The sequence below is a fragment of the Streptomyces sp. NPDC111628 genome (assembly GCF_055635195.1).
In genome coordinates this window covers 445,482-560,824 of the sequence record NZ_JBVKBZ010000004.1, presented here as the reverse complement: position 1 = coordinate 560,824, position 115,343 = coordinate 445,482, and the positions used below count along the sequence as shown (strand labels likewise).

Here is a 115,343-nt window from a genome sequence, read left to right as displayed (position 1 = left end):
CCCCGAGGTACTCGTCTACGACTACGCCCGCACCTACTGGAACGGCAGGGTCAACCGCAATCAGTTGGCGGACCTGCTCGCGCACACCGGCCCGGACGTCTTCTCCCTCGCCGACCGTCCGCAACTGCTTGACCTGCTCCAGATCGTCTGGAACAAGGCGTACCGGCGCGACTTCATCGCCCGCACCGGACTCACCTTCCCGCCCGGCTACTACGAGGACGCGCCCTGGACGTTCTGCTCCCTGATCAGCGCCGAGCGGATCGCCGTGCTGGACCGGGTCTGCGTCTACTACCGGCAGCGGCGTGAGGGCGGCAACATCCTCAAGACGGTCAGCCGCAAGCATTTCGACGTCTTCGACCAGTACCGGCGGGTCTTCGAATACGTCGACGCGCACGAGGAACTCGCCGAATGGCGCGGCCCGTTGTTCCGCAAGATGGCCGACCACTACCTGACCGTCCTGGAGCGTCCGGGCCGGCTGCCGCGGGAGGCGCGGGCGGAGTTCTTCCACCGCGCCGCGGCCGACTACCGCGCCCGTGTGCCGAAGGGCTTCACCCGGCCGGGCGGCGGCCGCGGCCACAAGTACGCGATGCTGGAGCGCGACGCCTACTCCACCCTGGTGAGCGCCCTCGCTGCGGTGAAGGTGCGTCGGCGGGTCAAGAAGAGCGTCCGCACCGCGGTCAACCGGTCCAAGCGCGGCGCGATGCGCGCCCTCTACCAGTCGCAGCTCAGGCTTCCGCTCGACGACAACCTGGTGCTGTTCTCCGCCTACTGGAGCCGCGGCGTCTCCTGCAACCCGGCCGCCATCGACGCCGAACTGGCCCGGCGGGCCCCGCATCTGCGCCGCGTCTGGGCGGTCCGCGCCGAGCACGCGGACCAGGTGCCCGAGGGCGTACGGGTGGTGCGCGTGGGCTCGCGCGAGTACTGGTCGGCGGTGGCCCGCGCCAAGTACCTCGTGAACAACGTGAACTTCGCGGACTCCGTGGTCAAGCGCGAGGGCCAGATCCACGTCCAGACCCACCACGGCACCCCGCTGAAGACCATGGGCCTGGACCAGCAGAAGTACCCGGCCTCCACCGACATGGACTTCGAGAAGCTCCTGGAGCGGTGCGACCGCTGGGACTACAGCCTCAGCTCCAACCGGTTCTCGACCGTGATCTGGGAGCGGGTCTACCCCTGCTCCTACACCACCCTGGAGACCGGCTACCCGCGCAACGACGTCCTCGTCAACGCCACGGCCGAGGACGTGCGCGCGGCCCGCGCCGAGCTGGGGCTGGCCGACGGTGTCAAGGCGTTCCTGTACATGCCTACGCACCGCGAGCACCAACCGGGCTTCGTCCCGCCGATGCACCTGGCCCTGTTCGCCCGCGAACTCGGTCCGGACGTGACGCTGCTGGTGCGCGGCCACTACTTCTACGGCAACTCCCCGCACATCGCCGAGCTGCGCCGCACCGGCCGCATCGTGGACGTCTCCGGGCACGCCCGGGTGGAGGACCTTTACCTCGCGGCCGACGCCCTGATCACTGACTACTCCTCGGCGATGTTCGACTACGCGGTGCTGGACCGCCCGATCATCAGCTACGTCCCCGACTGGGACGTCTACTCCGCGGTGCGCGGCACCTACTTCGACCTGCTTCAGGAACCGCCCGGCGAGGTGGCCACCACGCAGGCGGAGCTGCTGGCGCTGCTCGCCTCCGGGACGTACGACAACCCGGAGGCGACCAAGCGCCGGGACGGCTTCCGCAGGCGCTTCTGCGAATTCGACGACGGCCACGCGGCCGAGCGGGTCGTACGACGAGTCTTCCTGGGCGAGGAGAGCCTGCTGCCTGTCGTCCCGTTCGACGACCGTTCCCACGCCCCGACACCCATCCAGGCGCTCGAACCTGTCGAGCGGGCCTGACCACGGAAGGAACCGCACCCAGCATGGCCCCTCGGCTCAGTGTCATCGTCCCGATCTACAACGTGGAGCGCTATCTCCCCGCCTGCCTGGACTCCTTGGCCGCGCAGACCTTCCGCGACATCGAGGTACTGATGGTGGACGACGGTTCACCGGACGATTCGGCCTCGATCGCCGCCGCATACGAGACCCGCGACCCCCGTTTCAAACTGATCCGCAAGGAGAACGCCGGCCTCGGCGCGGCGCGCAACACGGGAATGACGCGGCTGGCGCCCGAGTCGGAGTTCGTCGCCTTCGTGGACAGCGACGACATGATCCCGCCGAACGCCTACCGGCTCATGGTGGACAGTCTCGACGAGAGCGGCTCGGATTTCGTCACGGGCAACGTCCAGCACATCAACAGCACCAAGATCTGGCAGTCCCCCATGCACCGCATCCTCGCCGGCGGTGCGGTCAGGCGGACCCACATATCGCGGAACAAGAAGCTGCTGACCGACCGAATAGCCTGCAACAAGGTGTTCCGCCGTTCGTTCTGGGAGAAGCACGACCTCTCCTTCCCGGAAGGCGTGCTGTACGAGGACGTCCCGGTGATCCTTCCGGCGCAGTTCCTCGCCGAAGCCGTGGACATCATCAGCGAGCCCACGTACTACTGGCGACTGCGCGAGGGCGAGGCCGCCCCCTCCATCACCCAGCGCCGGACCGAGCCGAAGGCCGTACGGGACCGTGCCGCGGCCGTGGAGTCCGTCAGCCGGTTCTTCGCCTCCCAGCCCGGCGAGACGAGCGCCGAGCTGAAGAACGCGTACGACACCACCGCCCTCACCGGTGACCTCCGGATCTTCCTGAACGTCCTGCCGGACGGTGACGCGGAGTTCCGCGCCGAGTTCCTGCGCGTGATCAACAACTACCTGGACCAGGTCGACCCGCGCGTGGTCATGGAGCTCCCGGCGACCACCCGCATCAAGTGGCTGCTCGTCCGCAGACACGCGCTGGACGAGCTCGTGGACCTGCTCCAGGCGGAACGGCGCGGTGACGCCGTGAAGATCACCGGCTTCCACCGCAAGTACGTCGACCACCCCGGTCTGGAAACGGCCGCCACCCGCCTGCCGAAGAAGGCGCGCCGTATCGATCCCGACCTCAAGCTCCACGCCCCCCTCCAGGACATCCGCTGGGAGGAGGGACGGCTGCGGCTGGCCGGACACGCGTGGATCGACCAGATCGACCAGGCCAACAGGCGCAGCGCGGCCAAGATCCTCGTGTTGAAGAAGGACGGCTCCCGCAGGGCCACGATTCTGCCGCTGCGCAACACCCACGTCCCGGAGGCCACGTCGCTGTCCGGCCGCAAGCACAACAACTACGACTGGTCGGGCTGGGAGGCGGACCTCGACCCCCTCAAGCTGCGCAGGGGCTCCCAGTGGCAGGAGGGGACCTGGCGGGTGGGCATCGGCATCGCCACCGCCGGTCTGCTGCGCAAGCGCGCGGTCCAGGTGAAGGGCCCGACGCGGGCCAACCACCCGCCCTACCAGTGGCTGGACGACAACTTCCGGCTGCTGCCCACCCCGGTCAACGGGGCGCTGCGGCTCACCGTCGAGCGGGTGCGCGCGCTGATCACGGGCCACCGGGCGGTCGACGCGGACATCGAGATCGACGGTGAGATCCGCGTGCCGCTGGACGCGGGAGAGAGCGTCTCGCTGCGCGTCACCAACAAGAAGAGCGGCGAGCGGCTGCACTACCCCGTCACGCTGAGCACGGCCGACGGCGCGCACACCCCGTTCACCGTGCGGGTGCCGATGCGGGACGTCGCCCTGCTGCCGGAGCACCAGGACGTCGTGAAGGAGGAGAACGCCGCCGGCGGTGCCGACCCCGCGGCGGCCTCCCGGCGCAACTGGAGCACCCAGCTGGTGGCGGTGGCTCCCGACGGGAGCGAGCGCCGCTTCTCCACCGTGGTCCGTGAGGGGCTCGCGGACGGCGAGATGCGGCTGCCGGCCTCCCTCGCGGAGAACGCCGACCGCAACGAGATAGCCCTGGTCGCGGGACACAACGGCTATCTGAAGTTCTCCGGCCGCCCCCTCCAGGCGAAGATCACGTCCGTGCGCTGGACCGGTGACCGCTACGTCGTCGAGGGCGTGACCGCCGCCGACATCGACGGGGCGGACTTCGTCGTGAAGGCCCGGGACCGGTTCGACGAGAAGACCGTGGCGCTGCGGACCTCACCGGACGGTTCGTTCGCCGCCGAGTTCACCCCGGCGTCCATGTCCGGCCCCGACGGAACGCTGCCTCTCAAGAGCGGACGCTGGAACTTCTTCCTGCGCACCTCCGACGGCAGCGACATACCCTTCCTCGTCGACCGGCTCGCCGTGGACGACTTCCCCGTGCTCGGCGCCGCGAAGGACCGGGAGTACGAGTTCGAGTCCCGCTGGTACAACTTCCCGCAGCTGCACTGCCCGTCCGACCTGTCCGTCCTGGAGCGCGGCGCCTACCGTCAGGAGCGGCTGCGCAAGGACGTGTACGAAGCGGGCCGGACCAAGCCGCTGCGGGACGCGGTGCTGTTCATCAGCTACAACGGCAAGCAGTACTCGGACTCCCCGCGCGCGATGCACGAGGAGCTGCTGCGCCGTGGGGCCGACCTGGAGTACCTGTGGCTGGTCCGGGACGGTCAGGTGGACCTGCCCGACACCGCGCAGAAGGTGCGGTTCTGGAGCACCGAGTGGTACGAGGCGCTGGCCCGCTGCCGCTACATCGTCACCAACGCGCACCTGCCGCACTGGATGGAGCGCCGCCCGGGGCAGGTGATCGTGCAGACGTGGCACGGCACCATGCTGAAGAAGATCGGCCTGGACATCGAGGCGCCGAAGTTCGACCCCCAGTACCACGAGCGGCTGATCCAGGAGGCCCGCAACTGGACGATGCTGGTGTCGTCCAACCGCTTCAGCACGCCGATCCTCAAGCGCGCCATGGGCTTCGACGGAAAGATCATCGAGACCGGGTACCCGCGCAACGACTACCTCTACGCGCCGGACCTCGCCGAGCGTGCCCGGGAGATCAAGGAGCGGCTCGGCGTGCCGGCCGACAAGCGGGTGATCCTCTACGCGCCGACCTGGCGGGACGACCTCTCGCACCGGCGGGGGCAGTTCAAGTTCGACCTGCGCATCGACGTCGAGGACGCCCGCGTCCGTCTGGGTGACGACCACGTGCTGCTGATCCGCCGGCACTCCAACGTCGTGGACAGCATTCCCGGCGCGGGCAACGGCTTCGTGCACGACGTCTCGGAGTACCCGGACATCGCGGACCTGTATCTCGCCGCCGACGTGCTGGTGACGGACTACTCGTCGGTGATGTTCGACTACGCGCACCTGAAGCGGCCCATGCTGTTCTTCACGTACGACCTGGAGCACTACCGGGACAAGCTGCGCGGCTTCTACTTCGACTTCGAGAACGACGCGCCGGGTCCGCTGATCCGCACCTCGGAGGAGCTGGTGAGTGCGCTGGGCGACCTGGACAAGGTGTCGGCCGAGTACGCGGACCGCTACCGGCGCTTCCAGGAGCTGTTCTGCGAGCTCGACGACGGCAGGGCCGCGGCACGCGTCGTGGACCTGATGCTGGAGCAGGCGCAGGAAGTCTGACGCCCGCTGCCGCGGAGGGGCAGGCGCCCGGCACTCAGCCCGGCCGCCTGCCCGAAGCCTCCTAGAACGGCTCGAAGCCGTCGAACTCCTGCTGGGCCTCGTCCCGTTCGGCGTCCCGGTCGCGGCGTCGCTGGGCGGCCGGGCGGGGCGCCTCGAAGCGGTGGTCCTCGCCGCGGCGGCCGAGCATCTCGGCGCCCGCCGTGACCGAGGGCTCCCAGTCGAAGACGACCGCGTTGTCCTCGGGGCCGATGGCCACGCCGTCGCCGTTGCGGGCGCCCGCCTTCATCAGCTTCTCCTCGACGCCGAGGCGGTTGAGCCGGTCGGAGAGGTAGCCGACGGCCTCGTCGTTGTTGAAGTCGGTCTGGCGCACCCAGCGTTCGGGCTTCTCGCCGCGCACCCGGAACAGACCGTCCTCCTCGCGGGTGACGGTGAAGCCCGCGTCGTCCACGGCCTTGGGCCGGATGACGATCCGGGTGGCCTCCTCCTTCGGCCGGGCGGCACGGGCCGTGGCGACCAGCTCGGCCAGCGCGAAGGACAGCTCCTTGAGGCCCATGTGGGCCACGGCCGACACCTCGAAGACCCGGTAGCCGCGCGCCTCGAGGTCCGGCCGGACCATCTCGGCGAGGTCCTTGCCGTCGGGCACGTCGATCTTGTTGAGGACGACGATCCGCGGCCGGTTGTCCAGGCCGCCGTACTCGCGCAGTTCGGCCTCGATGACGTCCAGGTCGGACAGCGGGTCGCGCTCGGACTCCAGCGTGGCCGTGTCCAGGACGTGCACCAGCACGCTGCACCGCTCCACGTGCCGCAGGAACTCCAGGCCCAGGCCCTTGCCCTGGCTGGCGCCGGGGATGAGGCCGGGGACGTCCGCGACGGTGTACACGGTCTCGCCCGCCGTCACCACGCCCAGGTTCGGGACGAGCGTCGTGAAGGGGTAGTCGGCGATCTTCGGCTTGGCCGCGCTCAGCACGGAGATCAGCGAGGACTTGCCGGCGCTCGGGTAGCCGACCAGCGCCACGTCGGCGACGGTCTTCAGCTCCAGGTGGATGTCCTGGAGGTCACCGGGCACACCGAGCAGCGCGAAGCCGGGGGCCTTGCGCCGCGCGGAGGCCAGCGCCGCGTTGCCGAGGCCGCCCCGGCCGCCCTGCGCGGCGACGTAGGAGGTGCCGTGGCCGACCAGGTCGGCGAGCACGTTGCCCGCGCCGTCGAGGACGACGGTGCCGTCGGGCACGGGCAGGACCAGGTCCTGGCCGTCCTTGCCGGAGCGGTTGCCGCCCTCGCCGGGCTTGCCGTTGGTGGCCTTGCGGTGCGGAGAGTGGTGGTAGTCGAGGAGCGTGGTCACCGACTGGTCCACGGTGAGGATCACGTCGCCGCCCCGGCCGCCGTTGCCGCCGTCCGGGCCGCCCAGCGGCTTGAACTTCTCACGGTGGACGGAGGCACAGCCGTGGCCTCCGTTACCCGCGGCGACGTGCAGTTCGACGCGGTCCACGAAGGTGGTCATGGGATGTGCCTCCAGTTACTGCCTACTGCGGGAATGTCTCTTGGGTAACACGCGAAAGGCGGACCCGCTTCCCCTCGGGGAAGTGAGGCCCGCCTCGCGAAAGTGTCCGGTCAGGCGACCGGGACGATGTTCACGACCTTGCGGCCGCGGTGGGTGCCGAACTGCACCGCACCGGCCTGCAGGGCGAACAGCGTGTCGTCGCCGCCACGGCCGACGCCGGCGCCCGGGTGGAAGTGGGTGCCACGCTGACGGACCAGGATCTCACCCGCGTTGACGGCCTGACCGCCGAAGCGCTTCACGCCGAGCCGCTGGGCATTCGAGTCGCGACCGTTCCGGGTGGACGATGCGCCCTTCTTGTGTGCCATGTCTCCTCAGTCCCTTACTTCGCAGCCGCGGGGATCTCAGTGACCTTGATCGCCGTGTACTGCTGGCGGTGGCCCTGACGACGGCGGTAGCCGGTCTTGTTCTTGTAGCGCAGAATGTCGATCTTCTGGCCCTTGTGGTGGTCCACGATCTCGGCCTGGACCTTGATGCCGGCCAGCACCCACGGGTCGCTGGTCACAGCGTCGCCGTCGACGACGAGCAGGGTCGAGAGCTCGACCGTGTCGCCGACCTTGCCGGTGGAAATCTTGTCAACCTCAACGATGTCGCCGACAGCAACCTTGTGCTGGCGACCACCGCTGCGCACGATGGCGTACACGCGGATCTCACTCTCTCGCTCGGAACGGCACCCCCGCAGTCCAGCCACCCGGTGACACACGGACAGCCTCTCCCGGCCGGAGCCCACGAGGGCCCGCACCCGGAAGGAAAGAGGTTTACGGGGATGTGACGCGTCAGTCGACACGCCGACGGTCAAGATTACGGGGCCGCACGACAGGGGTCAAACCGGGCCCCCGGCGTCAACCGGAGACGGCCGCGACGTACTCGGCGTACGCCTCCGCCGCCCGCGCGGGTGTCAGGTCGAGGTGCTCCAGGATCGTGTACCGGCCGGGCCTGGTCTGCGGCGCGAACCCCACGGCCCGCACGAACTCCTCGTCGCCGAACCCGATCTCCCGGGCCACCACCGGCAGCCCGTGCCGGCGCAGCGTGTCCGCCATCAGCAGGGAGCCCTCCCGGTCGCCGCGCAGATACGTCGCGAAGGCCGCGCCGATGCCGACCTGCTCGCCGTGGCTGGCCGCGCGCCGGGGATACAGCAGGTCGAGGGCGTGGCTGATCTCGTGGCAGGCGCCGGACGAGGGACGGGTGTGCCCGGCGATGGTCATGGCGATGCCGGACAGCACCAGACCCTCGGTCAGCACGGTCAGGAACCCGTCGTCGCCGCAGCCGCCCGGGTGGCGCAGCACGGCCTCGCCGGCCTGCCGGGCGAGGGCGGCGGCGAGACCGTCGACCTTCTCGCCGTTCACCCGGTGGGCCAGCTCCCAGTCGGCGACCGCGGAGACGTTGGAGACGGCGTCGCCGATCCCGGAGCGCACGAACCGGATCGGCGCCTCGCGGATCACCGCGAGGTCGACGACGAGCGCGATGGGCGTCGGCACGCCGTACGAACCGCGGCCCGCGTCGTTGTCGAGGATCGAGACCGGCGAACAGATGCCGTCGTGGGACAGGTTGGTCGCCACGGCGACCATGGGCAGGCCCACGCGGGCCGCGGCGAACTTGGCGCAGTCGATGACCTTGCCGCCGCCGAGACCGACGACCGCGTCGTAGCGTCCCGACTTCATGCCGTCGGCCAGTCGCACCGCGTCGTCGATCGTGCCGCCGCCGACCTCGAACCAGTCGGCGCCGGGCAGCGACGGCTCCAGGCGCCGGCGCAGCCGCGCCCCCGAGCCGTCGGAGATCGCCACGGCCAGCTTCCCGGACTGCGAGATCCGCTGGTCCGCCAGGACGCTCGCCAGGTCGTCCAGGGCGCCCGGCCGGACGTCCACGACGAGCGGCGAGGGGATGAGCCTCGTCAGTACCGGCACGTGGTCTCCTCTCACCTCGCCGGGGCAGTCCGGCTGTCACTGATGATGCGCCCGGGAGCGGCCGGGGAAACGTGTGGCCCCGGCCGAACGGAATCCGTTCGGACGGGGCCACACGTTTCGCGACAGGTGCCGGATCGGACAGGTGCCGGATCAGCCCTCGTCGGTGGCGGCCGTGACCGAGGACGGCGCCTGCTGGGCGGCCGCCGCGGTCTTCTTCGACGCCGTCTTCTTGGCCGTGGCCTTCTTGGCGGTCGTCGTCTTGGCCGCCTTCTTGGCCGTGGCCTTCTTCGCGGTCGTCGTCTTCTTGGCCGCGGTCTTCTTGGTGGCGGCCTTCTTCGCCGTCGCCTTCTTGGCCGTCTTGCGAGCCGCCGCCTTCTTGGCCGGGGCGGCCTCCTCGGCCTCGGGCTGTGCGTCCGGTGCCTCGGGCTGTGCGTCCGGTGCCTCGTCCGCCGGGGCCGACGGGACGACCACGACGGCCGCCTCCTCGGACGCGGTGGACGTGGTGGGCTTGCGCACCGCGCGGCGGCGCGGGCGGGCCGGGGCGGCGCTCTCGGCCGGCTCGGCGACGGCCGGGGCCGCCTCCGGTGCCTGCTCGGGCTCCGGCGCGGACTGCTCGGACACCGCGGTGGTCTCCGGGACCGTCAGTACGGCGGCTTCGGCCCCCTCGGGCGAACCGGCCGGTGCGGACACCTTCCGGGTGGCCCGGCGGCGGGTACGGCCCTTGGGCGCGGCCTCCTCCGACGCGGGCGCCGCGGTCTCGGCCGCAGCGGCCGGGGCGGGGGCGCCGGAGACGGCGTCCTCGACGGCGGCGGGCTCGGCCAGCACCTCGGCGGCGGGCTCGCGCCGTACGGGACGCTCGACCTCCTCCCGCACCGTGACGTCCTGCGCGGTCGGCACCTCGGCGGGTGCGGCCGCTGCCTTGGCGGCCTCGCCCTTCGCCGCCTTGGGTGCACCCGCCGGGGCGGACGCCCGACGGCTCGCGCGACGCCGGCCACGACCGCGCGTGGCGGCCGCCTCGGCCTCGGCGGCGCTGCTGTACAGCTCCTCGTCCGCGCTGAAGTCGGGCGCGGGGAGGGCGACCGGCTCGGCCACCTCGGCGGCCACCTCGGTCTCGGACTCGGTGTCCGCCTCCTGCTCCGGCGTCGGCCCGGTCTCGACCCCGGCGACGGCCTCGTGCTCGTGCGGCTGGTCGGCCCCGGCACGCGCCCGCTTGCGGCGCTTGCCACCGCCGCCACCGGCCGACGACGGCTGGTCGAGGTGGACGATGACACCGCGGCCGTTGCAGTGGACGCAGGTCTCCGAGAAGGACTCCAGCAGCCCCTGGCCGACCCGCTTGCGGGTCATCTGGACCAGGCCCAGCGAGGTCACCTCGGCGACCTGGTGCTTGGTCCGGTCCCGGCCCAGGCACTCCAGCAGGCGCCGAAGGACCAGGTCCCGGTTGGACTCGAGCACCATGTCGATGAAGTCGATGACGATGATGCCGCCGAGGTCGCGCAGCCGGAGCTGGCGCACGATCTCCTCGGCCGCCTCCAGGTTGTTCCTGGTGACCGTCTCCTCGAGGTTGCCGCCCTGACCGGTGAACTTGCCGGTGTTGACGTCGACGACGATCATCGCCTCGGTCCGGTCGATCACCAGCGAACCGCCGCTGGGCAGCCAGACCTTGCGGTCCAGCGCCTTGGCGAGCTGCTCGTCGATCCGGTACGTGGCGAAGACGTCGACCTCGCTGGTCCACTTGGACAGCCGCTCGGCGAGGTCCGGCGCCACGTGGGACACGTAGCCGTGGATGGTCTGCCAGGCGTCGTCGCCGCTGACGACGACCTTGGAGAAGTCCTCGTTGAAGATGTCGCGCACGACCCGGACGGTCATGTCCGGCTCGCCGTAGAGCAGCGAGGGCGCGTTCGAGCTGCCGCCGCTCTTCGCCTTCTTCTGGATGTCCTCCCACTGCGCCTGGAGCCGCTCGACGTCGCGGCGCAGCTCGTCCTCGCTGGCGCCCTCGGCGGCGGTGCGCACGATGACGCCCGCGTCCTCCGGGACGATCTTCTTCAGGATCGACTTCAGCCGGGACCGCTCGGTGTCGGGCAGCTTGCGGCTGATACCGGTCATCGAGCCCTCGGGCACGTAGACCAGGTAGCGGCCGGGCAGCGAGACCTGGCTGGTCAGGCGGGCGCCCTTGTGACCGATCGGGTCCTTGGTGACCTGCACCAGGACCGGCTGGCCGGACTTGAGGGCGGACTCGATGCGCCGCGGCCCGTTGGCCATGCCCAGCGCCTCGAAGTTGACCTCACCGGCGTACAGGACGGCGTTGCGGCCCTTGCCGATGTCGATGAAGGCGGCCTCCATCGACGGCAGCACGTTCTGCACCTTGCCGAGGTAGACGTTGCCGACGTACGAGGTGGCCTGCTCCTTGTTGACGTAGTGCTCGACGAGCACGCCGTCCTCCAGGACGCCGATCTGGGTGCGCTCGCCGTGCTGGCGGACGACCATGACGCGCTCGACGGCCTCGCGGCGGGCCAGGAACTCGGCCTCGGTGATGATCGGCACGCGCCGGCGGCCCTGCTCGCGGCCCTCCCGGCGGCGCTGCTTCTTGGCCTCCAGACGGGTCGAGCCCTTGATGGACTGCACCTCGTCGGACGGCTCGCTCTTCTCCCGCGCCGGCCGCGGCTCACGCACCTTGACGACGGTGCGCTCGGGGTCGTCGGTGGCGGAGTCGGCCTCGCCCGAGCCGTCCCCGGCCCGGCGGCGACGGCGACGACGGCGCCGGCTGCTGCTGGAACCGCCGCTCTCGCCGGCGGCCTCCTCGCTCTCCTCGGCGTCCTCGTCCGCCTGCTCGGCGGTGTCCGAAGCGTCCTGATCGGCCTGATCGGCGCCGGTGTGCTCGCCCTCGCCGTCGGTCAGGTCGCCGTCGGCGGAGTCGCCCCGGCGACGGCGACGGCCGCCCCGGCGACGACGGCGGCGCGAACCGGACTCCTCGTAGCCGTCGGCGTCGTCGTGCTCGTCGCCCGACTCGTCGGCCTCGGACTCGACCTCGGTCTCGGTTTCGGCGTCGGCCCGGGACCGGTCCTCGGTCGCGGGCTCGTGCTCGGTGACGGCGGCCGTGGCCCGCTCCTCGGCGGCCTCCTCGGCGGCGGCACCCCGGCGCTTGCGACGGCGGCGGGAAGCGGCGGGCTGCTCCTCCGGAGCGGCCTCCACGCTCTCCTCGACCGGCTTCGCCGGCTCGGCACCGGCTGCTTCGGCGGCGGCCTCGGCCGCGGCCCGCTCGGGCGTCTGGAACTGCGGCTCGGCGAACACGGGCGCCTGGAACACGGCGACCGCGGGACGCGACGGGCGCTTGGGCGCCTCCGCCTCGTCGGACGCCGCGGCGGCGGTCTGCGCCGGGGCGGCGAAACCGGTGGCGGCCTTGCGGGTGGACCGGCGGCGCGCACGGCGCGGCGCGGCGTCCTCGCCGGACTCGGCGGCCTCGGCGGGCGCGGCGGCGTCCGCGGCCTTCGCGGCCTCGGAAGTGTCCGCGGCCTTCGCGGGCTCGGGGGCGGCGGCCTCGGACTCGCTCGCCTCGGCCGGGGCGGACACGCGGCGCGTGGCACGACGACGGGTGCGGCCCTTGGGCGCGGCGCTCTCGGCCTCGGCCTCGGTCTCCGCTTCTTCCTCCGTCTCGGCCTCGGCGGGCTCCGGGGCCACGGCGGCGGCAGGCTCGCTGACGGTCGGCTCGGCGGCCGTCGGCTCGCTGGCCGAGGTCACGCTGCGCGTGGCACGACGGCGGGTACGCCCCTTGGGCGCGGCACTCTCGGTGGTCTCGACGGGCTCCGTGGCCTCCTCGGCCGGCGCCGGCGTCTCGGCGGGGGCCGCGGACACGACGGTCTCGGCCGCTTCCACGGCCTCGGGAGCCCCGGCGGGCGCGGAGGCACGACGTACCGCACGGCGCCGCGGCCGGGCGGGAGCCGCGGGCTCCGGCGCCGGCTCGGAGGCCTCGGCCACCTCGGCGGGGGCCGGCTCGGCCGGCGCGACGGTCTCCGCCGGCGCCTCGGAACCGCCGGACGGCGGACCCGCCGGGCGGGACGCGGCCCTGCGCCGCCGACGCGGCGGCAGGGTGTCGCTGGGGGTGTTCGACTCGGAGTCCGTCGTGGTCGAGGACTCAGTGGATTCGGTCGGTTCGAGCATGCGGGGGTTTCTCCCGTCAGGCTCCCGGGCGCCGCGCCTGGTCCGGCATCGACATGTCGACCGCCGGTGACGTCCGCGGCGCGCGCGGTGCGCGGTCGCCGCCGTCCGGGGCGCGGGCGCCGCTCGGAAGCTCATCCGTGTCTTGTCTCGCCGGTTCCGTACCCCTTGGCGTGCACGGCCTGGCGAAAGTCTTGTGGTCGGTGCGCTGCCCGACCCAGGTGGCTCCCGAGTTCGAGGGCGGCGCTACGACGTCCGTCCCTACGCGGAACCTTCCTTACGCCGGCGCCTTCGCGGCGGCGGAAGCGGCGGCCGGATGCGGCTCGGGCGCTTCTGCCTCGCGGTCGGGCGCGAGCGGGTCGGTCACCGCACCGGTCTCTTCATCGAACAGCCCCTGCGCCAGCCTGGTCACCGCTGCGGGGACCGGCGGCGCCAGGTCGGCCACGGCGCGAAGACCGGACAGGACGTCGTCGGGTCGTACGGCAGGCGTCACGTGCCGAACAACCAGCCGCAGTATCGCACAGGGCCGGTCGCTCGGCCTATCAGCCGGTGAACCGTGCGTGGTGACGCTCTCCAGGTGCGCGACGGCGGAGCGGGTGTCGAAGGTACGGACGCCGTTCTTCGTACGGCGCTGCACCTCCACCGCCGGGGCCGCGACGAAGGCCGCGACGGCCCTCTCGGCCTCGGCGGGCTCCACACCGTCCAGCCGCAGCTCCCACACGGAGGCCGTCAGCCGGTCGGCGAGCCCGGAGGTCCGGGCCTCCACCGCGTCGACGACGTCGAGCCCGGTGGGCAGCGACTCGTCGAGGAGCAGCCTCAACCGCTCCGGGTCGCGCGCTTCGGTGAGCGCGATCTCCAGATACTCCGCCTCACTGCCCGTGCCGGTGGGTGCGGCATTGGCGTACGACACCTTCGGGTGCGGGGTGAACCCCGCCGAGTACGCCATCGGCACCTCGGCGCGGCGCAGCGCACGCTCGAAGGCGCGCTGGAAGTCACGGTGGCTGGTGAACCGGAGGCGGCCGCGCTTGGTGTAGCGCAGTCGAATGCGCTGCACCGCGGGAACGGGCGGCGGGCCTACGGGCTGTCGCTTGCCCAGGGGAACTTCTCCTTGTGTACGGCCGGCGGGACGGGCATCACCCTCACCTCGACGGGGGCGTGGCGCCCGGCCCTCTCCTCTAGAGTACGCGTTCCGGCCGCTGCGGGTTCCCGCCGCTACACGAACCGCCACGACGGGACGCCGTCCGGCGTCCGACCGTCGTGGCGGTTCGGTTCAGGGCACGCGTCGCTCAGGCGAGGTCGCTCCGCGACCAGGTCCAGCTGCCGCCGTCGGCGCTGTCCCACACCTTCACCGGCTTGGCGAAGCCGGAAGCCGTGCTGCTCAGCGTCCACAGGCCGGTGCGGTTGCCGGTACCGTCCGCCCGCGCACCGTAGTCGTACAGCACACCGACGTCACCACGGCCGTCACCGTCGAAATCGCCCGCGACCGGCTTCGACCTGCTCCAGGACCAGCTGCCGCTGACCGCGCTGTCCCACTCCCTGACCGGCTTGGCGAAACCGGAACCCGTGCTGCTCAGCGTCCACAGCGTCGTGCGGTTCCCGCCGCCGTCCGCGCGTACGCCGTTGTCGTACAGCACACCGACGTCACCGCGGCCGTCACCGTCGAAGTCACCGGAGACCAGCTCCGAGCTGCTCCAGGTCCAGCTGCCGGCGCCGTCGCCGCTGTCCCAGACCTTCACCGGCTTGGCGAAGCCGGAAGCCGTGCTCCTGAGCGTCCACAGGCCGGTGCGGTTGCCGGTACCGTCCGCCCGCGCACCGTAGTCGTACAGCACACCGACGTCACCACGGCCGTCACCGTCGAAGTCACCGGCGACCGGCTTCGACTTGTCCCCGGACCAGCTGCCGCTGACCGCGCTGTCCCATGCCATGACCGGCTTGGCGAAACCGGAACCCGTGCTCCTCAGCGTCCACAGCGTCGTGCGGTTCCCGCCGCCGTCCGCGCGTACGCCGTTGTCGTACAGCACACCGACGTCGTCGCGGCCGTCGCCGTCGAAGTCGCCGACGACCGGCTGGGAGCGGCTCCACGTCCAGCTGCCGCCGTCCAGGCTGTCCCACACCCGCACCGGCTCGGCGAAGCCGGCACCGGTGTTGGTGAACGTCCACAGCGCGGTGCGGTTGCCGGTGCCGTCCGGTCGCGCGCCGTTGTCGTAGAGCACGCCGATGTCGCTGCGGCCGTCGCCGTCGAAGTCACCGGCGAACGTCTTCGAGCGGCTCGCGTTCCAGCTGCCGAAGTCCGCACTGTCCCACCGGCGCTGCGGCGCGGCGAAGCCGGACTCCCCGCTGGTCAGCGACCAGATCGTGGTGCCGAAGCCCCCGCTCGTGGTGGCGCCGTTGTCGTAGAGCACGCCCACGTCGCTGCGGCCGTCACCGTTGAAGTCGGCCCTCGGGGTGGACCGGGCGGTGGCGGTGATCCAGTCCCGGACGTCGTCGACGCGGGTGCTGACCGCACTGGCGGCGGTCCCCTCCGGGGCCTCGTTGCCGAAGCAGCCCACCTGGTTGGAGCGGCTGCTGACCGCGACCAGCGCCAGCGTGCCGTCCACCGTGCCCACGGCGGGACCACCGGCGTCGCCCTGGCAGACCGACGCGCCGTTCTTCCCGGCGAGGGTGAGATCGCCGCCGTCGACGGCGGTGACGGCGAACGTCCCGGTGTGCCTTTCGAGCGGCACCCACTCGCTCGCCGTGCGGCCGTGTCCCGCGACGGTCAGTTCCTGTCCCGCGGCGGGCGCGGTGGCGGCCACCGGAACGGGCGCCACACCCCGCACGGGCTGCGCGAGACGGGCCAGCACGAGGTCGCGCTCACCGTGCGGACGGAGCTCCACCACGGTGCGGGCCTGACCGTCGCCCACGGTCGCGACGGTCTTCAGCGGGGGCGGCCCGGCCGGCAGCGAGAGGTCGGAGGCGGGGTTGTCGACGAAGCAACTGGCCGCCGTGAGCACCCACTCGGGGGTGACCAGCGAGCCCGAGCAGCCCCGCTGGTGGTCGCCGACCACCAGCCGGGCGGTGAAGCCGTAGTCGGCCCCGGCGCCGGGCTGACCGACCACCGCCTGCGTCGGAGCGGCGGCCAGGAACAGCAGCGGCGCCACGCCGAGCAGCGCCGCGGCCCTGACCCCGGCGGCACGCCGGGATACGCCCCGTCTGAGGCGGTTGGGAGGTGTAACGATCTTGCCACGTGCGTTCATCGCAGTCCTAGGGATCGTCCGGCCTTACGGGCTGAAGGCTGCGGTCCGCCGACTGCTTTTCACTTGTCGAAGGGCACCCGGATCCGCCGAAACGCACAGTCCGTCCACCCCAGGTTCACAAGAAGAACCCCGTACCCGCACCCCTCCACCATCCAAGACGACGCTTCACGATCTCGTCCACGGGTTCGAAGCAAGGCAAACTGACCGTATGTCACGAACAACCCGTGACCTGTGTCACTTCACCGTCAGCGGCAGCAGCTTCTTGCCGGTCGGGCCGACCTGGATCTCGGTGTCCATCGCCGGGCATGGCCCGCACTACAACCGCTCAGGCTTGTCGCAGAGAAAGAGACAACCGGCGCCGCTCGCGGTCGATGTCCGTGACGACGACCGTGAGTTCCTCGCCCACCTGCACAACGTCCTCAGGTGCCCTACCGGGATCCGCACTCAGCTCGGGCAAGTGCACCAAGCCCTCGACGTCCTCTGCGACCCGCACGAAGACGCCGAACGGGAGAACCTTGGTCACCTGTCCGGTCAGTCTCTGACCCACTGCGGTGCCGTCAAAGAGCCACTGAAGCGGGTCCAGCTGAGTGGCCCGCAAGGACAGCCGAGCCTCACCGTTCCACGTGTCGAACTGCAAGAACTCGCAGTACACGCGCTGCCCGACCTCAACGACCTCCGAGGCCGCCTCGAAGCGGCGCCAGGACAGCTCGGGATACGTGATGAAGCCGACGCCGGGATAGACCGGATGAGCGGGGCCCTCGTCCAGCGTCACGAAGACACCGAACGACTCGATCTTCGCCACCGTTCCGGTGAGACGTTGGCCGTAGCGGAGCCGCTTGAGGAACGCCCAGAGTTCCGGGTTCTCCGTGGCCGCCATCGACAGCCATACCCGGCCCTCCTCCAAGTCCACGGAGAGCACCTCGGCGGTGATCCGTTGACCGACCACAGCAGCATCAGCCCTGCGCCGTTGCCAGGAGACATCCAGCGGCCCCACCACCCCGAGTGGACGAGCGGCGAACCCGTCCAGGGTCACGGACACCTCAGACCGGGAGACCGCCGCCACCACACCACTGCAGCGATCACCGACCTGGATCGATGTCAGAAAGCTCCCTATGGCCTGATCAGCCGACGCATCCCCCATGCCGGCCAGGATCCCACACCGCCGCTAGGCCCACTCCACCTCACTCTGGATACTCGCGTGGCCCCCAGAGGCCGGCAGAGGCGTCCGTGGAGCGTCTCCAGTCGACTGCCGCGCCTTCACAGACCCGAGCGAACCGAGCACCGCGGCCACCTCATCCTCTGTGGCATCCGCCACAGCCTCAGCTATGCGCCGCAGTGGCTCAGTCATCCCCCGCTCCCCCGTATCCGCAGGTCAGCCGGACTTCTTGACCGTCAGCGGCAGGAGCTTCTTGCCCGTCGGGCCCGTTTGTGGCCATGTGTCGAACTGGGGGCAGACGCCGCAGTCGAAGCACGGGGTCCAGCGGCAGTCGTCGACCTCGGTCTCGTCGAGGGCGTCCTGCCAGTCCTCCCAGAGCCACTCCTTGTCGAGGCCGGAGTCGAGGTGGTCCCAGGGCAGGACCTCCTCGTAGCCGCGCTCGCGGGTGGTGTACCAGTCGACGTCGACGCCGGTGGGCTCCAGGGCCTTGTCGGCGCAGGCCATCCAGCGGTCGTAGGAGAAGTGCTCGCGCCAGCCGTCGAAGCGGCCGCCGTCCTCGTAGACGGCGCGGATGACGGCGCCCAGGCGGCGGTCGCCGCGGGAGAGGAGGCCCTCGACGATGCCGGGCTTGCCGTCGTGGTAGCGGAAGCCGATGGAGCGGCCGTACTTCTTGTCGCCGCGGATCTTGTCGCGGAGCTTCTGGAGGCGGGCGTCCGTCTCCTCCGCCGACAGTTGCGGGGCCCACTGGAAGGGGGTGTGGGGCTTGGGGACGAAGCCGCCGATGGAGACCGTGCAGCGGATGTCGCCGGAGCCGGAGACCTCGCGGCCCTTGGCGATGACCCGGGTGGCCATGTCGGCGATCTGGAGGACGTCGTCGTCGGTCTCGGTGGGCAGGCCGCACATGAAGTACAGCTTCACCTGGCGCCAGCCGTTGCCGTAGGCGGTCGCGACGGTGCGGATGAGGTCGTCCTCGGAGACCATCTTGTTGATGACCTTGCGGATGCGCTCGGAGCCGCCCTCGGGGGCGAAGGTGAGGCCGGAGCGGCGGCCGTTGCGGGTGAGCTCGTTGGCCAGGTCGATGTTGAAGGCGTCGACGCGGGTGGAGGGGAGGGACAGGCCGATCTTGTCCTCCTCGTACCGGTCGGCGAGGCCCTTGGCGACGTCGGCGATCTCCGTGTGGTCGGCGGAGGAGAGGGAGAGGAGGCCGACCTCCTCGAAGCCCGTCGCCTTCAGGCCCTTGTCGACCATCTCGCCGATGCCGGTGATGGAGCGCTCGCGCACCGGGCGGGTGATCATGCCGGCCTGGCAGAAGCGGCAGCCTCGGGTGCAGCCGCGGAAGATCTCCACGGACATCCGCTCGTGGACGGTCTCGGCGAGCGGGACGAGGGGCTGCTTGGGGTACGGCCACTCGTCGAGGTCCATGACGGTGTGCTTCGAGACCCGCCACGGGACGCCGGAGCGGTTGGGGACGACGCGGGCGATGCGGCCGTCGGGGAGGTACTCGACGTCGTAGAAGGCGGGGACGTAGACGCCGCCGGTCTTCGACAGGCGGAGCAGGAGTTCCTCGCGGCCTCCCGGGCGGCCCTCGGCCTTCCAGGCGCGGATGATCGCGGTGACTTCCAGGACGGCCTGTTCGCCGTCGCCGATGACCGCGCAGTCGATGAAGTCGGCGATCGGCTCCGGGTTGAAGGCCGCGTGACCGCCGGCCAGGACGATCGGGTCGTCGATGCCGCGGTCCGCCGCTTCCAGCGGGATGCCCGCCAGATCGAGGGCGGTGAGCATGTTGGTGTAGCCCAGCTCCGTGGAGAAGGAGAGGCCGAAGACGTCGAAGGCGCCGACCGGGCGGTGGCTGTCGACGGTGAACTGCGGGACGGAGTGCTCCCGCATCAGCTCCTCGAGGTCCGGCCAGACGCTGTAGGTGCGCTCGGCGAGGACGCCCTGCTGCTCGTTGAGCACCTCGTAGAGGATCATGACGCCCTGGTTGGGCAGGCCGACCTCGTAGGCGTCGGGGTACATCAGGGCCCAGCGGACGTCGCAGGATGCCCACTCCTTGACCGTGGAGTTCAGCTCTCCGCCGACGTACTGGATCGGCTTCTGCACATGCGGGAGCAGTGCTTCGAGCTGCGGAAACACGGACTCGGCGGCCGGGGAGGCTTCGGCAGGCATCTCACGGGACCTTCGTGTGCTGACAAGGGGGACCATCCAGCCTAACCCGGCCGGGACGGTCCCCCTTACCGCGCACGTCTCGGGCGGCGTACCGCGCACGCCCCAGTGCCGGGTTACGCCGACATCGGTCTCTGCACGGTGATCGACTGGAGCAGGCCGACCGCTATCCACACGGCGAACATGGAGGAGCCGCCGTAGGAGACGAAGGGCAGGGGCAGGCCGGTGACCGGCATGATGCCGAGGGTCATGCCGACGTTCTCGAAGGTCTGGAAGGCGAACCACGCGACGATCCCCGCGGCGACCACCGTGCCGTACAGGTCGGGGGTGCCGCGGGCGATGCGGCAGGCGCGCCAGAGGACCACGCCGAGCAGGGCGATGATGAGGCCCGCGCCGAGGAAGCCCAGTTCCTCGCCGGCGACGGTGAAGACGAAGTCGGTCTGCTGCTCGGGGACGAACCGGCCGGTGGTCTGGGAGCCCTCGAAGAGTCCTGAGCCGGTGAGTCCGCCGGAGCCGATGGCGATGCGGGCCTGGTTGGTGTTGTAGCCGACGCCCGCGGGGTCGAGGGCGGGGTTGGCGAAGGCGGCGAAGCGGGCGATCTGGTAGTCGTCCAGGATGCCGAGCTGCCAGACGGCGAGCGCGCCCGCCGTGCCGGCGCCGAGCAGGCCGAAGATCCAGCGGTTGCTGGCGCCGGAGGCGAGCAGGATGCCGAGCACGATGATGACCATGACCATGACCGACCCGAGGTCGGGCATGAGCATCACGATGAGCATCGGCACGGTGGCCAGGCCCAGGGCCTGGAGCACGGTGCGGTGGTCGGGGTGCGGCCGGTCCCCGGCGTCGACGCGTGCGGCCAGCAGCATCGCCATGCCCAGGATGATCGTGATCTTCACGAATTCCGAGGGCTGCAGGGAGAAGCCGCCGGGGAGCTTGATCCAGGAGTGGGCGCCGTTGATGGTCGAGCCGAGCGGGGTGAGCACCAGCAGGATCAGGAACACCGAGAAGCCGTACAGGAGCGGCACGGCGGTGCGCAGGGCGCGGTGGCCGAGCCAGACGGTGGCGACCATAAGGGCGAGCCCGATGCCGGTGTTCAGCAGGTGCCGGGTGAGGAAGTAGTACTGGTCGCCCTGGTTGAGTTCGGTGCGGTTGCGGGTCGCGGAGTAGACGAGCAGCGAGCCCATCAGGGAGAGCGCCACGGCGGCCGTCAGTATCGGCCAGTCGAGCCGCCGGGCCATGGAGTCCCGGGCGAAGAGGCGGGACCAGCCGCCCCTGTCGGGGCCGTATCCGGAGACGTGGAAGCTGTTGCCGGTCATGCGCGTGCCCTCCGGCTTCTTCCCCTGCCGCCCGGCCGGGCGCCGCGCCCGGAGCCGCGTGCGCCGCCTCGGCGTCGGTGGCGCCGGGTGTCGCGGTTCTCCCCGTTCTGGTTGGGGGTGGTGGCGGGCTGGTCCCCGTCCTGGACGGGGGCGTACTCCTCGTCCGGGGAGGCCTTCTCGTCGGGCTGGAGCTCCTTGACGACGTCCTTCGGCATCTTCGGGGAGAGGATGGTGCCGTCCGTCTTGATCTTCGGGAGGCTCGCCTGCGGCTTGGGCAGCAGCGCCTTCTTCGGGTCGATGTCGCCGTCGTCGGAGACGCCGTACAGCGCGTCGTAGATGTTGCGGACGGCCGGGCCGGAGGCGCCGGAGCCGGTGCCGCCCTGGGAGATCGTCATGACGATCGAGTAGTCCTTGGTGTACGTCGCGAACCAGGACGTGGTCTGCTTGCCGTAGACCTCGGCGGTACCGGTCTTGGCGTGCATCGGGATCTTGTCCTGCGGCCAGCCGACCTGGGCGAACCGCCAGGCGGCGGTGCCGCGGCTGGCGACGCCGGCGAGGGCCTCGTCCATCTTGGCCAGCGTGGTCTTGCTTATGGGCAGCTTGCCGTGGGCGGTGGGCTCGATCTCGCGGACCGACTTGCCGTCGGGGCTGACGACGGCCTTGCCGATGCTCGGGTCGTAGAGGGTGCCGCCGTTGGAGATGGCCGCGTAGATGGTGGCCATCTGGATGGGGGTGACGAGGGTGTCGCCCTGGCCGATGGAGTAGTTGATGGAGTCACCGGCGCGCATCTTGTTGCCGCTGTGGCAGTTCTCGTACGCGATCTTCTCGACGTAGGAGCCGTCCTTCTTGCCGGACTTGCACCAGGCGTCCTTGTTGGCCTCCCAGTAGTCCTGCTTCCACTGGCGGTCGGGGACGCGGCCGGTGACCTCGTTGGGGAGGTCGATGCCGGTCTTGGCGCCGAGGCCGAACTGGTGGGCGGCCTTGTAGAAGTAGTCGTTGGGGTTCTTGGGGTTCATCCCGCCGTCCTTCTTCCACTCCTGGTGGGACAGGCGGTAGAAGACGGTGTCGCAGGAGAGTTCCAGGGCGCGGCCGATGCTGATCATGCCTTCGTTGGCCGACTCGAAGTTCTTGAAGACCTGGCCGCCGACGTTGTAGGCGCTGGAGCAGTCGTAGTTGCCGTCGAAGTCGTAGCCGGCCTCGACCGCGCCGGCCGAGGAGACGACCTTGAAGATGGAGCCGGGGGCCGCCTGGCCCTGGGTGGCGCGGTTGAGCAGCGGGTAGTTGGAGTCCTTGCCGGTGAGCTTCTTGTAGTCCTTGGCGGAGATGCCGCCGACCCAGGCGTTGGGGTCGTAGTCGGGGTTGGAGGCCATGGCGACGACGCGGCCGGTCTTGGCCTCCATCACGACGACCGCTCCGGCGTCGGCCTCGTAGGTCCGGTTGGTGTTGCGGTCCATCTCCTTGCGGGCGGCCTTCATCGCCTCGTTCAGCTCGTACTCGGCGACCCGCTGGACGCGGGCGTCGATGCTGGTGACGAGGTTGGCGCCGGGGGTGCCCGGGTCGGACTCGGCCTGGCCGATGACGCGGCCGAGGTTGTCGACCTCGTAGCGGGTGACGCCGGCCTTGCCGCGCAGCGCCTTGTCGTACTGGCGCTCCAGGCCGGAGCGGCCGACCTGGTCGGAGCGCAGGTAGGGCGAGTCGGTGTCCTGGGCCTTCTGCAGTTCCTCGTCGGTGACCGGCGAGAGGTAGCCGAGGACCTGGGCGGTGTTGGACTTGCCGGGGGCGGCGTAGCGGCGTACGGCCATGGGTTCGGCGGTGATGCCGGGGAAGTCCTCGGCGCGTTCGCGGATCTGCAGGGCCTGCTTGACGGTGGCCTCGTCGGTGACGGGGATCGGCTGGTAGGGCGAGCCGTTCCAGCAGGGCTGCGGGGTCTCGGCGTCGCAGAGCCGGACCTTGTCGATGACGTCCTGGGGCTTCATGCCGAGGACACCGGCGAGCTTGGTGAGGACGGCCTTGCCGTCGTCCTTCATCTTCAGCAGGTCGGTGCGGGAGGCGGAGACGACGAGGCGGGTCTCGTTGTCGGCGAGGGCGACGCCGCGGGCGTCCAGGATCGAGCCGCGGGTGGCGGGCTGGACGACCTGCTGGACGTGGTTGCCGGAGGCCTCCTCGGCGTACTCGTCGCCCTGGCGGATCTGGAGGTACCAGAGGCGGCCGCCGAGGGTGGCGAGGAGGGAGAGGACGAGGATCTGGATGACGACGAGCCGGGTCTGGACGCGGGTGCTGCGGCCGGTCTCGGGGATATTGGTCACTGGTTCTGGCTCCCCCTCACGAAGTGTGTGCTGCTGGAGTGCTGCCGCCTGGTCACAGCCGCTTGACCCCCTTGATGCGCCCCGCGCGGGCCACGCGGGCGCGGGCCGTCTTCACCCGCAGCGCGTTGCGCTGTCTGCCGATGCGCAGGCCGGTGCCTCCGGAGAGCCAGCCGGAGGAGATGTCGGGGCTCTGGGCGGCGGAGTTGGTGTCGGCCAGCGGGTCGTTCTCGGCGCGCCGGGCGAGCGCCATGATGCCGGGGACGACGAAGGGCGCGAGCAGCAGGTCGTACAGGGCGGCCGTGAACAGCAGGCTGGGCAGGCCGACGTGGCGTGCTGCGGTGTCGCCGACGAGGGCGCCGACGCCCGCGTAGAGCAGGGTGGTGCCGACGGCGGCGGCGACCACGACGACCATGGGGCCGGTGGCCGAGCGGAGCCGTCCGTTGTCCGGTCGGGCGAGTCCGGCGAGGTAGCCGATGACGCAGAGCACGAGGGCGTAGCGGCCGGCGGCGTGGTCGGCGGGCGGGGCGAGGTCGGCGAGGAGTCCGGCGCCGAAGCCGACGAGGGCGCCGCCGACGTGGCCGTAGACCAGGGCGAGGCCGAGGACGGTGAGCAGCAGCAGGTCGGGGACGGCGCCGGGCAGGTGGAGGCGGGCGAGGACGCTCACCTGGATCACCAGGGCGACGACGACGAGGGCGACGGACAGCAGGATCCGGTTGACGCGCATGGGGTGAAGGCTCCTACGGCTCGGGCTGCTCGTTCTGCTGCTCTGTCTGGTCGTTCTGGCCGGTCGCGTCGTTCTGACCGGTCGCGTCGTTCTGACCGGTCGCGTCGTTCTGACCGGTCGCGTCGTTCTGACCGGTCGCGTCGTTCTGGGCCTGGCCCTCGGGGTCGGCCCCGGGGGTGACGGTGACCGTCACGGTCGGCGTGGGCTTCGGCTGCTTCTTCTCCGGGAGCACCGTGTCGCGCGGGTCCTTCGACGGCGCCTGGACGACGACGCCGACGATGTCGAGCTTGGTGAAGCTGACGAACGGCGTGACGTCGAGGATGCGGGTCAGGTCGCCGCCGTTGGGGTCGACGCGGGTGATGGTGCCGACGGGCACGCCCGGCACGAAGGGCTTGTCGGCCTGCGAGCCGAAGGTGACGAGGCGGTCGCCCTTCTTCACGTCGGCCTTGCCGTTGAGGAGTTCGACGCGAAGGGGGCGGCTGCCCTGGCCGGAGGCGAAGCCCAGTTCGTCACCGGACTCCATCCGGGTGCCGACGGTGAAGTCCGGGTCGTTGGCGAGCAGCACGGTGGCCGTGTTCGGGCCGACGGTGGTCACGCGTCCGACGAGGCCGTCGCCGTTGAGGACGGTCATGTCGCGCTTGACGCCGTCGTTGGCACCGGCGTCGATGGTGATGGTCCAGGAGAAGCCCTGGGCCGCTCCTATGGCGATGACCTGGGCGCCCTTGATGCCGTACTGCCCGGCGCCGGCCAGCCCGAGCATCTTGTCGAACTGCTTCAGCCGGCTGCGGCCGCGTTCGTCGCTGCCGAGCTTCGCCTTGAGGGCGGCGTTCTCCGTCTCCAGCCGCGCGAGCCGGTCGTGCCGGTCGCCGGAGTCGCGGATCGCGGAGACCGCGTTGCCGACCGGGTCGACCGCGGAGGAGACCCCGTTCTCGATCGGACCGAAGACGTTGGCGGCGGCCTGCCGGGCACCGTCGACCGGTGAGTCCTCCCCGCCGCGGATGTCCACCGTGATCAGTGCGAACGCGATGGCGATCAGCAGCACCAGGAGCAGCCGGCTCTCTTTCGTGTCCCTCACGTGCGGCGGCCGTGCCTTCCTCGTCGAAATTCGGGAATCTCGGAATGTACGTGGCGGTGTTCAGGAATTGAGCTGATTCGGTACGTCGGGCGCTTCACGCGCATCCGGTACCGCAACCCTCTATATCAACGATCCGCCGCACGAGAGGAGATCGTCTCGTACGGCGGAACCGAAGTGTTACGTCATCTGCGGGGCGAGGCGTCCAGCACCTGCTGGAGCGCCTCGAACTCCTCGACGCACTTGCCACTGCCGAGCGCCACGCTGTCCAGCGGGTCCTCGGCGATGTGGATCGGCATCCCGGTCTCCCGGCGCAGCCGTTCGTCGAGCCCGCGCAGCAGCGCGCCGCCGCCGGTCAGGACGATGCCCCGGTCCATGATGTCGCCGGACAGCTCCGGCGGACACTTGTCGAGGGTGGTCTTGACGGCGTCGACGATGGCGTTGACCGGCTCTTCGATCGCCTTGCGCACTTCGGCGGCGGAGATGACGACGGTCTTGGGCAGCCCGGAGACGAGGTCCCGGCCGCGGATTTCGGTGTGCTCGTCGGAGTCGAGGTCGTACGCCGAACCGACCGTGATCTTGATCTGTTCGGCCGTGCGCTCACCCAGCAGAAGGCTGTACTCCTTCTTCACGTGCTGGATGATCGCGTTGTCCAGCTCGTCACCCGCGACGCGGATGGACTGGGCGGTGACGATGCCGCCGAGCGAGATGACCGCGACCTCCGTGGTGCCGCCGCCGATGTCCACCACCATGTTGCCCGTGGCCTCGTGGACCGGCAGGCCGGAGCCGATGGCCGCGGCCATGGGCTCCTCGATGATGTGCACCTGTCGGGCGCCGGCCTGGGACGACGCCTCGATGACGGCGCGGCGCTCGACGCCGGTGATGCCCGAGGGCACACAGACGACGACCCGCGGCCGAGCCAGATACCGCCGCTTGTGGATCTTCAGGATGAAGTAGCGGAGCATCCGCTCGGTGATCTCGAAGTCGGCGATGACGCCGTCCTTCAGCGGGCGCACGGCAACGATGTTGCCGGGCGTGCGCCCGATCATCTTCTTCGCTTCGGCGCCGACCGCGAGGATGCCACCGGTGTTGGTGTTGATCGCGACGACGGACGGCTCGTTGAGTACGATCCCGCGACCCCTGACGTACACCAGCGTGTTGGCGGTCCCGAGGTCGACAGCCATGTCACGGCCGATGAACGACATTGAGTTCCCCATCAGGATTCGACTGGCCTTCCCTGGAGCTTTTGAGGGCTTTTCAGGTAGGCGAAGTGGGTGCAGTGACGCGTGGAGGCTTCCATCGTAGACGCGCTTTCGCGAACACTGCGCGAGGGTCTTCGCCATTGTCAGCAGATGGCGCACCGCCTCGCTTGTGGAGACGGGCCAACGGTGGGATCCGTTCCCCCGATCAGGCGTGCATATGCCACAGGGCGGTCGCTTTTACGCGACCGCCCCGGCTCCGCCCGGTCCATTCGACTGACATGGCGTCAGAAAAAAAGGTGTTCCCGGCGTGTCCCGAAGAAGGATCAGACCCGGCCCGGGAAGAAGATCTTCAGCTCGCGCTCGGCGGACTCCTCGGAGTCGGAGGCGTGGATCAGGTTCTCGCGGACGATCACACCGTAGTCCCCGCGGATGGAGCCCGGGGCGGCGGCGATCGGGTCGGTCGGACCGGCCAGCGCGCGCACACCCTCGATGACCCGCTCGCCCTCGACGACCATCGCCACGACCGGCCCGGACGCCATGAACTCGACCAACGGCTCGTAGAACGGCTTGCCCTTGTGCTCGCCGTAGTGCTGCTCCAGCGTCTCGGCGTCCAGGGTGCGCAGTTCCAGCGCGGTGATCTGCCAGCCGGCCTTGCGCTCGATGCGGCTGATGATCTCGCCGGTCAGGCCACGACGGACGGCGTCGGGCTTGAGGAGGACGAGGCTGCGCTGGGTCACGAGGGCTCCCTTGGAGATGTTCGACATGTGCGGTCGTGCGGGTGATGACAGAGGTTACCGGGCGTGTCGCGGCGTTCGTCACGCAGCGTCAGGCATACCGGGCCCGCCGGCCGCGTCCCGCACTCAGGCGGGGTCGGGTGCGGAGGCCTCGGCCTGGGCGGCGAACCTCGCCTTCGCCTCGTCGATCTTCCGCCCGTAGTGCACGGAGGCCCACCACAGGGCGGCGAAGATCGCGCCGAGGAAGAACATGGTCGGCACCACGAAGCCGGAGGCGATCAGCGCGATCTGCAGCGCCCAGCCGAGGGCGATCCCGCCGGGCCGGGTGATGACCCCGCACAGCAGCACGCTGAGGACCATCGCGATGCCGCTGACCGTCCACACCGTCCCCACCGACAGGTCCGGGTCCTTCATGGCGACCAGTCCGGCGAAGCCGATCACGAAGAACTCGCCGATCAGCGTCGAAGCACAGAGCGTACGCACGGTTACTCAGCCCCTCCTCAGGAGCAGTCGGGCCTCGCCGACGGTGATGACGGAACCGGTGACGAGCACACCGCCGCCCGCGAACTCGCCCTCCTCCTCGGCCAGCGTGATCGCGGCCTCCAGGGCGTCCGGCAGCCGCGGCTCGACCTGGACGCGGTCGTCGCCGAAGACCTCGACGGCGACCGCGGCCAGCTCGTCGGCGTCCATCGCGCGGTGGCTGGAGTTCTGGGTGACGACGACCTCGGCGAAGACCGGCTCGAAGGCTTCGAGGAGCCCCCGTACGTTCTTGTCGCCGCTGGCGCCGACCACCCCGATGAGGCGGCTGAACTGGAAGGCCTCCCCCACCGCCTCGGCGGTGACCCGGGCGCCGGCCGGGTTGTGCGCGGCGTCGAGGACCACGGTCGGCGAGCGCCGCACCACCTCCATCCGCCCCGGCGAGGCGACGGAGGCGAAGGCCTTGCGCACGGTGTCGACGTCCAGCGGCTCGGGGCGCTGCGCGCCGACGCCGAAGAACGCCTCGACGGCGGCCAGCGCGACCGCCGCGTTGTGCGCCTGGTGGGCGCCGTGCAGCGGCAGGTAGACCTCGGTGTACTCGCCGCCGAGCCCGCGCAGGGTGACCAGCTGCCCGCCGACGGCGACCTCGCGGGCGACGACGCCGAACTCCAGCCCCTCGCGGGCCACGGTGGCGTTGACGTCGACGGCCTTCTTCAGCATCACCTGCGCCGCGTCCACCGGCTGCTGGGCCAGGATCACGGTGGCGTCCTGCTTGATGATCCCGGACTTCTCGACCGCGATCTCGCCGGGCGTCCCGCCGAGCCGGTCGGTGTGGTCCAGGTCGATGGGGGTGACGACGGCGACGTCCCCGTCGATGACGTTGGTGGCGTCCCAGGAGCCGCCCATCCCGACCTCGACGACGGCCACGTCCACGGGGGCGTCGGCGAAGGCGGCGTACGCCATGCCGGTCAGCACCTCGAAGAAGGAGAGCCGGTACTCCTGCTGGCCGTCGACCATCTCGATGTACGGCTTGACGTCGTCGTAGGTCTCGACGAACCGCTCGGCGGAGATCGGCGCCCCGTCCAGGCTGATCCGCTCGGTGATCGACTGCACGTGCGGCGAGGTGTACCGCCCGGTGCGCAGCTCGAAGGCGCCGAGCAGGGCCTCGATCATGCGGGCGGTGGAGGTCTTGCCGTTGGTCCCGGTGATGTGGATGGAGGGGTACGAGCGCTGCGGCTCGCCCAGTACGTCCATCAGCGCGGCGATCCTGGTGACGGACGGCTCCAGCTTGGTCTCGCCCCAGCGGGTCGCGAGCTCCGTCTCGACGGCGCGCAGGGCCGCGTCCACCTCGGGGTCCTCGGGGCGCCCGGGGACGTCGGCCTCCGGGGGGCCGCCCTGGGTGCGCAGGGTGCGGCTGCCGGCCTCGATGACGGCGAGGTCGGGGTCGCGGGTGGTCTCCGCCGCGATGATCTCGTCGAAGTCGTCGGTGGGGTCGGGCTGGTCGTTCTGGCCGGGGTTGTCGCTCACGGGGACAGTCTACGTACCCCTAGCCGCGGGCAGACGTGCCGCTGGGGCGGCACGACTGCCCGCAGGCTGCGGCGTTAAGCCTCCGGCAGCTTTTCCAGCTGGGCGGTGATGCGGGTGATGTCCTCGTCCGCCTTGGTCAGGCGGCCGCGGATCTTGTCCACGACGTGGTCCGGTGCCTTCGCCAGGAACGCCTCGTTGCCGAGCTTGGCGTTTGCCTGGGCCTTCTCCTTCTCCGCCGCGGCGAGGTCCTTCGCCAGCCGCTTGCGCTCCGCGGCGAAGTCGATGACACCGGAGAGGTCGAGGGCCACCTCGACGCCCGCGACCGGCAGCGTGGCCGTCGCCGTGAAGGCGTCGCCCTCCGGCTGGAGCCGCAGCAGCTGCCGGACGGCCGCCTCGTGGGCCGCGAGCGCGCTGCCCGCGAGGGTCAGCCGGGCCGGGACCCGCTGGCCCGGCTGGAGCCCCTGGTCGGCACGGAAGCGCCGGACCTCGGTGATCACCGACTGGACGGTCTCGATCTCCCGCTCGGCGTCGGCGTCCCGGAAGCCCGAGTCGGACGGCCACTCGGCGATGACGACCGACTCGCCACCGGTCAGCGTCGTCCACAGCGTCTCCGTGACGAAGGGGACGACCGGGTGGAGGAGACGCAGCGTCACGTCCAGGACCTCGCCCAGGACGCGCTTGGAGACCTCGGCGGCCTCGCCGCCCGCCTGGAAGGTGGTCTTGGACAGCTCGACGTACCAGTCGAAGACCTCGTCCCAGGCGAAGTGGAACAGGGCGTCGGAGAGCTTCGCGAACTGGTAGTCCTCGTAGTACGCGTCGACCTCGGCGACGACCGAGTTCAGGCGGGAGAGGATCCAGCGGTCGGTCGAGGACATCTTCGACGCGTCCGGCAGCGGGCCCTGGACCGTCGCGCCGTTCATCAGCGCGAAGCGGGTGGCGTTCCAGATCTTGTTGGCGAAGTTGCGGGAGCCCTGGACCCAGTCCTCGCCGATCGGGACGTCGACGCCCGGGTTGGCGCCGCGCGCGAGGGTGAAGCGCAGGGCATCGGAGCCGTACTTGTCCATCCAGTCCAGCGGGTTGACCACGTTCCCGAAGGACTTGGACATCTTCTTGCCGTTCTGGTCACGGACCATGCCGTGCAGGGCGATGGTGTGGAACGGCGGGGTGCCGTCCATCGCGTAGAGGCCGAACATCATCATCCGGGCGACCCAGAAGAAGAGGATGTCGTAGCCGGTGACCAGGACGGAGTTCGGGTAGAACTTCGCGAGCGACTCGGTCTGCTCGGGCCAGCCGAGCGTGGAGAACGGCCACAGGCCGGACGAGAACCAGGTGTCCAGGACGTCGTTGTCCTGCGTCCAGCCCTCGCCGCTCGGCGGCTCCTCGTCGGGGCCGACGCAGACGACCTCGCCCTCGGGGCCGTACCAGACGGGGATGCGGTGGCCCCACCAGAGCTGGCGCGAGATGCACCAGTCGTGGAGGTTGTCGACCCAGTCGAAGTACCGCTTCTCCATCTCCTGCGGGTGGATCTTGACCTTGCCGTCGCGGACCGCGTCACCGGCGGCCTTGGCCAGCGGGCCGACCTTGACCCACCACTGCATGGACAGGCGCGGCTCGATGGTGGTCTTGCAGCGCGAGCAGTGGCCGACGCTGTGGACGTAGGGCCGCTTCTCGGCGACGATCCGGCCCTCGGCGCGCAGCGCGGCGACGATGGCGGAGCGGGCCTCGAGCCGGTCCTGGCCCTGGAAGGGGCCGTGGGCGGTGATGACGGCGTGCTCGTCCATCACGGCGATGGACGGCAGTCCGTGCCGCTGGCCGATCTCGAAGTCGTTCGGGTCGTGGGCGGGCGTCACCTTGACGGCGCCGGTGCCGAACTCGGGGTCGACGTGCTCGTCGGCGACGACCGGGATGGAGCGGTCGGTCAGCGGCAGCTTGATGAGCTTGCCGATCAGGTGCTTGTAGCGCTCGTCCTCGGGGTGGACGGCGACGGCGGTGTCGCCGAGCATCGTCTCCGCGCGGGTGGTGGCGACGACGATGGTGTCGTCCCCGTCCCCGTACTTCATCGAGACCAGTTCGCCGTCGTCGTCCTGGTACTCGACCTCGATGTCCGAGATGGCCGTCAGACACCTGGGACACCAGTTGATGATGCGCTCGGCGCGGTAGATCAGCTCGTCGTCGTAGAGCCGCTTGAAGATGGTCTGGACGGCCTGGGACAGGCCCTCGTCCATCGTGAAGCGCTCGCGCGACCAGGCGACCGCGTCGCCGAGGCGGCGCATCTGGCCGGAAATCTGCCCTCCGGACTCGCTCTTCCACTGCCAGACGCGCTCGACGAAGGCCTCCCGGCCGAGGTCGTGCCGGGACTTGCCCTCCTTGGCCAGCTCCCGCTCGACGACGTTCTGGGTGGCGATGCCGGCGTGGTCCATGCCGGGCTGCCACAGCGTCTCGAAGCCCTGCATGCGCTTGCGGCGGGTCAGGGCGTCGATGAGCGTGTGCTCGAAGGCGTGCCCCAGGTGCAGGCTGCCCGTGACGTTCGGCGGCGGGATGACGACGGTGTACGGCGGCTTGTCGCTCTTGGCGTCGGCCTCGAAGTAACCCCGTTCCACCCAGCGCTCGTACAGCTGCCCCTCTACCTCGGCCGGCGTGTACTGGGTCGGCAGTTCGGTGCTGGGTGCGGGCTGCGGCGCTTGAGAGTTCTCGGTCACGAGGGTCAGTTTACGGGCGTCACGGCCCTGTCCCGAAACGCGTTTCTTCTGTAACGGTGCGGCCCCCGGTGACCTGCGCACGCCAGGTCTGAGTCAGGATGTCAGAACCACGTAAAGCATCTGAGGGGGAACCCAGGAATGAGTCACAACCAGCCGGGCCCGTACGGCGGGCAGCCCCAGCAGCCCGGACCGTACGGCCAGCCGGGCCCGTACGGTCAGCAGCCGCCGCAGGCTCCCCAGCCCGGCTACGGCTACCCCCAGCAGACGCCTCCCCCGCAGCAGCCGGGCTACGGCTACCCGCAGCAGCCCCAGCAGGGCGGGGTCCCGCCGCAGGCGCCCTACGGCCAGCAGCCTCCCTACGGCCAGCAGCCCCCGTACGGCCAGCAGCCTCCCGGCCAGCCGCCCTACGGCATGCCGCAGCCTCCGGCGCCGGGTGGCGGCAAGAAGAAGACCGGCCTCATCATCGGCGCGGTGGCGGTCGTGGCCGCGATCGGCGTGGGTGCGTACTTCGTGCTGGGCGGGGGCGGTGGTGCGGGCGGCCTGGAGGACGACGGCGCGCACAAGCTGACGACGCCGGCCAAGGCGCTCGGCGAGTACACGAAGGTCCAGGGCCAGGAGAGCGGTGACTCCGACACCGCGAAGGACATGGAGAAGAGCGGCGTCAAGGAAGGCACCGCCGTGATCGGGCAGTGGTCGACCGCCGACCTCAGCGGCTACGACCCCGAGGACCCGTCCACGCTGCCCGACAAGTCGGAGCTGCTGTCCGCCAAGGGCTTCACGATGGTGGGCGGTTACGGCAAGATCGACGACCCCCAGGCGACCCTGGACAAGTTCTTCGCCAACATCCAGAAGGAAGTCAAGGACAGCTCCACCAGCGACACCGGCGGCATGCAGAACGCCGAGCTGGTCGGCGAGCCCGAGGAGGTCGAGATCGACGGCACGGTCGCCAAGTGCCAGTCGACCAAGGCCACCAACGCGCTCACCAAGAAGGAGTCGACCGACTGGTTCTGCGCCTGGGCCGACTACAGCACGATCGCCATGGTCTCCCCGGGCGACAACGCCGGTACCGGGGTCGGCAAGGAGAAGGCGATCGACATCACCTCGAAGCTGCGGGACGAGGTCCGCGTCAAGTCCTGACGCGCGCGTCCAACGGCAACGCGGGAGGGGCCCGGTCGGAATCGACCGGGCCCCTCCCGCGTACGTGGTGCGTGGCGCGTGACCGGCTACGCCGTCTTCTGCTCGCCCGAGCCGCGGCCCCGCGAATCCCGGGGGATCAGCGTCGGGTTGACGTTGGAGAGGACCACGTCCGCCGTGATGACGACGCGGGCCACGTCCTTGCGGGAGGGGACCTCGTACATGACGCCCTGGAGGACTTCCTCCATGATGGCGCGCAGGCCGCGGGCGCCGGTCTGGCGGAGGATGGCCTGGTCGGCGATGGCCTCCAGGGCCTCGCGCTCGAAGTCCAGCTCCACGCCGTCGAGTTCGAAAAGGCGCTCGTACTGCTTGACGAGGGCGTTGCGCGGCTCGACCAGGATCTGGAGGAGCGCCTCGCGGTCGAGGTTGTGGACGGAGGTGATGACGGGCAGTCGGCCGATGAACTCGGGGATCATGCCGAACTTGACCAGGTCCTCCGGCATGACCTGCTCGAACTGGTCCTTGGACTCGATCTCCCGCTTGGAGCGGATCTGTGCGCCGAATCCGATGCCCTTGGCCCCGGCCCGGCCCTCGATGATCTTCTCCAGGCCCGCGAAGGCACCGCCCACGATGAACAGCACGTTCGTCGTGTCGATCTGGATGAACTCCTGGTGCGGGTGCTTGCGGCCGCCCTGCGGCGGCACGGAGGCGGTGGTGCCCTCCAGGATCTTCAGCAGGGCCTGCTGGACGCCTTCGCCCGAGACGTCGCGCGTGATGGAGGGGTTTTCACTCTTCCGCGCGACCTTGTCGATCTCGTCGATGTAGATGATCCCGGTCTCGGCCTTCTTGACGTCGTAGTCGGCGGCCTGGATCAGCTTCAGCAGGATGTTCTCGACGTCCTCGCCGACGTACCCCGCCTCGGTGAGCGCCGTGGCGTCGGCGATGGCGAACGGGACGTTCAGCATGCGGGCGAGGGTCTGGGCGAGGAGGGTCTTGCCGGAGCCCGTGGGGCCCAGCAGGAGGATGTTGGACTTCGCCAACTCGATGGCGTCCTCGCGGCCTTGGGCGCCGCCGTTCTCGCCGGCCTGGACCCGCTTGTAGTGGTTGTACACCGCGACGGAGAGGGCCTTCTTGGCCGCCTCCTGGCCGACCACGTAGCTCTCGAGGAACTCGTAGATCTCGCGGGGCTTGGGGAGCTCCTCCCAGCGCACCTCGCTGGTCTCGGCCAGCTCTTCCTCGATGATCTCGTTGCAGAGGTCGATGCACTCGTCGCAGATGTACACACCGGGCCCTGCGATGAGCTTCTTGACCTGCTTCTGGCTCTTGCCGCAGAACGAGCACTTGAGCAGATCGCCGCCGTCACCGATGCGTGCCACGGTGTGCTTCCCCTTCGCCTGGGAGACTCCCGGACGTCGACGTCACGTCAACGGCGGGCGGACTCCTGGTGCTGCCTTATGTCCGACGGTACCTTGCCGGGCCCCTCGTCCGGGCCCCCCTTGGCACGGTTCGCTTTGACGTGAATCGCGTCAAACCGTGCCAAGGAGCGGCAGACGATACAGCCTCCCGCCTAGCGGAGAGAGGAGTTGTCCATCTTCCGGGTGGTGATGATCTGGTCGATCAGGCCGTAGCTCAGCGCGTCCTCGGCCGTGAGGATCTTGTCGCGCTCGATGTCCTCGCGGATCTTCTCGACCGGCGTGGTGGAGTGCTTGGCCAGCATCTCCTCCAGCTGCGAGCGCATCCGCAGGATTTCGTTGGCGGCGATCTCCAGGTCGGAGACCTGACCGCGGCCGGTCTCGCTGTACGGCTGGTGGATCAGGACGCGGGCGTTCGGCAGCGCCATGCGCTTGCCCGGCGTACCGGCGGCCAGCAGGACGGCGGCGGCGGAGGCGGCCTGGCCCATGCAGACCGTCTGGATGTCCGGCTTCACGTACTGCATCGTGTCGTAGATGGCCGTGAGCGCGGTGAAGGAGCCGCCGGGGCTGTTGATGTAGACCGAGATGTCCCGGTCGGGGTCCATCGACTCCAGGCACAGCAGCTGCGCCATGACGTCGTTGGCCGAGGCGTCGTCGATCTGGACCCCGAGGAAGATCACGCGCTCTTCGAAGAGCTTCGCGTACGGGTCGTACTCGCGCACGCCCTGCGAGGTGCGCTCGACGAAGCGCGGGATGACGTAGCGGGACTCGGCCTGGGGGCCGGTGTAGCGGCCCTGGGAGGCGGCGCGCATGTCCTGTGTGGCGTTCATGCGGTCGTACAGGCCGCTGCCGGGGAAGTCGTTCACAGTGTCTCCTGTAAAGGGGCTGAGGCGGTCGGCTCGGGGCGGAGGATGGCTCAGGCGCCCGTGCCGCCGCCGCCCGGCATGCCGGCGGCCGTGGCGATGACGTCGTCGATGAGGCCGTACTCCTTGGCCTCGAACGCGTCGAACCAGCGGTCGCGGTCCGAGTCGCGGGTGATCTGCTCGATCGTCTGGCCGGTGTGCTGGGAGGTCAGCTCGGCCATGCGCCGCTTGGTGTGCAGCAGCCGCTCGGCGTGGATCTTGATGTCCGAGGCCGAACCGGCCAGGCCGGCGGAGGGCTGGTGGATCAGGATCTCGGCGTTCGGCAGCGCGAAGCGCTTGCCGGGGGTGCCCGCGCTGAGCAGGAACTGCCCCATGGAGGCCGCGAGACCCATCGCGATCGTCACCACGTCGTTCTTGATGTACTGCATGGTGTCGTAGATCGCCATGCCGGCCGTGATCGAACCGCCCGGGCTGTTGATGTACAGGAAGATGTCCTTGTCCGGGTCGGACGCGAGGAGCAGCAGCTGTGCGGTGATCTTGTTGGCAATGTCGTCGTCGACCGGCTGGCCGAGGAAGATGATCCGCTCGCCGAGCAGTCGGTTGTAGACCTGGTCGCCGAGGCCGCCACCGATGGAGGGCTCGCCGGCGGCTGAGGGCATCAGATTCGTCACGTATCCACCTGCTCGTCTTACGACGGCGCCGGGCCGTCTCACGTTTCCCTGCGGGGCTGGAGCCGCTTTCCGGGACTCCCCTGCCCTCGTATTCATGGACCCTAACGCGGTGACCGTGCGGTGCCATCCCGGTTCTGCGGGTGTTCGCCGGGGGCGTAGCGCTCCGCAGGGTGCGCAGATCCCCACCGCCGTGGCGGATCCGCCGGTTCCCGGGCCGCGGGCCGTCCGTGGCTCGTCGCGCCCACGCGGCGGAGCCGCACAGTGATACAGCCCCGCGCCCCTTGCGGCGCTGTCCAGCCGTAAGCGAAAGGGCCCCGGCGTCAGACGTCCGGGGCCCGTTTCACATCCGTCGGGAACGGCGCGAGGGGGTCAGCCCTCGGTCTTCTCCTCGGCCTTGTCGGCCTCAGGGGCGTCGGACTCGGTGGCGGCGGCCTCGGTGGCCTCCGTCTCCTCGTCCTCCTCGTCGTCCAGGTCGACGATCTCGCCGTTGGTGTCCTTGACCGTGGCCTTCTCGACCACGGCGGCCAGGGCCTTGCCGCGGGCGACCTCGCCGACGAGGAGCGGGACCTGGCCCTGCTCGACGACGGCCTGGGCGAACTGGTCGGGGGACATGCCGGAGGAGGCGGCACGGCGCATGAGGTGCTCGGTCAGCTCTTCCTGGCTGACGTTGAGCTTCTCCTGCTTGACCAGCTCGTCGAGGACGAACTGGGTCTTGATGCCCTTGACCGCGGCCTCGCGGGTCTCGGTCTCGAACTCCTCGGCGGTCTTGCCCTGCAGCTCGAGGTACTTCTCGAGGTCCAGGCCCATCTGGCCGAGCTGGTGGTGCTCGAGGTTGTGCTTACGGGTGTTGATCTCGTCCTCGAGGAGCTTCTCGGGGACCGGGACCTCGACCAGCTCGAGCAGCTTGTCCAGGACGCGCTCCTGGGCCTGCGTGGCCTGGTCGTACTGCTTCATGTTGGCGAGGCGCTTGCGGCTGTCGGCCTGCAGCTCCTCCAGCGTGTCGAACTCCGACGCGAGCTGCGCGAAGTCGTCGTCCAGCTCGGGCAGCTCGCGCGCGGCGACCTGGGTGACCTTGACGGTGACCTCGGCCTCCTTGCCGGCCGCCGAGCCGCCCTTGAGCTCGGAGGCGAAGGTGGCCTCGCCACCGGCCTCCAGGCCCTTCACGGCGTCGTCGATGCCGTCCAGCAGCTCGCCGGAGCCGATGGTGTAGGACACACCGTCGGCGACGCCGTCCTCGAGGACCTCGCCGTCGACCTTGGCCTGCAGGTCGATGGTGAGCACGTCGCCGTCCGCGGCGGCGCGCTCGACCGGGGAGGTCGAGGCGAAGCGCTCGCGCAGCTGCTCCACCGACTTCTCGACGTCCTCGTCGCTGACCTCGACGGCGTCGACCTCGACCTCGATGCCGGAGTAGTCCGGGATCTCGATGGAGGGGCGGATGTCGACCTCGGCGGTGAAGTTCAGCGTCTCGCCGTCCTTCAGCTCCGTGATGTCGACCTCGGGCTGGCCGAGCGGGTTCAGCTCGGCCTCGTTGACCGCGTCGGTGTAGAACTTGGGAAGCGCGTCGTTGACCGCCTCCTCCAGCACCGCACCGCGGCCGAACCGCTGGTCGATGACCCGGGCCGGGATCTTGCCCTTGCGGAAGCCCTTCACCGTGACCTGCTGGTTGATCTTCTTGTACGCCGCGTCGAGGCTGTCCTTGAGCTCCTCGAAGGGCACCTCGACAGTGAGCCGAACCCGGGTCGGGTTCAGGGTCTCCACGGCGCTCTTCACGGTTCGGTCTCCTTGGTGGCTGACTTCTTGGGTTCTGCCGGAACCAGAGAGTGTCCGGCAAATTTCGCCGCCCGGAGACTTCAGACGCTGATGACACACGGGCGTGCAGCTTGCATAGTAACGGCAGCGACTACACGGCCCAAAAGGCGATCACTCGGCGATCACTCGCTGGTCGGTCGGTGGATCACTCGATGGTCGGGGTGGCGGGATTTGAACCCACGGCCTTCCGCTCCCAAAGCGGACGCGCTACCAAGCTGCGCCACACCCCGTCTGGTGCGACACGTAGGGTACATGCCGCCAGGCACCGGGGACCGCAGGGTTTCCCGAGCGTCCGTGAAGGTCCGGCGCGGACCGGAAGGGGTGTGCGGTGAGGGGGCACGACCCGCTACGATGCGTGCAGTGCCGCGGTCACCGACCTGCGGCGCGTGCTGTGCGGGCGTAGCTCAATGGTAGAGCCCCAGTCTTCCAAACTGGCTACGCGGGTTCGATTCCCGTCGCCCGCTCCGAGAGGCCTCCGGCCCGGTCCCGCAGGGATCGGGCCGGAGGCCTTTGTGCGGTTCCGGGGGGTGCCCGGAACCGCACGGGGGCCTGGAGGCGGCGGGCTAGAACTGGATCGAGTTGATCGTGTCCGCTATCGAGTCCAGGAAGCGCTGGATGTCGTCGGCCATGCCGGTCGAGGCGAGGAAGAAGCCGAAGAGGACCGCGACGACCGCCGGCCCCGCCTTGACCGAGCCTCCCCGCAGCAACACCACCAGGATGATCCCCAAGAGCAGCACCACTGACAGTGAAATGGCCACAACTGATCACACCCTCGGTCGGTCCGCACTCCCGCCCGGAGGTGCAGCACCGCACACCCCCGCCAGAACCATCGTGCCACCAACCGGGCCCCGTCATGCGGCAGGTGACACATCGTCCGGCCGGTTCCGTGAGCGGCACGCTCCCCCGCGCACGCGGGCGCGGCCCGCCGTCGCCTCCCGCACATGGTTTCGACGGTCCACTCCCGCGGGGAATTCGAGCCGTTTCGTTTCCATGCCCACACAACGCGTTCGCAGGTATTTCGAATTGTCGCGGCGGACACATCGACGGGTGCGTCGGCAGCGTCACCACAGAGAGATCACAGGGAGATCACAGGATCACCCATGAAGCCCGTAAGTGCGCTGTTCAGTCATGATGTGTCATGACAAATAGGGCGCTGCGCGTAGGATCCGTCACGCGTCCGGGGAGGCCGAGTTCCCGGAATACGGGGTACTCGCACAGTACTCACACCGTGTCCAAGAACCGAAATGCAGGAATGACGTCGAGCGTTTTACGGAATGCGACGGTGAAGGCTAGGGTGCCTCAGATGTTCTACGCTGCCTCGTCCCCCACCAGAGCAGCGAGGTCCTGTGACTACTCGCCGGATTTCCGGCGGGGGGTTGCATGACTAGCTCGCTGCGATCCGACGGCGACCGGAAGTCGCCGTCCCCACGCACCCGCCCGAGCCGACAGCGCGACGCGTTCTTCGACAACGCCAAGTACCTGGCCATCGTCCTGGTCGGGGTGGGCCACGCCTGGGGTCAGATCCTGGACGGGAACCGGACCGTGGAGACCCTCTACCGGGTCCTGTACACGTTCCACATGCCGGCGTTCATCGTCATCTCCGGCTACTTCTCGCGCAGTTTCGACCTGAGCCCCAAGCGCGTCAAACGGCTGATCACCGGTGTCGTCGTCCCCTACGTCGTCTTCGAGGTCGCCTACGCGCTGCACCGCCGCGTCAGCGAGGACCCGGGCAACGACATCAGCCTGCTGGACCCCACCTACCTGCTGTGGTTCCTGTGCGCGCTGTTCGTGTGGCGGCTGACCACCCCCCTGTGGCAGACGCTCCGTTGGCCGCTCCCGATCGCCCTCGGCATCGCCGCGCTGGCCTCCGTGACGCCCACCGTCGGCAACGACCTGAACATGCAGCGGGTGCTGCAGTTCCTGCCGTGCTTCGTGCTGGGTCTGCTGCTGCGCCCCGAGCACTTCCAGCTGGTGCGGCGCCGCTCGGTGCGGATCTGGTCCGTGCCGGTGGTCGCGGCGGCGCTGGTGATCGCCTGGTGGTCGGTGCCGCGCATGGAGACCGGCTGGTTCTACCGCAACGCCTCCGTGCAGGACACGAGCGCCCCCTGGTGGTCCGGGCCGGTCCTGACCCTCGCGCTCTTCGGCTGCTCCGTGGTGCTGACCGCGTGCTTCTTCGCCTGGGTGCCCGGCCGGCGCATGTGGTTCACCGCGCTCGGCGCCGGCACGATCTACGGCTACCTGCTGCACGGCTTCCTGGTGAAGGAGGGCGACTACACCGGCTGGTTCCAGCAGCCCTTCCTGGACCGGCCGCTCGGCGAGATCGGGCTCACCGTCCTTGGCGCCGCCGTCATCACCCTGCTGTGCACCAAGCCCGTCCAGCGGGTCCTGCGGTACGTGGTCGAACCGAGGATGGACTGGGCCTTCGGACGGGATCCCGGCGACGCCGCCCGGGGCCGTGAGAAGGAGAAGCGGGACCAGGCCGGTACCGGGGCACGCGAGACGTCCACCGAGCCCGCCGCGTCGAACGCCGGCGGCGAGAAGATCTCCGTCTAGAACCGGTGGGTCACCCCTGACCGAGAAGCGCCCTGACCGAGAAGTGCGCGCATCCGCGTGTACTTCTCGGTCAGTCGTGTGCGGGTGGCCTCGTCGAGGACGGCCAGCCTCGCGGGGTCGGCGTTGTGCGCCAGGTCCGCCTCCTTGACCAGCCGTGCGCCCGGCACGGCCAGGATCCGCGCGGCGTACGCCTCGGGCGGCTCCCCCGCCCGCTTGGTGAGGGCCAGGACGATGTCCTTGGTACGACCGCTCAGCGGCGCCTCGTCCAGCCATTCCCCGGTCAGCGCGTCGTCCTCGACGGCGTCGTGCAGCCAGGCGGCCGCGATCTGCTCCTCGTCGCCACCGCGCCGCCGCACGCCCTCGGCGACGGCCCGCAGGTGCTCGGCGTAGGGCCGGCCCGCCTTGTCGGTCTGTCCGGCGTGGGCGGCGCGGGCCGTGGCCTCGACCTCGGCCAGGGAGAGCGGCGGGGCGGGCGGTCCGGAATCGCGGGGCACGGGCGGCATGGGCGGCATGGGCCCAGTATGCGGCGCGGGCCTCAGTCCGTGGCCGGCGCGGACTGGGCCGTCGGGCCCTCCCGGCAGATCAGCAGCAGCGCCCGGTCGTCGTTGACGTCCTTGGCCACGGCCTCGATCAGGTGCCAGGCCGCGCCGTGGAAGCCGCCCGCGACATAGCGGTCGGCCTCGCCGGTGAGGCGGTCGATTCCCTCGGCGATGTCCCGGTCGGAGGTCTCCACCAGGCCGTCCGTGAACAGCATCAGTACGTCTCCGGGCCGCAGCGAGCCCTTCACCTGGTCGAACTGCGCACCGTCGTACACGCCGAGCAGCGGTCCGTCGGCCGACTTCTCCTCCCAGCGGCCGGTGCCCGCGCTGAGCTGGAGGCCGGGCGGGTGTCCGGCGGAGTACAGCTCGTAGTCGCCGGAGTCGAGGTCCAGGACGAGGTGGATGGAGGTGGCGAAGCCCTCGTCCCAGTCCTGGCGGAGGAGGTAGCCGTTGGCGGCCGGCAGGAAGGCGTGCGGGGGCAGGCTGCCCAGCAGTCCGCCGAAGGCCCCCGACAGCAGCAGGGCGCGCGAGGCGGCGTCCATGCCCTTGCCGGAGACGTCGGTGAGGACGACCTCGAGCGTCCGGCCGCCGTTGGTGCGGGCCGCGACGACGAAGTCGCCGGAGAAGGACTGGCCGCCGGCCGGGCGCAGCGCCATCTCGCGGTGCCAGCCCTTGGGCAGCTTGGGCAGCTTGCTCTGGACGCGGATGCGTTCGCGCAGGTCGAAGAGCATGGTGCCGCCGCGCCGCCAGGGCACGCCGACCCGGCTGCGGAACTGGGCGACGAGGAGCCCGAAGAAGCCGCAGGCCGCGACCACCAGGACCACGCCGGGCGTGACCCGGGAGGGGCCCTCGGTGTACGGGCCGAGCTGCACCGACTCCACGATCAGCGCGGTGGCCGCCGCGGCGTACAGGCCGAGCAGGCTCGCCGGGCGCAGCAGCAGGCCGCCCGCGACGATCGGGATGACCAGCGCGGAGGGCGAGCACCACACCGAGTTGGCCATCGTGGTGGCCGCGATGACGGGGATGGTCAGGAGCAGTCCGGCGAGCGCGATCCAGTCCGAGCCGTCGCCGCGGAAGTAGTCGACGGCGGCTCGGCGCACGCCGACGCGGGCCCGGTGCCACTGCTTCTTCCACCGGGCCGCGAACGTCTCGGCCTCCGCGCGCCGCTGTCGTCCTGCTGCCATTAGTTCGGGACCCTATCCATCGGACCGGCCGCTTGGCACGGGAGGTCCCACTTGTCCCCCGTCCGAGGCCGGACTTCACAGTGAACTTCACGAACGGCTCCCGCGCCGCACCCCTGCGGAAATTGTCTCGCTCGACACGTGCCGCCCTGGTACGCATGCCGTATGGAACGGTCCACGGGTGATGACGGCGGCGGCATGACGACGACGATGCCGATGACGACGACGGAGCCGCGGGTGCTGCGGCGCGAGGAGTGGGACAGCTGGTACGGGTCGCTGATCCGTGCCTTCGGCGGGGTTCCGGAACCGGCCGAGGAGCTGGAGCTGTTCCGGGAGCTGACCCGGGTGGACCGGTCGATCGGCGTCTGGGAGGGCGACGCGGAGGACGAGGCGTGCGTCGGGACGACGGGGGCGTTCGACTTCCGGATGACCGTGCCGGGCGGCGCGCGGGTGCGCGCGGCGGGCGTGACGATGGTGAGCGTCGCCGCCACGCACCGGCGCCGGGGCGTGCTGACGTCGATGATGCGCCGGCAGCTGGACGACGTACGTGCCTGGGGCGAGCCGCTGGCGGTCCTGACGGCGTCCGAGCCGGCGATCTACGGCCGGTTCGGGTACGGCGCCGCGACCTTCGGGCTCAACGCGGAGATCGACACGAGCCGGGTCCGGTTGTCCGTGCCGCCGGGCACGGATGACGTACGGCTGCGGTACGCGGCGCCCGCCGACGTGCTCGACGTGTGCGAGGCGGTGTACGCGCGCCTGGTGCCGGGGCGGCCCGGGATGCTGGCCCGGCGGCCCGGCTGGGAGCGGCTGGCGCTGCTGGATCCGGAGAGCGGGCGGGACGGTGCCTCGCCCCTGCAGTGCGTCCTCGCCCGGCGGGGCGGCGAGGTGACCGGGTTCGCGCGCTTCCGGGTGCGGCCGGCCTGGGGGCCCGAGGGGGCCGGCGGCACGGTGGTCCTCGACGACCTGGCCGGTCTCGACCCGGCGACCGAGGCGGCGTTGTGGCGCTTCCTGTACGACGTCGACCTGACCTCCCGGCTGACGGTGCGGGGGCGGCCGGTCGACGAGGCGTGGCAGTACCAGGTGTCGGACATCCGGCGGTGCCGGCCGGAGCTGCGGGACGCGTTGTACGTACGGCTGGTGGACGTGGGTGCGGCGCTCGCGGCGCGGACCTACCAGACGCCGGTGGACGTGGTGTTCGAGGTCGAGGACGCCTTCTGCCCCTGGAACGCGGGGCGTTGGCGGCTGAGCGGCGACGCGAAGGGCGCCTCGTGCGAGCGTACGTCCGACGGGGCGGATCTGGTGCTGTCCGTGCGGGAGTTGGGGGCGGCGTACCTGGGGGGTGTGTCTCTGGGTTCGCTGGGCGCGGCCGGGCGGGTGCGCGAGGTGCGGGCCGGGGCGCTGGCGGAGGCGTCGGTGGGGTTCGGGTCGGACGTGGCACCGTGGCTGCCGCACGGGTTCTGAGTCCGGGCTCTCACCGTTTCTGACAGGTGGGGCACCAGAAGAGGTTGCGGGCGGCGAGGTCGGCGGTGCTGATCGGGCCGCCGCACAGGTGGCAGGGCTGGTTGGCCCGGCGGTAGACGTAGACCTCGCCGCCGTGGTCGTCGACGCGGGGCGGGCGGCCCATGGCCTCGGGGGTGTGCTCGGGGCGGACGGTGTCGATGCGGTTGTTCCGCACCCCCTCGCGCATGAGGGCGGTGAGGTCCTGCCAGATGGTGTCCCACTCGGCGGGGGTGAGGTCCTTGCCGGGGCGGTACGGGTCGATGCCGTGGCGGAAGAGGACCTCGGCACGGTAGACGTTGCCGACCCCGGCGATGACCTTCTGGTCCATGAGCAGGGCGGCGATGGTGGTGCGGCTGCGGGAGATGCGGCGGTGGGCGGCCGCGGGGTCGGCGTCCGGGCGCAGCGGGTCGGGGCCGAGGCGGTCGTGTATCGCCTGCTTCTCCGGGTCCGTGATCAGGGCGCAGGTGGTGGGGCCGCGGAGGTCGACGTAGGCGGTGTCGCCCGCCAGGCGGAGGCGGACGGTGTCCGTCGGCGGGGGCGCGGGGGCCGGGCCGAGGGCGACCTTGCCGAAGAGGCCGAGGTGGATGTGGACCCAGGCGGGGCTCTCGGCGGCGTCCTCGGCCGCGTTCCCGGCTGTGCCGAAGCCGAGGAAGAGGTGCTTTCCGTGGGCGTCGGCGGTGGTCAGGACGGTGCCGTCGAGGAGGGCGGCGGAGTCGGCGAACTTGCCCTGGGGACTGGTGACGCGGACCGCCGTGCGGGCGAAGGCGGCCATGTAGTCCTGGGCCAGCCGGTGGATCGTGTGCCCCTCTGGCACGTGAGGTGTCCTTTCGCCCGGCCCGCGGGGCCGGTGCCAGCCACCCCCCGGTGCTCACGCGGTGGGGGGCGGCAGGGCGGGTCCGGGGCTCGGGGTGCTACTGCTGCGGGTGGTGGGGCGGGACCGGGGGAAGGTCGCCCGTCGTCTCGTAGGACGTGAGCATGTCGATGCGGCGGATGTGGCGTTTGTCGCCGGAGAACGGGGTGCCGAGGAAGGTCTCGACGAACTTCGTCGCCTCCTCCTGCGTGTGCATGCGGGCGCCTACCGCGACGACGTTGGCGTCGTTGTGCTGGCGGCCCAGCGACGCCGTCTCCTCGCTCCAGGCCAGCGCCGCGCGCACGCCCTTCACCTTGTTCGCCGCGATCTGCTCGCCGTTGCCGGAACCGCCGATCACGATGCCGAGGGCGCCGGGGTCCGCGGCCGTGCGCTCGGCGGCGCGCAGGCAGAAGGGCGGGTAGTCGTCCTGGGCGTCGTAGATGTGCGGACCGCAGTCGACGGGCTCGTGACCCGCCGCCGTGAGCCACTCGACGAGGTGGTTCTTGAGTTCGAAGCCCGCATGGTCCGAGCCGAGATACACGCGCATGCGTCGAGTGTGACACGCGCGCCAAGCGGTGCACGCTTCGGGTCGCGACTGGGAAAACGACTTGTGAAACTTTAAAAGCTCAGGGAAAGCTCAAGTAACGATCCGGATTCAAAGGTTCCTGAATTCGTTCGCCTCCGTTTCACTGGTCCGGCTCGTACACCGCTCGTACGGGAAAGTGCTCGACCGGCGCAAAGGAAGACCTCCCCCCATGACTTCGCAGCCGACCTTGACCAAACCGGAGGAGGGGCCCGCGGGCTCCTCGCAAACCGGGTCCGGGCTTCAGGCCGGGCTCAAGAACCGCCATCTCTCGATGATCGCCATCGGCGGCGTCATCGGGGCCGGGCTGTTCGTGGGTTCCAGTTCGGGAATCGCCACCGCGGGACCCGGCATCCTCCTCTCGTACGCCCTCGTCGGCACGCTCGTGGTGCTGGTGATGCGGATGCTCGGGGAGATGTCGGCCGCCAACCCGACCTCGGGCTCGTTCTCCGCACATGCCGACCGCGCGCTCGGCCCCTGGGCCGGGTTCTCCATCGGCTGGCTCTACTGGTTCTTCTGGGTCGTGGTGCTGGCCGTGGAGGCCACCGCCGGGGCCAAGATCCTGGAAGGGTGGATTCCCGCTGTGCCGCAGTGGGGCTGGGCGCTGATCGTGATGGTCGTGCTCACCGCCACCAACCTCGCCTCCGTCGGCTCCTACGGCGAGTTCGAGTTCTGGTTCGCCGGGATCAAGGTCGTCGCCATCGCCGCGTTCATCGTCGTCGGCGGGCTGGCCGTCTTCGGGGTGCTGCCCGGCGTGGACAGCGACCAGGCGGGGCTCGGGAATCTGACCGACCACGGCGGGTTCCTGCCGCACGGGGCCGGGGCGATTCTCACCGGCGTACTGCTCGTCGTCTTCTCGTTCATGGGCAGCGAGATCCCCACGCTCGCCGCCGGTGAGTCCGAGGACCCGCAGCGGGCCGTCACCAAGGCGACCAACAGCATCATCTGGCGCATCGCCGTCTTCTATCTCGGGTCCATCTTCGTCGTGGTCACGCTGCTGCCCTGGGACGCGCAGTCGATCGTCGACCAGGGCTCCTACGTCGCCGCGCTGGACTCGCTCGGGATCCCGAACGCCGGCGAGATCATGAACTTCATCGTGCTGACGTCCGTGCTGTCCTGCCTGAACTCCGGGCTCTACACCGCCTCCCGCATGGCCTTCTCGCTCGGTCAGCGCGGGGACGCGCCGAAGGCGTTCGCCCGGACCACCCGGCGCGGGGTGCCGCAGACGGCGATCCTGTCGTCCGTCGTCTTCGGCTTCGTCGCGGTCTTCTTCAACTACAAGTTCCCCGACACGGTCTTCCTCTTCCTGCTCAACTCCTCGGGCGCCGTCGCCCTCTTCGTCTGGCTGGCCATCTGCTTCTCGCAGCTGCGGCTGCGGAAGATCATCCAGGCCGAGGCGCCGGAGAAGCTGGTCGTGCGGATGTGGCTGTACCCGTACCTGACCTGGGCGGCCGCCGCGGTCATCGTCTTCGTGCTCGGCTACATGCTGACCGACACCGAGCACGACGGGCGCAGCACCGTGCTGCTGTCGCTGCTCGTCGCCGCACTCGTCCTCGTCGTCGCCTTCGTCAAGCAGCGGATCACCGCGACGCGGAAGGCCGCCGCCGGAAAGGGCTGACCTCCGCCGGGAGACGAAAGAGGCTCGCCGGGGCGCTGTCGCGCTCCGGCGAGCCTCTTCGCGTGGGCCCGCGGCCGGTTACCGCTTGTCGACCAGCTTCCACGCGGTGGGCAGGACGCCCATCGCCAGCGCGGCCTTCAGCGCGTCGCCGATCAGGAACGGGGTGAGCCCGGCCGCGATCGCGGCGGTGAAGGACATGTCGGCGGCGAGGGCCAGGTACGGCACGCCGACGGCGTAGATGATCGCCTCGCCGAGCAGCATCGTGCCGGCCGTGCGCAGCACCGAGCGGTCGGCGCCGCGGCGGGCCAGGGCGCCCACGACCGTGGCGGCGAGCAGCATGCCGAAGACGTAGCCCAGGGAGGGGGCGGCGGTGCCGGAGCCGCCCTCGGCGAACCACGGCACGCCCGCCATGCCGACCAGGGCGTAGAGCGCGAGGGAGAGCAGGCCGCGGCGGGCGCCGAGCGCGGTGCCGACGAGCAGTGCCGCGAAGGTCTGGCCGGTTACCGGCACCGGGGAGCCGGGCACGGGCACCGCGATCTGGGCCGCGATGCCGGTGAGCACGGCACCGCCCGCCACCAGCGCGACGTCCCGGACTCGGGAGGAGGGGATGAGGTCGGCGAGGACCTGCCCGGATCGGGCGGGGACGGCAGCGGTGCTCATGGGGACTCCGCGGTGGGGTGGTGTGGACATGTCGGGACACCGCGACGCTATCCCAGCGGGCGGGACCGATCACCAGCAGCGCTCGACAAAGGCCCGCGCGTGGGCTTGGTGGGCTCCCGACAAAGGGCGCGGGATACACACGAACTCGGGTGACACCGGTCACCAAGGGGATGAGGCGGGCGTCACCAGTAAGCGGAATATCGCATTCGGATGATCACATTCCGTATCTGGGTCGTCCGTATCGTGGGCAGCCGCTGTCGCCGGGCGGCACGAGACCCGAAACTGTGGGCGTTTTTGCCCTGCCCAAGCCCCCCACGCATTGGACGAGCCGCTCCATGTCCAACAGCACCACCACCAAGGCGCCGCAGCAGTCGCCGGACGCCTCCCTCTCCCACGGCCTCAAGCAGCGCCACCTGTCCATGATCGCCCTCGGCGGGGTGATCGGAGCCGGGCTGTTCGTCGGCTCCGGCGCCGGTATCGCCGCCGCGGGGCCCTCGATCGTCGTCGCCTACACCGTCTCCGGCCTCCTCGTGATGCTGGTGATGCGGATGCTGGGCGAGATGTCCGCCGCGTATCCCTCCTCCGGCTCCTTCTCCGCGCACGCCGAGCGGGCGATCGGCCCCTGGGCCGGTTTCACGGCGGGCTGGGCGTTCTGGGTGCTGCTGTGCACGGCCGTCGGTCTTGAGGGCATCGGCGCCGCGCAGATCGTGCACGGCTGGCTGCCCGGTACGCCCGAGTGGGCGTGGGTGGCGCTGTTCATGGTGGTGTTCTGCGGGACGAACCTGGCCGCCGTGAAGAACTTCGGCGAGTTCGAGTTCTGGTTCGCCGCGCTCAAGGTCGGCGCGATCTCGCTGTTCCTGGTGCTGGGCGTGCTGGCGATCTGCGGGATCCTGCCGGGCACCGACTCCCCCGGCGCCTCCCACCTGGGCGACTTCCTGCCGAACGGCGGCAACGGCCTGATCATCGGCCTGCTCGCCTCGGTGTTCGCCTACGGCGGCCTGGAGACGGTCACCATCGCGGCCGCCGAGTCGGAGAACCCGGTCAAGGGCGTGGCGAGCGCCGTACGGACGGCGATGTGGCGCATCGCGCTGTTCTACATCGGCTCGATGGCGGTCATCGTGACCCTGGTCCCGTGGGACTCCCCCGAGGTCGTCGAGAAGGGCCCGTACGTGGCGGCCCTCGACGAGCTGGGCATCCCGGGCGCCGGGCAGCTCATGAACATCGTGGTGCTGGTGGCGCTGCTGAGCGCGATGAACGCCAACATCTACGGGGCCTCACGCATCGGCTACTCGCTGGTCGAGCGGGGTCAGGGACCGAAGGTGCTGGGCCGGGTGTCGGGCGGGGTGCCGCGGGTCGCGGTGCTGGTCTCCTCCCTCTTCGGCTTCGGCTGCGTGCTGCTCAGCTACTGGCGGCCGGACGACGTCTTCTCCTGGCTGCTGAACATGATCGGCGCGGTCATCCTGGTCGTCTGGATCTTCATCGCCGCCGCGCAGCTGCGGCTGCGCCGCCGCCTGGAGCAGGAGGCGCCCGGGAAGCTGGTCGTGCGCATGTGGGCCTTCCCGTGGCTGACCTGGGTGGCGCTGGCGGGCATGGCCGCGGTGTTCGTCCTGATGGCCCGCGAGCCGGACACGCGGGTGCAGCTGTACTCGACCGGCGGGATGACGCTGGTCCTGGTGGCCGTCGGCTACGCCCGGCAGCGGCGGGGCGCGGCTCGCGGATAAGGACCCGTCCGGCACATCTCCCCAAGGGCCCCCGCACGCAGGCGTGCGGGGGCCCTTTCGTGTGCGCCGGGTCCGCCCCTCCGCGCCTCGCGAGCCTCTTGCTGCTAGCGTGCACTTGCAAGCTTTTTGCAATAAGAGGTCGGAGGGGATCCGCCATGTCCGTCTACACGCTTCCTGAACTGCCGTACGACTACTCCGCGCTGGCTCCCGTGATCAGTCCCGAGATCATCGAGCTGCACCACGACAAGCACCACGCCGCATACGTCAAGGGCGCCAACGACACGCTGGAGCAGCTCGCCGAGGCGCGGGACAAGGAGACGTGGGGCTCGATCAACGGCCTGGAGAAGAACCTGGCCTTCCACCTCTCCGGCCACATCCTGCACTCGATCTACTGGCACAACATGACCGGTGACGGTGGCGGCGAGCCACTGGACCAGGACGGCGTGGGCGAGCTGGCCGGCGCGATCGCCGAGTCCTTCGGCTCCTTCGCCGGATTCAAGGCGCAGCTCACCAAGGCCGCCGCGACCACCCAGGGCTCGGGCTGGGGCGTGCTGGCCTACGAGCCGCTGAGCGGCCGGCTGATCGTCGAGCAGATCTACGACCACCAGGGCAACGTCGGCCAGGGCTCCACCCCGATCCTGGTCTTCGACGCCTGGGAGCACGCCTTCTACCTTCAGTACAAGAACCAGAAGGTCGACTTCATCGACGCCATGTGGGCCGTCGTCAACTGGCAGGACGTGGCCAGGCGCTACGAGGCCGCCAAGTCCCGCACCAACACGCTGCTGCTGGCGCCGTGAGAGCCGCCCCCGATCGTCCTGCCTCGTGATCGTCTTCTCAGCCTTCACCGGGCAGGCGGAATGAGGAAAGCCCCCGCGAGGACATGACTCGCGGGGGCTTTCTGTCATGCCCGGCGGTGCTCTTCGTCTCGCCCGTCGGTCGCCGTCTGGGCAGGGCGGTGGCGTTTTGCTAGCTTCGAACACATGGTTGCCCAGGCCCGGAACTTCACGTCGCGTCGCTATGTCGACCTGCGACGCCAGGGCACGGCCACCTGTCGCCGTCCTCGCGTGAGCTGACGGGGCACCACCACACGGGTGTCCCCGGCCAACGAGTCAACAGATCCGTGAGGCGGTCCGGGGTGGACCCGGCGCGCCTCCGTCCGTTCAGACGGCGCAGTGTCGGACCGTTCCGGAGGAGACCCGCCCCCATGCCCCGTACCGCGGCACCCCTGACCGCTTCCCCCGTACCGCGCGGCGCCGACCGCGACCGGCGGCGGGCCACCGCCGGTGTGGTGCTGCGTTCCGTGCTGGAGCACGGGCCCGTGGCGCGCAGCACCATCGCCCGGCTGACCGGTCTGTCCCCGGCGTCCGTGACGGACTACTGCGCCCGCTTCACCCGGCTCGGGCTGGTCCGCGAGGCCGAGCCGCCCCGGCGGCCGAAGGGGGTGGGCCGTCCGCACGTGCCCCTGGACCTCGACGACTCGCGGTTCGTCGTCGGCGGGGTGCACGTGGCCGTCCCCCACACCACGGTCGCGCTGCTCGACCTGCGCGGCCGGGTGGTGCGGCAGCGGGAGCTGAAGCACGAGCACACCGATCCGCGGTGGGTGCTGCCCCGCGCGGCGGAGGCACTGGCGGCGATGCTGGCCGAGGTCCGCGACGTCCGGCCGCTCGGGGTGGGGCTCGCGGCAGGCGGCTGGGTCGACCGGGACTCCGGCGTGATCGTCGAGCACGGGCTGCTGGGCTGGCGGGACGTACCGGTGCGGGAGGTGCTCGGCGCGCACACCGGGCTGCCGGTCCACGTCGACGGGCACGCCCGGGCGTTGGTCAACGGCGAGCGGCTGTTCGGGCGGGCGCGGGGCAGCGGCAGCGTGCTGCACCTGTTCGTCGGCAACATGGTCGACGCGGCCTTCGCCACGCACGACGAGGTGCACCACGGGCCGCGTTCGCAGGCGGGCGCGATCGCGCATCTGCCGGTGCCCGGCGGCAGCGAGCCGTGCGCGTGCGGGCGTACCGGCTGCCTCCAGGCGGAGTTGAGCGAGCGGACCCTGTGCCGCCGGGCCCGTGCGGCCGGGATCACCGACGGGACCAGCCCGCGGCACGTGCTCGCGGCGGCCAACGCCGGTGACCCGGTGGCCGCCGCGCTGCTGCTGGAGCGGTCGCGGGCCACCGGGCGGGCGGCGGGGCTGCTGGCGGACGTCCTCAACCCGGAGACGGTGGTGGTGACCGAGATCGGCGCCATGCACCGCACGGACTGCCTGGCGGCGTTGCGGGAGGAGGTCGGCACGGAACGCGCGGCGGACGTCTTCCCGACGAGTTTTCCCGAATCCGTGCCGGCCGTCGCGGGTGGCTCGGTCGTCCTGGACGTGCTGTACCGGGATCCGTTGGGCACTTCACCTGAGGCCAATTAATTCAGCACCTCGGAATGTTGACACGGATCACCGACGACCGGAAGCATTCACTTCATGAGCTGTCGCACCCTCTGTTGCTGACGCCCCGGCGCGCCCGGAGCGCGTATCCCGCTGCGTGAATTCCCTTTCTCGTCACCGGAATTCCGTATGCCCATTCTGTCTTCCCGGCTGCCGCCGTGCCCCGTCCGTATGAGACCAGGGAGTCCTCCCATGCCCTCTCCGCCTGCCACAGGCATTGACCGCCGCCTCTTCCTCACTTCGCTGATCGGCGCTTCGGCAGCCGTCGCCGGGCTCAGCGGCTGCGCCGGCGGCAGTGCCGCCGCCGAGACGAAGGGCGCCTCCACCGCTCCGCTCTCCGACACGGTGCCCGAGGGCACCAGCCTGAAGATCTCCTCTTATCAGAACACTCAGCAAATCCAGTTCGAACTGGCCAGGCTGACGGTTCCGTTCAAGGTGTCGGACTGGCTGAACATCGGTGCGGGACCCGACGTCATCAACGCCTTCCGGGCGGACTCCCTGGATCTCGCCAACAATGCGGGTGTTCCGCCGATCCAGGCCTACTACCAGGGTTTCAGGGCGAGGATCGTCGCCGTCAACCTCACCCGTAAACCGAACTACCTGTTCGCCACGAAGCCCGGCAGCGACATCCGCACCCTGGCGGATTTCGAGGGCAGGAAGCTGGCCTTCTCGCAGGGGCAGGCGCAGGGCGTCGTGCTGCTGCGGGCGCTGAAGAAGGCGGGACTCGACTACGACCAGGTCGAACTGGTGCCGCTGACCAGCAACCAGTTCCTGACCGCCCTCCAGTCCGGTCAGGTGGACATCGCCCCGCTCGCCAACAGCCAGGCCCCCGCCTATCTGAAGCAGTACGGGTCCAAGGGCGCGCACACCGTCGAGACCGACGTGGTCGACCTGCTCAGCCTGCTGTGGGCGCCGCAGTCCGTACTGAACGATCCCGCCAAGGCCGCTGCCGTCGCCGCCTACATCCCGCAGTGGGTCAAGGGCCTCGTCTGGACGTGGGAGCACCCGGACCGGTGGAACGAGGAGTACTACGTCAAGACCCAGAACCTGACCCTCGCGCAGGCTCAGGCCGTCACCGAACTGGCCAACAAGCCGCTGTTCCCGCCGAGCTGGGACGAGGCGATCAGGTGGGAGCAGGAGACGGCGGACCTGCTGGCGGAGGGCGGCTTCGTGAAGAAGTTCGACGTGACGCAGCTCTTCGACCGTCGCTTCGAGGCCATCGCGGCACGGGCCGCGACGGCGGAATACCGGAGGTGAGCGCCGTGACCACCCTCGCGAGTGCCGAGAGCGCGGTCACCGTCGCCGAGGACACCCGTCAGGTGCGCAGGCGCCGCCGGCTCTCGCCCGGAAAGCGGTGGCCGGCCGCCCGGCTCGCCGGTCCGCTGCTGGTGGTCGTCCTGTGGACGGCCGCCTCGGCCGCCGGGGCGCTGGATCCCGGCGCGATCCCGGCGCCCTGGACGGTGGCGGAGACGGCCGGCCGGCTGTGGTCGGACGGGACGCTCGCCACCGACGTCGTCACCTCGCTGCGCCGGGCGGCGATCGGGTTCTCGATCGGGCTCGGCGCCGGGGTGCTGCTGGCGCTGGCCGCCGGGCTCAGCCGGGTGGGCGACGCCCTGATCGACGGGACGGTGCAGCTCAACCGGGCCGTCCCGACCCTGGGTCTGATCCCGCTGTTCATCCTGTGGCTGGGCATCGGGGAGACCTTCAAGATCGCCATCATCGCGATCGTCGTGTACATCCCGATGTACCTGAACACGCACGCCGCGCTGTCCGGCATCGACAGCCGCTACGTCGAACTGGCCGAGGTGCAGGGCCTGTCCCGGCTGCGGTTCATCCGCCGGGTGGTGATCCCCGGCTCGCTGCCCGGCTTCTTCGTGGGACTGCGGCTCGGGGTGACCGGCTCCTGGCTGGGCCTGGTGGTGCTGGAGCAGATCAACGCCACCAGCGGCCTCGGCTACATGATGTTCCAGGCCCAGAACTACGGCCAGACGGACGTGATCCTCGTCGGCCTGCTGATCTACGGCGTCTTCGGCCTGGTCTCCGACAGCGTGGTCCGTCTGATCGAGCGGAGGGTGCTGTCGTGGCGACGCACACTGAGCAGCTGACCCGTCCGGCCGTCCGGCTGCACGGTCTGACCAGGTCGTTCAAGGGCCGTACGGTGCTCGACGGCATCGATCTCGAACTGCCCGCCGGCCAGTTCACGGCGCTGCTGGGGCACAGCGGCTCCGGCAAGAGCACGCTGCTGCGGGCCGTGGCCGGACTGGACCACGGCGTCGAGGGCGAGGGACGGCTGTCGGCGCCGGAGCGGGTGTCGGTGGTCTTCCAGGACTCCCGGCTGCTGCCCTGGTCCCGGGTGCTGGACAACGTGCTGCTCGGCGCGGAGGGCAAGGAGGCCGCCGGGCGCGGCCGGGCCGCCCTGGCCGAGGTGGGTCTCGCGGGGCGTGAACGGGCCTGGCCCGGGGAGCTGTCCGGCGGCGAGGCCCAGCGGGCGGCGCTGGCCCGGGCCCTGGTGCGGGAGCCGCAGCTGCTGCTCGCCGACGAGCCGTTCGGCGCCCTGGACGCCCTGACCCGGATCAGGATGCACGGCCTGCTGCGGGAGCTGTGGAAGCGCCACCGCCCCACGGTGCTGCTGGTCACCCACGACGTCGACGAGGCGATCGTGCTCGCCGACCGGGTGCTGGTGCTGGAGAACGGCCGTATCGGCCTCGACCTGACCATCGACCGCCCCCATCCGCGCTCCTACCGGGAGCCGAAGCTGGGCGAGTACCGGGAGCGGCTGCTGGCCGCCCTCGGTGTGACGGAGGACCACTGATGACCCGCCGGCTGCATCTGAACGCGTTCCTGATGAACACCGGGCACCACGAGGCGTCGTGGCGGCTGCCGGAGAGCGACCCGTACGCCCATGTGAGCCTCGCGCACTACGTGGACCTGGCCCGGACCGCGGAACGGGGCACGTTCGACTCGCTGTTCCTCGCCGACGGCCCGCAGCTGTGGAGCAACCTCGCGCAGCGGCCGGCCGGCGCCCTGGAACCGCTCACCCTGCTGACCGCGCTGGCCACGGCGACCGAGCACATCGGTCTGATCGCGACCGCGTCCACGTCCTACAACTCGCCCTACAACCTGGCCCGCAGGTTCGCCTCGCTGGACATCGTCAGCGGCGGCCGGGCGGGCTGGAACATCGTCACCACCGCGGGGGCCGAGGCGGCCCGCAACTTCGGTCTGGACGCCGAGCCCGCCCACGCCGAACGCTACGCCCGCGCCGCCGAGTTCCTGGACGTCGCGCTGAAGCTGTGGGACAGCTGGGAGGACGACGCGGTCCTCGCCGACAAGGCGGCCGGCGTGTGGGGCGACGACGCCCGCATCCATCCGCCGCGCCACAAGGGGACGTACTTCAGCGTCGAGGGCGCGCTCAACGTGCCCCGCAGTCCGCAGGGTTACCCGCTGCTGGTGCAGGCCGGGTCCTCGGCGGACGGCAGGGCCTTCGCGGCCCGGTACGCGGAGGCGGTGTTCACCGCGCAGCAGACGCTGGCGGACGCACGGTCCTTCTACGCCGACGTCAAGTCCCTCGCCCGGCGGGCGGGGCGCGATCCGGAGCACCTCAAGGTGCTGCCGGGCATCGTCCCGGTGCTCGGTTCCACCGAGGCGGAGGCACGCGCCGCGGAGCAGGTCCTGGACGACCACATCGTGCCCGCGCACGGCGTACGGCGCCTGGAGGACCTGCTGCGGCTGGAGCCCGGCACCCTGGACCTGGACGGTCCGCTGCCGGACGACCTGCCGCCGGAGAGCGCCATCGAGGGCGCCAAGAGCCGCTACACGCTGATCGTGGAGCTGGCCCGGCGCGAGCGCCTGACCGTGCGGCGGCTGATCGGGCGGCTGGGCGGCGGGCGCGGCCACCTGACCTTCACCGGGACACCGGAGCAGGTGGCCGACCGGATCGAGTCGTGGTTCACGGAGGGTGCGGCCGACGGCTTCAACATCATGCCGCCGGTACTGCCCTCGGGCCTGGAGACCTTCGTGGACCACGTCGTCCCGATCCTGCGCGAGCGCGGTCTGCTGCGCACCGCGTACGGGCCCCGGCAGACCCTGCGCGAGCGCTACGGCCTGCCCCGGCCCCGCAACCAGTACGTCACCGATGCCACCGACGTCCCCGGCCCGGCCACGGCCGGGGCACCGGCCGCACTCACCCGTATCTGAGAGAGGAACCCGGCATGAGCGATCCGCGGATCACCAAGATCACGTCCCGTATCGGCGCCAAGGTGTCCGGCGTCGACGTCTCCCGGCCACTGGACGGGGCCACCGTCACCGCGCTGGGTGCCGCCCTGGCCGAGCACAAGGCGCTGGTCTTCGACGACGTGCACCTCGACGACGAGGGCCAGCAGGCCTTCGTGCGCGCCTTCGGCGACCTCACCACCGCCCACCCGACCGTCGGCGCGGTGGACGGCGCCCCGAACGTGCTGCCGGTGGACAGCGAGCGGGGCCGTGCCAACCACTGGCACACCGACGTCACCTTCGTCCTCAACCCGCCGCAGGCCACCTCGCTGCGCAGCCTGACGGTCCCGCCGTACGGCGGCGAGACCCTGATCGCGTCCTCGGCGGGCGCCTACCGGGACCTGCCCGAGCCGCTGCGGCGGCTGGCCGACGGCCTGTGGGCGGAGCACACCAACGACTACGACTACGCGGTCGCGGACGAGGACATCGACGCCGAGAAGGCCGCGCACCGGTCCCGGTTCACCTCGATCAAGTACCGCACGGCCCACCCGGTGGTGCGGGTCCACCCGCTGACCGGCGAGCGCGGACTGTTCATCGGCGGGTTCGCGCAGCGGATCGTGGGCCTCTCGGTGGGCGAGTCGCGCAAGCTGCTCGAACTGCTCCAGTCCTACGTCACCCGCCCGGAGAACGTGCTGCGGCACCGCTGGTCGGAGAACCAGCTGGTGCTGTTCGACAACCGCATCACCCAGCACTACGCCGTCGACAACTACGACGACCGGCCGCGCCGGCTGCACCGGGTGACGCTGGCCGGTCCCGTGCCGGTGGGCGTCGAGGGCAAGGAGAGCTACTCGATCGAGGGGGACGCCTCGCACTACACGCCGGTCGCCGCGTAACGGCGGACCGGACCCGGCTCCTGTGGGCGCAGGGGTAGGGCGCCTCCTCCGGGGGAAATGACTCACCGTTCACCCGAGGAGGCGCTCATGGCGTACGTACGGTGTCCGAACTGCGGCGACACGATGCAGGAGTTCCGGGACCTGGAGGGGGACGAGGAGAAGGCGGCGGCCCGGCTGGCCCTCGCGGAGCTGCCGGCGGCCGGGGAGGTCTTCGTCGCCAAGGCCTATCACCGCTGCACGTACAACGGCTGCCGCCGGATCCAGCGCAAGGACCGGTGGCGCGTCGGCGCGACGCTGCCGGAGGAGGACTGACCGCCCGTTCCGCGTCCCCTCCGTCCGCGTCCCCGCGTCCCCGCGTCCCCGGGCAGGGGGCGCGGGGAACGCGCGTCCGGATCAGAGGTTGCTGAAGTCCGGGCCCTTGGTGCGGGTGCGCTTGATCTCGTAGAAGCCCGGTACGGAGGCCACGGCGAGGGTGCCGTCCCAGAGCTTGGCGGCGTCCTCGCCCTTGGGGGCGGGGGTGACGACCGGGCCGAAGAAGGCGAGCTGCTCGCCGTCGGCGCCGGGCACGGCGATGACCGGGGTGCCGACCTCCTGGCCGACCTTGTCGATGCCCTCCTTGTGGGAGACGCGCAGCTGCGGCTCGTAGCGGGTGCCGTCCCAGTGGTCCATGAGGGACTCGGGCAGACCGACGTCCTTCAGGGCCGCGGCGACCGTCTCCCGGCCCGGGCCCTCCTCCTGGTTGTGGATGCGGGTGCCGAGCGCCGTGTAGAGGTCGCCGAGCACGTCGGCGCCGTGCTCCTCCTGGGCGGCGATGACGACCCGGACCGGGCCCCAGGCCTTGACCTCCAGCATCTCGCGGTACTCCGCGGGCAGCTCGTCGAGCTTGTCCTCGTTGAGGACGGCCAGGCTCATCACGTGCCAGCGCACCTCGATGTCCCTGACCTTCTCCACCTCCAGGACCCAGCGGGAGGTCATCCAGGCCCAGGGGCACAGGGGGTCGAACCAGAAGTCGACGGGCGTCTTCTCCGACATGTCTCTCCTCATGAGGCGGCGCGAGCGAGTACTCATTCCGGCAACCGAAGGACCGGCCCGCCCATTCCCGGCTGCCGCGCGTCAGGGGCGCATGGCAGGATCGGTGCTGTCCGCATACTGAACACCATCCGAGGGAGTGCCGCCCGTGCCCGGTGAGAATCTGTCCCGCGACGAGGCCCGGGAGCGGGCCGCCCTGCTGTCCGTCGACGGGTACGAGGTGTCCCTCGACGTGCGCTCGGCCGTCGGTGACGCGCAGGGCGAGGGGCCGCGCACGTTCCGGTCCGTCACCACGATCCGCTTCCGCTGCAACGAGCCCGGCGCGAGCAGCTTCGCCGACCTGGTCGCACCGAGCGTCACCGCCGTGTCCCTCAACGGCCGCGACCTCGACCCGAGCGAGGTCTTCGACGGCTCCCGGATCGCCCTGGAGGACCTGGCCGCCGACAACGAGCTGGTGGTCGACGCCCAGTGCGCGTACTCCCGCACCGGCGAGGGCCTGCACCGCTTCGTCGACCCGGAGGACGGCGAGGTGTACCTGTACACCCAGTACGAGCCGGCCGACTCGCGCCGGGTCTTCGCCAACTTCGAGCAGCCGGACCTGAAGGCACCCTTCCGCTTCGAGGTGCGCGCGCCCGAGGAGTGGACGGTGTGGTCCAACGGCGCGGGCGAGCGGGCCGACGGGGTGTGGCGGTTCGCCGAGACCAAGCCGATCTCGACGTACATCACGTGTGTGGTGGCGGGTCCGTACCACTACGTGACGGATTCCTACGAGCGGACCCTCGAGGACGGCACCCGGCTGGAGATCCCGCTCGGCGCCCTGTGCCGCAAGGGTCTGGCGCCGCACTTCGACGCGGACGACGTCTTCCTGATCACCAAGCAGGGGCTGGACTTCTTCCACGACCACTTCGACTACCCGTACCCCTTCGGGAAGTACGACCAGGCGTTCGTGCCCGAGTACAACCTCGGCGCGATGGAGAACCCGGGGATGGTGACCTTCCGGGAGGAGTACATCTTCCGCGGGAAGGTGACGCGGGCGTCGTACGAGGGCCGCGCGAACACGATCCTGCACGAGATGGCGCACATGTGGTTCGGCGACCTGGTCACCATGGAGTGGTGGGACGACCTGTGGCTGAAGGAGTCCTTCGCCGACTTCATGGGCGCGTTCGCGAACGTCGGCGCGACCCGCTTCAAGGACGCCTGGATCACCTTCGCCAACCGCCGCAAGGCCTGGGCCTACCGCGCCGACCAGCTCCCCTCCACCCACCCGATCACGGCCGACATCCGTGACCTGGAGGACGCCAAGCTCAACTTCGACGGCATCACCTACGCCAAGGGCGCCTCCGTGCTCAAGCAGCTGGTGGCGTACGTCGGGCAGGACGCCTTCATGGAGGGCGCCCGGCGCTACTTCAAGCGGCACGCGTACGGCAACACCCGGCTGGGTGATCTGCTGTCGGTCCTGGAGGAGACCAGCGGGCGGGACATGGCGGCCTGGTCGCGCTCCTGGCTGCAGACGGCGGGCGTCAACTCGCTGACGCCGCAGGTGCTGCTGGGCGAGGGGGGCACGGTCGACGAGCTGGCCGTGGTCCAGGAGGCCGCCGAGTCGCATCCCGAACTGCGCCCGCACCGCGTCGCGGTGGGCCTGTACCGGCGTACGGCCGAGGGCGCGCTGGAGCGGTACGCGCGCGCCGAGGCGGACGTCGAAGGGCCGCGCACGGTGGTGGCGGAGCTGGCCGGTGCCGCGGCTCCCGAGCTGGTCCTGGTCAACGACGACGATCTCACGTACTGCAAGACGCGGTTCGACGCGACCTCGCTGGAGACGCTGCGCGCGCACCTGGGGTCCCTGACCGATCCGCTGGCCCGTGCCCTGTGCTGGTCGGCGCTGTGGAACATGACGCGGGACGCGCTGCTGCCCGCCCGGGACTTCGCGGCGCTGGTGCTGCGCTTCGCGGGCCGCGAGTCGGACATCGGCGTACTCCAGATGCTGCATGCCTGGACGAACTCGGCGCTGGTGCACTACGCGGCCCCCGACTGGCGGGAGACCGGCGGCCGGCTGCTCGGCGAGGGTGCGCTGCGCGAGCTGCGGGACGCGGCGCCGGGCAGTGAGCAGCAGCTCGCGTGGGCGCGGTTCTTCGCGTCGGTGGCGTCCGACGGGGCGGAGCTGGAGCTGCTGCGCGGGCTGCTGGAGGGCACCGAGAAGATCGAGGGCCTGGACGTGGACCAGGAGCTGCGCTGGGCCTTCCTCGCGCCGCTGGCGGCCCACGGCGCCGCCGACGAGGGCGTCCTGGCCGCCGAGCTGGCCCGCGACGACACGGCCTCCGGCAGGCGTCACCAGGTGCGCTGTCTGGCGGCCCGCCCCTCGGCGGCGGTGAAGGCGCAGGCCTGGGCGCAGGTCGTGGAGTCGGACGCGCTGTCGAACGCGCTGGTGGAGGCGACCATCGCCGGGTTCGCGCAGCCCTCGCAGCGGGACCTGGTCGCGCCGTACACCGAGAAGTACTTCGCGGCGATCGAGCGGGTGTGGACCGAGCGGTCCATCCAGATCGGGATGGACGTGGTCCGGGGCCTGTTCCCGTCGCTGCGGGACTCCCGGGACACCCTGGACGCGACCGACGCGTGGCTGTCGGCGCACGAGGACGCGGCCCCGGCGCTGCGCCGGCTGGTGCTGGAGGCGCGGGACGACCTGGCGCGGGCGCTGCGCGGGCAGGCCTGCGACGCGGCGGCGGGCGTTCGGTAGCGGCACCCTCCCGTAGCGGCCCCTCCCCGCCCGGACCACCTGATCTCTGGCCAATGATCGGGCGTTCCGTCATCGTTACAAGATGCGTGCCCGGCCGCCCGTAACCCCTGGTCCCACCCGTTCGGACCAGGGGTTTCGGCATCCGAACACCCGTCCTTTAGTTCGGGCTTGTCCCGGTTCGGCGATGGACGTGTAACAGCGGTTAAGGGACCGATCGGGCGCGGGAAATTGCCGGTCATGACGCACAACACCCCGCTCTCGCCCCGCCCCCGCCCGCTGCACGAACTGGCCGACGGCCGGCGCCGGCTGATGACGGCCGCCCAGCTGCGGGCGCACGGTGTCTCCGCCGCGGAGACCAACGAGCAGTGCCGCCCCGGCGGACCCTGGCAGCAACTCCTCCCGAACGTCGTCCTGCTGCACCCGGGGCCGCCGACCAGCGACGAGCGCCTGCACGCGGTGCTGCTCTACGCGGCACGGGACCGCACCTCCGGCACGGCACCCGGCGTGAGCGCCTCGGTGCCGGTCCAGCCGGGCGGGGAGCACCCGCCCGTGCCGGCCTACGCGGAGGCGATGATCACGGGCCTGGCCGCGCTGACGCTGCACGGCTTCTCCGCCGCTCCCCCGCTGTCCGCCCTGGAGCTCATCGACGTCCTGGTGCCGCGGCTGCGCCGGCTGCGCACGACGGGCTGTGCGCGCGTGGTCCGCACGACCGCGCTGCCGACCGCCGTGGAGCTGACGGGGGTCCCGGTGGCGCCGGTGGCGCGGGCCCTGGCGGACGCGGTCGCGGAGCTGACCGACCCGGGCACGGTCCGCCGGCTGCTGACGGAGGCGGTGCGCGGCGGTCACTGCGAACCGGCCGCGGTGGTACGGGAGCTGAACCGGGCGCGGCTGCTCAGCCGCCCGCACGTCGTGGACGCGGTGGATTCCCTGGTCGCCGAGGGGCGGGCGCTGGCCGAGCAGCGGCTGTACCGGATGGTGCGCGAGCACGCCCTGCCCGAGCCGGTCTGGAACGTCGACCTGCGCCTGCCCGGCGGCCCCCACCTGGGCGGCGTGGACGCCTTCTGGCCCGAGCAGGCGGTGGCGCTGGAGCTGGACGTCCGGGCGCACCGGCAGCAGGAGGACGACGCCGCCGGGGCGGAGCACGCCCGCAAGCGCGAGCACCTGGAACGGCTGGGGATCACGGTCGTGCACCTCACCCCGCGCAAGCTGCGGGAGAGCCCGGAGCACCAGGCGGCCGTCGTACGGACGGCGCTGATGGCGGCCGGGGACCGGGAACCGCCCGCGTACGTCGTGGTGCTGCCCCGGTAGGGGGCACCGGGCGGGCCGCCGGGTGACGCGAGTCGGGAGCCGCACGGCCCGGGACGGGACACGGGATTGTCCTTACCCGCCCCTTGTGTCCCCGATGGCGCATGGCGGAAGTACGCCATGGCTTCATCCCGTCCCGGACAACTCTCCCCAATCGGTGATCTCTTGAGTAAAGCTGAGCGGTCGTCCGGGATCGGATTCCGGACTGCCTCGGCCAGGGCCGGTCGGCCTTGGTCGTACCGCCCGTTCCTTCACCCCAAGGGATGCCGATGACCAACAGCCCCCAGCGCGAACCGATACCGGGCGCGAGACGCGCGGCCCGTCTGGCCGTCGCCACGGGTCTCGCCGCCGCGCTCGCCGCCGTCGGGCCCGTGCCCGTGGCCCTCGCCGCCGACGGGCCCGCGACGACCGCGCCGCCCGTCGACGCCTCCGTCAAGTCCGCCCACGACAAGCTCGGTTCCGACGACGCGGACCTGCTCGCCGAGGCGAAGGCCGACGGCGAGAAGAACGTCACGATGATGGTCGCCACCGCGCCTGGCCGGACCGAGCAGGTGGCGAAGGAGCTGGACGCGGTCTCCGGCGGCACCGTCGGCCGCACCTACGACGAGCTGGGCTACGTGCGCGCCACCGTGCCCACCGCCAAGGCGGACTCGGCCATCGCCGCCGCCGCGAAGCTCTCCTCCGTGCACGGCATCGACCTGCGCGACGAGATCCCGCTGGACGACCCGACGCCGAGCGCGGACACGGCGAAGGGCGCCTCGCACAAGGGCCGTTCCTACCCGGCGCCGAACCGCTGGACGCCCGCCGAGAACCCGTACAACCCGTCCTTCGAGACGGGCGCCGTCGACTTCGTGAAGAAGTACCCGAAGTCGGACGGCCGCGGCGTCACCATCGGCATCCTCGACTCCGGCGTCGACCTCGGCCACCCGGCGCTGCAGAAGACCACCACCGGCGAGCGCAAGATCGTCGACTGGGTCACCGCCACCGACCCGGTCGTCGACGGCGACCGCACCTGGCGCCCGATGACCACCTCGGTCTCCGGCCCCACCTTCACCTACGGCGGGCAGACCTGGACGGCGCCCGCGGGTTCCTACCAGGTCAGCAGCTTCCTGGAGTCGTACACCACCGGCGGTGACGCCGCGGGCGACGCCAACCGGGACGGCGACACCACCGACTCCTGGGGCGTCCTGTACGACGCGAAGACCGGCACGGTCCGCGTCGACCTGGACAACAACCACGACTTCTCGGACGACACCCCGATGAAGCCCTACAAGGACGGCTTCCAGGTCGGGTACTTCGGCACCGACGACCCGAAGACGGACGTGGCCGAGCGCCAGCCCTTCGTGGTCGAGATCCGCAAGGACGTCGTCTACAACTCCGCGGGCGCCAAGGCGGACTTCGTCAACATCGGCGTCATCGAGTCCGAACACGGCACGCACGTCGCCGGACTCGCCGCCGCCAACGGGCTGTTCGGCGGCCGGATGGACGGTGCCGCGCCCGGCGCGAAGATCGTCTCCTCGCGCGCGTGCACCTGGAGCGGCGGCTGCACCAACGTCGCGCTGACCGAGGGCATGATCGATCTCGTCGTCAACCGGGGCGTCGACATCGTCAACATGTCGATCGGCGGACTGCCCGCCCTCAACGACGGCAACAACGCGCGTTCCGAGCTGTACACCCGCCTCATCGACACCTACGGCGTGCAGCTGGTCATCTCCGCGGGCAACTCCGGCCCCGGCGCCAACACCATCGGGGACCCCGGTCTCGCCGACAAGGTGATCTCGGTCGGCGCGTCCATCTCCCGCGAGACCTGGGCCGCCAACTACGGCTCCGCGGTGAAGACCAAGTACCAGATGATGCCGTTCTCCTCGCGCGGCCCGCGTGAGGACGGCGGCTTCACGCCTACGCTGACCGCGCCCGGCGCCGCGGTCAACTCCATCCAGACCTGGATGCCGGGCGCCCCGGTCCCCGAGGCGGGCTACGACCTCCCCGCCGGATACGGCATGCTCCAGGGCACCTCGATGGCGTCCCCGCAGGCCGCGGGCGCCTCGGCGCTGCTGCTGTCGGCGGCGAAGCAGGCCCGCATCGACCTCACCCCGGCGAAGCTGCGCACGGCGCTGACCTCCACCGCCGACCACATCAGGGGCGTGCAGGCGTACGAGGAGGGCGCGGGTCTGATCGACATCCCCGACGCCTGGAAGTCGATCCGGCGCGGCGCGAGCGCCCACGAGTACACGGTCAAGGCGCCGGTCGACACCGCGATCGACCAGTTCCTCGAGACGCCGGGCTACGGCACCGGCCTCTACGACCGCGAGGGCGGCCTGAAGGCCGGGCAGAAGAAGACCTACGAGATCACGCTCACCCGTACCACCGGCACCGACCGGCCGATCCGGCACGAGCTGGACTTCGAGAACAACGCGGGCCACACCTTCCGGATCGTCGGCCGCGACGAGGTGAGGCTGCCGCTGAACGAGCCGGTGACCGTCAAGGTCGAGGCGCGCCCCGGCTCCGCCGGTCTCAAGAGCGCGATCCTCGAGGTGGACGACCCGCGCACCGAGGGCGTCGACCAGCAGGTCCTCACCACGGTCGTGGTCTCCGCCCCGCTGAAGTACGACTTCTCCGCGAAGAGCTCGGTGCAGCGCAACAGCACCAAGTCCTACTTCGTGACCGTCCCCGAGGGCGCGAAGGCGCTGGAGGTGGCGATCGGCGGGCTCAGGGGTGAGAGCCAGACCCGGTTCATCTCCATCCACCCGTACGGCGTCCCGTCCGACAACACCTCGACGCCGTACTGCTACAACAACTACCTCGACGGCAACGGCTGCCGCCCCGACGTGCGTGCCTACGCGGACCCGCAGCCGGGTGTCTGGGAGGTCGAGGTCGAGGCACGGCGCACCTCGCCGCTGCTCGACAACCCCTACAAGCTGGACGTCACCGTGCTCGGCGCGGACTTCGACCCGGAGGTCGTGACCGTGCCCGAGGCCAAGGCCGGCACCCCGGCCGACGCCTCCTGGACGGTGACCAACAAGTACGCCGCCCTGGAGGGCAAGCTGGTCGGCGGCCCGCTCGGCTCCTCCGAGACGTCCCGCCCGACGATCAAGCAGGGTGAGACGGCCACCTCCACGGTCGAGGTGCCCGAGGGCGCCGAGTCGCTGGACGTCGCCATCGGGGGCGTCTCCGACGCGGCCGCCGACCTGGACCTGACGGTCTACGGCGCGGACGGCGCCGTCGTCGCCCAGTCCGCCGACGGCGACTCGGAGGAGTCGGTGTCGATCGCGAAGCCGGCCGCCGGTACGTACACCGTCGAGGTCGCGGGCTACTCGGTGCCCTCGGGCAGCACGGAGTACGACTACCGGGACGTGTACTTCGCCGCCACGCTCGGCTCGGTGACGGTGGACGACTCGGCGACGGTGCAGCTCGGCACGGGCGACTCCGCGACGGTCTCCGGCAGCATCACGGCCCTGGCCGCCGCCCCCGAGGGCCGCGAGTTCTTCGGCCGCGTCCAGCTGGTCAACGCCCACGGCACGGTCGCGGGCCTGGGCAGCGTGCGGATCGGGAAGGTCGTGCCGTAGTCCGGTGCGGTACGGAGGAGGGGGCGGGCGCGCCTTTGCCGGGCGCCCGCCCCTTTCGCTTGCCCCCCGGGTGGGTCAGTCGCAGGTGAGGGTGCGGGACTCGGGGAGGGAGGCGGTGATCCAGGTGCGGGCGGTGGCGATGTTCCGGTCACCGGTGATCACCGTGTCCGCGGTGGGCCGGTCCCGCAGGGCGCCGACCAGCACCCGGTGGCCGGGGGCGAGGGTGGCGAGGCTGTCGTCCAGGACGAACGTCGTCGTCGGCCCGGTGCTCTCCCCGGGTGCGTAGGCGCGCGTCACGCGGAGTGTGATCCGGTGCCGTGCGGTGCCCGGTACCGGTTCGGCGGCGGTCACCGTGCCCTCGGCGACCAGCCGGGCGCAGGCCAGGTAGCGGGGGGTGCCGAAGACCACGGCGGCCTCCTGGCCCGCGGACGGGCTGTCCGGCCGCGCCGCGGACTTGTCGGCCGCGCTGTCGCTGGCCGCGTCCTGGGTGGCACCGGTGCCGCCCTGCACGACCAGCCAGCCCAGGCCCGTCACCACGACACCCGCGCAGGCCGCCGCGAGGACACCCAGCGCGAGGCGGAAGGGACGGCGGCGGCTCGGTGCCGGGACCTGAACGGGGGCCGGGACCGGACGCTCCGCCGGGACCGGGCGCTGCGCCGGGACGGCCTCGCCCAGGGCGTCACCGAGCAGGGCCAGCTGCTCCCGCAGCAGCGCCACGTCGGCCGTCGCCGACCGGTACTCGCCGCGGGCGTCCGGCCCCGCGTCCGGCGGCAGCGGCTCGCCCGTGATCGCGGCCATCAGCGCGTCGTACCCGTCGTCGTACCCACTGGGGTGCTGTTCGGCGGCCATCTCACACCACCTCGTCCTCGTGCAGGCGGGCGCGCAGGGCCCGGACCGCCGTGTGCAGCCTGCTCTTGACCGTGCCCTCGGGGATGCCCAGCTCCTCGGCGATGCCGCGCACCGGAAGATCGGCGTAGAAGCGCAGGACGAGGACCTGGCGCTGGGCGTCGGGCAGCTCGTCCAGGCCCTGCGCGACGGCGAGGGACAGGACGCTGGTGTCCTCGTCGCGGGGGTGCTCCGTCTGGCGCAGCGCGGCCAGGCGTTCCCCGAGCCGGTCCTGGCGGCGCCTGGCCCGGTGCCAGTCCATGGCCAGGTTGGAGGCGACGACCGCCGCCCAGGCCGACACGTCGCGCGGCGCCTCGCGGCCACTGGCCGTCCGCTCCAGCAGCCGCAGGCGGACCTGCTGCACCCCGTCCGGCAGGTCCGCCTGCGGCACCCCGCCGAGCGCGAGCACCGCCCGCACCCGGCGTTCCTGTGCCGCGTCCAGGGGGTCGTCGCGTACGTCGTCCCCCTGGCCGCGGCGGGCCCTTCTGCGCAGCAAAGCCATTCCTCCCCCGGCCACGTTTCCCTTACGACGCGCGAGGGACCCGAAACGTTCGCCCCGGCGGCCGCCTTTCGGCGCGAGGCGTACGTCACATCGTCGTGTGCGGCGGGAAGGGATGGGCAGGGGCGGACCGAGCCACCGCGTCCCAAGGTGCGGGCACACCGTGCAAAGGATTGGACAGGCGGGCTGGGCTTCGCCCCATGATGGAAAAGTCTCGGCCGAGCAAAGCGCGCGTGAAGACACGCGTACGAACGGAGAAGGAGTCACCGTGAGGGTCGGAATCGTCGGAGCCACCGGTCAGGTGGGCACGGTCATGCGCAGGATCCTCACGGAGCGCGACTTCCCGGTTACCGAGCTGCGCCTGTTCGCCTCGGCGCGCAGCGCCGGCAAGGAGCTGGACGGCGTGACGGTGGAGGACGCGGCCACCGCCGACTACTCCGGGCTGGACATCGTGCTGTTCTCGGCGGGCGGCGCCACCTCCAAGGCGCTGGCCGAAAAGGTCGCCTCGCAGGGCCCCGTCGTGATCGACAACTCCTCCGCCTGGCGCCGCGACCCCGAGGTCCCGCTCGTGGTCTCCGAGGTGAACCCGCACGCGATCGCCGACCGCCCCAAGGGCATCATCGCCAACCCGAACTGCACCACGATGGCCGCGATGCCGGTGCTGCGCCCGCTGCACGCGGAGGCGGGCCTGGAGGCGGTGGTCGTCGCCACCTACCAGGCGGTGTCCGGCTCCGGGCTGGCCGGCGTGGACGAGCTGTTCGAGCAGGTCCAGAAGGTCGGCGCGGACGCCCCCAAGCTGACCCACGACGGTTCGGCGGTCGAGTTCCCGAAGCCGGACAAGTACGTGGCGCCCATCGCGTACAACGTGCTGCCGCTGGCCGGTTCCCTCGTCGACGACGGCCTGCACGAGACGGACGAGGAGCAGAAGCTCCGCAACGAGTCCCGCAAGATCCTGGAGATCCCGGAGCTGAAGGTGTCCGGCACCTGCGTGCGCGTGCCCGTCTTCAGCGGCCACTCCCTGCAGATCAACGCCCGTTTCGCCCGCCCGATCAGCGTGGAGCGCGCCAAGGAGCTGCTGGCCGGAGCCCCCGGCGTGGCGCTCACCGAGGTGCCGACGCCGCTGGAGGCGGCCGGTCAGGACCCGTCGTACGTGGGCCGGATCCGCCAGGACGAGACCGTGGACAACGGTCTCGCCCTGTTCGTCTCCAACGACAACCTCCGCAAGGGCGCGGCCCTGAACGCGGTGCAGATCGCGGAGCTGGTGGCGGCGGAGCTGAAGGGCTGACGACCTGGGCTAGCCCCGCCTGACCTCGTAGAGGAAGCAGCCGTACTCGACGGCCCGGACGTGGACGAACGCCACGGCCGGGTCGTCGAGCGCTTCCCGGAGGGCGTAGTCGAAAGCGCCGGGGTCACCGATCAGCCGCCCGCCCAGGATGTGCCCGTCGGCGGAGTAGCGGCGCAGGGTGCGGTGCGAGTTGGTGAAGGGGAGACGGTCCGTCTCCGGCCCCGCGCACTCCTCGGCGTGGATGAAGACCGGCCCCTGCTCGTCGTAGGCGCCCGGGTCGGCGCCCGTCCGTGCCGCCCAGCGGCGCAGCGGGGCGTAGGAGACCAGCGCGATCCGATCGCCGGGGCCGCTGCGGCGCAGGCAGCAGCGCAGCGGTGCGCCGCCCTCCTCGTCGGTCGCGGGAGCGGGGGCGCGGCCCGCGTCGTCGGCGGCGCGGAGTTCCTCGAGGACGTTCGGCGGGATGGGGTGTGCGGTGTAGCCGTTCATGGGTCCAGGCTCGCGCGCGGGCGCGCCGCGCACCGGCGGGAAATGGACATCGCGTTCCGTCCCGGCCACGTGGAAGGATGGCGCAACCCACACATAACGAGGAGATGACCGCGTGCCTGGCACAAACCTGACTCGCGAAGAGGCGCGGCAGCGGGCGACGCTGCTGACCGTTGACTCGTACGAGATCGATCTCGACCTCACTGGCGCGCAGGAGGGCGGCACCTACCGGTCCGTGACCACGGTGCGCTTCGACGTCGCCGAGGGCGGCGGCGAGTCCTTCATCGACCTGGTCGCGCCGACGGTCCACGAGGTGACGCTGAACGGCGACGCCCTCGATGCCGCCGAGGTGTTCCAGGACTCCCGCATCGCCCTGCCGGGCCTGCTGCCGGGACGCAACATCCTGCGCGTGGTCGCGGACTGCGCGTACACCAACACCGGCGAGGGCCTGCACCGGTTCGTCGACCCGGTGGACGACCAGGCGTACCTGTACACCCAGTTCGAGGTGCCGGACGCGCGCCGCGTCTTCGCGAGCTTCGAGCAGCCGGACCTGAAGGCGACGTTCCAGTTCACCGTGAAGGCCCCGGAGGGCTGGACGGTCGTCTCCAACTCGCCGACGCCCGAACCGAAGGACAGCGTCTGGGAGTTCGAGCCGACCCCGCGCATCTCGTCGTACATCACGGCGCTGATCGTCGGCCCGTACCACTCGGTGCACAGCGTGTACGAGAAGGACGGCCAGTCCGTCCCGCTCGGCATCTACTGCCGTCCGTCGCTGGCCGAGCACCTCGACGCGGACGCGATCTTCGAGGTCACCCGGCAGGGCTTCGACTGGTTCCAGGAGAAGTTCGACTACCCGTACCCGTTCAAGAAGTACGACCAGCTCTTCGTGCCGGAGTTCAACGCGGGCGCGATGGAGAACGCGGGCGCGGTGACCATCCGCGACCAGTACGTCTTCCGCTCCAAGGTGACGGACGCCGCGTACGAGGTGCGCGCCGCGACGATCCTGCACGAGCTGGCGCACATGTGGTTCGGCGACCTGGTCACCATGGAGTGGTGGAACGACCTGTGGCTGAACGAGTCGTTCGCCACCTACGCCGAGGCCGCCTGCCAGGCCGACGCGCCGGGCTCGAAGTGGCCGCACTCGTGGACGACGTTCGCCAACCAGATGAAGACCTGGGCGTACCGGCAGGACCAGCTGCCGTCCACGCACCCGATCATGGCGGACATCAGCGACCTGGACGACGTGCTCGTCAACTTCGACGGCATCACGTACGCCAAGGGCGCCAGCGTCCTCAAGCAGCTCGTGGCGTACGTCGGTGAGGACGCGTTCTTCCGGGGCGTGCAGGCGTACTTCAAGCGGCACGCGTTCGGCAACACCCGCCTGTCCGACCTGCTGGGCGCGCTGGAGGAGACCTCGGGCCGCGACCTGAAGACCTGGTCGAAGGCGTGGCTGGAGACTGCCGGAATCAACGTCCTGCGCCCGGAGATCGAGACCGACGCCGACGGTGTCGTCACCTCCTTCGCCATCCGCCAGGAGGCCCCGGCACTGCCCGCCGGCGCCAAGGGCGAGCCCACGCTGCGCCCGCACCGCATCGCGATCGGCGCCTACGACCTGGACGCGGGCGGCAAGCTGGTGCGCGGCGAGCGCGTCGAGCTGGACGTGGACGGCGAGCTGACGGCCGTACCGCAGCTGGTCGGCAAGCCCCGCCCGGCGGTGCTCCTGCTCAACGACGACGACCTGTCGTACGCCAAGGTCCGCCTGGACGAGCAGTCGCTCGCCGTGGTCACCGAGCACCTGGGCGACTTCACCGAGTCCCTCCCCCGCGCCCTGTGCTGGGCGTCGGCGTGGGACATGACCCGGGACGCGGAGCTGGCCACCCGCGACTACCTGTCGCTGGTGCTGTCCGGCATCGGCAAGGAGTCCGACATCGGTGTCGTGCAGTCCCTGCACCGCCAGGTGAAGCTGGCCATCGACCAGTACGCCGCCCCGACCGCCCGCGAGGCGCTGCTCACCCGCTGGACCGAGGCGACGCTGGCCCACCTGCGGGCCGCCGAGGCGGGCAGCGACCACCAGCTGGCGTGGGCGCGGGCGTTCGCGGCGACGGCCAGGACGCCGGAGCAGCTGGACCTCCTGGACGCGCTGCTGGACGGCACGCAGACCATCGAGGGCCTGGCCGTCGACACCGAGCTGCGCTGGGCGTTCGTGCAGCGGCTCGCGGCGGTGGGCCGGTTCGGCGGTTCGGAGATCCAGAGCGAGTACGAGCGGGACAAGACGGCCGCCGGTGAGCGCCACGCGGCCACCGCGCGGGCGGCCCGCCCGACCGAGGCGGCCAAGGCGGAGGCCTGGGAGTCGGTCGTCGACTCCGACAAGCTGCCGAACGCCGTCCAGGAGGCCGTCATCGCCGGCTTCGTCCAGACCGACCAGCGCGAGCTGCTGGCGGCGTACACGGAGCGGTACTTCGAGGCGCTGAAGGACGTCTGGGCGTCCCGTTCGCACGAGATGGCCCAGCAGATCGCGGTCGGCCTGTACCCGGCGGTGCAGGTGTCCCAGGAGACCCTGGACCGCACGGACGCGTGGCTGGCCTCCGCCGAGCCGAACGCGGCCCTGCGCCGCCTGGTCTCGGAGTCCCGCTCGGGCGTCGAGCGCGCACTGAAGGCCCAGGCCGCGGACGCGACGGCCGAGTAGGCGATCGGTACGTATGAGGGGGCGCCCGGTGTCACACCGGGCGCCCCCTGCGTGTGCTTGGGGGTGTGTGTCCAGGGGCCGGTGTTCAGGGGCGCACGTCCGCCACCGCCCGCAGGGCCGTGAGCACGGTGGCGACCGCGGCGCCCTCCTCCGCCCCCTTGCGCACGGCGGCGACGACGTGCCGGACGGGGCGGTCGGCGCGCAGTTCGCGCATCGCCACTCCGTTCCGGGGCACGGCTGCCATGCGCGGGACCAGGGCGACGCCCATGCCCGCCTCGACCATGGCGAGGATGGCCGGCCAGCCGGCCGCCGCGTGGGCCTGGTGCGGCCGGAACCCGGCGGCCTCGCAGGCGCCGCGGGTGATGTCGGACCAGGGCCCGCTGGCGCCGAAGATCCACGGTTCGGCGGCGAGGTCGGCCAGCCGCAGCCGCTCCGCGCGGGCCAGCGGGTGGTCGCCGGGCAGGGCGACGTCCAGCGGGTCGGCGAGCAGCGGGACGCGGGTGAAGCGCGGGTCGACGGCGCTCGGCGCCTGCGCGGCCAGCGACAGCGCGAGGTCGACCTCCCCGGCGGCCAGCAGTTCGTACGCCTCCTGCGCCTCGGCCTCCCGCACCCGCACCGCGATCCCCGGGCGCGTGGCGCGCAGGGCGGTGACGGCCGGTACGACCAGGGCGGGCACGGCGGTGGAGAAGGCGCCGACCCTGACCTCGCCCGCCTCGCCGCGGATGTGGGCCGCCAACTCGGCGTCGGCGCGTTCCAGTTGCTCGAACACCGCCTCGGCGTGCCGCAGCACCAGCCGGGCCGCGTCCGTCAGCCGGACCCTTCTGCCGTGGGCCTGGAGCAGCTCCACGCCGAGTTGCTTGGAGAGGTTCGTCAGCTGCTGGGAGACGGCGGACGGCGTCATGTGCAGCGCCTCGGCCGTCGCGGTCACCGTGCCCCTCTCCCGCAGCGTCCGCAGGATCTGCAGCTTGCGGATGTCCCAGTCGGCCATGGCGGCAACCTACCGGGGCCCCGCGACCTACCGGCGGGCCCCCGCGCCGAGGACGACGCCACCGAGGATGAGCGCCATGCAGCCCGCCTGCGCCCAGCCGGTGGGCTCGGCGAGCAGGGCCCAGGACAGCAGGGCGACGCACACCGGCTGGAGGTAGTAGACGACGCCGGCGCGGGACGGTCCGATGAGGGAGATCGCCTTGTTCCAGGCGAAGAAGGCGACGGCGGAGGAGGCGACGCCGACGTAGAGGAGCGGCCAGACGGTGCCCGGTGTCGGGTGGAAGCCGCCCTGGACGGCGAGGCTGACACCCTGCGCGGGCAGCAGCAGGACGGTGCCGAACAGGAACGTGGTGAAGAGGAACCCCGCCCCGTCCAGCCCCGCGGGCCTGCGGCGCAGCAGCGCGCTGTACGACCCGAAGCAGCAGGCAGCGGCGATCATCCACAGGTCGCCGGCCGAGAAGGACGCGCCGTCCCCTGCGACGAGCAGCAGGACGCCCGCACAGGCGACGCCCAGCCCGGCGATCCTGCGGGCGCCGAGCCGCACCCCGCCCGCCCGTTCGTAGAGGGCCATGAGCACCGGGGACGCCGCCATGATCATGCCCATGTTGGCTGCGGGGGTGGTGACACCGGCCTGGTTGACGAGGGTGTTGTAGACGGTCACGCCGAGCAGGGAGGCGAGGATCACGAAGCCGAGGTGGCGCCGGATCAGCGCGCGCTGCCGCCAGGCCCGCCGCGCTCCGAAGGGGGCGACGACCGCAAGGGCCACCAGCCAGCGCCAGAACGCGTGCTGGACCGGCGGCACGCTGTCACCGAGGGCCCGCGAGGTGACGAAGCTGCCGGACCAGACGAGGGTGGCGAGTACGGCGAGCGCGAGACCGAGGGCGACGGGCGCCGTCGGCCGCGTCTCAGGGGTCCGTCGGGGGGCGATCGGGGTGGCGGTGCGGAAGGCGTTGCGGCGGGCGGCTGTGGCCACGGAGGTCCTTTCCTGGTCGGAGGCCTGGCGGGCCTACCGTCGCAGGACCGCACCCGTCAGGTCCATCGAATCTTTTCGACCGTTCTGTGAAGCGGAACTGAAAGGTTCGCGGGTCGCGGCGACCGGCGGCGTGTGCAGCGTGCGTGGCGCGCGCGGCGTCGTCTGGCCCGCGAGGGTCGCCGTGAACGCCAGCACCATCCCCGCCAGTTGCACCGGGCCGAGCGCCTCGCCGAGCGCCGCCCAGCCGATCACTGCGGCGGTCAGCGGCGAGAGCGGGCCGAGGAAGGTGACCTGGGTGGCGGAGAGCCGGCCGATGCCCCGGAACCAGAGCCAGTACGCGAGCGCCGTGTTGGCCAGCGCCAGGTAGAGGTAGCCGCCGATCGCCGGGCCGTCCAGGGCGGGCGGGGCACCCTCGACCAGCAGGGCGAGCGGTGCGAGGAGCAGGCCGCCCGCGGTCAGCTGCCAGCCGGTGAGGGCGAGCGGGCCGACGCCGTCGGGGCGGCCCCAGCGCCTCGCGAGCACGGTACCGGTGGACATGGAGACGGTGGAGGCGACGGCCGCCAGCACGCCGAGCGGGTCCAGTCCTCCGGCCGCCTCCAGCACCACCAGGCTGACGCCGGACGCGGCGACGACGCCGGTGAGCACGGACCGGGTGGTGGGCCGCTGCCCGAGCAGGAGGGCCGAGAGGCCGACGACGAGGAGCGGGCCGAGCGAGCCGACGACGGCGGCCATCCCGCCGGGCATCCGGTAGGCGGCGAGGAACAGCAGCGGGAAGAAGGCCCCGATGTTCAGCACGCCCAGCACCGCCGCCTTCCCCCACCAGGCGCCACGTGGCAGCACCCGGGCGAGGGCGAGCAGCAGCAGACCGGCGGGCAGCGCGCGCATCAGCCCGGTGAACAGCGGCCGGTCGGGCGGCAGGAACTCGGTGGTCACGGCGTAGGTGGTACCCCAGGAGACGGGGGCAAGGGCGGTGAGCGCGATGAGGACGGGGCGGGTGGCGGGCATGAGGGCACCCTTCGAAGGTCGAACAAGGAAGCTCGATGGGCAGTAGCTTACTTCTAAGCAAGTTTCCGTCAAGCTACTTTCTTGCGGCCGAACGGACGGCCCTCGATACTCGTGCCATGACTGAACGCCCCGAGCCGCGGCCGCAGCAGCCGTCCGAGCCGCGCAAGGACCCCGTCGACGTGATCATCGACCAGTGGGCGGCGGTGCGGCCCGACCTGGAGACGGCCGGCATGGAGGTCTTCGGCCGGGTCTTCCGGCTGGCGCGCGCGATGGGCGACCGGATGGAGAAGGCGTACGCGCGCTTCGGCATCTCGCGCGGGGAGTTCGACGCCCTGGCCACCCTGCGCCGCTCCGGCGAGCCGTACACGCTCTCGCCCCGGCAGCTGTCGGCCACGCTGATGCTGACCACCGGCGGCATGACCGGGCGGCTGGACAAGCTGGAACGGGCGGGCCTGCTGCGCCGCTCCCCCGACCCGCACGACCGCCGGGGACTGCAGGTCACCCTCACCGAGCGGGGCCTTGAGCTGATCGACGAGGCGGTCGGTGCGGGCCTGGACGTCCAGACCGAGGCGCTGGCCTCCCTCGACGCGGAACGAGCCGGCCAGCTGGCCGACCTGCTGCGGGACCTCCTCGCCGGTACCGAGAGGTAGGCGAGGAGTGGGCGAGGGGTGGGCGAGGGGAGGGTGAACGGTCCCGCGGCGGCCCGTCTCAGCCCACGTGCGCGTCGAGCGCCGCCGCGATCCGGGCCGGGTCGGCGCCTTCGGCCGCCCAGGCGACGTACCCGTCGGGCCGCACCAGCACGGTCGTACGACGCCCGCTCGCCCAGTGCGCCACGGCCAGCCGGTCCTCGCCGCCGGACGCGGCACCGTACGGCGTCGCATCCGGGTTGGCGTCCGGGTTCGGGACCGGGTACGGGGCGTGCGGGGTGATCAGCACGAAGCGTCCGCCGCGCAGCGCCTCGTACAGTCGCCCGCCGCCCGCGAGGGCCACGTCGGGCACGCGGGTTCCGGTCAGCCGGTGGGACCCGCGAGGGGCCGGGTAGCGGAACCCGACGCCGGTGATGTGACCGATCGCCCGGCGGCGGACCGGGCCCACGTGGTCGAGGACGGTGGTGAGGGCCGCCCGCAGTGCCAGCGTCCAGGGGTGCTTGGCCATGGCGAGGCGAACGATGCCGCCGCTGCTGCGCAGGACCGCTCTGCCCACGGGGTGGCGTTCGGACTGGTAGGTGTCGAGCAGTGCGGGCCCGGCGTGCCCGTGCAGGACTGCCGCCAGCTTCCAGCTCAGGTTGGCCGCGTCCTGGAGGCCGGTGTTCATGCCCTGGCCGCCGGCCGGGGTGTGCACGTGCGCGGCGTCGCCGGCGAGGAAGACGCGGCCCACGCGGTAGGCGGGCACCTGCCGTTCGTCGCTGTGGAAGCGGGACAGCCAGCGGGCGTCGTGCATCCCGAAGTCCCGGCCCAGGGCGAGGCGGGTGATCTCCTTGACCTCGTCGAGGTGGAGGGGCTCGCTGTCGGGGACGTTCCGGCCGCGGTGCCAGCCGATCACGCGGTGGTACCCGTCGCCGAACGGCGCGAGGAACGCGAAGGCGTCCCCGACCGCGTTGACGCTCAGCAGCGTCTCCGGCTGCTCGGCGAGGCGCACGTCGGCGAGGACGACGGAACGGATGGCCGACCGCCCGGGGAACGGCAGGCCGACCGCCTCGCGCACGCTGCTGTGCATGCCGTCGGCGCCCACGACGTAGGCCGCCCGCAGCGTCTGAGTCTCCCCGCCCGGGCCGCGGACCTCGACGGTCACGGTGTCCTGCGCCGGGTCCTGGCGCACCCCGGTCGTCTCGGTCTCGTGGCGGAACTCCACGCCGGCCGCCACCGCACGCCGCTCCAGCACCTTCTCGACCTCGTACTGCGGGAGGACCAGGAGGTGGCGGAAGCGGGAGGGCAGGTCGGCGAGGTCGACGGAGAGGCGGCCGAAGAGGCGCAGGCGGTCCAGGGGCCGGCCGACGGCCTCCAGGTCGTCCGCGAGGGCGCGGGCGTCGAGCTGTTCGAGGGTGCGGGCGTGCAGGACGAAAGCGCGGGAGAGATTGCTGATCCGGCGCGGGCGCTTCTCCACGAGAGTGACGGGGATGCCGGCGGCGGCAAGGTCACCGGCCAGGAGCAGACCGGTGGGGCCCGAGCCGACGACGATCACGGAGCCGGGGCGGGGGTGGGGCCGGGGGCGGGGATTCGCGTGCTGGGTGCCGTTCATCGGGGGCCTCCTTGCGATGCCAACGCTCGTTCGCCAACAGCCGTTCACCAACAACCTGTTGGCCTGCAACTGTTTGCCTACCTGTGTTTGCCTACACCTGTTTGCCTACAACCGTTTGCCAACGCTCGTTGTCACCGTAGAACCGCCCCGCGCCGGTAGTCAACACTTGTTGGCCAACGCATGTTGGCCTACGCTTGTGGGCATGTCTTCCAGACGCTCCGAGAGCACCCGCGCCGCGATCCTCGACGCGGCGCGCGAGCGCTTCGCCGCCGACGGGTACGAGCGCGCCACCATCCGTGCGATCGCCCGCGACGCGAGCATCGATCCGTCGATGGTCATGCGCTACTACGGCAACAAGGAGGGCCTGTTCGCGGCGGCCGTGACGGTCGACCTCGCGCTGCCCGATCTGGCCGAGCGCCCGCGCGAGGAGGTCGGGCGGGTCCTGGTGACCCACTTCCTCGCCAGGTGGGAGGAGGACGAGGTGCTCACGGCGTTGCTCCGGGTCGGGGTCACCAACCAGGCCGGGGCCGAGCGCATGCAGGGCATCTTCCGCGACCAGTTCCTGCCGGTCGCCCGACGCGTGTGCCCCGACCCCGAGCAGGCCCCCGCGCGGGCCGCGCTCGTCGCGACGCAGGTGCTCGGCATGGCGCTCACCCGGTACGTACTGCGCATCCCGCCGGCCGTGGCGCTCCACCGCGAGGAGGTCGTGGCCTGGCTGGCGCCCACGCTCCAGCGCTACCTGACCGCGCCGAGCCCCTGACCGCCGCCGGCCCGCCGCGGTCAAACGCCGAAGGGCGCCGCCCCCGTCGGCGTACGGCTGATGCGCGTACGTGCGGCGGGGGCGGCGCCCTCGGTGAAGCGGGTGCGGGAGGTCAGGCCTTCGCGGCGACCTTGCCCTTGGCCTTGGCCTTGGACTTCGCACCGGGAACGGACACCCGGTGGTCCGGGTGGGACCGGTCCAGGACCATGACCAGGCCCGCGATGATCGCGAACAGCGCGAGCGGGGCCAGGACGTAGAGGCCCAGCGTCTCGACGACGCTCAGGCCGGTGCCGGGGTCGTCGCCGTCGTCGCGCGTCAGCGCGAGCGCGGGGGACGACATGAGCAGCATCATCAGCGTCGTACCGGCTGCCAGGGCGCCGGCGCGCAGGGCGTTCTTCTTGTCCACGGTGCCAAGTTAGCGAACGGTCCGGGCGGCCGCGCGCCCGGGGTGCCCGTACGGGGCCCCGGGCGTCCGGCGCGGCCGTCCCGCTCAGCCGTCCCGGTCGCCGCCGCGTTCCCGTACGGCGGCGCGTACGGCATCGCGTACGACGTCGATCAGGGCGTGCAGCCGGGGCGAGGCGGCCAGGTCCTCCAGCGTCACCGGGCGGCCCTCGGCGTCGGCGACGGGCAGCCGCCAGTTCGGGTACTGGTCCGAGGTTCCGGGCAGGTTCTGCGGGCGGCGGTCGCCGACGGCGTCCGGGAGCCAGACACCGACCATGCGGGCGGGGGTGCGCAGCAGGAAGCGGTGCACGGCCTGGATCTCCGCCTCCTCGGCGGGCGTTCCGGTGTCGCCGCCCGTGCCGCGCAGCAGTCCGAGCCGGGCCAGGACGTCGAGCCACTCCGCGGTGTCGGCGGCGGCCTCGGCGCGTTCCTCCTCCAGGGGCCGGGTGAGCAGGCCCAGGCGGTCGCGGAGTTCGACGTGTTCGCCGGTGAGGCGGGCCGCGGTGGACGGCAGGTCGTGCGTGGTGGCGGTGGCCAGGCAGTCGGCGCGCCACCGCTCGGGCGGCAGGGGGCGGCCGTCGCCGGTCCAGTCCCGTTCGAACCACAGCACCGAGGTGCCCAGCACCCCGCGCTCGCGCAGCGCCTCGCGCACCCCGGGCTCCACGGTGCCCAGGTCCTCGCCGATGACGACGGCACCGGCCCGGTGGGCCTCCAGGACGAGGACGGCGAGCATGGCCTCGGCGTCGTAGTGGACGTAGGTGCCCTCGGTGGGCGGCCGGCCCTCGGGCACCCACCAGAGCCGGAACAGGCCCATGACGTGGTCGACGCGCAGCGCCCCGGCGTACCGGAACAGGCCGCGCAGCAGCTCCCGGAAGGGCGCGTACCCGGACTCGGCCAGACGGTCCGGGCGCCAGGGCGGCAGACCCCAGTCCTGGCCGCGGGAGTTGAAGGCGTCCGGCGGCGCTCCCACCGACATCCCGGCGGCGAAGTACTCCTGCTGGGCCCAGGAGTCGGCGCCGCGCGGGTGCACGCCGACGGCGAGGTCGTGGACGATCCCGACCGGCATGCCCGCCTCGCGGGCGGTGTGCTGGGCGGCGGTGAGCTGGGTGTCGGTGAGCCAGGTGAGCCGGGAGTGGAAGTCGACGCGGTCCATCAGCTCGCCGCGGGCGCGGTCGGTCGCGGCCGAGCGGGGGTCGCGCAGGCCCTCGGGCCAGCGCTGCCAGTCGGAGCCGTGGACCTCGGCGAGCGCGCACCAGGTGGCGTGGTCCTCCAGGGCGGTGCCCTGTGCGGCGAGGTAGTCGCAGTAGGCGGCGCGGCGGCCGGGTCCGAGCGGGACTTCGTGAAGCATCTCCAGGGCGTCGCGCTTCAGCTCCCACACGGCGTCCCGGTCGATGAGGGCGTCCTTCTCCAGCACACCCTCGCGCAGCCGCCCGGCCCGTTCCCGCAGGGCCCGGGCCCGCTCGGGATCGGTGACGTACGCGAACTCGGGCACGTCCTCGATCCGCAGGTGCACCGGGTCGGGGAAGCGGCGCGAGGACGGACGGTACGGGGAGGGGTCGGTGGGGGCGCCCGGCACGGCCGCGTGCAAGGGATTGACCTGCACGAATCCGGCGCCGAGGGAGCGTCCGGCCCAGGCGGCGAGTTCACCGAGGTCGCCGAGGTCGCCCATGCCCCAGGAGCGGCGGGAGAGCAGGGAGTAGAGCTGGACGAGGAGCCCGTGGGTGCGGGCGGCGGGGGTGGGCAGCCGGGCGGGCGCGACGATCAGGTGCGCCTCGGCGGTGCGCCCGTCGGGCGCGGTGGCGGTCAGCCGGTGCACACCTGGCGGAAGCCGCTCGACGACGTCGTGGCGCTCGCCCTGCTCGGTCTCGACGCGCAGCCGGGTGCCCGCGGGCAGGGCGGCCAGCGCGGCCGGGGTGCCGCCGCCGTCCCAGCGGACGACGGTGGGCGGCAGCAGCCGTTCGCGCAGCTCGGTCTCGCGGGCGGCGAGCGAGGCCCGTACGGTCCCGGGGGTGCGCGTGTCCGCGCCGAGGGCGGCCAGCGCGAGGGTGACGGCGGTGGCCGTGGCCGGGACGGTGCGGTCCGGGGAGGGGCGGTAGGAGGTGGCGACGCCGTGCAGGGCGGCGAGCCTGGTCAGATCCTCGGGAAGGTCCTCGGCGGGGGGCTCGGCCGGCTGGGCTGCGGGCATCTGCTTCCTCTACGGCCTCGTGGGTTCCGGGACGGGGACGGCGAAGGAGGGGCCACCCTGCTCCGGCACGTCGGCCGTGAGCTCGGGCGAGGACTCGCTGGTCAGCGGTACGGCGTCGGCGAACGGCGACTCGCTGGTGAGGGGCTCGGCGTCGGGCAGCGGGGGTTCGCTGGTCAGCGGGGCCTCGGCGCAGCTGCCGGTGGCGCCGAATACGCAGTAGTGCGGGGTCTCGGAGGCGGCGGAGGGCTCCGCCCAGGGGGTGGACGGCTCCGCCACGGGTTTGGAAGGGGCCGGCAGCAGAAGGGGCGCCAGTGCAGCCACGGGGGTCTCCTTTGGATCAGGCTCTGGGTCGGACGGTGGAACAGGCCCGTCATCGGGCTCCGGGTCGGGCGGTGTGTCGAGCTCGCTTGTGGCGAGTTACGCCAGCCCCTACCCAGTCCGCACGAGGACAGACGCCCCAATACCGCCAACGTGGCCCTGGTCACATTCACCCCCTGTCGAATACACCCGGACCCGGCCAAAAAATCACCTAACCCGCGCACGGATCACCCAAACCGGTCGCACATGCGCGCCCCTCTTCAACACGCCGCCGCGGCACAGGCACGCGACGGCGCGAGTGTCACACCTGCGCGTAACCGCCGTCGGCGAAGAACTCGGCACCGTTGACGTAACTCGACGCGTCCGAGGCGAGGAACGTCGTCAGGGCGGCGATCTCCTCGGGTTCGGCGAGCCGGCCGAGAGGGACCTCGCCCTCGGCCTGCTGGAGAGCCCCGGGCGGGACCAGCTCCAGCAGACCAGGGGTTCGCGTCCCGCCCGGGGACACGACGTTGACCCGGAAGCCGTGCGTGCGCGAGCTGTGGGCCCAGCCACGGGCGAGGTTGCGGACGGCGGCCTTCGATGCCCCGTAGACCTCGAGTCCCTGGGTGGGCCGTGTCGAGGCGGTCGAACCCGTGAGGATCACCGAAGCGTTGGGACTGAGCAGCGGCAGCGCTTGCTGCAGGGTGAAGATCGTTCCCTTGACGTTGACGGCGAACACCGAGTCGATCAGCTCCTCCGTCACCTCCCCGAACGGAGCCGCGACGCCGATGCCCGCATTGGCGACCAGCACGTCGATGCGGCCGGCCCGGTCGCGCACGGTGCTGTAGAACGCGTCGAGGTCCGCGGGCACGGAAACATCACAGACCACGCCGGTTACGGCAGGTCCGAGCTCGGCGGTCGCGGCGTCGAGCGCGTCCTTGCGGCGACCGGTGACGAAAACCCTGGCGCCCTCGTCGCGGAACGCGCGTGCGGTCGCGAATCCGATGCCGGTGCTGCCCCCGGTGACCACGGCGATCTTGCCCGTGAGTGACTTGCCCATTCGTCCCACCTCGTTGATCGACCTTTCAGATAGTCGAAACACTAATGGTTACGACAGCCTGTCGCAACCTTCACTGTTACGACTGCGCTGTCGTAACATAAAGCGTTGCGGCCGGTAGGAGGGACTCATGAGCGCCAACAGCAGGCTGACCATCGCCGCCCACGCGCTGGCCTGGATCGGCCTCTACCAGCGCCAGGGCCATGAGGTCGCCACCTCCGAGCAGATCGCGTCCAGCGCGAACACCAACCCCGTGGTGATCAGGCGGCTGCTGGGTGAGCTGCGCAGGTCCGGGCTCGTGGAGTCCCGACGGGGTGTGGGCGCGGGCTGGTCGCTGGCGCGCGAGCTGGGGTCGATGACCCTGCTCGACGTGTACGAGGCAGTGGAACCCGGCCCGCTGTTCGCGATGCACCGCACCACCCCGGACCAGGGATGCGTGGTGGGTCACGGCATCCAGCCGGCGATGCAGGACGTCTACGAGGGCATCGAGGAGACCGTGAGGCGCGAGCTGGCCCGCGTCACGCTCGAAGACGTACTCCGGAACGTACTCGCGACACCTCGCTAACCTCCCGTCACGCCCGGGCTTGGCACGCGCGGCGACAGCGGCTGTGCGCTCTCAGGCTGCGCGAAGGCAGAAAGGGTGCCCGGCGGGGCTGGCGTGCGGTCGGCGCCCGCTCCTGTTCCGAGGCCGTGCAGGAATCATTCCCCGGGTTCGAGCATCCTGCTGCACCAGGAGCACCTCGCCGTCGGAGGACAGCATGACGTTGGCCGGCTTGCCCCCGCACCGCCTCGTTCAGGCGTTCGACCGATTCAACGCCGCTCACCCCTGGGACCACAACGCCCACTACCACCGCTGGATCCTGCGGCAGCTCCCTCGCCGGTTCGGCAGCGCGCTGGACGTCGGTTCCGGCACCGGTGACCTGGCCCGTCTGCTCGCCACCCGGGCCGACGAGGTGCACGGCGTCGATTCAGATCCGGCGATCACCGCACAGGCACGCGCGCTGACTCCCGAGCCGACGGCGGCCTCCTTCGTCGTCGCCGACGCCCTGACGGACCTCCCCGCCGGACCCCACGACGTCATCACCTGCGTCGCCACCCTCCACCACCTGCCGTTCACCGAGGCCCTGGACACCTTCCGCAGCCGCCTCGCTCCCGGCGGCACCCTGGTCGTCGTCGGCCTCTACCGGCCGCGGACCGCCACGGACCACCTGCTCGGCGCGGCCGCCGTCCTCCCGAACGCCGCCCTCGGGTGGCTCAAGAACAGGGGCCGGGCCACACCCCGCCCGGCCTCGATGACCGCCCGGACCCGGCCGGCCGACATGGCGTTCTCCGGCATCGTCGAAGCGGCACGCGCGGTTCTGCCCGAAGCCCGGCTGCGGCGGCGTCTCTTCTGGCGCTACTCCCTCACCTGGCGCAGCCCCTGACCGGCCGGATCTCCCCTACGCTGAGGGTGTGGACCCCCGCAGATCCGGAGGAGCCTAGTAACCGTGACCGCCGACAGGCCGCAGATGCTCGTTACCGAGTTCGAGGAACTCGCCCGCCATGCCGACCGGAGCATAGAAGGCGCGCGGCTCGAGTTCATCAACGGACATCTTGGGGGGAAGGCCCTGCCCGACGGCGACCACGGACGCGTCATCCAATGGCTGACGCGAATCTGCATGCAGCACCGACCCGACCTGTGGCTGGATCCGACACAGGGACTGGTCGTCGAGGCGTACCGGCGCGGCCGTGCCCGGCCGGACGGCTCCCTCGCACCGGCGGAGGCCTTCGTCGGCCAGGGCGAGTGGGCCGACCCCGCCCCCGTCCTCATGGTCGTGGAGGTCACTTCGTACGACTCGGACACCGACCGGCGCGACCGTGTCGACAAGCCCCGCGCCTACGCCGGGACGGACATCCCGGTGTACCTGCTGATCGACCGGGACACCTGCGAGGTCAAGGTGCACAGCCGCCCCGACGGGGGACGGTACGAGACCGTGCAGACGCTGCCCTTCGGCAAGGAGGTCGCGCTGCCCGAGCCGGTCGGGATCGCACTGGACACCGAGCCGCTGAAGAACTGGGTGCGCTGAGCCGGAGCCGGAGCAAGCGGAGGCCCGGACGTCAGGCGGAAATGCCGTCGATCCGGGCCATGGCGTCCTCCGCGCCGTACGGCTGCAAGTACGGCAACCAGCGCGGGTCCCGATGGCCGGTGCCGATGATGCGCCAGGCCAGGCCGGTGGGCGGGGCCGGTTTGTGGCGCAGGCGCCAGCCCAGCTCGACCAGGTGGCGGTCGGCCTTGACGTGGTTGCAGCGGCGGCAGGACGCCACCACGTTCTCCCACGCGTGCAGGCCCCCGCGGCTGCGCGGGATGACGTGGTCGACGCTGGTGGCGACGGCACCGCAGTACATGCAGCGGCCTCCGTCGCGGGCGAACAGGGCACGGCGGGTGAGCGGGACGGGGCCCCGGTAGGGCACCCGCACGAACCGCTTGAGCCGGACCACGCTGGGTGCGGGCACGGTGACGGTCGCGCTGTGCAGATAGGCGCCGGACTCCTCGAGGCACACGGCCTTGTTCTCCAGGACGAGGACGAGCGCGCGGCGGAGCGGTACGACGCCGAGTGGCTCGTACGACGCGTTGAGGACCAGGACATGCGGCACGGGTGCCTCCTTGGGCGTCGGCGGCGCGTGGCTCGCGCCGGGACGATCTGGTTCAGTCTCCCCTCATGCCTGGTCGTAGCGCCACCATGTCCCGGTAACGGGCTGGGAGTGTTTTCGACCACACGGGGCCCGTGTACCGGGCGTGACCGGTCCGGGCGTGGGTGAGCAGTGTCTCCCCCGCCGGTTTCGGGCCGAACCGGGTCCGGTGCCCCGTTAGTGTGGTGCATCTGCCCGTCCGGTGACCTTTCCGTGACCTTGGACCGGACCTCGGACCGGACCGCGCAGGACGGGCCGCCGCATCTGGAGGTTTCCGCCGTGTCCCTGTCCGCCGCCGTCCTGCCCCTGCTGGCCGCCGGTTCGTCGTCTGCGTCGTCTGCGTCGTCGCCCTCGCCGTCGCCGTCTCCGACGGCCCCGGCCGTGCCCTCGCTGAAGGAGGCCCACGAGAGCGCGACGAACGCCGCGGGCTGGGTCGAGGAGAACTGGTCGACGTGGCTCGCGATCGGGCTGCGGGTGCTGCTGATCGTGGTGATCGCGGTCGTGCTGCGCGCCGTGGTGCGGCGGGCGATCACCAAGCTGATAGAGCGGATGAACCGCAGGAGCGGGGCGTCCGGCGGCACCGCGCTGAGCGGGCTGCTGGTCAACGCCGAGCGGCGCCGCCAGCGCTCCGAGGCGATCGGCTCCGTGCTGCGCTCGGTGGCCAGCTTCCTCATCCTCGGCACCGCGGCGCTGATGGTGCTCGGCACCTTCCAGATCAACCTGGCCCCGCTGCTGGCCTCCGCCGGTGTCGCCGGTGTCGCGATCGGTTTCGGCGCCCGCAACCTGGTCACCGACTTCCTGTCCGGCGTCTTCATGATCCTGGAGGACCAGTACGGCGTCGGCGACAGCATCGACGCGGGCGTGGCCTCCGGCGAGGTCATCGAGGTCGGGCTGCGGGTGACCAAGCTGCGCGGCGTCGACGGCGAGATCTGGTACGTCCGCAACGGCGAGGTCAAGCGCATCGGCAACCTCTCCCAGGGCTGGTCCACGGCCGGGGTCGACGTGACCGTCCGCTCCGACGAGGACCTGGACAAGGTGAAGGAGACCCTCTCCGCGGTCGGCGAGCGGATGAGCAAGGAAGAGCCCTGGAACGAGATGCTCTGGGGGCCGATCGAGACCCTCGGACTGGACTCCGTACTGCTCGACTCGATGGTGGTGCGGGTCTCCGCGAAGACCATGCCCGGCAAGTCCCTCACCGTCGAGCGTGAGCTGCGCTGGCGGATCAAGCGGGCCTTCGACGCGGCCGGCATCGCGATCGTCGGCGGTGCCACGGTCCCGCTGGAGGGCGCCCCGGCCGCCGCCGACCCGACGGCGGGCGTCGCCGCGCCGTCGGCGTACGCGAGCACCGTGTCGCCGCAGTCCGTGGCGGCGTCCCCCATTCCGCCGCCCAGCACCAGCAAGTAGCCGGGCAAGCAACTCCCCCACCGTGCGCTTCCCGCCCCCGAGGTAACGACTGCGTTGCCTCGGGGGCGGTCTCTTGACGGCTCCTTGCGGGCGGGCCTACGTTCTCCAGCCAACAGGAAACTTTCCTAACAGACGCTCTTCAGGCGTTCCGCCGGAACGTTTCCCGTGATCGGTGCGGTGGACTTCCCCCACCGCCCCCTGAAAAGCTGAGCGGTCGAGAGGCAGGTGTGGACACGCATGGCAGGAACCGCCGGTACGCCGGGCACCCCGCGCGTCCTGCGCGCCATGAACGACCGGGCCGCACTCGACCTCCTGCTGGAGCACGGGCCGCTGTCCCGGACCCGGATCGGCAAGCTGACCGGTCTGTCGAAGCCGACCGCCTCCCAGTTGCTGGCCCGGCTGGAGGCGGCGGGGCTGGTCCTGGCGGGGGGCACGACCGAGGGGCGTCCGGGGCCCGGCGCCCAGCTCTACAAGGTGAACCCGGCCGCCGCGTACGCCGCCGGGATCGACGTCACCCCGGGCCGCGTCCTCGCCGCGGTCGCCGACGTCACCGGCCGCACGGTCGGCCGGTTCGAGCTGCCCACCCCGGGCCGACGCGCCGCCACCCCCGTCGTCCAGCAGGTCACCGACGCCCTCGACGGCGCGGTGAAGGCCGCCGGGCTCGCCCGCGCCGACGTCCACCGTCTCGTCATCGGCACGCCGGGCGCCTTCGACCCGGGCACCGGACGGCTGCGCTACGCCTCCCACCTGCCCGGCTGGCACTCCCCCACCCTGCTGGACGAACTCGCCGCCGCGCTGCCGATGCCGGTGGAGTACGAGAACGACGTGAACCTCGCCGCCGTGGCCGAGCAGCGCCTCGGAGCGGCCCGGGGGCACGAGGACTTCGTCCTGCTGTGGAACCAGGAGGGCCTGGGCGCCGCCCTGGTGCTCGGCGGGCGGCTGCACCGCGGCTGGACCGGCGGCGCCGGGGAGGTCGGGTTCCTGCCGGTGCCGGGCGCCCCGCTGGTCCGCAAGGTCAGCCGCACCGGCAGCGGCGGCTTCCAGGAGCTGGCCGGCTCACAGGCGCTGCCGGGACTGGCCCGGGAGCTGGGCGTCGCCGACGTGCCCTCGGGGCCGTACACCGAGGTCGCCGCCGCCCTCGTCGCCCGCGCGGCACAGGCCGGCTCCGACGCCGACCCGCACCGCCGGCTGCTCCAGACCTACGCCACCCGCCTGGCCACCGGCCTCGCCTCCCTCGTCTCGGTGCTGGACCCCGAGCTGGTGGTCCTGAGCGGCACCTCCCTCACCGCGGGCGGCGAGGCGCTGCGCGACCTGGTCCGGGACGAGCTGGAGGAGTTGGCCGCCTCCCGGCCCCGGCTCGCCGTCGGTGACGTGACCGGGCACCCCGTCCTGCGCGGCGCGCTGGAGAGCGCGCTCGCGACCACCCGCGACGAGGTCTTCGACACCTCGCGCTGACCCCCGCGCCACCCGACTCGCCCCACCCCGCATCGCCCCACTCGCCTCACCCACTCACCCACTCGCCCCACCCACCTGTCCCCACCCTGCCCCTGGGAGCTTCGCCATGCCCGGAATATCCAGGAAAGCGGCCCTCGCGGTCGCCGCCTCCGCCTCCCTCGCCCTGCTCGCCACCGCCTGTACCGGCCAGTCCGACTCCGGCGCCTCCGACGACCCGAACGCCGAGACGACCATCACCTTCTGGCACGGCTGGAGCGCGCCCGCCGAGGTGAAGGCCGTACAGGCGAACGTGGACCGCTTCGAGAAGGCGCACCCCAACATCAAGGTGAAGGTCGTCGGCAACATCAACGACGACAAGCTCAACCAGGCGCTGCGCGCGGGCGGTTCGAGCGGACCCGACGTGGTGTCCTCGTTCACCACCTCCAACATCGGCAAGTTCTGTTCCTCGGGCGCCTTCCTCGACCTGAAGCCGTTCGTCGAGAAGTCGAAGCTCGACCTGGACGCGCTCATCCCGAAGCCGATGCTGGAGTACACCCAGTTCGACGGGACGCGCTGCGCCCTGCCGCTGCTCGGCGACGCCTACGGCCTCTACTACAACAAGGACGCCTTCGAGGCGGCCGGGATCAAGGCCCCGCCGAAGACCTGGTCCGAGTTCGCCCAGGTGGCGAAGAAGCTGACGAAGACCAAGGGCGACGGGTACCAGCAGCTCGGCTTCATGCCGAACTACCACGGCTACGAGACCGTCGTCGACCACTACATGTCCCAGTGGGACCACGCCTACTTCGACGAGGACGGCAGGTCCAGCGTCGCCAAGGACCCGGCGTTCGCCGAGATGTTCAGCTACCAGAAGAAGCTCGTCGACGACCTCGGCGGCTTCGAGAAGCTGGAGAAGTACCGCAACACCTTCGGCGACGAGTGGGGCGCCAAGCACCCCTTCCAGACCGGCCAGGTGGCCATGCAGCTGGACGGCGAGTGGCGGCTCGGCATGGCGAAGGACGCCGGGGTCGACTTCGAGATCGGCACCGCGCCGATGCCCGTCGCCGACGACGAGGTGGCCGAGTACGGCAAGGGCTTCCTCTCCGGCACCGTCATGGGCATCGCCCCGCAGAGCAAGAAGCAGAACGCCGCGTGGGAGCTGGTGAAGTACATGACGACCGACACCGGGGCCGTCGTCGCCTTCGCCAACGCCATCCGCAACGTGCCCTCCACCTTCCCGGCGCTCAAGTCGCCCGACCTGAAGACCGACCCGGCGTTCAAGACCTTCCTGGACATCGCCCAGCACCCCGAGTCGAACTCCCCGCCGGCCTCCGTCAACGGCGCCACGTACCAGCTGACACTCCAGGACTTCGGCTACCAGTACGAGTCGGGCAAGGTGAAGGACCTCGAGGCCGGTCTGGAGAAGACCGCCGCGCAGATCGACCGCGACATCGCGCAGGCGAAGTAGCGGTCCATGGCCACCAACACGCTCCGCGCGAAGCGCCGTTCCTCGGCGCTTCGGACGGCGGCCTTCATGTCGCCGTGGCTCGTCGGGTTCGGCGTCTTCTTCGCCTATCCCCTGGTGTCCACCGTGTACTTCTCGCTGATGAAGTACGACGGCTTCGGCGTCCCGGAGTTCCGGGGCCTGGAGAACTGGGCGTACGTCTTCCAGGACTACCCGCTGTTCTGGCCGGCCCTGCGCAACACCCTCTGGCTGGTGCTGGTGATGGTCACCTGCCGGGTGGTGTTCGGCCTGGGGGTCGGGCTGCTCATCACGAAGATCAGGACGGGCGCCGGGGTCTTCCGGACTCTCTTCTACCTGCCCTACCTCGCGCCGCCCGTCGCCGCGACGCTGGCCTTCGTCTTCCTCCTCAACCCCGGTACGGGACCGGTCAACTCGGTCCTGGAGGGGCTGGGAGTACCGGCGCCCGGCTGGTTCACGGACTCCGCCTGGTCCAAGCCGGCGCTGACCGCGCTCGCCGTGTGGGGTGTGGGCGACCTCATGGTGATCTTCATGGCGGCGCTGCTCGACGTGCCGAAGGAGCAGTACGAGGCCGCCGAGCTGGACGGGGCGTCGGCCTGGCAGCGGTTCCGGTTCGTGACGCTGCCGAACATCTCGCCGATCGTGCTGTTCGCCGTGGTCACGGGCGTGATCCAGACCATGCAGTACTACACGCAGCCGCTGGTCGCCGGGAAGGTCGCCTCCGGGATCATCGGCGGCTCCGGGCAGTCCTTCGAGCCGGGCTATCCCGACAAGTCGACCCTCACCCTCCCCCAGCTCGTCTACAACCTCGGCTTCCAGCGCTTCGACTACGGCTCCGCGTGCGTGGTCGCGCTCGTGCTGTTCGCGCTGGCCATGGCGTTCACGGCGCTGCTGATGCGCCGCCGGGGCGGACTTCTCCAGGCAGGTGACCGATGACCCAGGTACCGATGGCCCAGGTACTCGACCGGCCCGTCGCGGCCGGCAGCCCGCCGCCCACCGAGGAGCGCACCGCCCGCCGGCGCGTCCTGCTGCACTGGATCGCGGTCCACTCCCTGGGCCTGGCAGCCGCCCTCTTCTTCACCCTGCCGTTCGTCTTCGTGGTCCTCACCTCGCTGATGAGCGACCAGCAGGCCCTCACCCGGGACCTGTGGCCGCACACCTGGGAGTGGGGCAACTACCGGACCGTCCTGGACACGCCGGGCTTCCTCACCTGGTGGAAGAACACGCTGCTGTACGCGGGCCTCGGCACCGTGCTGACGGTGGCGTCGTCGATCCCGGTGGCGTACGCGCTGGCCAAGTTCCGCTTCCGGGGGCGGCACCTGTCCCTGATGCTGGTGATCTCGATGATGATGCTGCCCCCGCAGGTGATCATCATCCCGATGTACCTGTTCTGGGCGAAGCAACTGGACCTGTCCGGCACGCTGTGGCCGCTGATCATCCCGATGGCCTTCGGCGACGCCTTCTCCATCTTCCTGCTGCGGCAGTTCCTGCTGACCATCCCGGACGAGTACCTGGACGCGGCGAAGGTCGACGGCTGCGGGGAGCTGCGCACCCTGCTGAAGGTCGTCCTGCCGATGGCCAAGCCCGGGATCGCGGCCGTGGCCCTCTTCCAGTTCTTCTACGCCTGGAACGACTACTTCGGCCCCCAGATCTACGCCTCCGAGAACCCCGGCGCCTGGACGCTCTCCTACGGCCTGGAGTCCTTCAAGGGCGCCCACCACACCGACTGGAACCTCACCATGGCCGCGACCGTGCTGGTCATGGCCCCCGTGATCCTCGTGTTCTTCTTCGCGCAGAAGGCGTTCGTCGAGGGCGTCACGCTCACCGGAGTAAAGGGTTGATGTCTGCATGAAACTCACCGTGGTCGGCGGCGGTTCGACCTACACGCCCGAACTGATCGACGGCTTCGCCCGGTTGCGGGACACGCTGCCGGTGGAGGAGCTGGTGCTCGTCGATCCGGCCGCGGACCGGCTGGAGCTGGTGGGCGGCCTCGCCCGCCGCATCTTCGCCAAACAGGGCCACGGCGGCCGCGTGGTCACCACCTCCGACCTGGACGCGGCCGTCGACGGCGCCGACGCCGTACTGCTCCAACTGCGGGTCGGCGGACAGGCGGCCAGGCAGCAGGACGAGACCTGGCCGCTGGAGTGCGGCTGCGTCGGGCAGGAGACGACCGGCGCGGGCGGGCTCGCCAAGGCGCTGCGCACGGTGCCGGTGGTGCTGGACATCGCCGAGCGGGTGCGACGGGCCAACCCGGACGCCTGGATCATCGACTTCACCAACCCGGTCGGCATCGTCACCCGCGCCCTGCTCCAGGCCGGGCACCGGGCGGTCGGGCTGTGCAACGTGGCGATCGGGTTGCAGCGCAAGTTCGCCGCGCTGCTCGGGGTGGCACCCGCCGACGTCCACCTGGACCACGTGGGCCTCAACCACCTCACCTGGGAGACCGGCGTACGGCTCGGCGGGCCCGAGGGCGAGGACGTGCTGCCCCGCCTGCTCGCCGAGCACGGGGACGCGGTCGCCGCCGACCTGCGCCTGCCCCGGCCGCTCCTGGACCGCCTGGGCGTCGTCCCCTCCTACTACCTGCGCTACTACTACGCCCACGACGAGGTCGTCGAGGAGCTGCGCACCAAGCCGTCCCGGGCCGCCGAGGTCGCGGAGATGGAACGGCAACTGCTTCAGATGTACGGCGACCCGGCCCTGGACGAGAAGCCCGCGCTGCTCGCCAAGCGCGGCGGCGCCTACTACTCCGAGGCCGCCGTGGACCTCGCCGCCGCCCTGCTCGGCGGCGCGGGCTCCCCGTACCAGGTGGTGAACACCTACAACCGGGGCACGCTGCCCTTCCTGCCCGACGACGCGGTGATCGAGGTGCCGGCGGCGGTGGGCGGCAAGGGTGCCGCCCCGCTGCCGGTGGCGGACGTGGACCCGCTGTACGCGGGGCTGATGGCACACGTGACCGCCTACGAGGACCTGGCCCTGGACGCGGCGCTGCGCGGCGGGCGGGACCGGGTCTTCCGGGCGCTGCTCGCCCACCCCCTCGTCGGCCAGTACGCGTACGCCGAGCAGCTCACCGACCGGCTGATCGCGCACAACCGGGAGCACCTGGCGTGGGCCTGAGCGCAAGTGTCCTCGCCGTCGACGCGGGCAACAGCAAGACCGACGTGGCCGTGGTGGCGGCCGACGGCGAGGTCCTCGCCACGGCGCGCGGCGGGGCCTTCCGCCCGCCCGCCGTGGGGGTCGAGCGGGCCGTCGACGCCCTGGCGGACGCGGTGACGCGGGCCTTCGCGGCGGCCGGGGTCACCTCCGTCGACCACGTGTCGGCGTGCCTGGCCAACGCCGACCTGCCCGTGGAGGAGGAGCAGCTGGCCGCCGCGCTGCACGCGCGCGCGTGGGGTGCGGGCGTCGAGGTCCGCAACGACACGTTCGCGGTCCTGCGGGCGGGCGTCGCCGAGCCGCTGGGCGTCGCCGTCGTGTGCGGGGCGGGCGTGAACTGCGTCGGCATGCGCCCCGACGGCCGCACCGCCCGCTTCCCGGCCATCGGCCGCATCTCCGGGGACTGGGGCGGCGGCTGGGGGCTGGCCGAGGAGGCGCTGTGGCACGCCGCGCGCGCGGAGGACGGCCGGGGGGAGCCGACCGAGCTGGCCCGCACGCTGCCGGCGCACTTCGGCCTCGACTCGATGTACGCGCTCATCGAGGCCCTGCACCTGCGGCGGGTCGAGCCGGTACGGCGGCACGAGCTGACCCCCGTGCTGTTCGCCACGGCGGCGGACGGCGACCCGCTCGCCCGGTCGGTCGTGGACCGGCAGGCCGACGAGGTGGTGGCCATGGCCACGGTCGCGCTGACCCGGCTCGACCTGCTGGCCGAACCGGCGCCTGTGCTGCTGGGCGGCAGCGTGCTGGCGGCCCGGCATCCGCAGCTCGACGGGCGGATACGGGAGCTGCTGGCGGCCCGCGCCCCCAAGGCGGTGCCGCGCGTGGTGACGGCCCCGCCGGTGCTGGGCGCGGTGCTGCTGGGGCTCGACCACGTGGGCGCGGCGCCCGGGGCCCGGGAGCGGGCCCGGGAGCACTTCACCGCCTGAGCCGCCACGGGAACCGAACCGGTTCCCGTGGCGTATTCATGGGCAGGGGTGGTGCGTTGCACCGGGATCACATCAAGATCGGACGAAGGCCGGTGCGAATGTCGGTGCGGACGGCGATACTTGCGGCGACGGATGACCATGGGGGAGGTCAGCAGTGACTCAACCGCCGAAGAGCAGCGCGGCACCGCCGCCGGACACCGCGCCGCGTCGTACCGCCTTCGCCGAGGGCGTGGACCGGCTGCGCGCGGCGGCGGTCACCGAGCCGGGGCGGCTGCGCATCATCGGCGCGCTGCTCGCCGTGCTCGTCGTCGCCTTCGGCACCGTCACCGCCTGGCAGATGAACGAGCGGGCCGCGGCCGCCGACGACGTGCTGACCCGCAGCCAGCCGCTCAGCTCCGCGGCGGCCGACATCTACCGCTCCCTCGCCGAGGCCAACACCGCGGCCTCCAGCGGCTTCCTGGCCGGCGGCCAGGAGACGGAGGACTCCCGCACGCGCTACGACAACGGGATCCGCGCGGCCGCCGAGGGGCTCGTGACGGCCGCCGCCAACTCCGAGCCGAAGTCGCCCGCGGCGACGACCATCGCGAAGCTCAACCGCCTGCTGCCCGAGTACAAGGGCCTGGTCGAGCGCGCCCGCACCTACAACCGGCAGGGCTTCCCGGTCGGCGGCGCCTATCTGCGCTACGCCAACGAGAAGATGCAGAAGGAGATGCTCCCGGCGGCGGAGGACCTCTACAAGAAGGAGAACCAGCGGCTGGGCGCCGACTACGGCGACGCCAAGCCCTACCCCTGGGCGGCGATCGCCCTCGGCGTCGTCCTGCTCGCCGCGCTGGCCTGGGCCCAGCACCGCACCTACCGGCGCACCAACCGCGTCCTGAACCACGGGATGGTCGCGGCGACCGCCGCCTCCGCCGTCGTGCTGCTCTGGCTGGTCGTCGGCCACGGCGTCGCACGGTCGAACCTGACCGACTCCCACGAGCACGGCGTACGCTCCCTGAACGCGCTGAACGAGGCCCGCATCGCCTCCCTCAAGGCCCGGGGCAACGAGAACCTCACCCTGGTCTCCCGCGGCGCGGAGACGACCAAGGTGGGCGACAAGACGTACGACTCCTACGACCTGGCCTTCGGCAAGAACATGGACAGCCTCGGCAAGGCGCTGGCCGAGGCGGGGCGGCTCGCCGACGACACGGCGGGCGAACAGCCCGTCGACACGGCGAACGGCAACATGACGGAGTGGAAGAAGCGCCACACCTCGGCCCGTACGCAGGACGAGAACGGCAACTACCAGCAGGCGCTGAACCTGGTGATCGGCGGCGACGGCGCCACGGTGGAATGCTTCGACGGCGTCGACGCCGCGCTCGCCACCGCCCTGAAGCACGAGAAGGCTGAGTTCGAGCAGGCGGCGGGCGACGGCCTGGACGCGATGCGCTACCTGCCGCAGGGCGCGGGCGTGCTCGCCGCGCTGGGGGCGGCCGGGGCGCTCATAGGCATCGGCCGCAGGCTGTCGGAGTACCGGTGAGGCGGGGTGCGGGCCCGGCGGGCCGGTGGGAAGGGGTGCCCGTGCGGCCCGTGGAGGCAGGAACCGTGGAAGGGGGCGTGAGGATGCGAGCGGGACGATTGCGGACCGGCCTGAAGGGCTGGGGCGGAGTGGGGACGATGGCCTTCGCCTGCGTCCTCGCGGTGCTGGCGGCCCTGCTCCTGCCGGCGGTCCCCTGGCACGACGGAGGCGGAGACGGCGGCGGTGGTGCGGTGGGCGACGGCCACGGCACCACCGGCGGCAGCCAGGCGCGGGCCGCGCAGGAGTGCACCGACCCGGAGAAGCAGACCCTTGCCCCGTCCGGGGACGACGGGCCCACCATCGACGAGATCCGCGCCCGCGAGGGCGAGAAGCGCAAGCTGATCGTCGGCGTCGACCAGAACAGCTTCCGCTGGGGCTACCGCGACCCGAACAGCGGCGGCGACGCCGAACTGGAGGGCTTCGACATCGACCTGGCGCACCGGATCGCGAAGGACATCCTCGGCGACGAGGACGCCGTGCAGTTCAAGGCGATACCCACCGACCAGCGCGTCCCCGCGATCCAGGACGGCCGGGTGGACATGGTGGTCCGCACGATGACCATCAACTGCGACCGGCTGGAGGACGTCGCGTTCTCCGCCCCCTACTTCAGGACCGGCCAGCAGGTGCTGGCGCCCAAGTCCTCGAAGATCACGGGGTACAACGGCACGCTGGCCGGCAAGGAGATCTGCACGGCCGCGGGTTCGACTGCGCTGAGCACGCTGGAGCAGGACCAGAAGGACGGCAGGCTCGCCGAGGGCGTCGACCTGCGCACCACCGTCCCCAACCAACTCGACTGCCTGGTACGGCTCCAGCTCGGAGAAGTCGACGCGGTGGTCACCGACGGCGCCCTCGCCGCGAGCCAGGCCGCACAGGACCCGACGGTCGAGCTGAAGGGCGACGCCTTCACGACCGAGTACTACGGCGTGGCGATGAAGAAGGACGCCGACGATCTGGTACGCCGGGTCAACCGGGTCCTCGAACAGTGGCGCGCGGACCAGGCCGACGGGTGGCAGCACTCGTACGAGGAGTGGCTGTCGGAGACCATGGACGACCCGGCGAAGTCGCTGCCGCCGAACCCGCAGTACCTGCGCGGGAGCTGACCGGCGGCCGCGCAGGCGAAGACAGAGCACACGCACGGCACACGCAAGTCCGCGACGGCGAGAGGTGATCGATGGGCGACACGGGACCCACCGGGCCGGTGATGGACCGGGACGAGGTGGACCGTGCGCTGGCGCGGCTCGGCGCGGAGCACGAGGCGATCGAGACCTCGCTCCTCGCCCTCCAGGACCACGCGGGCCGCAGACTCCTCGAGGGCGCCGAGCTGACCGGCGTCACCGCCGAGCGGTGGAGCGCCGCGGAGGCGTCGATCACGCTGCTGTGGACCTACTTCGACGCGTACGCGGGCGCGCTGCGCTCGGCCCGGGAGATCCGCTCCCGGCGCCGCTGGTCCAGCCGCGAGGACCTGGTGGAGCTGACGGAGCTGCTGCGCGGCGAGGCCGTCACGGTGGCCTCGGGTGCCGCCGCCACCGCCAACGCGCCCACCCTGCACGGCGGTCCCGGCCGGCTCAGCGAGCGGTACTCGCTGGTGACGCTGGTGGACCGGATGAACCTGCTCTACGCGACCTCCCTGGACATGGTGGTCGCCGCGGACGCGGTGTGGTCGGCGCTGCCCGCCCGGATCGATTTACTCGCCGCCGAGCTGCAGCGCACCCGCAAGCTGGCGCACTCCGTGGGCGTGCGCCCGGGCGAGCACCCGGCGGGCGACGACCTGGAGCGGATCACCCGCACCCTGACCCGGCTGCGCGAACAGGTGATCTCCGACCCGCTGGCCTTCTGGACGCCCGCCCAGGGCAGTTCGGCACCGGGCGGCGGCCGTCCGGACACCACGGTGTACGACCGGGAGGCGCGCGCCCTGGAGGAGGTGCGCCGCGAGATCGACGCGGTGCTGGCCGTGCGCCAGGACGCCGAGCAGCGGATCGTGCGGCTGCGGGACGTGCTCTCGCGCGCGGACCGCACGCTGGCCGAGGCCCGCACCGCGCGCGGCGAGGTGCTGGCGAAGATCGCCGCGACGGAGGTGCCGGTCGTCGGCGGGCCGCCGATCGTGCTCCAGGAGCAGCTGGCGGCGGCCGCCGAGTACCGCAGGCACGCCCAGTGGCACCGGCTGTCGCCGCTCCTGGAGTCCCTGGAGGAGAAGGCGGAGGACGAACTGCTGCGGGCCCGGGAGTCGTTGACGGCGGTCACCGCGCCGCTCGCGGTCCGTGCCGAACTGCGCGGCCGGCTGGACGCGTACAAGGCGAAGATGGCCCGGCTGGGCCACGCCGAGGACCCCGAGCTGGCCGAGAAGTACGAGAAGGCGCGCCGCATGCTGTGGAGTGCGCCCTGCGACCTGCGCGTCGCCGAGCAGGCCGTGCTGCGCTACCAGCACGCGGCGGCCGAACTGCTCGGCACCGTACGGCGCGTGCCCGGCCAGGGCGGACCGGTGGACCGGACGGGACCCGGCGCATGAGCGATCACCGGCCCACGGGCGGCAACCGGCGCGGAAGCGAGAAGGGGGAGGCAGCGTCATGAGTGAGGCAGGGCGGACGTGTCAGCGTCCCGGCTGCGGCGGGACCTACGAGGACATGGGCGGCGGCGAGCTGTACTGCGACACGTGCGGTCTGGCGCCGGTCGTCGCGGCGGGCGGAGCGCTCGGCTCCACGCCGACCGGCGTCGCCGGAGACGGCGGGGGCGGGGGCCGCGGCTCGCGCGGGTCACGCGGTTCGTCGGGCAGCGGCGGTTCCCGCTCCAGCGCGCGCAGTTCGCGCACGTCGTCCCAGTCGTCACGCTCGTCGAAGTCCCGGCGCTCGGTGTCCGGCAGGCTCTCCCGGGCGGTCTCGGGCCGTTCCACGGGGCGTTCGGTGTCGGTGCGCAGCTCCGGTTCGGCCGCGGGTTCCACCGGGCGCGGGCGCCTCGGCGTCGGGCTGGTCGAGGTACCGGCGGTGCCGCGGCCCGACCCGCGCGAGATGGTCATGGACCACCCGGAGGTGCCCGAGCGCAAGCGCTTCTGCTCGCGCTCGGACTGCGGGGCGCCGGTCGGGCGGTCGCGCGGCGAGCGGCAGGGCCGCACGGAGGGCTTCTGCACCAAGTGCGGCCACCCGTACTCGTTCGTGCCCAAGCTGAAGTCCGGGGACGTGGTGCACGGCCAGTACGAGGTGGTGGGCTGCCTCGCGCACGGCGGCCTCGGCTGGATCTACCTCGCCGTGGACAAGGCGGTCTCCGACCGCTGGGTGGTCCTCAAGGGCCTGCTGGACACCGGCGACCAGGACGCGATGGCGGCGGCGATCTCCGAGCGGCGCTTCCTCGCCGAGATCGAGCACGCCAACATCGTGCGGATCTACAACTTCGTCGAGCACCTCGACCAGCGCACCGGCTCCCTCGACGGCTACATCGTCATGGAGTACGTCGGCGGCAAGTCGCTCAAGGAGATCGCCAACGCCCGGCGCTCCCCCCAGGGACGGCGCGACCCGCTGCCGGTCGAGCAGGCCTGCGCGTACGGCATCGAGGCGCTGGAGGCGCTCGGCCACCTGCACAGCCGCAAGCTGCTGTACTGCGACTTCAAGGTCGACAACGCCATCCAGACCGAGGACCAGCTCAAGCTCATAGACATGGGCGCGGTGCGCCGCATGGACGACGACGAGTCGGCGATCTACGGCACGGTGGGCTACCAGGCTCCTGAGGTCGCCGACGTCGGCCCGTCGGTGGCGTCCGACCTGTACACGGTCGGGCGGACCCTCGCCGTGCTGTCGTTCGACTTCCAGGGCTACACCACCGTCTACGCGGACTCGCTGCCGGACCCCGACAGCATCGAGGTCTTCCGGCAGTACGAGTCGTTCTACCGGCTGCTGGTGCGGGCCACCGACCCGGACCCCGCCCGCAGGTTCGCCTCCGCGCAGGAGATGGCGGAGCAGCTGACGGGCGTGCTGCGCGAGGTGGTCTCGCTCCAGACGGGCCGCGCGAGGCCCGCCGTCTCCACCCTGTTCGGGCCCGAGGTGCGGGTGACGGACACGGAGTTGTTCCCGCGCCTGCACGGCGAGGTGTCGCGGCTGGGGGCCCGGGCCCCGCGTACGAGCGGACGGCGGGGCGGCTCCGGTGCGGCCCTGCCGGGCGGGGCGGGCGCCGCGCCCGCGCTGCCGGGCGGGTCCGGTCCGGCCGTGGGCGCACCGGGCGGGACCGTCGCGCACGCCCCGCCGGCCGGCGCGGGTACGGAGGCGGGCGCGGCGGGCACGCCGCTGTCCGCGTCCGGGGGTGCGAGCGCCTCGCTGCCGGGTGCGGTCAGCACGGTCGGCGGCCTCGGCGGTCTCGGCACCGGCGGCTTCGGCCTGGTCAAGGATGCCGACGCGCCCACCGCCTCGCTCGCGCTGCCGGTCCCCCGGGTCGACGCCGGTGATCCCAACGCGGGCTTCCTGGCGGGCCTGATGGCGTCCGCGCCGGCCGAGCTGCTGACCGCGCTGGCCGCCGCTCCGGCACCGTCGACCGAGAGCCGGCTGCGGCAGATCCGGGCCCGGCTGGAGAACGGCGACACGGCCGGTGCCCTGGAGGCGCTGGAGACCTTGGAGGGTGAGCGCCCCGACGACTGGCGGGTGGTCTGGTACCGCGGTCTTGCCGCGCTGGTGACCGGCGCCCACGAGGACGCCGCGCTCGCCTTCGACGCGATCTACGACGCCTTCCCCGGCGAGATCGCGCCCAAGCTGGCGCTCGGCCTGTGCGCGGAGGTGCTGGGGCAGCTCGACAACGCCGCCGAGTACTACCGGCTGGTGTGGTCCTCCGACCCCAGCCACGTCAGCGCGGCCTTCGGTCTGGCCCGGGTGCAGCTGGCCGCGGGTGACCGGGCGGCGGCCGTACGGACGTTGGAGTCGGTGCCGGAGTCGTCCGTCCACTGCACCGCGGCGCGCGTGGCGGCCGTCCGGGCGCGGCTGCGGCAGCGCACCGCGGCCGCGGGCGACCTGCGGTTCCTGGACGACCTGATCGCCGCCGCGCGGCAGGTCGAGGCGCTGGACGTGTACGGTCTGGATCCGGCGCGGCGCGAGCAGCTGTCGGCCGAGGTCCTCGGTTGCGCGCTGGACTGGGTACTCTCCGGAGGTCGGGGTTCCGTCCCTCCCGCCGCCGGGGGACGGACGCTGCTCGGCAGCGGCCTGGACGAACGCGGCCTGCGTTTCGGCCTGGAGCGTTCGTACCGCACGCTGGCCCGGCTGGCGCGGGGCGGCGAGGAGAGGATCGACCTGGTGGAACGTGCCAACCGTTACCGCCCCCGGACGTGGGTGTAGTTGATGTCGCAGATGCCCCAGCAGGCCGCTGTGCCGAAGTGCCCGAGCTGCGAGGAACCCCTCGAGTCGGGTGACCGGTTCTGCGGTGCGTGCGGATACGACCTGTCCGTCGTGCCCGCGCGGCCCGAGGACAGCCCGACCCTGGCCATCGACGGCGCGGTGCCCGCGCCGGACGGCGTGGACTGGCCGGTGGCCCGGGACTCGGACGGCCACGGCCACCCCGCCCCGGTGCACGCGGCGGCCGAACTGCCGGGCACCGACTCGGGCGGCTCCCCGCTGCCGCCGTCCCCGCCACCGCCCACCGCGCCGCCTTCGGCACCGGCGGCACCGACGGCACCGGCGGCTCCCGCGGCACCGTCCTCGGCACCGGCGGGTTCACCCGCGCCCGGGGTGCGGTTCGACCGGCCCGGGGAGCCCGACGAGTACCCCTTGCAGGCGCCCGACCCGCGGCTGACCGCCGAACAGGCCCCGGCCCCCGAACCGGCCGCGGCTCCCGGACCGCCCGCACCGGCCGCGGCCGAGAAGGTGTGCGTGGCCTGCCGCGCGGGCCGGGTCGACGACGACGGCTACTGCGAGAACTGCGGGCACGCCCAGCCCCGCGAGCGCGACCACATGGAGCAGGAGTCGGGCCCGATCGCCGCCGTCAGCGACCGCGGCCTGCGCCACCACCGCAACGAGGACGCGTTCTCGGTGGGCTGCACCGCGCTGCCCGACGGCGCCCCCGCCTCCGTGGCGATCGTCTGCGACGGCGTGTCCTCCGCGACCCGCCCCGACGACGCCTCCCTCGCCGCGTCCCGGGCGGCCGGCGAGCTGCTGCTGACCGCCCTGCCGCGCGGCACCCACCCGCAGCAGGCCATGCACGACGCCATCCTCGCCGCCTCGCACGCCGTCAACGCGCTGGCCGACGAGCCCGCCACCGCCCGCGAGCAGGCCCCGCACCAGAACGCGCCCGCCTGCACGCTGGTCGGCGCCGTGGTCACCGCGGGTCTGCTGGTCGTCGGCTGGGTCGGCGACAGCCGCGTCTACTGGGTCCCGGCCGACCGCGCCACGCCGCCCGCCCGGCTCACCGAGGACGACTCGTGGGCCGCGCAGATGGTCGCCGCCGGGCTGATGAACGAGGCCGAGGCCTACGCCGACGAGCGCGCCCACGCGATCACCGGCTGGCTGGGCGCCGACGCCTACGAACTGGAGCCGCACACCGCGTCCTTCAAGCCGGACCGCGCCGGTGTGGTCGTGGTCTGCACGGACGGCCTGTGGAACTACGCGGAGTCCGCCGAGGAGATGGCCGAGGCCATGCCCCTGGACGCCGCCGACCGCCCGCTGCACGGCGCCCGCGTTCTGGTCGGTCACGCCCTGGACGGCGGGGGCCACGACAACGTAACAGTGGCCCTCCTGCCGTTCCCGGCCCCGCCGCAGGGGGCAGGATCGGCCTGAGGCCCCCGCACGGGTTCAGGTGGAGGGGCGGCCTCGCGGACCGCAGGGGGCGGTCCGCGCCAGCAAGCCAAGACCCCCACCGCTGTGGGGACGTAGAGGGGGATGCGATCCGGCATGGCCAATTTCTCGAAGTCGAACGTGCCGCAGTTCGCGGTGGACGTCTACCAGAACGAGTACCTGCCCGAGGGCGGGCGTGAGGTCAACGCGATCGTCACGGTCACCGCGACCGGCGGCGGCACGGTCGGGAGCGCGGTCGCCGCGCCCCACCTGTACTCCCCCGGCCAGGGGCCGTCCGCCGCCGTGGCGTTGATGGTCGACTGCTCGGGCTCCATGGACTACCCGCCGACCAAGATGCGCAACGCCCGCGACGCCACGTCCGCCGCGATCGACACCCTGCGCGACGGCGTGCACTTCGCCGTGGTCGGCGGCACCCACGTGGCCAAGGAGGTCTACCCGGGCGGCGGCCGGCTCGCGGTCGCGGACGCCACCACCCGGGAACAGGCCAAGCAGGCGCTGCGCCGGCTGAGCGCGGGCGGCGGCACCGCGATCGGCACCTGGCTGCGGCTGGCCGACCGGCTGCTGTCCACCGCGGACGTCGCCATCCGGCACGGCATCCTGCTCACCGACGGCCGCAACGAGCACGAGTCGCCGGAGGACCTCAGGGCCGCGCTCGACGCCTGCGCCGGGCGTTTCACGTGCGACGCCCGGGGCGTGGGCACCGACTGGGAGGTGAAAGAAGTCACAGGGATCGCCTCCGCCCTGCTCGGCACCGCCGACATCGTCGCCGATCCGGCGGGCCTGGCCGCCGACTTCACGCGGATGATGGAGACGGCCATGGGCAAGGAGGTCGCGGACGTCGCGCTGCGGCTGTGGACCCCGGTCGGCACCACGGTGAAGTTCGTCAAGCAGGTCGCCCCGACGGTCGAGGAGCTGACCGCCCGCCGCACCGAGGCGGGGCCGCGGGCCGGTGACTACCCCACCGGTTCCTGGGGCGACGAGTCCCGTGACTACCACGTCTGCGTCGAGGTACCGGCCGCGGACCTCGGCCAGGAGATGCTCGCCGCCCGCGTCTCCCTGGTCATCCCGGAGCCCGACGGCAGCGTCCAGAACCTCGGCGCGCAGGGTCTCGTACGGGCCGTGTGGACCGACGACATGACCGCTTCCACGTCGATCAACCCCCAAGTCGCCCACTACACCGGGCAGGCCGAACTGGCACAAGCCATCCAGCAAGGGCTCGATCTACGCAAAGCGGGAGACATCGACGGAGCAACGGCCAAACTGGGCCGCGCGGTTCAGCTCGCGGGAGTCTCCGGAAACGCGGATACGGCGAAACTGCTTGCGAAGGTGGTGGACGTGGTGGACGCGGCGGCAGGTACTGTGCGACTGAAAGCGAAGGTCGAGGAGGCCGACGAGATGACTCTCGAGACCCGGTCGACCAAGACTGTTCGTGTGAAGAAGTGACGCTCAACAACCGCGCGACACGCCCGCAAGAGAGGGAAGCTCCGACATGCCGACCTGCCCGAACGGACACCAGTCGGGTTCCGACGACTGGTGCGAGGTCTGCGGTCACCGCATGGCCGGTGCCGTGCCGCCCCCTCCGCCGCCACCGCCCCCGGGCGGCGGCTACGGCTTCCCGCCGCCCGCCGGTCCGGGCGGACCCGGCGGGCCCGGTGGCGGTCCCGGTGGCCCGGGCGGCGAGCCGCAGTTGTGCCCGCAGTGCCGCACGCCGCGTGAGGGCGGTGCGCCGTTCTGCGAGGAGTGCCGGTGGAACTTCCTGACCAACACCGCCACCTCGTACACCCCGGCCGCCCCGCGCCCGCCGGCGTCCGGTGGCCCGGCGCCGCACTTCGGGCAGCCGCCCGCGGGTCCGTCGTACGGCGGCGGTGACTCGTACGACTACCAGGGCTCCCGCCCGTCCCAGGTGAACCGCCCCGCAGAACCGATCCCCCCGGGCCCGTCGCCCTTCGGCTCCGACCCGTCGGGCCGCGGTGGCCCTGGCGGTCCCGGTGGTCCTGGCGGCCCCGCAGGCGGTCCCGGCGGCCCCTTCGGCCCTGGCGGACCCGGTGGGCCCGGAGGTTCTGACCGGCCCGGTGGGCCTGGTGGGCCTGGTGGGCCTGGTGGTTTCGGCGGGCCCGACGGACCCAACGGTGCCGGCGGTTACGGCGGGCCTGGCGGCCCGGGTGGCCCCAACGGTCCTGGCGGCCCCGGTGGGCCCAACGGTCCCGGTGGTTTCGGTGGTCCTGGCGGCCCCGGTGGGCCCAATGGTCCCGGTGGTCCGGGCGGCCCCGGCGGTTTCGGCGGGCCCGGTGGTCCCAACGGCCCCGGTGGTCCCGGCGGCCCCAATGGTCCCGGTGGTCCCGGTGGTCCCAACGGCCCCGGTGGTCCCGGTGGCTTCAACGGCCCGGGCGGCTCCGGCGGTCCGGGCGGCCCCTCCGGTCCTCCGGCCCCGCCCGGTTTCGGCAGCGATCCGTCGCGTCCGGTCCCGCCTCCGCCCGGCCCCGTCCCGCCCCCGCCCGGTGGCGCCGGCGGGCCTGGTGGTCCCGGCGGCCCCGGTGGAGCTCCGCAGGGGTACCAGGCCGGTCCGCCGGCCCCGCCCGCCTTCCCGCAGGAGGCCAACCGCCCGCCGCAGGGCGGCCCGTCCTTCGGCGGCGGCGACGACTGGGTGCTCTCCCCGCCGACGTCCGGCGCGCCCGGGAGTCCCGGCGGCTCGGGCCAGGCCCAGGGCGGCGGCTACGGCTACCCGCAGCCCGGCGCCACCCAGGCACCCCCGCCCGGCCAGGGCTTCGGGCAGCAGCCGCAGCGGCCCCAGCAGCCGACCACCTGGTCGGCGACGATCGGTCCGGACCGCGAGTACTTCATGGCGATGATGCAGCGCTCCGGCCCCGAGGCCGCGGGCCTGAACCTGCCCGCGTACTCGCCCGAGCAGCAGCGCACGCTCACCGGCAACCAGATCACCATCGGCCGCCGCAGGCACTCCACCGGCGACGTCCCGGACATCGATCTGGCCGTGCCGCCGGAGGACCCGGGCGTCTCGCACCAGCACGCGGTGCTGGTGCAGCAGCCGGACGGCAGCTGGGCCGTGGTCGACCAGAACTCGACGAACGGTACGACGGTCAACGGCGGCGAGGAGCCGATCCAGCCCTTCGTGCCGGTCCCGCTCCAGGACGGCGACCGCGTGCACGTCGGCGCCTGGACGACGATCACGGTCCGCCGGGGATAGCGCGGGAGGCGGTCTCCGTCAGGCGAACGGCCAGGCGTACGGCCCCTCGGGGTCGTCCAGCCATGCCCAGGCCCGTTCGCCGCTGACGGTGATGCCGTAGCGCTCGCGGCGCGGGGCGTCCTCGCGGTCCCAGAGCGCGTACGCCTCCTGCGGATCGAGCCTGCCCCGGCTCAGCGACAGCAGGAAGCGGAACAGGTCGTCCTCCCGGGCCCGCCGCGGTACGCCGCCCAGACCCGGTGTCTCGGGCGCGGCGCGGTCCGCGCCGCGCAGCGGTACGAAGTACGCGGGCGTGTGCAGGAAGCGCCCCTCGGCGTGCTCGGCGTCGCGGACGGTGAGGACGACCAGGCCGGTGGCCAGCGGGGTCAGGATCCGGCCGCCGGGACGGCACTGGGCCGGCCAGGCGCGCGGCACCGAGGGCAGCGTGCAGGTGGCGAGGATCCGGTCGTAGGGGGCGCGTTCCGGGACGCCGCGGGCGCCGTCGCCCGTGACGACGGCCGGACGGTACCCGGCGGCGTCCAGGTGCCGGCGGGCCGACTCGGTGATCTCGGGTTCCAGGTCGACGGTGGTGACCAGGTCGTCGTCGCCGAGCCGGTGGGCGAGCAGCGCGGCGTTGTAGCCCGTCCCGGCGCCGATCTCCAGGACCCGGTCGCCGTCCCGCACGTCCAGCTCCACCAGCATCATCGCCATCAGCGAGGGCTGGCTGCTGGAGGAGAGCAGTTCGCCGTCGCGCATCCGGGTCGCCAGCGGGGCGTCGGCGTACGCGCCGCGCACCCAGCGCTCGCGGGCGCCCGGGTCGGGGTCCTCGCCCCACCGGCGTTCGTAGCCGCCCCGGACGCCGACGTAGTAGTACGGCACGAAGAGGTGGCGCGGGACCTCCCGGAACGCCTCCCGCCACACCGGGTCGGCCGTCCAGGCGCCGCTCAGCTCGATCTCCCGCACCAGCTCCGCCCGCGCGGAGGCGGCGAGGCTGTCCAGGTCCTCGTACCCGCCCATGCCTCCACAGTACGGGCCGGGCGGGCCGCGGGCAGGGTCCCTGGACAGGACCCCGGAGCGGTCCTAGGTCTTGAGTCCTATGCCCCCGGGTCTGAGACCATGGACGGCGTGAATGAGATTCGGCGCGGCACGCTTCAGGAGCAGACCTTCTACGAGCAGGTCGGCGGGGAGGAGACCTTCCGCCGACTCGTCCACCGCTTCTACGAGGGGGTCGCCGAGGACCCGATCCTGCGGCCGATGTACCCCGAGGAGGACCTGGGCCCGGCCGAGGACCGCTTCGCGCTGTTCCTCATGCAGTACTGGGGCGGCCCCACGACGTACAGCGACAACCGCGGCCACCCGCGGCTGCGGATGCGGCACGCCCCCTTCGCCGTCGACCGGGCCGCGCACGACGCCTGGCTGAAGCACATGCGGGTCGCGCTCGACGAGCTGGGCCTGTCCGAGGAGCACGAGCAGACGCTGTGGAAGTACCTGACGTACGCGGCGGCCTCGATGGTCAACACCCCGGACTGACCGGTCCCGGCGTCCGTCCCGTCGTCCGATTCCGTCGTCGAACCCCTGACTGACGGGCGCATTCCGGTCAGCCGACGCCGGATTCCGGTCACAATCCGGTCAAGTCCAAGTCCCAAGCGCTTACTTCCGTACCTCCTCCTCTGACAACATCCCGGAGAGGTCTGGACAACAGCGGCAGGGGGCCGGGTGGCGGGGTACGGGGGGCTCATGGGGTTCGTGCTGCTGCGGGCGCGGGCGCACCGCCTGCTGCTGGCCGCGGCCCTGCTCACCGTCCTGCTGACCACCACGGTGCTGGCCACCCTGACCGCCTACTCGGGCGCCGTCGGCGACGCGGCCCTGCGGCACTCCCTCGCGGACTCGCGCACCGGGGCCGACGCCGCGCTGATCGTGAAGGCGGACGTACCGGCGGCACAGCGGTCGGCGGCGGACGCCACCGTGCGCGAGGGCGCCGCGAAGACCTTCGACGGGCTGCCGCGGACGGTACGGACCCTGGTGCGCTCGGGCCCGTACGCGCTGCCCGGCTCCCTGCGGCCGCCGACCGAGCGGTCCGGCGACCCCGATCTGACCTTCTTCGCGGCGCTCGACCCGACGCAGGTCCGCGTCGACGAGGGACGGCTGCCCGAGGACGGGGGCGGGGACGAGGGCTCCGAGGGCGCGGTCGAGGTGGCGGTGCCGGTGGCCGCCGCCGAGCGCATCGGCGTCGGTACGGGTGACCGGCTCACCCTCACCGACCGGCTCGACGGCCCGGCCGTGGACATCGTGGTGAGCGGCCTGTACCGGCCGGTCGACACCGGGTCGCCGTACTGGCGCCTCGACGACCTGGCCGGGCGCGGCCTCCAGCAGGGCGGCTTCACGACGTACGGGCCGCTGCTCGCCCCGCCCGGTGCGCTGAGCGGTGGCCGGGTCAGCGCGGGGTCGTCCGGATGGCTGGTGACGGCGGACTACTCGTCGCTGACGACCGGGCGGACGCAGGCCCTCGGGGACGCGGCCCGGGACGGCCTGGCGTGGCTGCGCGAGCAGCAGGTGCTCAGCGGCACCACCGCGGCGACCACCGAACTGCCCGCGATCCTGGAGCGTCTCGACCGTTCGCTGGAGGTGTCCCGTTCCACCCTCCTGGTCATCGCGTCGCAGTTGGTGCTGCTCGCGGGCGGCGCGCTGCTGCTGGTGGCGCGGCTGCTGAGCGTCGAGCGGGCGGGCGAGCTGCGGCTGCTGCGGGCGCGCGGCGCCTCCCGGGCCCGGCTGGCGGCCGGATCCGCGCTGGAGGCGCTGATGCTGGCCGTGCCCGCGCTGGTCTGTGCGCCGCTGCTGGCCGGGCCGTTGGTCCGGCTGCTGGCCGGGCAGGGGGCGCCGGCCCGGATCGGGCTCGGCTGGGAGCCGACGGCCGGCGGCAGCGGCACCGTGTGGCTGGTGGCGGCGGTCGCGGCGCTCGGGTGCACGCTGGCGGTGACGCTGCCCGCGCTGACCCTCGCGCCGGAGGCCGGCGGCGGACGGCCCCGGGCGCTGCCGGGGTGGCTGCGGGCCGGCGCGGACGTGGGTCTGCTGGTGATCGCCGGTATCGCCTACTGGCAGCTGGACCAGCAGACCTCCGCCGCCGGGACGGGCGACGCCGACGCCCCGGGCACCCTGGGGGTCGATCCGCTGTTCGTGGCGACGCCCACGCTGGCGCTGCTGGCCGGGACGGTGCTGGCGCTGCGGCTGCTGCCGCTGGTGGCGCGGCTCGCGGAGCGCCGGGCGGCGAGCGGGCGGGGCCTCGCGGCGGCGCTGGCGGGCTGGCAGCTGAGCCGCCGTCCGATGCGCGGGGCGGGTCCGGTGCTGCTGCTGGTGCTCGCCGTGGCGCTGGGCACGATGGCGATCGGGCAGGGCGCCTCGTGGTCCCGGTCGCAGGACGACCAGGCCGACTTCCGCACGGGGGCGCCGATCCGGGTGCAGGCCTCGGGCACGCCGGGGCCGGGCCGCACCGACCTGGTCGCGGGCGTCACGGGTGTGGCGGAGGTCGCCCCCGCGGCCCGGTCCGAGGTCTCCCTGTCAGGCGACCGGACGGCGACGGTGCTCGCGCTGGACACCTCGCACGCGGCGGGCCTGATGCTGATGCGCCCCGACCTGGCCGACGCGTCGCCGCGCGGGCTGCTGTCCGGCATGGCGCCGGAACAGCCGTCGAAGGGCGCGACGATCCCGGCGGGCACGGCCCGGCTCACGCTGGCGGCGACCCTGGCCGTCCCCGGCCTCGACCCGGCCTACGTCGGCTCCCGGTCGGCGGACGTGACGGTCACCGTCGAGGACCGCTGGGGCAACCCGTACCGGCTGGCGGCCGGTTCCCTGACCGCCGACGGCCGGGAGCACACCCTCGACATGGACGTCTCCGCGGGTCCGCTCACCCTGACCGGCGTCGAGTTCACGGTGGTCCAGCCCGGCGGCGAGAGCGAGGAACACCGTCTGACGGTACGGCGGGTGACGGCCACGGCCGCCGACGGGACCGCCCGGCCGGTGCCGCTGCCGGACGCCTGGACGGCCGGCTCGGAGCTGGCACCGCCGTCGGTCACGCCGGACGCGCCGGGCGCCCCGTCCACTCCGCGCCTGCTGAAGTCGGGTCCGCTCGCCGTCGAGTACGCCACGGGCTACTCGGAGGCCGGCAGCTGGAAGATCACCACGCTGACCGTGCGGCTGCGGGTCGCGCAGCCGAAACCGGCCGAGGTGACCGCCGTGGCCACCGACCGCTTCCTCGACTCCTCGGGCGCGAGCACCGGGCAGCGGGTCACGGTGCTGATCGGCGGCCACGACGTCCCGGTGCGGATCGTGCGCTCCGTGCGCGAGCTGCCGGGCACCGGGCCCGAGACCCCCTCGGCGCAGTTCGGCGGTGCCCTGCTGGTCGACCTGCCCGCGGTCAACCGGCACCTGCAGAGCAAGTACGGCGCCTCCGTCGCGCCCACCGAGTGGTGGCTGCGGACCGGGCCGGGGAAGACCGACGAGGCGGCAGCCGGCCTGCGGGCCTTCCCGGACACCGCACCGGCCCAGGTACTGGTGCGCGACGAGGTCGCCGAGCGGCTGCGGGACGACCCGTTCGGCGCCGGTCCCGGGGCCGCGTTCGCCGCGGCGACCCTGGTGGCGGCGGCGCTCGCGGCGGTCGGCTTCGCGGTGAGCGCCGCGGGGTCGCTGCGCGAGCGGGGCATCGAGTTCTCCGTACTGCGTGCCCTGGGCGCCTCGCGCCGCCGGCTGGCCCGCACGGTCGCCGCCGAGCAGGGCGTGCTGACCGGCCTCGCCCTGCTGACCGGCGCCGCCCTGGGCGCGGTCCTGACCCGGGCGGTGATCCCGCTGACCGTACTGACCCCGCAGGCCACCCGCCCCGTGCCGGACGTGCAGGTGGCCCTGCCGGGTGACCGCATCGCCCTGCTGCTGGCCGGCATGGCCGTCGTCCCGCTCCTGGTCACCGCGGCACTGGCCCTGCGCCGCACCGACACGACGGTGACCCTCAAGGACCACGGAGGTACCGGACGGTGAACCCCGTGACCGCCCCGCCACCGGCCGAGAGGGCCGCCACCGTGCCCGTGACCGCCACCGTGCCCGTGACCGGCGCCGCACGGGCGCCGCGCCGCGCACACACGGCGGCGGCCCCCGAAGGACAGGGAGGTACCGGACGGTGAACCGCGTGACCGCCCCCTGGGTGCGCACCCGGCTGCGGGCCGCCCCCGGCGCCGCCGTCGCGCTGGCGGTATTGGTGGCGCTGACCGCGTGCCTGGCCGCCGCGTTCCCCCGGGCGCTGGACCGGTACACGGACGCCGGTCTGCGCCAGGCCGTCGAGCGCGCCCCGGTCGACGAGAGCAGCATCCTGGTGACCGCGGGTCCCGATCTCGACGGAGGCGTGGCCCACACGGAGGAGAGCGTCCGGCCCGAACGCCTCACCGAGCTGTACAGGTCCACCCTCGACGTGGTCGAACGGCCGCTCGTCATCGACGGGAAGCGGTCCTCCTACGGCGTCCGCAGCACCAACACTCTGCCCTCGCCGGACAAGTGGCTGCCCCGGCCCGACGGCCTCCCCGCGGAGATGCTCCTCGCCGCCCCGCACGGTCTCGCCGACCACACCCGGCTGAGCTCCGGCCGGCTGCCCGAGGTCCCCGGCGGGGAGGCGAGCATCGAGACCACCGAGGTGCAGGCCGCGGTGACCGAGGAGACGGCCCGCACGCTGCACATCGAGGTGGGCTCGGTCATCCACGTGTCGGCCCACCGCGACCTCACCGTCCGCGTCACCGGCATCGTCACACCCGAGGACGCCGACAGCCCCTACTGGTCCGTCGACTCCCTGTTGCGCGGCCCTTCCCTGCGGCGCGTGCCGGGACCGATGGGAGCCGCCAACCCCTCCTACTGGGTCGGCGGTCTGCTGCTCGCCCCCGAGGCGGCGCCCGCGCTGCTGGGCGCGACCCCCACGGTCCGCTACTGGCACCTGACCCCCTCCCCTGACGCCCTGCACAGCCGCGACCTCGACGGGCTCGCCTCCGCCGTGGCCTCCCTGGAGTCCGGTCCCGGCCTGGAACGGCTGCACACGACGATCAACCCGCTCACCGACGTCACGACGGGACTCGACGCCGCCTTCACCGCGTACGAGGAACTCCGCGGCGACATCGGCCCGCTGGTCGTCGTCGCCGCGTCGGGCGCGGGCACGGTCGCCGCCGTGGTCCTGCTGATGGCGGGCGGTCTGGCCGCCGAGCGGCGCCGCGCCGAACTGGCCCTGCTGCGGGCCCGCGGCGCCTCCGTACGGGGCATGGTGGGGCGGCTGCTCGCCGAGACGGCCGTCGTGGCCGTGCCCGCGGGCGCCCTCGGGTTCGGCGCGGCCCTGCTGGCGCTGCCCGGCGCCCGGCCGCTCCCCGCCCTCTGGGCCGCCGTCGCGGTCACCGCCGTGGCCTGTCTCGCGCTGCCGCTGCGGGCCGCCGCCGCCCACCACGCCGTACGGATCCACGACGGCCGACGCGACGTGGCGTCCGCGCGTGCGTCCCGGCGCCGTACGGTCGCCGAACTGACCGTCGTGGTCCTCGCGCTCGGCGCGGTCGAGATGCTGCGCCGGCGCGGGGCGACGGACGGCGCCGGTGACCTGGTGGCGGTGGCCCCGGTCCTGGTCGGGGTGATCGCCGCGCTGGTGCTGGTGCGCCTGTACCCGCTGCCGCTGCGCGGGCTGGCCCGCCCGGCCAGGCGGCTGCGGGGCGCCGTCGGACCGCTCGCGCTGGCCCGGGCGGGCCGTACCTCCGCCTCCGCGGTGCTGCCCCTGCTCGCGCTGTTGACCGCGTTCACCGTGGCGGCGTTCGGCGGGTCGGTCCTCAACGGCGTGGCCGACGCCCGCGACCGGGCGGCGCTGCTCTCGGTCGGCGCCGACGCCCGGGTGGAGGCGGAGGCCGCGCTGCCCGCCGGGCTGACCGGCCGTCTCGGGCAGGCGCCCGGGGTGCGGGAGGTCACCGAGATCGGCCTCGACTACCAGGCCAGGATCCAGGACGGCCGCCAGTCGCTGCCGCTCGCGACGGTGGACCCGGCCGACTACGCGGTGCTGGCCGGGCGAACGGGCCTCGGTGCCTTCCCCGCGGGCGAGCTGGGGCGGCCCGACGGCGCCGAGGGCGGCTCCGAGGACGCCGTCCTGCCGGCGCTGGCCTCCCCCGCGGTCGCCGAACGGCTGGGCAGCGGCACTTTCCAGGTGCGGCTGGCCGACGGCACCCTCGCCACCCTGCGGATCGTGCTGGTCCGCGACCGCACTCCGGCCGTGAACGGCGACGACTTCCTCGTCGTGGACCGGGCCGGACTGCCGGCCGCCGCCACCCGGCCGAACGTGGCGCTGCTGACCGGCGGCGACCTGGACGCGGGCGCGGTGCACCGGGCGGCGGACGACGCGGGCAGCGTCCACCTGCGGTCCGAGAAGCGCGACACTTACGTGGACTCCCCGTTGCAGTCCGGCGGGGAGCGCATCTACACGGCCGCCGTGGCCGCCGCCGCCGGATACGCCGCCCTGGCCCTGCTGCTGTCCCTCGCCGGCGCCGCCCCCGAACGCGCCGCGCTCCTCGCCCGGCTGCGCACCATGGGCCTCACCCGCGCCCAGGGCCGCCGCCTGCTGGTCCTGGAGTCCCTCCCGCAGGCGCTGCCCGCGGCTCTGGGCGGCATCCTGACCGGCTGGGCCGCCGTACGCCTCCTCTCCCCCGGCATCGACCTGACGACCCTCGCGGTCCCGGCCACGACGTCCCCGGCGGGGCGCGCGGAACTGAGCGCCGACCCGTGGTCGCTGGCCGTCCCGGCGGTGGCGGTGCTGGTCCTGGCGGTGGGGGTGGCGGCCGTCCAGGCGTGGTGGTCGGGCCGGCGCGGAGCGGTGGCGGAACTCAGGGCGGGCGACGCGCGGTGAGGGCGCGAACGCAGACACGGCGGACCGCGGACGCGGACACGGAGGAGACCCGATGACGACCGACCCCACCCTCGCGGAGCTGGCCGACCGCGCCACGGCGTCCCGGGACCGGCCCGCCTACGGGCACGATGCCCTGATCACCTGCGACCGCCTGGTCCGGATCTTCAGCGCGGACGGGGTGGAGGTGCAGGCCCTGCAGGGACTCGACCTCCTGGTCCGGGAGGGCGAGCTGATGGCCCTGGTGGGCGCCTCGGGCAGCGGCAAGTCCACGCTGATGAACATCCTGGCCGGTCTGGACACGCCCACCGCCGGGGCGGCCCGGGTGGCGGGGCGCGACCTGCTCGCGATGACGGCGAAGGACCGCCTCGCCTACCGCCGTACGGTGGTCGGCTTCGTGTGGCAGCAGACGTCCCGGAACCTCATGCCCTACCTGACGGCCGCGCAGAACGTGGCGCTGCCCATGCAGCTGTCCGGCACCGGCGGACGCCGGGCGGCGCGCACCGAACGCGCGCTGGAGCTGCTGGACCTGATGGGCATCGCGGAGTGCCGCGACCGGCGCCCGCAGCAGATGTCCGGCGGGCAGCAGCAGCGGGTCGCCATCGCCGTGGCCCTCGCGGGCAACCCGTCCGTGCTGCTCGCGGACGAGCCGACGGGCGAGCTGGACTCCCACACCGCGGAACAGATCTTCGCCGCGTTCCGCACGGCCAACGAACACCTGGGCACCACGGTCGTCATCGTCACCCACGACCAGGCGGTGGCCGGCGAGGTCCGCCGTACCGTCGCCATCCGCGACGGCCGCACCTCCACGGAGGTCCTGCGCCGCAGCGAGGTGGACGCCGAGACCGGCCACGAGACGGTGGTGGCCCGCGAGTACGCCATGCTCGACCGCGCCGGCCGGCTCCAGCTGCCCGCCGACTACACCGCGGCCCTCGGCATGCGCGACCGCGTCGCCCTGGAACTGGAGAGCGACCACATCGCCGTACGCCCCGACGACAGCGAACCCCAGCACTGAGCGGCCGGGGCGGCCCGGGCGGCCTCAGCGCACGCTGATGCCCAGGGCCCCGGTCCCCGCCCGCCGCAGCGCGACGGACCCGAAGGGCGTACGCAGCCGCAGCCACGCACCGGAGGACAGCAGCTTCGGCGCGCCCTCGTCCGAGCCGGAGCCGGCGCCGGCGCCGGCGCCGAGGCGCGAGTCGTGACCGGGGCCGGAGGCTCCGCGCGGCCGCAGGAACCCGAGCGACTGGGCCGCGTGCACGGCCCGCACCGGCAGCCCGGTCTCCCCGACGGTCCGGGACCAGATCTCCCGCCCGATCCGGTCCAGCTCGGCCCGCGTCCTGTCCTCGGGGGCCAGCTCCCCCGTGCGCGTACGGAACTCCGCCACCGCGGCGGCGACCAGCGCGCGCAGGGCGTCCGGGGCGGGCAGCCCCGCCTCGGTCCGCCAGCCTCCGCGCGGGGGCAGTACCCCGGCCCAGGGCGGCCCGGTCACCGCGTCCGGCACGCCGGAGGTGGCCGCCTGCTCGTCCACGGACTCGAGCAGTTCACCGGCGGAGACGGTCACGTCGAGCGTGTCGTCGAGCGCGTTCTCGTACGGCTTGGCCAGCCGCACCGCGCGCACCGCCAGCACCTCGAAGGAGGGCGGCCGGCCGAACACGGCCAGGGCCGTGCCGGCCGCCTGGAGGCGTACCGCGGCCGAACGGTCGTAGTGGAGCAGCCGGGAGAGGAAGGCCGCGAGATCCGCGGCCTCCCCCTCGTCGGCGAGGTGGAGCACCGTCATGCGGCGACGGCCTCCTCCTTGGCGTCCGTGTACTCCTGGAGGAACTCCCGCTCCTCGGCGGTGAGCCGCCGGGGCCGCTGGGCCTCGAAGTCGAACGGCACGATCACCGTGGAGGCGCGGACGTAGACCACGTCCCCGTCCTTGACCTCGTAGGTGAGGGTGAAGGAGGCGGCCCTGATCTCCGTGACCCACAGCTCGATGTCGACCGGGTGGTGCCGGTGGACGAGCTGCCGCTTGTAGTCGATCTCATGGCGTGCCACCACGGACCCCTGCTTGAAGTCCTTCTCCGGGCGGAACAGGAAGTCGATACGTGCCTCCTCCAGGTAGCGGAGGAAGACCACGTTGTTGACGTGGCCGTACGCGTCCATGTCCGCCCAGCGCAGTGGGCAGCGGTAGATGTGCCGCAAGATCAGCCCCGGGTCAGCTTCTTGTAGGTGGCGCGGTGCGGACGGGCGGCGTCGGCGCCGAGCCGCTCGACCTTGTTCTTCTCGTACGAGTCGAAGTTGCCCTCGAACCAGAACCACTTGGAGTCACCCTCGTAGGCGAGGATGTGGGTGGCGACGCGGTCCAGGAACCACCGGTCGTGGGAGACGACCACGGCGCACCCGGGGAACTCGAGCAGCGCGTTCTCGAGGCTGGAGAGCGTCTCCACGTCGAGGTCGTTGGTCGGCTCGTCGAGGAGGAGCAGGTTGCCGCCCTGCTTGAGGGTGAGCGCCAGGTTCAGCCGGTTGCGCTCACCGCCGGAGAGGACCCCGGCCGGCTTCTGCTGGTCCGGTCCCTTGAACCCGAAGGCGGAGACGTACGCCCGCGAGGGCATCTCGACCTGGCCGACGTTGATGTAGTCCATCTCGTCGGAGACGACCGCCCAGAGCGTCTTCTTCGGGTCGATGTTCTCGCGGCTCTGGTCGACGTAGGAGATCTTGACGGTCTCGCCGACCTTGATGGAACCGGAGTCCGGCTCCTCGAAGCCCTGGATCATCTTGAAGAGGGTGGTCTTTCCGGCACCGTTGGGGCCGATGACACCGACGATGCCGTTGCGCGGCAGGGTGAAGCTGAGGTCGTCGATGAGGACCTTGTCGCCGAAGCCCTTGCTGAGGTTGTTGACCTCGACGACGACGCTGCCCAGGCGCGGGCCCGGCGGAATCTGGATCTCCTCGAAGTCCAGCTTCCGCATCTTGTCGGCCTCGGCCGCCATCTCCTCGTACCGCGCGAGACGCGCCTTGGACTTGGCCTGCCGCCCCTTGGCGTTGGACCGCACCCACTCCAGCTCGTCCTTGAGCCGCTTCGCGCGCTTGGCGTCCTTCTGGCCCTCGACCTTGAGGCGGGTCTGCTTGGTCTCCAGGTACTTGGAGTAGTTGCCCTCGTAGCCGTGCAGGCGGCCGCGGTCGACCTCGCAGATCCAGCCGGCGACGTTGTCCAGGAAGTACCGGTCGTGGGTCACGGCCACGACGGTGCCCTCGTACTTGGCGAGGTGCTGCTCCAGCCAGTTCACCGACTCGGCGTCGAGGTGGTTGGTGGGCTCGTCGAGCAGCAGCAGGTCGGGGGCTTCCAGCAGCAGCTTGCACAGCGCCACACGCCGCTTCTCACCACCGGACAGATTGACCACGGGCCAGTCGCCGGGCGGGCAGCCCAGCGCGTCCATGGCCTGCTCCAGCTGGGCGTCGAGGTCCCAGGCGTTGGCGTGGTCCAGCTCCTCCTGGAGCTTGCCCATCTCCTCGAGCAGCGCGTCCGAGTAGTCGGTCGCCATCTGCTCGGCGATCTCGTTGAACCGGTCGAGCTTGCCCTTGACCTCGGAGACACCCTCCTGGACGTTCTCCAGGACGGTCTTCTCCTCGTTGAGCGGGGGCTCCTGGAGCAGGATGCCGACGGTGTAGCCCGGGGACAGGAAGGCGTCCCCGTTCGAGGGCTGCTCCAGCCCCGCCATGATCTTCAGTACGGTCGACTTGCCGGCGCCGTTCGGTCCGACCACACCGATCTTCGCGCCGGGCAGGAAGCTCAGGGTGACGTCATCAAGGATCACCTTGTCGCCGTGCGCCTTGCGCGCCTTGCGCATGGTGTAAATGTACTCAGCCAAGAGAAACCGTCCGGCAGCTTGATCAGGCAGTGGGCAGATACACCCCATCTTGCCGCACCGCCACCGCTGTGAGGAAACGCGTTCCCTGCGGGGGCTCTGACCTGGCCTTTCCTGGATGCCGCCGGAGCCCCACCGGTCACTGTCGGTCTCCGTCGATCGACCTCGGGGACCCTCGCACGGCCCAGCCCCGAGGGTGCCACTCCCCCGCTGCCCGGGGCTACGGTGCTGCCGTGACCAGCTCATCGGAGCGCCCTTTCCTCTTCCTCGACGTCGACGGCC

At 72.0% G+C, this 115,343-nt stretch carries 89 protein-coding genes and 2 tRNA genes (2 of these 91 cut by a window edge); 45 read left to right on the top strand and 46 right to left on the bottom strand.

The window, feature by feature from the left end; translation table 11 throughout:
* Together ACZ7MF_RS24470 and ACZ7MF_RS24465 are read left to right on the top strand one after the other, a co-directional pair.
* Positions 1 to 1,897, top strand: partial view of a bifunctional glycosyltransferase/CDP-glycerol:glycerophosphate glycerophosphotransferase gene (locus ACZ7MF_RS24470; RefSeq protein WP_471479741.1) — the 3' portion only. Its footprint begins 335 nt before the window's first position; 1,897 of the gene's 2,232 nt are visible here — the last part of the coding sequence; its start codon lies off the left edge, out of view; the stop codon is at positions 1,895 to 1,897.
* A gap of 23 nt (positions 1,898 to 1,920) precedes the next feature.
* Positions 1,921 to 5,514, top strand: coding sequence for a bifunctional glycosyltransferase/CDP-glycerol:glycerophosphate glycerophosphotransferase (locus ACZ7MF_RS24465; RefSeq protein ID WP_471479739.1), 3,594 nt, complete (start codon positions 1,921 to 1,923; stop codon positions 5,512 to 5,514).
* Between the two features lie 61 nt (positions 5,515 to 5,575).
* Here ACZ7MF_RS24465 and obgE read toward each other — a convergent pair whose 3' ends face one another.
* From obgE to ACZ7MF_RS24375, 18 genes are all read right to left on the bottom strand, one after another.
* Positions 5,576 to 7,012 (bottom strand): GTPase ObgE, encoded by a 1,437-nt coding sequence (obgE, locus tag ACZ7MF_RS24460; RefSeq protein WP_471479737.1) that lies wholly within the window; start codon positions 7,010 to 7,012, stop codon positions 5,576 to 5,578.
* A gap of 110 nt (positions 7,013 to 7,122) precedes the next feature.
* Positions 7,123 to 7,377 (bottom strand): 50S ribosomal protein L27, encoded by a 255-nt coding sequence (gene rpmA / locus ACZ7MF_RS24455; RefSeq protein ID WP_003976205.1) that lies wholly within the window; start codon positions 7,375 to 7,377, stop codon positions 7,123 to 7,125.
* Positions 7,378 to 7,391: 14 nt separating this feature from the next.
* On the bottom strand, positions 7,392 to 7,712 hold the full coding sequence (gene rplU / locus ACZ7MF_RS24450) for a 50S ribosomal protein L21 (RefSeq protein ID WP_003976204.1): 321 nt from the start codon (positions 7,710 to 7,712) through the stop codon (positions 7,392 to 7,394).
* Between the two features lie 199 nt (positions 7,713 to 7,911).
* Positions 7,912 to 8,973 carry an iron-containing alcohol dehydrogenase family protein gene (locus tag ACZ7MF_RS24445; protein ID WP_471479735.1) on the bottom strand — a complete coding sequence of 354 codons (1,062 nt, stop codon included), beginning with the start codon at positions 8,971 to 8,973 and terminating at the stop codon, positions 7,912 to 7,914.
* Between the two features lie 150 nt (positions 8,974 to 9,123).
* Complete coding sequence (locus ACZ7MF_RS24440) at positions 9,124 to 13,128, bottom strand: Rne/Rng family ribonuclease (RefSeq protein WP_471479733.1); 4,005 nt, start codon at positions 13,126 to 13,128, stop codon at positions 9,124 to 9,126.
* Positions 13,129 to 13,402: 274 nt separating this feature from the next.
* A complete protein-coding gene (locus tag ACZ7MF_RS24435; protein WP_356868945.1) occupies positions 13,403 to 14,179 on the bottom strand; it encodes a TIGR03936 family radical SAM-associated protein in 777 nt (258 codons plus the stop codon).
* A 232-nt stretch (positions 14,180 to 14,411) separates the two neighbouring features.
* Positions 14,412 to 16,361, bottom strand: a complete 1,950-nt coding sequence (locus tag ACZ7MF_RS24430; protein WP_471479731.1) for a trypsin-like serine protease — start codon at positions 16,359 to 16,361, stop codon at positions 14,412 to 14,414.
* Positions 16,362 to 16,686: 325 nt separating this feature from the next.
* Complete coding sequence (locus ACZ7MF_RS24425) at positions 16,687 to 17,502, bottom strand: S1 RNA-binding domain-containing protein (protein WP_471479730.1); 816 nt, start codon at positions 17,500 to 17,502, stop codon at positions 16,687 to 16,689.
* A 231-nt stretch (positions 17,503 to 17,733) separates the two neighbouring features.
* Positions 17,734 to 19,683 (bottom strand): TIGR03960 family B12-binding radical SAM protein, encoded by a 1,950-nt coding sequence (locus ACZ7MF_RS24420; RefSeq protein ID WP_471479728.1) that lies wholly within the window; start codon positions 19,681 to 19,683, stop codon positions 17,734 to 17,736.
* A gap of 113 nt (positions 19,684 to 19,796) precedes the next feature.
* Entirely contained in the window at positions 19,797 to 20,993 is a 1,197-nt protein-coding gene (rodA, locus tag ACZ7MF_RS24415) for a rod shape-determining protein RodA (protein ID WP_471479726.1), read from the bottom strand.
* On the bottom strand, positions 20,990 to 23,299 hold the full coding sequence (gene mrdA, locus ACZ7MF_RS24410; protein ID WP_471479724.1) for a penicillin-binding protein 2: 2,310 nt from the start codon (positions 23,297 to 23,299) through the stop codon (positions 20,990 to 20,992). Before mrdA ends, rodA begins: the two co-directional genes overlap by 4 nt.
* A gap of 52 nt (positions 23,300 to 23,351) precedes the next feature.
* Entirely contained in the window at positions 23,352 to 24,023 is a 672-nt protein-coding gene (gene mreD / locus ACZ7MF_RS24405; protein WP_356867987.1) for a rod shape-determining protein MreD, read from the bottom strand.
* Positions 24,024 to 24,036: 13 nt separating this feature from the next.
* Complete coding sequence (gene mreC, locus ACZ7MF_RS24400) at positions 24,037 to 25,098, bottom strand: rod shape-determining protein MreC (protein WP_471479722.1); 1,062 nt, start codon at positions 25,096 to 25,098, stop codon at positions 24,037 to 24,039.
* Between the two features lie 182 nt (positions 25,099 to 25,280).
* Positions 25,281 to 26,300, bottom strand: a complete 1,020-nt coding sequence (locus tag ACZ7MF_RS24395) for a rod shape-determining protein (protein WP_115742108.1) — start codon at positions 26,298 to 26,300, stop codon at positions 25,281 to 25,283.
* 320 nt (positions 26,301 to 26,620) lie between these two features.
* A complete protein-coding gene (gene ndk / locus ACZ7MF_RS24390) occupies positions 26,621 to 27,034 on the bottom strand; it encodes a nucleoside-diphosphate kinase (protein ID WP_356867991.1) in 414 nt (137 codons plus the stop codon).
* A 123-nt stretch (positions 27,035 to 27,157) separates the two neighbouring features.
* Positions 27,158 to 27,514, bottom strand: a complete 357-nt coding sequence (locus tag ACZ7MF_RS24385) for a DUF4233 domain-containing protein (protein WP_115742109.1) — start codon at positions 27,512 to 27,514, stop codon at positions 27,158 to 27,160.
* 6 nt (positions 27,515 to 27,520) lie between these two features.
* Complete coding sequence (gene folC, locus ACZ7MF_RS24380) at positions 27,521 to 29,035, bottom strand: bifunctional tetrahydrofolate synthase/dihydrofolate synthase (RefSeq protein ID WP_471479720.1); 1,515 nt, start codon at positions 29,033 to 29,035, stop codon at positions 27,521 to 27,523.
* A 74-nt stretch (positions 29,036 to 29,109) separates the two neighbouring features.
* Positions 29,110 to 31,734 (bottom strand): valine--tRNA ligase, encoded by a 2,625-nt coding sequence (locus tag ACZ7MF_RS24375; protein WP_471479718.1) that lies wholly within the window; start codon positions 31,732 to 31,734, stop codon positions 29,110 to 29,112.
* 138 nt (positions 31,735 to 31,872) lie between these two features.
* Between ACZ7MF_RS24375 and ACZ7MF_RS24370 the strand changes: the two genes are divergently transcribed.
* Positions 31,873 to 32,871 carry a hypothetical protein gene (locus ACZ7MF_RS24370; RefSeq protein WP_471479716.1) on the top strand — a complete coding sequence of 333 codons (999 nt, stop codon included), beginning with the start codon at positions 31,873 to 31,875 and terminating at the stop codon, positions 32,869 to 32,871.
* Between the two features lie 86 nt (positions 32,872 to 32,957).
* Here the strand turns inward: ACZ7MF_RS24370 and clpX are convergent, their stop codons facing one another.
* The 5 genes from clpX to ACZ7MF_RS24345 all read right to left on the bottom strand — a co-directional run bounded on the left by clpX (position 32,958) and on the right by ACZ7MF_RS24345 (position 37,853).
* Complete coding sequence (gene clpX / locus ACZ7MF_RS24365; RefSeq protein ID WP_007449827.1) at positions 32,958 to 34,244, bottom strand: ATP-dependent Clp protease ATP-binding subunit ClpX; 1,287 nt, start codon at positions 34,242 to 34,244, stop codon at positions 32,958 to 32,960.
* 191 nt (positions 34,245 to 34,435) lie between these two features.
* On the bottom strand, positions 34,436 to 35,146 hold the full coding sequence (locus ACZ7MF_RS24360) for an ATP-dependent Clp protease proteolytic subunit (RefSeq protein ID WP_385350073.1): 711 nt from the start codon (positions 35,144 to 35,146) through the stop codon (positions 34,436 to 34,438).
* A 50-nt stretch (positions 35,147 to 35,196) separates the two neighbouring features.
* Positions 35,197 to 35,802, bottom strand: a complete 606-nt coding sequence (locus ACZ7MF_RS24355; protein WP_030186848.1) for an ATP-dependent Clp protease proteolytic subunit — start codon at positions 35,800 to 35,802, stop codon at positions 35,197 to 35,199.
* Between the two features lie 381 nt (positions 35,803 to 36,183).
* Complete coding sequence (gene tig, locus ACZ7MF_RS24350; RefSeq protein WP_471479714.1) at positions 36,184 to 37,584, bottom strand: trigger factor; 1,401 nt, start codon at positions 37,582 to 37,584, stop codon at positions 36,184 to 36,186.
* A gap of 192 nt (positions 37,585 to 37,776) precedes the next feature.
* A tRNA-Pro gene (locus tag ACZ7MF_RS24345) sits at positions 37,777 to 37,853 on the bottom strand.
* Between the two features lie 163 nt (positions 37,854 to 38,016).
* On the opposite strand from ACZ7MF_RS24345, the gene ACZ7MF_RS24340 reads away from it, so the two are divergent.
* Positions 38,017 to 38,087: transfer RNA gene (locus tag ACZ7MF_RS24340), tRNA-Gly, on the top strand.
* A 99-nt stretch (positions 38,088 to 38,186) separates the two neighbouring features.
* Here ACZ7MF_RS24340 and ACZ7MF_RS24335 read toward each other — a convergent pair.
* Positions 38,187 to 38,381 carry a hypothetical protein gene (locus tag ACZ7MF_RS24335; protein WP_115742116.1) on the bottom strand — a complete coding sequence of 65 codons (195 nt, stop codon included), beginning with the start codon at positions 38,379 to 38,381 and terminating at the stop codon, positions 38,187 to 38,189.
* A 622-nt stretch (positions 38,382 to 39,003) separates the two neighbouring features.
* Here ACZ7MF_RS24335 and ACZ7MF_RS24330 point away from each other — a divergent pair.
* On the top strand, positions 39,004 to 40,176 hold the full coding sequence (locus tag ACZ7MF_RS24330; protein ID WP_471479712.1) for an acyltransferase family protein: 1,173 nt from the start codon (positions 39,004 to 39,006) through the stop codon (positions 40,174 to 40,176).
* Here ACZ7MF_RS24330 and ACZ7MF_RS24325 read toward each other — a convergent pair.
* Positions 40,173 to 40,679, bottom strand: coding sequence for an HD domain-containing protein (locus tag ACZ7MF_RS24325; protein ID WP_471480113.1), 507 nt, complete (start codon positions 40,677 to 40,679; stop codon positions 40,173 to 40,175). The two genes, ACZ7MF_RS24330 and ACZ7MF_RS24325, sit on opposite strands and share 4 nt — an antisense overlap.
* A 32-nt stretch (positions 40,680 to 40,711) precedes the next feature.
* Positions 40,712 to 41,899, bottom strand: coding sequence for a PP2C family protein-serine/threonine phosphatase (locus ACZ7MF_RS24320; protein ID WP_386907378.1), 1,188 nt, complete (start codon positions 41,897 to 41,899; stop codon positions 40,712 to 40,714).
* A gap of 195 nt (positions 41,900 to 42,094) precedes the next feature.
* On the opposite strand from ACZ7MF_RS24320, the gene ACZ7MF_RS24315 reads away from it, so the two are divergent.
* Complete coding sequence (locus ACZ7MF_RS24315; RefSeq protein ID WP_471480111.1) at positions 42,095 to 43,357, top strand: GNAT family N-acetyltransferase; 1,263 nt, start codon at positions 42,095 to 42,097, stop codon at positions 43,355 to 43,357.
* Positions 43,358 to 43,367: 10 nt separating this feature from the next.
* Here ACZ7MF_RS24315 and ACZ7MF_RS24310 read toward each other — a convergent pair whose 3' ends face one another.
* Complete coding sequence (locus ACZ7MF_RS24310; protein WP_471479710.1) at positions 43,368 to 44,210, bottom strand: Fpg/Nei family DNA glycosylase; 843 nt, start codon at positions 44,208 to 44,210, stop codon at positions 43,368 to 43,370.
* A 97-nt stretch (positions 44,211 to 44,307) separates the two neighbouring features.
* Positions 44,308 to 44,793: a ribose-5-phosphate isomerase gene (locus ACZ7MF_RS24305; protein ID WP_471479708.1), complete on the bottom strand. Its 486-nt coding sequence runs from the start codon at positions 44,791 to 44,793 to the stop codon at positions 44,308 to 44,310.
* Between the two features lie 208 nt (positions 44,794 to 45,001).
* Between ACZ7MF_RS24305 and ACZ7MF_RS24300 the strand changes: the two genes are divergently transcribed.
* Positions 45,002 to 46,447, top strand: a complete 1,446-nt coding sequence (locus ACZ7MF_RS24300; protein WP_471479706.1) for an amino acid permease — start codon at positions 45,002 to 45,004, stop codon at positions 46,445 to 46,447.
* Positions 46,448 to 46,525: 78 nt separating this feature from the next.
* On the opposite strand, the gene ACZ7MF_RS24295 is transcribed toward ACZ7MF_RS24300, so the two are convergent.
* Complete coding sequence (locus ACZ7MF_RS24295) at positions 46,526 to 47,107, bottom strand: biotin transporter BioY (RefSeq protein WP_356868014.1); 582 nt, start codon at positions 47,105 to 47,107, stop codon at positions 46,526 to 46,528.
* 335 nt (positions 47,108 to 47,442) lie between these two features.
* On the opposite strand from ACZ7MF_RS24295, the gene ACZ7MF_RS24290 reads away from it, so the two are divergent.
* The 9 genes from ACZ7MF_RS24290 to ACZ7MF_RS24250 all read left to right on the top strand — a co-directional run bounded on the left by ACZ7MF_RS24290 (position 47,443) and on the right by ACZ7MF_RS24250 (position 56,664).
* The gene (locus ACZ7MF_RS24290) at positions 47,443 to 48,828 is read left to right on the top strand and encodes an amino acid permease (protein ID WP_471479704.1); all 1,386 of its coding nucleotides are present in this window, start codon (positions 47,443 to 47,445) and stop codon (positions 48,826 to 48,828) included.
* Between the two features lie 155 nt (positions 48,829 to 48,983).
* A complete protein-coding gene (locus tag ACZ7MF_RS24285; protein ID WP_108986752.1) occupies positions 48,984 to 49,625 on the top strand; it encodes a superoxide dismutase in 642 nt (213 codons plus the stop codon).
* Positions 49,626 to 50,032: 407 nt separating this feature from the next.
* The gene (locus ACZ7MF_RS24280) at positions 50,033 to 51,232 is read left to right on the top strand and encodes an ROK family protein (RefSeq protein WP_471479702.1); all 1,200 of its coding nucleotides are present in this window, start codon (positions 50,033 to 50,035) and stop codon (positions 51,230 to 51,232) included.
* A 210-nt stretch (positions 51,233 to 51,442) separates the two neighbouring features.
* Positions 51,443 to 52,507: an ABC transporter substrate-binding protein gene (locus tag ACZ7MF_RS24275; protein ID WP_471479700.1), complete on the top strand. Its 1,065-nt coding sequence runs from the start codon at positions 51,443 to 51,445 to the stop codon at positions 52,505 to 52,507.
* On the top strand, positions 52,504 to 53,355 hold the full coding sequence (locus ACZ7MF_RS24270) for an ABC transporter permease (protein WP_471479698.1): 852 nt from the start codon (positions 52,504 to 52,506) through the stop codon (positions 53,353 to 53,355). Before ACZ7MF_RS24275 ends, ACZ7MF_RS24270 begins: the two co-directional genes overlap by 4 nt.
* Entirely contained in the window at positions 53,331 to 54,062 is a 732-nt protein-coding gene (locus ACZ7MF_RS24265; RefSeq protein ID WP_471479696.1) for an ABC transporter ATP-binding protein, read from the top strand. Before ACZ7MF_RS24270 ends, ACZ7MF_RS24265 begins: the two co-directional genes overlap by 25 nt.
* Entirely contained in the window at positions 54,062 to 55,444 is a 1,383-nt protein-coding gene (locus ACZ7MF_RS24260) for an LLM class flavin-dependent oxidoreductase (RefSeq protein WP_471479694.1), read from the top strand. The genes ACZ7MF_RS24265 and ACZ7MF_RS24260 overlap by 1 nt, the downstream gene beginning before the upstream one ends.
* 14 nt (positions 55,445 to 55,458) lie before the next feature.
* A complete protein-coding gene (locus ACZ7MF_RS24255) occupies positions 55,459 to 56,352 on the top strand; it encodes a TauD/TfdA dioxygenase family protein (RefSeq protein ID WP_471479692.1) in 894 nt (297 codons plus the stop codon).
* Between the two features lie 87 nt (positions 56,353 to 56,439).
* Positions 56,440 to 56,664 (top strand): hypothetical protein, encoded by a 225-nt coding sequence (locus tag ACZ7MF_RS24250; RefSeq protein WP_356868352.1) that lies wholly within the window; start codon positions 56,440 to 56,442, stop codon positions 56,662 to 56,664.
* A gap of 81 nt (positions 56,665 to 56,745) precedes the next feature.
* Here ACZ7MF_RS24250 and ACZ7MF_RS24245 read toward each other — a convergent pair whose 3' ends face one another.
* Positions 56,746 to 57,384 (bottom strand): mycothiol-dependent nitroreductase Rv2466c family protein, encoded by a 639-nt coding sequence (locus ACZ7MF_RS24245; RefSeq protein WP_471479690.1) that lies wholly within the window; start codon positions 57,382 to 57,384, stop codon positions 56,746 to 56,748.
* 145 nt (positions 57,385 to 57,529) lie between these two features.
* On the opposite strand from ACZ7MF_RS24245, the gene pepN (ACZ7MF_RS24240) reads away from it, so the two are divergent.
* The 3 genes from pepN (ACZ7MF_RS24240) to ACZ7MF_RS24230 all read left to right on the top strand — a co-directional run bounded on the left by pepN (ACZ7MF_RS24240) (position 57,530) and on the right by ACZ7MF_RS24230 (position 64,983).
* Positions 57,530 to 60,112, top strand: a complete 2,583-nt coding sequence (gene pepN, locus ACZ7MF_RS24240) for an aminopeptidase N (RefSeq protein WP_471479688.1) — start codon at positions 57,530 to 57,532, stop codon at positions 60,110 to 60,112.
* Between the two features lie 237 nt (positions 60,113 to 60,349).
* The gene (locus ACZ7MF_RS24235) at positions 60,350 to 61,420 is read left to right on the top strand and encodes a hypothetical protein (RefSeq protein ID WP_471479686.1); all 1,071 of its coding nucleotides are present in this window, start codon (positions 60,350 to 60,352) and stop codon (positions 61,418 to 61,420) included.
* A gap of 266 nt (positions 61,421 to 61,686) precedes the next feature.
* Complete coding sequence (locus ACZ7MF_RS24230; protein WP_471479684.1) at positions 61,687 to 64,983, top strand: S8 family serine peptidase; 3,297 nt, start codon at positions 61,687 to 61,689, stop codon at positions 64,981 to 64,983.
* A 75-nt stretch (positions 64,984 to 65,058) separates the two neighbouring features.
* Here the strand turns inward: ACZ7MF_RS24230 and ACZ7MF_RS24225 are convergent, their stop codons facing one another.
* On the bottom strand, positions 65,059 to 65,832 hold the full coding sequence (locus ACZ7MF_RS24225) for a serine/threonine-protein kinase (protein ID WP_471479682.1): 774 nt from the start codon (positions 65,830 to 65,832) through the stop codon (positions 65,059 to 65,061).
* A 1-nt stretch (position 65,833) separates the two neighbouring features.
* Entirely contained in the window at positions 65,834 to 66,370 is a 537-nt protein-coding gene (locus ACZ7MF_RS24220; RefSeq protein ID WP_007449855.1) for a sigma-70 family RNA polymerase sigma factor, read from the bottom strand.
* Between the two features lie 265 nt (positions 66,371 to 66,635).
* Between ACZ7MF_RS24220 and ACZ7MF_RS24215 the strand changes: the two genes are divergently transcribed.
* Positions 66,636 to 67,652, top strand: a complete 1,017-nt coding sequence (locus ACZ7MF_RS24215) for an aspartate-semialdehyde dehydrogenase (RefSeq protein ID WP_471479680.1) — start codon at positions 66,636 to 66,638, stop codon at positions 67,650 to 67,652.
* Positions 67,653 to 67,661: 9 nt separating this feature from the next.
* Here ACZ7MF_RS24215 and ACZ7MF_RS24210 read toward each other — a convergent pair whose 3' ends face one another.
* A complete protein-coding gene (locus tag ACZ7MF_RS24210; protein ID WP_471479678.1) occupies positions 67,662 to 68,138 on the bottom strand; it encodes a DUF1203 domain-containing protein in 477 nt (158 codons plus the stop codon).
* 112 nt (positions 68,139 to 68,250) lie between these two features.
* On the opposite strand from ACZ7MF_RS24210, the gene pepN (ACZ7MF_RS24205) reads away from it, so the two are divergent.
* Complete coding sequence (gene pepN, locus ACZ7MF_RS24205) at positions 68,251 to 70,821, top strand: aminopeptidase N (RefSeq protein ID WP_471479676.1); 2,571 nt, start codon at positions 68,251 to 68,253, stop codon at positions 70,819 to 70,821.
* Positions 70,822 to 70,906: 85 nt separating this feature from the next.
* On the opposite strand, the gene ACZ7MF_RS24200 is transcribed toward pepN (ACZ7MF_RS24205), so the two are convergent.
* Genes ACZ7MF_RS24200 through ACZ7MF_RS24190 form a run of 3 tightly spaced genes read right to left on the bottom strand, consistent with a single transcriptional unit; the run spans position 70,907 to position 73,786 of the window.
* Complete coding sequence (locus ACZ7MF_RS24200; protein WP_471479674.1) at positions 70,907 to 71,809, bottom strand: LysR family transcriptional regulator; 903 nt, start codon at positions 71,807 to 71,809, stop codon at positions 70,907 to 70,909.
* A 27-nt stretch (positions 71,810 to 71,836) separates the two neighbouring features.
* Complete coding sequence (locus tag ACZ7MF_RS24195; RefSeq protein ID WP_471479672.1) at positions 71,837 to 72,781, bottom strand: DMT family transporter; 945 nt, start codon at positions 72,779 to 72,781, stop codon at positions 71,837 to 71,839.
* 33 nt (positions 72,782 to 72,814) lie between these two features.
* Positions 72,815 to 73,786, bottom strand: coding sequence for an EamA family transporter (locus ACZ7MF_RS24190; protein ID WP_471479670.1), 972 nt, complete (start codon positions 73,784 to 73,786; stop codon positions 72,815 to 72,817).
* 116 nt (positions 73,787 to 73,902) lie between these two features.
* On the opposite strand from ACZ7MF_RS24190, the gene ACZ7MF_RS24185 reads away from it, so the two are divergent.
* Entirely contained in the window at positions 73,903 to 74,436 is a 534-nt protein-coding gene (locus ACZ7MF_RS24185; protein ID WP_471479668.1) for a MarR family winged helix-turn-helix transcriptional regulator, read from the top strand.
* A 58-nt stretch (positions 74,437 to 74,494) separates the two neighbouring features.
* Here ACZ7MF_RS24185 and ACZ7MF_RS24180 read toward each other — a convergent pair whose 3' ends face one another.
* Positions 74,495 to 76,024: an FAD-dependent monooxygenase gene (locus ACZ7MF_RS24180; RefSeq protein ID WP_471479666.1), complete on the bottom strand. Its 1,530-nt coding sequence runs from the start codon at positions 76,022 to 76,024 to the stop codon at positions 74,495 to 74,497.
* A 202-nt stretch (positions 76,025 to 76,226) separates the two neighbouring features.
* On the opposite strand from ACZ7MF_RS24180, the gene ACZ7MF_RS24175 reads away from it, so the two are divergent.
* Positions 76,227 to 76,784, top strand: a complete 558-nt coding sequence (locus ACZ7MF_RS24175; protein ID WP_471479664.1) for a TetR/AcrR family transcriptional regulator — start codon at positions 76,227 to 76,229, stop codon at positions 76,782 to 76,784.
* Positions 76,785 to 76,896: 112 nt separating this feature from the next.
* Here the strand turns inward: ACZ7MF_RS24175 and ACZ7MF_RS24170 are convergent, their stop codons facing one another.
* From ACZ7MF_RS24170 to ACZ7MF_RS24155, 4 genes are all read right to left on the bottom strand, one after another.
* Positions 76,897 to 77,190, bottom strand: coding sequence for a hypothetical protein (locus ACZ7MF_RS24170; RefSeq protein ID WP_471479662.1), 294 nt, complete (start codon positions 77,188 to 77,190; stop codon positions 76,897 to 76,899).
* An 84-nt stretch (positions 77,191 to 77,274) separates the two neighbouring features.
* Complete coding sequence (gene malQ / locus ACZ7MF_RS24165; RefSeq protein ID WP_471479660.1) at positions 77,275 to 79,410, bottom strand: 4-alpha-glucanotransferase; 2,136 nt, start codon at positions 79,408 to 79,410, stop codon at positions 77,275 to 77,277.
* 9 nt (positions 79,411 to 79,419) lie between these two features.
* Entirely contained in the window at positions 79,420 to 79,731 is a 312-nt protein-coding gene (locus ACZ7MF_RS24160; RefSeq protein ID WP_471479658.1) for a hypothetical protein, read from the bottom strand.
* Positions 79,732 to 80,029: 298 nt separating this feature from the next.
* Positions 80,030 to 80,767, bottom strand: coding sequence for an SDR family NAD(P)-dependent oxidoreductase (locus ACZ7MF_RS24155; RefSeq protein ID WP_471479656.1), 738 nt, complete (start codon positions 80,765 to 80,767; stop codon positions 80,030 to 80,032).
* A 127-nt stretch (positions 80,768 to 80,894) separates the two neighbouring features.
* Here ACZ7MF_RS24155 and ACZ7MF_RS24150 point away from each other — a divergent pair, with 127 nt between their 5' ends.
* From ACZ7MF_RS24150 to ACZ7MF_RS24140, 3 genes are all read left to right on the top strand, one after another.
* Positions 80,895 to 81,329, top strand: coding sequence for an Rrf2 family transcriptional regulator (locus ACZ7MF_RS24150; RefSeq protein ID WP_471479654.1), 435 nt, complete (start codon positions 80,895 to 80,897; stop codon positions 81,327 to 81,329).
* A 193-nt stretch (positions 81,330 to 81,522) separates the two neighbouring features.
* Positions 81,523 to 82,188 (top strand): class I SAM-dependent methyltransferase, encoded by a 666-nt coding sequence (locus tag ACZ7MF_RS24145; RefSeq protein WP_471479652.1) that lies wholly within the window; start codon positions 81,523 to 81,525, stop codon positions 82,186 to 82,188.
* Between the two features lie 84 nt (positions 82,189 to 82,272).
* Complete coding sequence (locus ACZ7MF_RS24140) at positions 82,273 to 82,830, top strand: Uma2 family endonuclease (protein ID WP_471480110.1); 558 nt, start codon at positions 82,273 to 82,275, stop codon at positions 82,828 to 82,830.
* Between the two features lie 31 nt (positions 82,831 to 82,861).
* Here the strand turns inward: ACZ7MF_RS24140 and ACZ7MF_RS24135 are convergent, their stop codons facing one another.
* Positions 82,862 to 83,398 carry an HNH endonuclease gene (locus tag ACZ7MF_RS24135; protein ID WP_356861173.1) on the bottom strand — a complete coding sequence of 179 codons (537 nt, stop codon included), beginning with the start codon at positions 83,396 to 83,398 and terminating at the stop codon, positions 82,862 to 82,864.
* A gap of 255 nt (positions 83,399 to 83,653) precedes the next feature.
* Between ACZ7MF_RS24135 and ACZ7MF_RS24130 the strand changes: the two genes are divergently transcribed.
* The 14 genes from ACZ7MF_RS24130 to ACZ7MF_RS24065 all read left to right on the top strand — a co-directional run bounded on the left by ACZ7MF_RS24130 (position 83,654) and on the right by ACZ7MF_RS24065 (position 103,343).
* A complete protein-coding gene (locus ACZ7MF_RS24130; protein ID WP_471480108.1) occupies positions 83,654 to 84,838 on the top strand; it encodes a mechanosensitive ion channel family protein in 1,185 nt (394 codons plus the stop codon).
* Between the two features lie 237 nt (positions 84,839 to 85,075).
* A complete protein-coding gene (locus ACZ7MF_RS24125; RefSeq protein WP_471479650.1) occupies positions 85,076 to 86,293 on the top strand; it encodes an ROK family transcriptional regulator in 1,218 nt (405 codons plus the stop codon).
* A 106-nt stretch (positions 86,294 to 86,399) separates the two neighbouring features.
* Complete coding sequence (locus ACZ7MF_RS24120) at positions 86,400 to 87,737, top strand: ABC transporter substrate-binding protein (protein ID WP_471479648.1); 1,338 nt, start codon at positions 86,400 to 86,402, stop codon at positions 87,735 to 87,737.
* Positions 87,738 to 87,743: 6 nt separating this feature from the next.
* Positions 87,744 to 88,688: a carbohydrate ABC transporter permease gene (locus ACZ7MF_RS24115; protein WP_328560519.1), complete on the top strand. Its 945-nt coding sequence runs from the start codon at positions 87,744 to 87,746 to the stop codon at positions 88,686 to 88,688.
* Positions 88,689 to 88,699: 11 nt separating this feature from the next.
* Complete coding sequence (locus ACZ7MF_RS24110) at positions 88,700 to 89,593, top strand: carbohydrate ABC transporter permease (RefSeq protein WP_471480106.1); 894 nt, start codon at positions 88,700 to 88,702, stop codon at positions 89,591 to 89,593.
* A 7-nt stretch (positions 89,594 to 89,600) separates the two neighbouring features.
* Positions 89,601 to 90,866, top strand: a complete 1,266-nt coding sequence (locus tag ACZ7MF_RS24105; protein ID WP_471479645.1) for a 6-phospho-beta-glucosidase — start codon at positions 89,601 to 89,603, stop codon at positions 90,864 to 90,866.
* Complete coding sequence (locus tag ACZ7MF_RS24100) at positions 90,857 to 91,828, top strand: N-acetylglucosamine kinase (protein ID WP_471479642.1); 972 nt, start codon at positions 90,857 to 90,859, stop codon at positions 91,826 to 91,828. Before ACZ7MF_RS24105 ends, ACZ7MF_RS24100 begins: the two co-directional genes overlap by 10 nt.
* 154 nt (positions 91,829 to 91,982) lie before the next feature.
* Positions 91,983 to 93,347: a hypothetical protein gene (locus ACZ7MF_RS24095; protein WP_471479640.1), complete on the top strand. Its 1,365-nt coding sequence runs from the start codon at positions 91,983 to 91,985 to the stop codon at positions 93,345 to 93,347.
* 83 nt (positions 93,348 to 93,430) lie between these two features.
* Positions 93,431 to 94,486 (top strand): glutamate ABC transporter substrate-binding protein, encoded by a 1,056-nt coding sequence (locus ACZ7MF_RS24090; protein ID WP_471479638.1) that lies wholly within the window; start codon positions 93,431 to 93,433, stop codon positions 94,484 to 94,486.
* Between the two features lie 71 nt (positions 94,487 to 94,557).
* Positions 94,558 to 95,892: a coiled-coil domain-containing protein gene (locus ACZ7MF_RS24085; RefSeq protein ID WP_471479636.1), complete on the top strand. Its 1,335-nt coding sequence runs from the start codon at positions 94,558 to 94,560 to the stop codon at positions 95,890 to 95,892.
* Positions 95,893 to 95,950: 58 nt separating this feature from the next.
* The gene (locus tag ACZ7MF_RS24080; protein WP_471479634.1) at positions 95,951 to 98,689 is read left to right on the top strand and encodes a serine/threonine-protein kinase; all 2,739 of its coding nucleotides are present in this window, start codon (positions 95,951 to 95,953) and stop codon (positions 98,687 to 98,689) included.
* A gap of 3 nt (positions 98,690 to 98,692) precedes the next feature.
* Positions 98,693 to 100,123: a PP2C family serine/threonine-protein phosphatase gene (locus ACZ7MF_RS24075; protein ID WP_471479632.1), complete on the top strand. Its 1,431-nt coding sequence runs from the start codon at positions 98,693 to 98,695 to the stop codon at positions 100,121 to 100,123.
* Between the two features lie 114 nt (positions 100,124 to 100,237).
* The gene (locus ACZ7MF_RS24070) at positions 100,238 to 101,584 is read left to right on the top strand and encodes a vWA domain-containing protein (RefSeq protein ID WP_361000334.1); all 1,347 of its coding nucleotides are present in this window, start codon (positions 100,238 to 100,240) and stop codon (positions 101,582 to 101,584) included.
* Between the two features lie 46 nt (positions 101,585 to 101,630).
* On the top strand, positions 101,631 to 103,343 hold the full coding sequence (locus ACZ7MF_RS24065; protein ID WP_471479631.1) for an FHA domain-containing protein: 1,713 nt from the start codon (positions 101,631 to 101,633) through the stop codon (positions 103,341 to 103,343).
* An 18-nt stretch (positions 103,344 to 103,361) separates the two neighbouring features.
* Here the strand turns inward: ACZ7MF_RS24065 and ACZ7MF_RS24060 are convergent, their stop codons facing one another.
* On the bottom strand, positions 103,362 to 104,336 hold the full coding sequence (locus ACZ7MF_RS24060; RefSeq protein ID WP_471479629.1) for a methyltransferase domain-containing protein: 975 nt from the start codon (positions 104,334 to 104,336) through the stop codon (positions 103,362 to 103,364).
* Between the two features lie 99 nt (positions 104,337 to 104,435).
* On the opposite strand from ACZ7MF_RS24060, the gene ACZ7MF_RS24055 reads away from it, so the two are divergent.
* From ACZ7MF_RS24055 to ACZ7MF_RS24040, 4 genes are all read left to right on the top strand, one after another.
* Positions 104,436 to 104,849 carry a globin gene (locus ACZ7MF_RS24055; RefSeq protein WP_471479628.1) on the top strand — a complete coding sequence of 138 codons (414 nt, stop codon included), beginning with the start codon at positions 104,436 to 104,438 and terminating at the stop codon, positions 104,847 to 104,849.
* A gap of 207 nt (positions 104,850 to 105,056) precedes the next feature.
* On the top strand, positions 105,057 to 108,344 hold the full coding sequence (locus tag ACZ7MF_RS24050) for an FtsX-like permease family protein (RefSeq protein ID WP_471479626.1): 3,288 nt from the start codon (positions 105,057 to 105,059) through the stop codon (positions 108,342 to 108,344).
* 139 nt (positions 108,345 to 108,483) lie between these two features.
* The gene (locus tag ACZ7MF_RS24045) at positions 108,484 to 111,216 is read left to right on the top strand and encodes an FtsX-like permease family protein (RefSeq protein WP_471479624.1); all 2,733 of its coding nucleotides are present in this window, start codon (positions 108,484 to 108,486) and stop codon (positions 111,214 to 111,216) included.
* A gap of 52 nt (positions 111,217 to 111,268) precedes the next feature.
* A complete protein-coding gene (locus ACZ7MF_RS24040; RefSeq protein WP_471479622.1) occupies positions 111,269 to 112,228 on the top strand; it encodes an ABC transporter ATP-binding protein in 960 nt (319 codons plus the stop codon).
* A gap of 24 nt (positions 112,229 to 112,252) precedes the next feature.
* Here the strand turns inward: ACZ7MF_RS24040 and ACZ7MF_RS24035 are convergent, their stop codons facing one another.
* The 3 genes from ACZ7MF_RS24035 to ettA are packed head-to-tail and all read right to left on the bottom strand — an operon-like array spanning position 112,253 to position 115,064.
* Positions 112,253 to 112,990 (bottom strand): DUF8185 domain-containing protein, encoded by a 738-nt coding sequence (locus ACZ7MF_RS24035; protein ID WP_471479620.1) that lies wholly within the window; start codon positions 112,988 to 112,990, stop codon positions 112,253 to 112,255.
* Positions 112,987 to 113,397 carry an acyl-CoA thioesterase gene (locus ACZ7MF_RS24030; protein WP_356861210.1) on the bottom strand — a complete coding sequence of 137 codons (411 nt, stop codon included), beginning with the start codon at positions 113,395 to 113,397 and terminating at the stop codon, positions 112,987 to 112,989. Before ACZ7MF_RS24030 ends, ACZ7MF_RS24035 begins: the two co-directional genes overlap by 4 nt.
* A gap of 2 nt (positions 113,398 to 113,399) precedes the next feature.
* On the bottom strand, positions 113,400 to 115,064 hold the full coding sequence (gene ettA, locus ACZ7MF_RS24025) for an energy-dependent translational throttle protein EttA (RefSeq protein WP_279559444.1): 1,665 nt from the start codon (positions 115,062 to 115,064) through the stop codon (positions 113,400 to 113,402).
* Between the two features lie 230 nt (positions 115,065 to 115,294).
* On the opposite strand from ettA, the gene ACZ7MF_RS24020 reads away from it, so the two are divergent.
* Positions 115,295 to 115,343: the 5' end (the start) of an HAD domain-containing protein gene (locus tag ACZ7MF_RS24020; RefSeq protein ID WP_471479618.1), read on the top strand. It continues 467 nt past the right edge of the window; only the first 49 of its 516 coding nucleotides appear in the window; it begins with the start codon at positions 115,295 to 115,297; its stop codon lies off the right edge, out of view.

Excerpts from the sequence above, each read along its gene's own strand:
- ACZ7MF_RS24305 (WP_471479708.1), bottom strand. The coding sequence starts at position 44,793 with ATGCGCGTGTATCTCGGCTCGGACCATGCGGGCTTCGAACTCAAGAAC.
- ACZ7MF_RS24430 (WP_471479731.1), bottom strand. The coding sequence starts at position 16,361 with ATGAACGCACGTGGCAAGATCGTTACACCTCCCAACCGCCTCAGACGG.
- ACZ7MF_RS24395 (WP_115742108.1), bottom strand. The coding sequence starts at position 26,300 with ATGTCGTTCATCGGCCGTGACATGGCTGTCGACCTCGGGACCGCCAAC.
- ACZ7MF_RS24190 (WP_471479670.1), bottom strand. The coding sequence starts at position 73,786 with ATGCCCGCCACCCGCCCCGTCCTCATCGCGCTCACCGCCCTTGCCCCC.
- ACZ7MF_RS24035 (WP_471479620.1), bottom strand. The coding sequence starts at position 112,990 with ATGACGGTGCTCCACCTCGCCGACGAGGGGGAGGCCGCGGATCTCGCG.
- ACZ7MF_RS24425 (WP_471479730.1), bottom strand. The coding sequence starts at position 17,502 with ATGGGGGATGCGTCGGCTGATCAGGCCATAGGGAGCTTTCTGACATCG.
- ACZ7MF_RS24120 (WP_471479648.1), top strand. The coding sequence starts at position 86,400 with ATGCCCGGAATATCCAGGAAAGCGGCCCTCGCGGTCGCCGCCTCCGCC.
- ACZ7MF_RS24050 (WP_471479626.1), top strand. The coding sequence starts at position 105,057 with ATGGGGTTCGTGCTGCTGCGGGCGCGGGCGCACCGCCTGCTGCTGGCC.
- ACZ7MF_RS24225 (WP_471479682.1), bottom strand. The coding sequence starts at position 65,832 with ATGGCCGCCGAACAGCACCCCAGTGGGTACGACGACGGGTACGACGCG.
- ACZ7MF_RS24140 (WP_471480110.1), top strand. The coding sequence starts at position 82,273 with ATGCTCGTTACCGAGTTCGAGGAACTCGCCCGCCATGCCGACCGGAGC.
- ACZ7MF_RS24370 (WP_471479716.1), top strand. The coding sequence starts at position 31,873 with ATGAGTCACAACCAGCCGGGCCCGTACGGCGGGCAGCCCCAGCAGCCC.
- ACZ7MF_RS24070 (WP_361000334.1), top strand. The coding sequence starts at position 100,238 with ATGGCCAATTTCTCGAAGTCGAACGTGCCGCAGTTCGCGGTGGACGTC.
- ACZ7MF_RS24230 (WP_471479684.1), top strand. The coding sequence starts at position 61,687 with ATGACCAACAGCCCCCAGCGCGAACCGATACCGGGCGCGAGACGCGCG.
- ACZ7MF_RS24325 (WP_471480113.1), bottom strand. The coding sequence starts at position 40,679 with ATGCCGCCCGTGCCCCGCGATTCCGGACCGCCCGCCCCGCCGCTCTCC.
- ACZ7MF_RS24155 (WP_471479656.1), bottom strand. The coding sequence starts at position 80,767 with ATGGGCAAGTCACTCACGGGCAAGATCGCCGTGGTCACCGGGGGCAGC.
- ACZ7MF_RS24280 (WP_471479702.1), top strand. The coding sequence starts at position 50,033 with ATGCCCCGTACCGCGGCACCCCTGACCGCTTCCCCCGTACCGCGCGGC.
- ACZ7MF_RS24255 (WP_471479692.1), top strand. The coding sequence starts at position 55,459 with ATGAGCGATCCGCGGATCACCAAGATCACGTCCCGTATCGGCGCCAAG.
- ACZ7MF_RS24080 (WP_471479634.1), top strand. The coding sequence starts at position 95,951 with ATGAGTGAGGCAGGGCGGACGTGTCAGCGTCCCGGCTGCGGCGGGACC.
- ACZ7MF_RS24060 (WP_471479629.1), bottom strand. The coding sequence starts at position 104,336 with ATGGGCGGGTACGAGGACCTGGACAGCCTCGCCGCCTCCGCGCGGGCG.
- rpmA (WP_003976205.1), bottom strand. The coding sequence starts at position 7,377 with ATGGCACACAAGAAGGGCGCATCGTCCACCCGGAACGGTCGCGACTCG.
- ACZ7MF_RS24285 (WP_108986752.1), top strand. The coding sequence starts at position 48,984 with ATGTCCGTCTACACGCTTCCTGAACTGCCGTACGACTACTCCGCGCTG.
- ACZ7MF_RS24085 (WP_471479636.1), top strand. The coding sequence starts at position 94,558 with ATGGGCGACACGGGACCCACCGGGCCGGTGATGGACCGGGACGAGGTG.
- ACZ7MF_RS24200 (WP_471479674.1), bottom strand. The coding sequence starts at position 71,809 with ATGGCCGACTGGGACATCCGCAAGCTGCAGATCCTGCGGACGCTGCGG.
- ACZ7MF_RS24125 (WP_471479650.1), top strand. The coding sequence starts at position 85,076 with ATGGCAGGAACCGCCGGTACGCCGGGCACCCCGCGCGTCCTGCGCGCC.
- ACZ7MF_RS24115 (WP_328560519.1), top strand. The coding sequence starts at position 87,744 with ATGGCCACCAACACGCTCCGCGCGAAGCGCCGTTCCTCGGCGCTTCGG.
- ACZ7MF_RS24315 (WP_471480111.1), top strand. The coding sequence starts at position 42,095 with ATGACGACGACGATGCCGATGACGACGACGGAGCCGCGGGTGCTGCGG.
- ACZ7MF_RS24150 (WP_471479654.1), top strand. The coding sequence starts at position 80,895 with ATGAGCGCCAACAGCAGGCTGACCATCGCCGCCCACGCGCTGGCCTGG.
- ACZ7MF_RS24180 (WP_471479666.1), bottom strand. The coding sequence starts at position 76,024 with ATGAACGGCACCCAGCACGCGAATCCCCGCCCCCGGCCCCACCCCCGC.
- ACZ7MF_RS24235 (WP_471479686.1), top strand. The coding sequence starts at position 60,350 with ATGACGCACAACACCCCGCTCTCGCCCCGCCCCCGCCCGCTGCACGAA.
- ACZ7MF_RS24145 (WP_471479652.1), top strand. The coding sequence starts at position 81,523 with ATGACGTTGGCCGGCTTGCCCCCGCACCGCCTCGTTCAGGCGTTCGAC.
- ACZ7MF_RS24260 (WP_471479694.1), top strand. The coding sequence starts at position 54,062 with ATGACCCGCCGGCTGCATCTGAACGCGTTCCTGATGAACACCGGGCAC.
- ACZ7MF_RS24420 (WP_471479728.1), bottom strand. The coding sequence starts at position 19,683 with ATGCCTGCCGAAGCCTCCCCGGCCGCCGAGTCCGTGTTTCCGCAGCTC.
- mreD (WP_356867987.1), bottom strand. The coding sequence starts at position 24,023 with ATGCGCGTCAACCGGATCCTGCTGTCCGTCGCCCTCGTCGTCGTCGCC.
- ACZ7MF_RS24105 (WP_471479645.1), top strand. The coding sequence starts at position 89,601 with ATGAAACTCACCGTGGTCGGCGGCGGTTCGACCTACACGCCCGAACTG.
- ACZ7MF_RS24355 (WP_030186848.1), bottom strand. The coding sequence starts at position 35,802 with ATGCCCTCAGCCGCCGGCGAGCCCTCCATCGGTGGCGGCCTCGGCGAC.
- ACZ7MF_RS24090 (WP_471479638.1), top strand. The coding sequence starts at position 93,431 with ATGCGAGCGGGACGATTGCGGACCGGCCTGAAGGGCTGGGGCGGAGTG.
- ACZ7MF_RS24065 (WP_471479631.1), top strand. The coding sequence starts at position 101,631 with ATGCCGACCTGCCCGAACGGACACCAGTCGGGTTCCGACGACTGGTGC.
- ACZ7MF_RS24440 (WP_471479733.1), bottom strand. The coding sequence starts at position 13,128 with ATGCTCGAACCGACCGAATCCACTGAGTCCTCGACCACGACGGACTCC.
- ACZ7MF_RS24175 (WP_471479664.1), top strand. The coding sequence starts at position 76,227 with ATGTCTTCCAGACGCTCCGAGAGCACCCGCGCCGCGATCCTCGACGCG.
- ACZ7MF_RS24295 (WP_356868014.1), bottom strand. The coding sequence starts at position 47,107 with ATGAGCACCGCTGCCGTCCCCGCCCGATCCGGGCAGGTCCTCGCCGAC.
- ACZ7MF_RS24245 (WP_471479690.1), bottom strand. The coding sequence starts at position 57,384 with ATGTCGGAGAAGACGCCCGTCGACTTCTGGTTCGACCCCCTGTGCCCC.
- ACZ7MF_RS24250 (WP_356868352.1), top strand. The coding sequence starts at position 56,440 with ATGGCGTACGTACGGTGTCCGAACTGCGGCGACACGATGCAGGAGTTC.
- ACZ7MF_RS24110 (WP_471480106.1), top strand. The coding sequence starts at position 88,700 with ATGGCCCAGGTACTCGACCGGCCCGTCGCGGCCGGCAGCCCGCCGCCC.
- rodA (WP_471479726.1), bottom strand. The coding sequence starts at position 20,993 with ATGACCGGCAACAGCTTCCACGTCTCCGGATACGGCCCCGACAGGGGC.
- ACZ7MF_RS24055 (WP_471479628.1), top strand. The coding sequence starts at position 104,436 with ATGGACGGCGTGAATGAGATTCGGCGCGGCACGCTTCAGGAGCAGACC.
- ACZ7MF_RS24040 (WP_471479622.1), top strand. The coding sequence starts at position 111,269 with ATGACGACCGACCCCACCCTCGCGGAGCTGGCCGACCGCGCCACGGCG.
- ACZ7MF_RS24465 (WP_471479739.1), top strand. The coding sequence starts at position 1,921 with ATGGCCCCTCGGCTCAGTGTCATCGTCCCGATCTACAACGTGGAGCGC.
- ACZ7MF_RS24300 (WP_471479706.1), top strand. The coding sequence starts at position 45,002 with ATGACTTCGCAGCCGACCTTGACCAAACCGGAGGAGGGGCCCGCGGGC.
- ACZ7MF_RS24275 (WP_471479700.1), top strand. The coding sequence starts at position 51,443 with ATGCCCTCTCCGCCTGCCACAGGCATTGACCGCCGCCTCTTCCTCACT.
- ACZ7MF_RS24220 (WP_007449855.1), bottom strand. The coding sequence starts at position 66,370 with ATGGCTTTGCTGCGCAGAAGGGCCCGCCGCGGCCAGGGGGACGACGTA.
- ACZ7MF_RS24290 (WP_471479704.1), top strand. The coding sequence starts at position 47,443 with ATGTCCAACAGCACCACCACCAAGGCGCCGCAGCAGTCGCCGGACGCC.
- malQ (WP_471479660.1), bottom strand. The coding sequence starts at position 79,410 with ATGCCCGCAGCCCAGCCGGCCGAGCCCCCCGCCGAGGACCTTCCCGAG.
- ACZ7MF_RS24320 (WP_386907378.1), bottom strand. The coding sequence starts at position 41,899 with ATGGCAGCAGGACGACAGCGGCGCGCGGAGGCCGAGACGTTCGCGGCC.
- ACZ7MF_RS24075 (WP_471479632.1), top strand. The coding sequence starts at position 98,693 with ATGTCGCAGATGCCCCAGCAGGCCGCTGTGCCGAAGTGCCCGAGCTGC.
- ACZ7MF_RS24330 (WP_471479712.1), top strand. The coding sequence starts at position 39,004 with ATGACTAGCTCGCTGCGATCCGACGGCGACCGGAAGTCGCCGTCCCCA.
- ACZ7MF_RS24185 (WP_471479668.1), top strand. The coding sequence starts at position 73,903 with ATGACTGAACGCCCCGAGCCGCGGCCGCAGCAGCCGTCCGAGCCGCGC.
- obgE (WP_471479737.1), bottom strand. The coding sequence starts at position 7,012 with ATGACCACCTTCGTGGACCGCGTCGAACTGCACGTCGCCGCGGGTAAC.
- ACZ7MF_RS24210 (WP_471479678.1), bottom strand. The coding sequence starts at position 68,138 with ATGAACGGCTACACCGCACACCCCATCCCGCCGAACGTCCTCGAGGAA.